Here is a 113,846-nt window from a genome sequence, read left to right as displayed (position 1 = left end):
ACCACAATTGGTCGAGACCGAGGCGGCGCAGCGCGATGTCCGCGACCAGCACGTGGCCTTCGTGCGGCGGGTTGAACGAACCACCGAACAGCCCGACCGCCATGCCCTTCTCGACATGGGGCATCTTCAGGTAACGCTGTTCGATGGCGTCAGCTCTCACCTAGGGCCGCACCTGTCCGGCACCGCGAACCCTGTACTTGAACGAGGTCAGCTGCTCGACGCCGACGGGCCCGCGGGCATGCATCTTGCCGGTGGCGATGCCGATCTCCCCGCCCATCCCGAATTCGCCGCCATCGGCGAACTGGGTGGACGCGTTGTGCAGCAGGATGGCCGAATCGATCTCGGCGAAAAAGCGGTCGGCGACCGCCTGGTCCTCCGCGATCACGGCTTCGGTGTGGGCCGAGGACCAGCGGTTGATGTGCTCGATCGCGCCGCCGACGCCGTCGACCAGCGCCACGGAAATGATGGCATCGAGATACTCGGTCGACCAGTCCTGCTCGGTCGCCGGCTCGAGGCCGCCGACGCGCGCGCGGATCTCCTCCGTCGCCCGAACCTCGCAGCCGGCATCCTTCAGGGCGCCGAGCAGCGGTGCCAGATGCGTCGCGGCGGCGGCCCGGTCGATCAGCAGCGTCTCCACCGCCCCGCAGACGCCGGTGCGCCGCATCTTGGAATTGACGACGAGGGTCCGGGCCATCTCCAGGTCCGCCGACCGGTCGACATAGATGTGGCAGAGCCCCTCGAGATGGGCGAAGACCGGCACGCGGGCCTCGTTCTGGACGCGGGCGACGAGGCTTTTTCCCCCGCGCGGCACGATCACGTCGATCGAACCGTCGAGCCCGGAGAGCATGGCGCCGACGGCGGCGCGATCGGCGACCGGCACCATCTGGATGGCATGCTCCGGAAGCCCTGCTTCCTTCAGGCCCCGCACCAGGCAGGCATGGATGGCCTGCGAGGAGTTCAGGCTGTCCGAACCGCCGCGCAGGATCACCGCATTGCCGGCCTTCAGGCACAGCGCCCCGGCATCCGCCGTCACGTTGGGGCGGCTCTCGTAGATCACCCCGATCACGCCGAGCGGCGTGCGCACGCGCTCGATGTGCAGGCCGTTCGGCCTGTCCCATTCCGCAATCACGTCGCCGACCGGATCCTTGAAGGCGGCAATGGCACGGATGCCGCCGGCGATCGCCTCGACGCGCTCGGGCGTTAGCGTCAGCCTGTCGATGAACGACGCGGCCACCCCGCTCTCGCGGGCATTGGCCAGATCGATCGCATTGGCGGCCAGGATCACGTCGCGATCGGCCAGGATGGCCTTCGCCATCGCCTCCAGCGCGCGGTTCTTGATCTCCGTCGTCGCCATGGCCAGCGGCCGGGCCGCGGCGCAGGCCTTGCGGCCGATGGCCGTCATGAGCGCGGCGACGTCGTCCTTCTTCTCGGCCTGGTCAAGCATGGGCTGCATCCTTCTCCTGCGCCGCGCCGGCATCGATGCGTCCGGCGCCGGTCATGACGAGATCGTCGCGATGGACCATCGCCGCGCGGCCGGCGTGACCCAGTATGCCGGCGATCTCCGTTGATTTCTTGCCCGCGATTTGGCGCGCCTCGTCGGCATCGTAGCCGGCAAGCCCCCGGGCGAGCTCGCGACCGTTCACCCCGACGATGGCGATCGTGTCGCCGCGGGAGAAGGTGCCCATGACCGTGCGCACGCCGGCCGGCAAGAGGCTCTTGCCGGACCGCAGCGCCCGTTCCGCGCCCTCGTCGATCGCCAGCGTTCCGGCCGGCTGCAATTGTCCGGCGATCCAGGTCTTGCGGGCCGTGACCGGCGACCCGGCCGGCGCGAACCAGGACGAGCGGGCGCCATCCTCGACCGCGCGCAGGGGGTGGTCGGTCTTGCCGGAGGCGATGATCATGGCGCAGCCCGCGGCGGTCGCGATCTTGCCGGCATCGATCTTGGTGCGCATGCCGCCGCGCGACAGCTCCGATGCCGCCCCGCCCGCCATCGCCTCGATCTCCGGCGTGATCTCGTCGATCGTGTCGAGGAACCGGGCTTGCGGATCAAGGTGCGGCGGCGCCGTATAGAGCCCGTCGATATCCGACAGCAGCACCAGCAGGTCGGCGCCGGCCATCGTCGCGACGCGCGCGGCCAGCCGGTCGTTGTCGCCGTAGCGGATCTCGCTGGTGGCGACCGTGTCGTTCTCGTTGATGATCGGCACCGAGCCGAGCTTCAGAAGCTGCTTCAGCGTCGCGCGTGCATTGAGGTAGCGGCGGCGCTCCTCGGTGTCGCCGAGCGTCAGGAGGATCTGGCCGGCGACGAGGCCCTCGGTCGAGAGGCTCTCCGACCAGGCGCGCGCCAGCGCGATCTGCCCGACGGCCGCCGCCGCCTGGCTTTCCTCCAGCTTCAACGCACCCTTGGGAAGCCTCAGCACGGTGCGGCCGAGCGCGATCGCGCCCGAGGAGACGACGAGGACTTCGGCGCCCCCCGCCCGAAGGCCGGCAATATCGGCGCAGACGGCATCGAGCCAGGCCTTCTTCAAGCCGCTGCCGCGGTCGACCAGCAAGGCGGACCCGATCTTGATGACGATGCGCTTGTGGCTCGACAGCGCCTTGCGGATGGCGGCCATGCTATGCCTCGTCCTGCTCTTCTGTCCCGAAGCGCACGATCTCGTCGCGCAGCGCGCGCAGCGCCTCCAGCATGCCGACATTGGTGACGGCGGACAGCAGCAGCGGTTTCTGGCCGCACGCCTTCTCCAGTTCCTTGGCCTTCTTCTTCAGCTCGGCCTCGTCAAGCACGTCGATCTGCGACAGCGCCACGATTTCCGGCTTATCCGTCAACCCGCCGCCATAGGCCTCCAGCTCGTGCTTGACGACCGTATAGGCCTTGCCGACCTTCTCCTCCTGGGCCGAGACGAGGTGGAGCAGCACGCGGGTCCGCTCGACATGGCCGAGGAAGCGGTCGCCGATGCCGGTGCCCTCATGGGCGCCCTCGATCAGGCCGGGAATGTCGGCCAGGATGAACTCGCGCCCGTCGACGGTCGCCACCCCGAGGTTCGGATGCAGCGTCGTGAACGGGTAGTTGGCGATCTTCGGACGTGCCCGCGTGCAGGCGGCGAGGAAGGTGGACTTGCCGGCATTGGGCAGGCCGACGAGCCCGGCATCGGCGATCAGTTTCAGCCGCAGCCAGATCGTCTTCTCCTCGCCCTCCAGGCCGGGATTGGCCCAGTTCGGCGCCTGGTTGGTCGAGGACTTGAAATGGGCGTTGCCGAAGCCGCCATTGCCGCCGGCGGCGAGCCGGAAGCGCTGACCCTCCTTCGTCATGTCGACGATCAGGGTCTCGTTGTCCTCCTCGAACACCTGCGTGCCGACCGGCACCTTCAGCGTCACCGAGGCGCCGCCCGCGCCGGTACGGTTGCGGCCCATGCCGTGCTGGCCGGTCGCGCCCTTGAAATGCTGCTGGTAGCGGAAATCGATCAGCGTGTTCAACCCGTTGACCGCCTCGACCCAGACATCGCCGCCGCGCCCGCCGTCGCCACCGTCCGGGCCGCCGAACTCGATGAATTTTTCACGACGGAACGAGACAGCCCCTGCACCGCCGTCACCGGAACGGATATAGACTTTCGCCTGATCGAGAAACTTCATGGGTTCGCCGTTCTTCTTTTCCCAGCCTGATGGCCGTGTCGCCGCATTCGATATAGCCGGTTCCCGCAGAGGTCAAAGACTATCGTGAAATTCGCAAGCTACAACATCCAGTATGGCATCGGCCTCGACGGCCGGCTCGACCTGCGCCGGATCGCCGGCGAGATCGGCAACGCGGACGTCATCGCCCTGCAGGAGGTCACCCGCGGCTTCCACCGCAACGACGGCATCGACATGGTCGCCGAATTGCAGGCGCTGCTGCCCGCTCACTTTTCCGTCTACTGGCCCGCCTGCGACATCGACGTCGGATCGACCATCGAGGACGGCCGCGCCGTCAGCCGCCGCTTCCAGTTCGGCAACATGGTCTTGTCGCGCTATCCGATCCTCGCCTCGCGGCTCCTGCCGCTGCCGCGCAGCCGCACGCTCGACAAGCTCAACCTGCAGCGCGGCGCGACCGAAGCGGTGATCGCCGCCCCCGGCGGCGCGCTGCGCGTCTATTCCGTCCACCTCGACCACGTCTATCGCGGCGAGCGGATCGAACAGATCCGCCATCTGAAGGAGCGCGTGCTCGCCTACGCGCTCGAAGGCGGCGCGATCTCCGGCGCCGAGGAATTCGGCCTGCCGCAGCCGCCCTTTCCCGACGACTACGTCCTGATGGGCGATTTCAACATGGTGCCGGAATCGCCCGAATACTGCGCCATGGTCGGCGACGTCGACGGCTTCTACGGCCGCCAGATCCGCGCCACCTACCCCGTCGACGTGCTCGCCGGCCTCGGCCGGCGGACGGCGGAAAGCTACAGCTGGATCGATCCGCAGAACCATGACCACCGGATGTTCCTCGACTACTGCTTCGTCAGCCACGGCCTTGTCGGGCGCCTGAAGGACGCCTGGATCGACGAGACCGCGACCGGATCCGACCACCTGCCCGTCTGGTTCGAGCTCTACTAGCCCGCCCAGCCGAACCGGCATCGCTTCGACGTCCAATCATGCCGCGAAAACGAGGCGTTGGAGCATTCCCCGGGAACTGCTCCGGCCCGTCCCGCCAGGCTGCCGGGGGTCGCCGGCAACGGCCTGCGACCCCCGGCGCTTCCATTCAGCGCAGGAACGCTGCCGGCCGGAAATCCCCCGGTGACAGCCGCGTCTCGACATGCGGCACCATGGCGCCGCGGGCGACCGAATAGACTTCGCTGAGCCCGGTGATGCGAAAGCCGATCCTGTCCTGGACCCTGAGCGAGGCCGGGTTGTCGGCGAAGACGCCGGAGTGGAGCTCCACGCCCGGCATCCGCATCAGGAAGCGGGCGACGGCGCCGTGCACCGCCTCGCTCATGTAGCCGCGGCCCCAGTAGAACCGGTTCAGCCAGTAGCCGAGATGCCAGCCGCCCGCCCGCTGCTCGAAGGCGACCGTACCGATATGGACGTCGTCTCCGGTCGTGATCGCCAGCGCCCAGCCGGGCAGAAGCCCGCTGGTGGCGTGCGACAGCCATTCCTCCGCATCCTGGCGGTCGAACGGCGCCGGCACCCGCGCCAGCATCCGCGCGACGCGGAAGTCGCCGAGCGAGCTCGCGATGGCTTCTGCATCCTGCGGCCGATGCGGCCGCAGGACCAGCCGCCCGGTCGAAAGAACCGGGCAGGGCCCGGGGTCGGGCAGGGCAGGGACATCCTTTTCCAGTCGCAGCGCGCTCATCCGAGGTTCCCCCAGCTCTTCAGCGAGACCCAGGTTCTGCGGTCGAGCCGGAACCATTCGACCGGAACCATGCCGCCGACCGCGAGGCTCTGGACCATCCCGGTCGCCTGGAACTGGAAGCCGCACTTCTGGATGACCCGGCGCGAGGCGATGTTCATCACCCGGCAGCGGGCGTCGATCTGCTCGACGTCGCGGGTGCGGAACACCATGTCCGTCAGGCTCTGTGCCGCCTCCGTGGCATAGCCCTTGTTCCAGTGCGGCTCGCCCAGCCAGTAGCCGAGCTCGACCGTCTTGCCGTCCTCGTGCGGCTCGATCCCGCAGCAGCCGAGGAATGCGCCGGTGTCCGCCTTGGTAATCGCATAGACGCACTTGCCAATCGCGCCGGCTTTCGTGCGTCGCACGAAGTCGGCGGCATCCGCGATCGTGTAGGGATGCGGCATGCGGGCGACCATCGTGGCGATGTTGGCGTTGTTGGCGAGATGGGCAAGGGCGTCGATGTCATCTTCGTGCGGGGCCCGCAGAACGAGCCGTTGCGACAGTAAGATGGGGCAATCGGTCCTCGACCGTTCCGGCCTTGGCCGCTCTTCGGGTGGCCGGGATTGGCCGTCCCTCAACATTTCGCTGAACATGTTCGATCCTCCAGATGAACAAAGGGGAGATGGATTGCCCCATCTCCCCTTTTGTTTCTGCAGGTTCGGCACCTGTAGCATCAGCCGGGTCGATGAGACGCCGGCTGTTTTAGAGCGCTACCGGCTTATTCCGCTGCTTCGGCTTTCGGCATTACAGACACGTACACGCGGCCATTGGCCTTCGTACGGAAGTTCACATTGCCGGCCGTAAGCGCAAAAATGGTGTGGTCCTTGCCGAGGCCGACATTGGCGCCCGGATGCCACTTCGTTCCGCGCTGACGGACGATGATGTTGCCTGCGATGACGGCTTCGCCGCCGAATTTCTTCACGCCAAGGCGCTTGGACTCCGAATCGCGACCGTTGCGCGAGGAACCGCCAGCTTTCTTATGTGCCATTGGTGTTCTCCTTTACCTTTGTCCTGATCTCAGTTCGCTGCTGCTTCGGCAGGGGCTTCGGTCTTCTTGGAAGACTTCTTCGCCTTGCCGCCGGCTGCCGCGATGTCGACGATCCGGACGGTGGTCTGGTGCTGGCGGTGACCGCGCGAACGCTTGGAGTTCTGGCGGCGACGCTTCTTGAAGGCGATGACCTTCTTGGCGCGGCCCTGCTCGACGACTTCGGCGGTCACGACCGCACCTTCGACGAAGGGAGCGCCGATCGTTGCGTCGGCGCCTTCGCCGACCATCAGCACTTCGGTGAATTCGATCTTGTCGCCAGCGACAGCGACGAGCTTTTCAACCGTCACGACGTCGTTGGCTGCCACGCGGTACTGCTTACCGCCGGTCTTGATGACTGCGAACATTTCTTGTCCTTTCATGTTCGGTCCGGCTCTTCGCCCGAGGGCGCGGCCGTCTTTTTGTCAGTCGGGATGACGGGCTTGCGCCCGCCGGCGAACGGTCGTCCGAACGCCCGCGAAAGGCATCGGATACAGACCGGAAGTTGCGGGACGGACCTTGGTCCTTTCCCACGCACGTGGGGCAATAGGCGAGCGCCCGGAAACTGTCAAGACCGTTTTCGCCGAGCCGGCGCAATAAGTTGGCGCCAGCATGACCATGCCCCTTGCCACGTTGCAAATCAGCCGCTATGTACCCCCCGCGCCGCCAAGGCGCCAACCGTATGCGGAGAGGTGGCAGAGCGGTTGAATGCACCGCACTCGAAATGCGGCATAGGGGCAACTCTATCGGGGGTTCGAATCCCCCCCTCTCCGCCAATAAATCCTTACGGATCAATGCCTTCCTGCCTGTAAACCGACCGTGGCCGATCTGACTCGCAGCGACTCCTCAAGGCTCTCTATAGCAGGGCCACGTTCCCGGCACTCAAGGGGTCGGCCCCGAAATACTCCACCTCTCCGGTCGTCGAAACGAGCGCGATGGCGATGCCGGCCCGATTTGCTCTGGGTGCCATCTTGATCGCGAGATCGCGCGTTGTGTTCGTGCGTGGCACGACTGCAATGTTGATCTCACCATCGCCCGATCTCGTGAGAAGTTGACCTGCCGCCTCGTGCAGCCCCTTCCGCAGGCGAGAGACCTGCCCGGCGTGCCTTGTGTTAACGATGCCGCCCTTGCATTCGGCAATAACCGATTGCCCTCCGATTGTGGCAACAACGTCGCCCTGGCCGGACTTCACATGAACCTCAAGCACCAAGTTGCCATTCAGATACCGGCCAGCATAGCTTGTCGTTCCCCAGCCTTCCTGCCAAGTGAAACCGTGCGTTGCCAGCCAGGCCTGGATCTCGAACCGCTTGCCGTGCTCGCCGTCTGGATGAATTGAGACCCGGTCAGCACCGCGCGCGAAAAGATGCATTGCAAAGGCGAGCATCACTGCAGCCTCGCTCATATGATGCTCATTGCTGCCGTCGGCCTTGCTCAGCCGCTTTTCAGGCGGTTGCCTAATTAAAATGAGTTTATGAAGCTCCGAAAAGTTCATTGGGATCCTTTCGCATCAGTGGCGAGGACATGTTCGGTAAATGACCGCCGGAATAGCAGAGTCTTTACATGCACTTAACCAGTTTTTCGCAACCGTTTGAATCTTCTTGATTTTTCCTCGAAACGCACTACATTAAGGATAAGTGGATTGGGGTTCGTTCCTGGTCGGCGTTGTGGCCTCGGTTTACCGGGGCCTTTCGCTTTTCAGGGGAAGACTTTGAGGCCGAATGACTGGCTCCTCCCCATTGGCCCTTTCCAAAACTTTTGACTTATTACGTCAAAAGCTCGATTGGGTTGATCTCCCTTTAGAATACGTAGCCCGATCGGACGTGCGATCAGATCCGCGATCTGAAGACCTGTAGAATTTGCCAATTTCGATGCAAATACAATTTCGAAGCAAGGCATCTTCGCTCCGTCTTTGGCTCCCTGCAAAAAATGGTCTCCAGCCGCGATGCGTCGAAACTCAAGCTCAAGTGCCGCGTCCTCTTTGCCTTGTCCGACCTTCTCTCGTGGGCTTCGGGACTCGCACACTATGTGGCATTGCTGATCATGATTTCCGTTGTGTTTGATGAATGCATGGGTCATTTCCATGCAGAACAGAAGGCCCAGCTGATAGGGGTTCTCCGGGCGCACGTATTTCCGCTTCAATCTGTCCTTCCGTATCACAGAGGATATGACCGTCATCGGCATACGCTCGATTACTTCGGTCAAATCTCCCATGAATCGCTCTCTCAACTTATCGTATTGAAGAAAGTGAAATGGGCCGCGGCGCTTCACGATGTCTGCTTCATGCATAACTACGGTGTCATGACCGAACCATCGAAATTTAAAGTCTTGCATCGCCGGAACAGCGCCTTGAACGTAGTCCGACTTCTTGAAAACACAAAAGGCTAATGAGAAAATCGGATAGTTTTCATCGATTGAGGTCATGCTGTGGTCGCCGCTCTCGTCCACATACACAATATAGTCTCCGAACTGCACGAGCTTCCCTTCGAATCAATTGCCAACATCACCTCAATATCACGCTTCTAGTTGTAGAGTCCTTCTATCCAGGTATCGGCGACATTCAGCAATCTCGGTGCCGAAAAGCCGTTAGTTCCCCTTCACGGGCATCCCACGTATTATCTTCAATACCGATTGCATATCACATTACAACGATCCGATAGCTCAGAGGACGCCGGCAAGATCAGTAGCGGACAGGCTGAGCATCTTCTCGCGTTCGATGTAGTCACGCTGTCTGTCGGTGATGTAGTCGCGGACGATCGGTGCGGCGTCGCGGGAGCGCGACAGCTGCATGTGGAAGACGAGCTGGCTGCCGGTGCGGAACATCATCTCCGCGCTGATCAGGTAGAATTCCCACATCCGCGCAAAACGCTCGTCGTACAGCGCGACGACCTTCTTGCGATTCGCCTCGAAGCGGGCGGCCCAGTGGGCGAGCGTCGTTGCGTAGTGAACGCGCAGAAATTCCAGATCCGTCACCCAGAGGCTGTTTCGCTCGACCACCTCGAACACTTCGGATAGCGCCGGAGAGTAGGCGCCGGGAAAGATGTATTTCCGCAGCCAGGGGCTCGCCATGCCCGGCGGGCTCATGTGCCCGATCGAATGCAGCAGCGCCAGGCCGTCATCCGGCATCAGGGCATTCAGCTTCTTGAAGAATTCGTCGTAGTGGTGGACGCCGACATGCTCGAACATGCCGACGGAGACGATGCGGTCGAAGGATCCCTCGACGTCCCGATAATCCTTCAGCTCGAAACGGACGCGCCCGGCAAGTCCTGCCTTGACGGCCCGCTGCGAGGCGAGGACCTGCTGCTCGCCGGACAGCGTCACGCCGAGAACGTCCACATCCTCCAAAGCCGCCAGATAGAGCGCAAGGTCGCCCCAGCCGCACCCAATGTCGAGCACCTTCATTCCGGGCTTCAGCCCGAGCTTGCTGGCCAGCAGCCGCAGCTTGTTGCGCTGCGCCTGCTCCAGGGTCTCGCCTTGCTCCCTGAAATAGGCGCAGGAATACAGCATGTTCTCATCGAGAAACAGTTTGTAGAAATCGTTGCCGAGATCGTAGTGATGGGCGACGTTCTGTTGTGCCTGTCCCTTGCGATTGGATTGCTGGCGCTTGCGGAAGCGCATCTTGATGGCGCGCAGAACCTTCTGGATCGGATAGGAGCCGAGCGAGAGGCGGTTGACCGAGAAGAGCGTCAGGAAATCGCGAAGCGTCGAGCCCTCCTCGAACCTCATCGTTCCATCCATGTAGGCTTCGCCGGCCGCAAGCTCGGCATTGAAGACCAATGTCCGATAGAGCTTCCTGTCGGTCAGCCGCATCGTCACCTGCGGACCCGGCGTGCCCTTGAAGACATGGCGTTTTCCCTCTGCATCGATGACCGTCAGACAACCCTTGCGTATGAATGACTTCATCATGTGCGAAAGCGGAAACATCAGCACCTCGGGTTGCTCTTGCGCGGGAAGTCCGGCGGCCCAACTGTCGTCCGATGGACGGCAGTTTGCAATATTTGCCGAAAGGAACGTTCTGCATCATCAAAGCGATGTACAGCGACTTTGCACCGACCACGTCGTAGGTGCATCCTAGAAACGAAAGGGAATTCCTGGCTATCACGACGAGGCCGGCATAGCCAAACTGTCACTGGGTGGTTTGAGAGGGACGCGACGACTCCGACTGCAGAAGGGTTGTGTGATGAAAGCGGAATGACGAGGCAGGCTATCTGCTGGGTTATGTTTATTGCAATAGAAATCCGATTTGAGGGCGCGATGCGAAAGTATGTTTTTCCGGTTTTGAGCTTTTATCTCGACTTTATATTCCTCAATGCGCTGGTCGGTCTGATCGATCACTTGGCACAGATTGCGGGGAAAGGCATCGATTCAGACATTCCCGCCTCAACGTCCTGGGTGGCCAGCTCGATCCTGGTTCTGATCATCCGGAGCATCAATATTTCGATTGGTGATCGGCTGCTCTCCTATGCCAGGGCAGAGCGGGCAATGGGCAGCAGTGCTCGTCAATGGCCCAACCTGTTACTTGGGACGATGATGGTCCTTGGTGGCCTCAAGGAAATGGTCCGTTGGTCGCAACCAGGCAATGGCATGCCTCTCTTCCTGCTTGTCGAGGAGACACCGTTCAAAATTGCGCTGTTGACCGTGTTTGGAGCGATTTGCCTCATTGGCGGAACGGGGCGCTGAGGTTCACTCCAGGTGCAAGGCTGGTCAACGCTGCGGTTCTTGCCTTCACCGCCGCAGGCCTGGCCGTCAGTTTCCATTTCAAGCGAGACGCACTAGTGGCTGCTCAAGTCGCGCGCCGCGCCAACCAAGGGCTGGAGCAGACTGCGGAACAAGCCGAGCGGGTGGTCGCTTTTGCACCCTATTTCCTGCTCAGCTTTTTCGCGGTCACGCTCTGGATACTCTATCTCTGCCGCGAAAGGCCCGCGTCGTCGGCCCAAAGAGAGGGGTGATTTTAACCAAGCGCGAGGCGACTTGTGATGCGGCCCTGAGGACCCGGGAAAGCCAGCCGATGCTGGATGCTGCAAGGTGTCGCGGCGTGAGAAGGGGCCGGACGGCCCCCTTCGCCGGTGCTTTCGTTGTCGGTTCAGGCGGCCGCTTCCTGGCCCTCGGCCGGGACGAAGGTCACGCCGAATTCGCCAGCCAGGGCGGCGACCTGTTCGGGCGTTTCCGGCTTGCAGAGCTCCACCATCGGGAAGAACGCCTCGAAGCCGCCCGGCGTCACGATCACCATCAACTCGCCGTCCTCGCTGCCGATGTTTTCGAAACGGTGCGGAATTCCACGGGGAAGGGCGATGCAGCCGCCGGCGGTCAGCTCGAGATAGTCGCCGGCGCACCAGAAGCCGAAGCGGCCTTTCAACACGCGGAAGAACTCCTCTTCCCGCTCATGGACATGGAGCGGGGGGCCTTCGCCGGGGGCGACGACGGCCTCGAACATTCCGAAGGTGCCGCCCGTATTGGCGGCCATCATACGGATAATATGCCTGCCGAACGCCCCTGCCGGCGTCCCGTGTCCGGCGGGTGACGCCGCCGGGCGCGAAAATTTCTTCATGCTGGTCTCCCGTTCAAAGTTGCATGGCCCGCGCCGCGATGCGGCGTCGATGGTGCGAACCCTGGCTCGCAAGCGGGGTTATGCCTTGCCCGCCGGCCGGGCGGTGTTCCCCGGGGCACAAGGGCCACGTGCGGTGCAGCCCCGGTCGTGGGTCAGGGTCCGGCGCTTCTTCGCGCCGGCCCCGGGGACGGCAGCACGGAGGGCCTGTCGATCCGGATGGCGCGCAGGACACGCCCTTCGGCCGTGTCGGCCGGATGCGTCAGACGACGAGACGCTCGGCGGGACCCGGCCGCGTCGCCGCCTGCCGCCCGCGCTCAGAAGAAGGAGCCCGCCATCTCCGGGGAGTTTTCGAGGGCATGCTCCATGAACTCGAGCGCCCCCTTGAGCGCTGCCCGCCGGATCGGGCCGCCGATGCAGACGCGGACCGCCTCCGGCGCCGGCCCGTCGACGGTGAAGGCATCGCTGGCCACGACGCCGATCCCCGCCGACCGCATGTGGCTGCCGAACGTCGATCGCGTCCAGCCCCCGGTCAGCGGCAGCCAGATGTTGAAGCTGAGGGGATCGCTGCGATAGCTGCCCTCCGGCAGGATCGCCGCGACGAGCGCCTGCCGCGCGGCAGCCTCCTCACGGATGAAGCGCAGGATGCCGTCGGCCGTGCCGTCGGCGATCCAGCGGGTCGCAAGCGCGAGCGTCAAGGGCGACGCCATGACGTTGTTCGCCCGCATGGCGCTCGCAAACGGCCAGGCCGCCTTGGTGTCGGGGGCGACGACATAGGCGAGCCGCAATCCGGCACCGAGACATTTCGCCAGCCCGCCGATGTGCCAGGTCAGATCGGGCGCCATCGCCGCCAGCGGCGTCGGACCATCCAGCGGGATGAAGCCGTAGGCATCGTCCTCGACGATCGGCACCTGATAGCGCCGGGCGACGGCGCAGATCTCTTCCCGTCGCCGCTCCGGGATCGTCAGGGTGAGCGGATTCTGCAGGGTCGGGTTCAGGTAGAGCGCCTTCGGCTTCTTCGCCGTGCAGGCCTGCGCGAAGGCCGCCGGGATGATGCCCTCCTCGTCCATCGGCAAACCGGCGAGCGTCAGCCTGAGCTGCGCGGCGACCGAGCGCATTCCGGGATAGGTGATGTTCTCCGAAAGCACGGTCTCGCCGGGCTTCGCCAGCATGCCGAAGATCGCAAGCAGCGCCGGATGCGCGCCGGGGGTGACGAAGATGCGCTCCTGCGGGGGAACGAGCCCGCGACGGCCGAGCCAGACGGCGGCGGCGTCCTTGTCCATCACAGCGCCGCCGAACCCCTGGTAGCGCAAGAGCGGAACGAGGTCGGCGGCAACCGCAGCGAGCCCCTCGCGCATGCGGGCGAGGAGATCCGGATCGTCCGGCTCCGGCGGCATGTTCATCGAGAAGTCGACAACCGAGGCCCGGCGCGCATCCGGCGCGGCATCGGCGACGAAGCTCCGGCGCTCCTTGTCCGCGCCGCCGGTCACGAACGTCCCGCGCCCGACATGCGAGCCGACCAGGCCCCTCTTCTGCGCCTCGAGATAGCCCCGCGCAACGGTGGTGAAATCGATGCCGAGCCGCTTTGCGAGCTCCCGCTGCGGCGGCAGGCGGTCACCTGCGACCAGATGGCCGTTGCGAAGGTCCATCTCGATGACGTCGGCGATCGCCATGTAGCGGGGACCGCTGCTGCGGCTCAGGTCCGGGGTCCAGGTCTTCATCGTCTCTGCGTATCCGGCGCGCTCTCGGATTGACTGTATATTGTTGCGCAATGCGGCTGTCACGCGCAATCGCGCGCGCCCGCGGCCGGTCGCTGCCCGAACCTTGGACGGCAGCCCCTCGCGATTGCAGGCATTGTGACGGCATTCAATCCGGGCGCCGTTGATGAAGATCACTGGCCATGCAGGAAAAGCCGGGCGCAAAAGCCGGACGATCGGGCGCGCCTGGAATCATGGTTAACGTTCCGTTGAAATTTTTCGGGTATCCAGGGAACAGAGGCGGCCGACCCGCCGTTGATGCGCCGACCCGGAGGACAGACCATGCTTGCAACCCTGCTGAACGCGCTGCGCAACGACCGCCACGAGGCGTGCGACACCGGCACCTTCGCCGATGGCGCCTTCCAGCTTTCCGAAACCGAGCTGAAGCACCTGTCGAAACAGCGCCGCGGCCAGATTTCCTACCTGCGCGACTACGGCGGCCAGCGCGTGGTGGACGCAAGCCGGATCGGACGCGCGTAGCGCCGCGCGGCGTCTCCGTTTTCAATCTGGAGATGAATCCGCTTCCGGTCCGGCGCCAATCAGTGACGGAAGTGCCGCATCCCGGTAAAGACCATCGCGACGCCGGCTTCATCCGCGGCCGCGATCACTTCGGCATCCCGCATCGAGCCGCCGGGCTGGATGACGGCGGTGGCCCCGGCCGCGATCGCCGAAAGCAATCCATCCGCAAAGGGCAGGAAAGCTTCGGAGGCAACGGCGGATCCCCGCGTGAGCGGCTCGGCAAGGCCCATCGCCTTCGCCGCGTCCTCGGCCTTCAGCGCCGCGATCCGGGCCGAATCGACCCGGCTCATCTGGCCGGCGCCGATGCCGGCCGTCCGGCCGTCCTTGGCATAGACGACCGCATTGGACTTGACGTGCTTGGCGATCTTGAAGGCGAACTTCATGTCCTCGAGCTCTTGGGCCGTCGGCGCGCGCCGGGTGACGACCTTCAGCTCGAGATCTTCGACCATGCCGTTGTCGCGGCTCTGCACGAGCAGGCCGCCCGAGACGGTCTTGGCGGCGATCCCGGGCGTGCGCGGATCCGGCAGGGCGCCGGTGACGAGCAGACGCAGGTTCGGCTTGGTGGCGATGACGGCGCGCGCGGCCTCGTCCGCGTCGGGTGCGATGATCACCTCGGTGAAGAGCTTGACGATCTCCTCGGCCGTTTCGCCGTCGAGCCGGCTGTTCAGGGCGATGATGCCGCCGAAGGCGGAGACCGGATCACAGGCGAGCGCGCGCTGATAGGCTTCCTTCAGGCTGGGCCCGGTCGCGACGCCGCAGGGGTTGGCATGCTTGATGATCGCGCAGGCCGGCCCGTTCTCCGGCAGGAACTCGGCGACGAGCTCGAAGGCGGCGTCCGTGTCGTTGATATTGTTGTAGGAGAGCTGCTTGCCCTGCAGCAGCGTGGCGGTGGCAACACCCGGCCGGCTCTCTCCGGTGACGTAGAAGGCGGCCTTCTGATGCGGATTCTCGCCGTAGCGCATCTCCTCCTTCAGCACGCCGCCGATCGTCCTGAAAGCCGGGGTCGCGATGTCGAGAGCCTCGGCGAACCAGTTCGAGATCGCCGTGTCATAGGCGGCCGTGCGCGCATAGGCCTTCGCGGCGAGCCTCTGGCGGAAGGCGTAGGGCGTCGTGCCGTCCGCCATCTCGTCGAGCAGCCCGGCATAGTCGGACGGATCGACGACGATGGTCACATAGGCGTGGTTCTTGGCCGAGGCGCGGATCATCGCCGGGCCGCCGATGTCGATGTTCTCCACCGTGGTCGGGTAGTCGCCGCCCTTGGCGCGAACCTCCTCGAAGGGATAGAGATTGATCACGGCCAGGTCGATCGCGCCGATCCCGTGCTGCTCCATCGCCGCGAGATGGTCGGCATCGTCGCGGATCGCGAGCAGGCCGCCATGCACGTTCGGATGCAGCGTCTTGACGCGACCGTCCATGATTTCGGGGAAGCCCGTGACGTCCGACACGTCTGTCACCGCGAGGCCGGCGTCGCTGAGCGCCTTGTGGGTGCCGCCGGTGGAAAGCAGGCGGACGCCCTTCTTCGACAGGGCCTGCGCCAGCTCGACGATTCCCGTCTTGTCGGAGACGGACAGCAGCGCGGTCTTAATCGCGACGCGATCGGGAGCAGGAATTTTCTTCGAGGCGACGGCCATAGGATGATCTCCGGGATTGAGGCCGACGCCCGAGCGAGCCGCCGGCGGAAACATGCGCCCCGTTAACATACGAGCCGACGCGAGGAAACCGGCAAATTCTCCGTCTTTCCGCCGTCGCTAGCGGCGCTCGCGCCGCATGTGCCATTGCACCTCGGGAATGGTGCCGAGCGGCATGGTCAGTGTCAGCTGACGCGCCGGCCGCACCCCGGAAGGGTCCGCGAAGAAGACGTCCTCCTCCTCGACGACGGGCACGTCGCGGCAGGTGAACGCCCACGTCTCGCCATCCTGGGCCACGAGGCGCACCTCGTTGTCGTCGACCGCGACGATCCGGATGGCGGGATGGATGTGGAACCGGACGACGGCGACGTTGGCCCCGCCGTCGGGAACGGTGCCGTCCGGCTTCTTGAAACGTTCGCGCCCGCGGATGTCGACGCCGTTGCGCGCCAGGTAGAGGTCGCGCTCGTAGACCAGGCCGAAGTTCGCCACGTAGCCGTCGTGGCTGGCCACCAGGCCGTCCGCCCCGTCCGCCTTGTCGTAGCGGGCGACGTCGACCTTGGAGACGCCGCCGAAAATCACCGGGCCGAGGAAGCCCGAGCCGGAAATGCGCGCCGATGACGTGTCGTTCAAGGTCGCGACCGACTGGGCCGCGGTGGCCCGCGAGAGCTGCCGGATGGCGTCGCCCGCAAAGCGGGGGCAGCCCGCGTTCACGAAGTAGCGGTGCCGGCCGGACGACATCTCCAGCGACAGGCAGCCGGCCGTCGCCGTCGTCGAGAGCGCCACCGAAAGCGGTTTGCCGGTATCGACGATGATCGTCGTCTCGCCGCTCTCCAGCCGCTCGTAGCCCGTCTGCGGCAGCCCCCGGAACGGCGCGCCGGAGGTCTCGTCATAGCGCAGTACGGACAAGAGCTCGTTGGCGAGCGTGTAGGTGGCGCCGTTGAACAGGGCCAGTTCGCCACCCTGGTGGCGGAAGAAGCGCAGGGCCGGATAGATGCGGTCGATGCAGGGGATGAGCTGCTGCGGCACGTCGTGGCCGAGATTGACGTAGGTCTGGCGCAGCGGCAGCAGGTCGAAGAGAAGATCCAGCCCCACGCGCGGGTTGCGCGACACATGGCCGCCGTCGGCGAGGATCTGCCGGTCGAGCTCGTAGTCGAGCTCGCGCGCGGCGCGGCGGATCTTCGTCGGGGCGCTGGGGATCGCGATCGAAGCCATGGCCAGCGCGATCCGGACCTTGAGCCGCGGCTCGCCGTCGGCGGTCGCATCGGCGATATGGCGGAGATAGCGAACCTGGAAAGCGAGGTTCTTCAGGAAACGCCGGTAGAATGCGTAGTCGGCATCGCGGAGCACGACCGGAGAGTGCGAGAGCCAGGCGATGATGCGCTGCGCGATGATCTCCGGCCGCCAGGCCACCCCTGCGATCGTCCGGCCATGGATCGCGATCCAGTCGTCGATGACGCGCCGGACCACGAACGAGGCCGCATCCTTTTCCGCCACCCGCATGTGGCGGAGCCAGGCGAAGGCGTGCAGCCGGTTGGCGAATTCCTCGGACGGCAGTTCCAGCGCGAAGGGTGATTCGCCTTCGCAGTCGAGCAGACGTCCGGCAAGCGGAAAGCGGCCCGCGATGATCTCCTCGGCGGTGAAGGCATCGGCGGGCCTGAGATCGGTCGGCGCCACCACGAGCCGTTCGGGCGTGCGCCCGGTGAAACGCAGCGCGGACACGCGTCCCACCGCCAGCCGCCGGGAAAAACGCCTCCACGTCTCGTGTCCATAGAGATAGGCCAGTCGTTGCCGGTCTGAAAGCCGCATCGCCAATTAACTCTTCCCCCACTCTTTACCTAGGGTCAGGCGTTCCATGCGTCAATTCGCAAATTCGAAAACGATTGTTGATGACGGCGTCGGTGCCCTGGCGCACGCGCCGATCAACCCTTCTGGAGCAGGACCGCATAGAAGCCGTCCAGGCCGCCCGGGAAGCCCTCCTCGCCCTTCAGCATGTCGGGCGTGGTGCGAAAGGCGCCGAGCGGCGAAATTGCCTCTTCCAGCCCCGGCCAGTCGGCAGGCCGAAGAGGTACGCGCGACCAGCCCGGTGCATCGGCCAGCACACGCGCGACCATGTCCTCGCCCTCGCAGGGGTCGAGCGAGCAGTTCGAAAAGACCAGATGGCCGCCCGGCCGCACCAGGGTCATCGCGTGCCGGAGCAAGCGTTCCTGCAGGGCGGCCAGCTTCTCGATGTCGGCCGGCCCCTTCGTCCAGAGGACGTCCGGATGCCGTCGGATCGTTCCGGTCGACGAGCAGGGCGCATCGAGCAGCACGGCATCGAAGGCCTCCGCCGGCTTGAAATCGAGCAGGTTGGTCGCGATCGTCGCCGCCGCAAGCCCCAGTCGGGCGAGATTGCCTTCGAGTCGCTTCAACCGGTTGGCCGACTGATCCAGCGCGGTCACGACGGCGCCGGCCTGCGCCAGTTGGGCGGTCTTTCCGCCGGGCGCGGCGCAAAGGTCGGCGACCCGGCGCCCGGCCAGGTCGGGAAACAGCCTGGCGGGAATCGAGGCGGCCGCATCCTGCACCCACCACGCGCCGTCGGCGAACCCCTCCAGATCCGGGACGCGGCCGGCAAAAGCCGGAAGGCGCACGGAGCCGGTGGGCAGCAGCCGGCCGCCGAGCCGGCGCGCCCAGCCTTGCGGGTCGGCCTTGACGGTCAGGTCGATCGCCACCGGCTCGAGCTGGGATTCCGAAATGCGTGCCGCCCGCTCCGGCCCGTAGACCTCGGACAGCCGGTCGAAGAACCACGCCGGTATGACGGGGACGGCATGCGTCGCCGTCAGATGCGGGACCTTCTCGCGGGCAAGCCGGCGCAGCACGGCATTGACGAGACCTGCGAACCGGCGGCTGCGCGGATCCGATCGCGCCTGCTCGACGGCGAGATCGACGGCCGAGTGATCAGGCACCTCCAGATAGAGGATCTGCGCGGCGGCAACCACGAGAATGTGGTAGAGCGAGCGGGCGCCGTCCGGCAGCGGCGACTCCACGAGCGAATCGATGATCGCCTGGATCCGCGGCAGATGCCGCAACGAGGTGTTGAGGATCGCCCGCACCAGGGCGCGGTCGGCCTCGTTCAGGGCCCGGTATCCCGGGTTTCCGTTCTCGGCGTCCAGCATGCCGTCCAACGATACCCGCCGGTCGACGACGGCCGCCAACAGCCGGGCCGCGACCTGACGGGGGGCGATCCCGGTCTTTTCAGGTGCCTGCCGCTGGCTGCCGTTGCGCGGAGAAGGCCGCGGCCGCCATTTTTGTTTCGGATGTGAATCGTTATCGTCGGATGTCAAGACCAGGGACCCTTAGGTGGTTCGGAACCACCGCGTCCCCAGCCAGTCGGTGGAACGGAACGCGATTTTCGGCCCGCCTTAGCAGCCTCGGCCGGTCGCGTCGAGGGCTGGGGCTGTGCCGTCTGGCGCATCTCGGCGGCCATCGCCTCGAGCGCAGCAATCCGGTTGCCGGTGTCCGGATGCGTCGAAAACAGGTTGTCCATGCGGGCGCCGGAGAGCGGGTTGATGATGAACATGTGGGCGGTGGCCGGGTTGTGTTCGGCCTCCTCGTTCGGAATCCGGCCGGCCGCGACCGCGATCTTCCGCAGCGCCGAGGACAGCCACAGCGGATTGCCGCAGATTTCCGCGCCGCGGCGATCGGCGGAGTATTCACGCGTGCGGCTGATCGCCATCTGGACGAGCATCGCCGCAAAGGGTGCGACGATCATCGCGATCAGGATTCCGACGAAACCGAGCGGATTGTTGTTGTTCTCGCGGTTGCCGCCGAAGAACAGGGCGAAGTTCGCCAGCATCGAGATCGCACCGGCAATCGTGGCGGTGATGGTCATGGTCAGCGTGTCGCGGTTCTGGACATGGGCCAATTCGTGCGCCATGACACCGGCGACCTCTTCATAGGAGAGCGCGTGCAGAAGGCCGGTCGAGGCGGCGACGGCCGCATTCTGCGGATTGCGGCCGGTGGCGAACGCGTTCGGCTGGTCGCTGTTGATCACATAGACCCGCGGCATCGGCAGCCCGGCGCGGGCCGCCAGATCGCGGACGATGCCGTAATATTCCGGCGCACTCCGCTCGTCGACTTCCTGGGCGCCGTACATCGACAACACCATCCTGTCGGCGTTCCAGTAGGAGAAGAGATTCGTGGCGGCGGCCACCACGAGCGCGATCATCATGCCGCCCTTGCCGCCGATGAAGAAGCCGACGGCCATGAAGAGGGCCGTCAGGAAGGCCAGCAGCATTGCCGTGCGGACGAGGTTCATAGGGTGTCTCCCCGATAGGATGGCGGCGCGACGATGTTTCACGTGAATCAAGGCTTTGCCGCCGATGAGAATGTTCCTATATGATGGTGACGGCTGGACCTTTTTCAATATCCCGAAGATCAGGACGACGTGATGCAGGGCGATAACGACAATCTCAGCGACGGCGGCCGCGTTCTGCCACCGGCAGCGGTCCGGGCATTGAAGGAAGCCGAGGCGCGGCGCGCGGCGGAGAAAGCGGTGCCTTTGCCGCCGGAGGTCGGCGGACGCGGCGGCCTCGACCCCGCCCGCTTCGGCGACTGGGAGATCAATGGTCGCGCCATCGATTTCTAGGCACAATTTCCTATTGCATCAGTAAATGAGGCGGAATATATTCCTTTCATGGAAAGATTCCGCCGCCCGTTTATTGCCGCCTTCTGCCAGACCGCGCTCGTCGTGACGGCGCAGGCGTCAGACCTGGACGGGCGCCGCGTGACCGGGCCCGTCGCGGCCGACATCCTGCGCATCGTCGATGGCGACACGATCCTCGTTCAAGCCCGGCCATGGCCGCAACAGACGGTAGAGGTCCTGGTGCGCATCCGCGGCATCGACGCGCCCGAGATCAGGACCCGGTGCGCCGTCATCCGGGCAGCCGCCGGGGCGGCGAAGGCGCATCTGGCGCAGCTGCTCCCGGCAAGCGGCACCGTCTTTCTGACCAACGTCTCCGGCGACAAGTATTTCGGCCGGGTCGTCGCGGATGTGTCGCTCGCGGATGGATCGAATCCGGCTCAGGAAATGGTCGCGGCCGGTCTGGCGCTTCCCTATGATGGCGGCCGGAAGGCTGCCGCAACCGGTCATTCGGGTGAGTGAGCCCGGGGTGGAGGCACGGCCGCCTTGGCAGCCGTGCTCCTGGGTGACGGTGGTCGCTGTCAGCCGGCAGCCTTGTTCTGCCGGTTGGCGATCAGGTCGTCGACGACGGCGGGATCGGCCAGGGTCGAGGTATCGCCCAGTGATCCGAAGTCGTCCTCGGCGATCTTGCGCAGGATGCGACGCATGATCTTGCCGGATCGGGTCTTGGGCAGGCCGGAGGCAAACTGGATCTTGTCCGGTGTTGCGATCGGCCCGATCTCCTTGCGCACATGCTTGATCAGGTCCTGCCGCAGCGTATCCGTTCCATCCTGGCCGGCCATCAGCGAGACATAGCAATAGATGCCCTGGCCCTTCAGATTATGCGGATAGCCGACGACGGCGGCTTCCGAGACCAGGTGGTGCGACACGAGTGCCGACTCGACCTCGGCCGTCCCGAGACGGTGCCCGGAGACGTTCAGCACGTCGTCGACACGGCCGGTGATCCAATAGTAGCCGTCCTCGTCGCGGCGGCATCCGTCGCCGGTGAAGTACTTGCCCTTGTAGGTGGAGAAATAGGTCTGTACGAAGCGATGGTGATCGCCGTAGACGGTGCGCATCTGCCCCGGCCAGCTGTCCGTGATGCAGAGATTGCCGTCGGCCGCACCTTCCAGCACCTTGCCCTCGCCGTCGACGAGTTGCGGCTTCACGCCGAAGAACGGCCGCGTCGCCGATCCGGGCTTGAGCTCGGTCGCGCCGGGCAGGGGGGTGATCAGGATGCCGCCGGTCTCGGTCTGCCACCAGGTATCGACGACCGGGCAGCGGTCCTCGCCGACGACATGGTAGTACCATTCCCATGCTTCGGGATTGATCGGCTCGCCCACCGATCCGAGCAGGCGCAGCGAGGAACGCGAGGAGCGCTTCACGAAGGCGTCGCCGGCGCCCATCAGCGCCCGGATCGCCGTTGGCGCGGTGTAGAAGGTGTTGACCTTGTGCTTGTCGACCACCTCCCAGAAACGGCCGGCATCGGGAAAATTGGGAACGCCTTCGAACATCAGCGTCGTCGCCCGGTTCGCGAGCGGGCCGTAGACGATGTAGGAATGGCCCGTGACCCAGCCGACATCGGCCGTGCACCAGTAGACATCGCCATCGTGGTAGTCGAAGACGTATTTGTGCGTCATCGACGCATAGACGAGATAGCCGCCGGTCGTGTGCAGCACGCCCTTCGGCTTGCCGGTGGAGCCCGACGTATAGAGGATGAAGAGGGGGTCTTCCGCCTTCATGCGCGCCGGCGGGCAGTCACGGGAGACGCTGGCGGCCTCCTGGTGGTACCAGAGGTCGCGCCCCGGGGCCCAGCCGGTCTTGCCGCCGGTGCGGCGCACGACGAGCACCTTGTTGACGATCACGTGCTGTCTGGCCGCGATGTCGATCGCGGTGTCGGTGTTCTCCTTTAGCGGGATCGGCTTGCCGCCGCGCACGCCCTCGTCGCAGGTGATGACGAAGGTCGATTCGCAGTCGACGATGCGGCCCGCGAGCGCGTCAGGCGAGAAGCCGCCGAACACCACCGAATGGATCGCCCCGATGCGGGCGCAGGCGAGCATCGCATAGGCCGCCTCCGGGATCATCGGCATGTAGATGGTCACCCGGTCGCCCTTCTTGACGCCGTGCTTCTTCATCACGTTGGCAAGCCGGCAGACGTGCTCGTGCAGCTCGTTGTAGGTGATCTTCTTGTCGATATACGGATTGTCGCCCTCCCAGATGATCGCCACCTGCTCGCCATGCGCCTTCAGGTGCCGGTCGATGCAGTTGTAGGAGACGTTGGTGATCCCGTCCTCGTACCACTTGATCGAAACCTTGCCGGTGAACGAGGTGTTCTTGACCTTCGTATACGGCTTGAACCAATCGATCCGCATGCCGTGTTTGTCCCAGAACCGCTCCGGATCCTCGACGCTCTCGCGATACCATTTCTGATAGGTGTCGTTGTCGATCAGCGCCCGGCTCTTGGCGGATTTCAGGACCGGATAGGTCTTTGCAGACATGCATTCCTCCTCATGCGCATGACGGGCCTTGCTCCTCCGGCCCGAACGATCATCGCCCATTCATATCAGGTCGAAGCCTTCCGGCAATTAGACAAAGGTCATTTGTCTCTTGAAGAATTGCATTTCTGCGACAGTGGCGTTATAGAGGGGCCGAATTCCCGGAAATCAGTGGTTTACCCCACGGCCCGCGACACCGGCGCGGACGGACAGAAGGATTGTATCCATGGCTCAACAGCTGCTCATGCCCAAGGCGACCGCCGTCTGGCTGGTGGACAACACGGCGCTGTCGTTTGACCAGATTGCCCAGTTCTGCAAGCTGCACCCGCTGGAAGTGAAGGCGATTGCCGACGGCGAATCCGCGCAGGGCATCAAGGGCCTCGACCCGATCGCGACCGGCCAGCTGTCCCGCGAGGAGATCGCCCGCGCCGAGGCGAACCCGAATCACAAGCTGAAGCTTTCCGAGCCGAAGGTTCGCGTGCCCGAATCCAAGCGCAAGGGCCCCCGCTATACGCCCGTTTCCAAGCGCCAGGACCGCCCGAACGCCATTCTCTGGCTGGTGCGCAACCATCCGGAGCTGAAGGATGCGCAGATCTCCCGCCTCGTCGGCACCACCAAGTCGACCATCGAGCAGATCCGCGAGCGGACCCACTGGAACTCCGCAAACCTGACGCCGATGGACCCGGTGACGCTCGGCCTCTGCTCGCAGATCGACCTGGACCTCGAGGTCGAGCGCGCCTCCAAGGGCCGCCCCCTGCCGACAGCGGCAGAACTCGGCGCCACGCTGGAATCGGCCCGCGAGACGGAGAAGCTCCCCTACGAGAGCCACGAGCGCGAGGAGGAAAAGGAGATCGACGCCGACGCCGTCTTCGCCAAGCTCAAGTCGCTCAAGTCCACGCGCGACGAGGACGAGGAAGACGACAACCGCTTCTGAGCGGCGCGCATCGCCGGACATTCAGGACCCGACCGTCGACGACGGTCGGGTTTTCTATTTTCGGCCGCTGCTCGACCGGAACGCCTATGCCCCGATGTGACGGGCCGAAAGGGCCACCGCGATCTCGTCGAGGATGGCCGGGTCGTCGATGGTGGCCGGCATCTTCCACGCCTCGCGGTCGGCGATCTTCTGCATCGTGCCCCGCAGGATCTTGCCGGACCGCGTCTTCGGCAGACGCTTCACGCAGATCGCCATCTTGAACGCGGCGACGGGACCGATGCGCTCGCGCACCAGGGCCACGACCTCCTGTTCGATCAGCGATGATTCACGTGAAACACCGCTGTTGAGCACGAGGAAGCCTGCCGGCACCTGGCCCTTCACCGGATCGGCGACACCGATCACCGCGCATTCCGCCACATCCGGGTGGCAGGCACACACCTCCTCCATGGCGCCAGTGGAAAGGCGGTGGCCGGCGACGTTGATGATGTCGTCGGTCCGGGACATGATGAAGACATAGCCGTCCTCGTCGAGAAAGCCCGCGTCGGAGGTCTTGTAGTACCCCGGAAATTCGGCGAGGCACGCCGCATGGAACCGTTCGTCGGCATTCCAGAACGTCGGCAGGCATCCCGGCGGAAGCGGCAGCCTGACGACGATATTGCCGAGATTGCCCGGCGCCACCGGATGCCCGGCATCGTCCAGCACCTCGATCTCGTAGCCGGGCAGGGGAACCGTCGGCGACCCGTGCTTCACCGGCAGGAGCCCGAGCCCCATCGGGTTGCCGGCCATCGGCCAGCCCGTCTCGGTCTGCCACCAGTGATCGATCACGGGAACCTGCAGCACCCGCTCCGCCCATTGCAGCGTATCCGGATCGGCCCGCTCGCCCGCGAGAAACAGCGCCCGCAGCGACGACAGGTCGTAGCCCGCGATCAGCTGCCCCTCGGGATCTTCCTTGCGGATGGCGCGGAAGGCCGTCGGCGCGGTGAACAACGCCCGCACCCCATGTTCCTGGATCACCCGCCAGTACGCGCCGGCGTCGGGCGTTCCGACCGGCTTGCCCTCGTAGAGTATGGTGGTGCCACCGATCAGGAGCGGGCCGTAGACGATGTAGGAATGCCCCACCACCCAGCCGATGTCGGATGCAGCCCAGAAGACCTCGCCGGGATCGATCCCGTAGAAATGCCGCATGCTCCAGGCCAGCGCGACCAGGTAACCGCCGTTGTCGCGCAGCACGCCCTTCGGCTGGCCCGTCGTCCCGGAGGTGTAGAGAATGTAGAGCGGATCGGTGGCCTGCAGCGATACGCACGGCACGGCCGCCCCCTCCGCCTTCGCCGCACCGACCTCGGAGGCGAAATCACGGTCGCGCCCCTCGACCGTCGAAGCCGTCAGTTCGGGCCTCTGCAGGATGAGGCAGTGCTCGGGCTTGTGGCCGGCGATCTCGATCGCCGCGTCGAGCAGCGGCTTGTAGGCGACGACGCGACCGGGTTCGATGCCGCAGCTGGCGGAAATCACCACGCTCGCCCTGCAGTCGTCGATCCGTGTCGCAAGCTCGTTTGCCGCAAAGCCGCCGAAGACGACGGAATGGACGGCGCCGATCCGCGCGCAGGCGAGCATGCTGAACACGGCCTCGGGCACCATCGGCATATAGAGTATGACGCGGTCGCCACGCGCCACGCCGAGCCTCTGCAACACCGCCGCGATGGCCTGGACCTCCGTCAGGACCTCGCGATAGGTGAACGCGGTGATCTGGCCGGTGACCGGGCTGTCGTAGATCAGCGCCGCCTGTTCGCCGCGCCCGGCCTCGACATGCCGGTCGACGCAATTGTAGCAGGCGTTGGTCTCCCCGTCGGGGAACCAGCGACCATAGACGCCGCGCGTGCCGTCGAACGCCACCTTGGGCGGGACGGTCCAGTCGATTCCGTCCGCGGCCTTCGACCAGAAACCTGAGGGGTCACTTTTCCATTGCGCGTAGGTGGCTGCATAGTTGCTCGCCATGGTCTTTTCCTCCCGTAGTCTCACCGCCCTCCCAGGCGGTCCTCCGGGAACGACAATAGGAGACACCCCCCGGACGGGGAAGCCAGACCAAAGGGCTAGGCGGGGAGGGCAGCGTCGCGGCCGATCGGCCGCACCACAAAGAGGGCGGTCAGCGCGTGCCGAAGATGGCCGAGCCGACCCGCACGCTGGTCGCACCGAAGGCGATCGCCGTCTCGTAGTCGCCGGACATGCCCATCGACAGCCGGGCGACACCTGCCTTTCGCGCGAGCTTGGCAAGCAGGGCAAAATGCGGCCCGGGGTTTTCATCCGCCGGTGGGATGCACATCAGCCCCTCGATGGAAAGGCCGAGCTCATCGCGGCAGAAGGCGACGAAGGCGATCAGGTCGTCCGGTGCAATTCCGGCTTTCTGCGGTTCCAGGCCGGTATTGACCTGGACATAGAGGCGCACCTTTCGGTCCTGCCGGACCATCTCGGCGGCAATCGCGCGGGCGATCTTCTCCCGGTCCACCGTCTCGATAACGTCGAACAACGCCACCGCTTCAGCCGCCTTGTTGGATTGCAGCGGGCCGATCAGGTGCAGTTCGATGCCCGCGGTCTCGGCACGCAGCTGCGGCCATTTGGCATGCGCCTCCTGGACCCGGTTCTCGCCGAACACGCGCTGACCGGCCGCGATCGCCGGACGGATCGCCTCCGCGTCGAACGTCTTGGAAACGGCCACCAGGGTGACCTCGCCTGCGGCGCGATCGGCGGCGGCGGAAGCCTTGCGGATGCGATCGCGCACCTCGTTCAGACGGTCTTCCAGTTCCATTTTCGCCTCCGATGCCTATCTATGTCTCGCACCTAACCAAATCGCATGATCTTGCCAAGACCGGCAGGCCTCGCTTCGACGCCGGAAACGCCCTGAAAACTTGACGCTATGGCGGTTTCATGGTGAAGGTCTCGCCAGATATTCGCATGGGCTCCGCCCTTCAAACTTTCCGGAAATATCGACGACATGGCCACCGAACGTTACAACCCGCGCGATGCCGAGCCCCGCTGGCAGACCAAATGGAACGATGAGAACGTCTTCCTGACGAAGAACGAGGATCCGCGGGAGAAGTACTACGTCCTGGAGATGTTCCCCTATCCGTCCGGGCGCATCCACATGGGCCACGTCCGCAACTACGCGATGGGTGACGTCGTCGCGCGCTACAAGCGCGCCCGCGGCTTCAACGTGCTGCATCCGATGGGCTGGGACGCCTTCGGCATGCCGGCGGAAAACGCTGCGATGGAGCGGGGCGTCCATCCGGCGTCCTGGACCTATCAGAACATCGCCTCGATGAAGGCGCAGCTGAAGGCGATGGGCCTGTCGCTGGACTGGTCGCGGGAATTCGCGACCTGCGACGTCGAATACTACCAGCACCAGCAGCACCTGTTTCTCGACTTCCTGGAAAAGGGCCTCGTCTACCGCAAGCAATCCAAGGTCAACTGGGACCCGGTCGACAACACCGTTCTCGCCAACGAACAGGTGATCGACGGGCGCGGCTGGCGTTCGGGCGCGCTCGTGGAGCAGCGCGAGCTGACCCAGTGGTTCTTCAAGATCACCGATTTTTCCGAGGACCTGCTGGATGCCCTGGAGCATCTCGACCAGTGGCCGGAGAAGGTCCGGCTGATGCAGAAGAACTGGATCGGCCGCTCGGAAGGCCTGCTGATCCGGTGGGAGATTGCCGAGCGCGCCGGACTGACCGAGGAAAGCGAGGTCACCGTCTACACAACCCGGCCCGATACGCTCTTCGGCGCATCCTTCGTCGCCATCTCGGCCGACCATCCGCTGGCCAGGGACGCCGCGGCGCACAGTGCCGAGATCGCCGCCTTCTGCGAGGAGTGCCGTCGCGCCGGAACCTCGCTCGCAGCCCTCGAGACCGCCGAGAAGAAGGGCATCGACACCGGCATCCGCGTCCGCCATCCGCTTGACGCAAGCTGGGAGCTGCCGGTCTATGTCGCCAACTTCGTGTTGATGGACTACGGCACGGGTGCGATCTTCGGCTGCCCGTCGGGAGACCAGCGCGACCTGGATTTCGCGCGCAAATACGGCTTGCCCGTCGTTCCCGTCGTCATGCCGCAGGACGGCGACGCCGCGACGTTTGCGATCGGCGACGAGGCCTATGTCGGCGACGGCGTGATGATCAATTCCCGCTTCCTCGACGGGCTCTCCATCGAGGCCGCCTTCGATGCCGTAGCCGACCGGCTGGCCGCAACCACGATCGGCAACAGGCCGCAGGGCGAGCGCAAGGTCAACTTCCGCCTCCGCGACTGGGGCATCTCGCGCCAGCGCTACTGGGGTTGCCCGATCCCGATCATCCATTGCGAAGACTGCGGCGTCGTCCCGGTGCCGAAGAAGGACCTGCCGGTCAAGCTGCCCGACGACGTCACCTTCGATAGTCCCGGCAACCCGCTCGACCGTCATCCGACCTGGCGGCATGTCGCCTGCCCGCAATGCGGCAAGGACGCGCGCCGGGAAACCGACACGATGGATACCTTCGTCGATTCGTCCTGGTACTTCACCCGCTTCACCGCGCCCTGGGAAGGGCGTCCGACCGATCCGGCCGTCGCCAATGCCTGGCTGCCGGTCGACCAGTATATCGGCGGCATCGAGCATGCGATCCTGCACCTGCTCTATTCCCGCTTCTTCACCCGCGCCATGCAGGTGGCCGGCCATGTGGACCTGAAGGAGCCCTTCCGCGGCCTCTTTACGCAGGGCATGGTCGTTCATGAGACCTATAGCCGCGGCGAAGGCGCCAGGCGCGAATGGGTGACGCCGGCCGAGGTCCGCATCGAGGAGATCGACGGCGCACGCCGCGCCGTGCATGTTGAATCCGGCGAAGAAATCGCGATCGGCTCAATCGAGAAGATGTCGAAGTCGAAGAAGAACGTCGTCGATCCCGACGACATAATCGCCTCCTATGGCGCCGACACCGCACGCTTCTTCGTGCTCTCGGATTCGCCGCCGGACCGCGACGTCATCTGGTCGGAGGCAGGCGTCGAAGGCGCCCACCGCTTCGTCCAGCGTGTCTGGCGGCTGGTCTCGGAGGCATCCGCCGCCCTGTCGGCAGCCCCCTCCGCCGCCGGCACCACCGGCGATGCACTGGCGCTGTCGCGCACCGCACACAAGACCCTGAAGGCGGTCCAGGCGGACTACGACAAGCTCGCCTTCAACAAGGCGGTCGCCCGGATCTACGAATATGTGAACGCGCTGGCAGCCCCGCTCGCCGCGGCGGCGGAAGGCAAGACGGACGCGCAGGTGAACGCAGCGCTGCGCAATGCCGTGGAAATCCTCATTGCCATCATTGCGCCGATGATGCCGCATCTGGCCGAGGAATGCTGGAAGGCCATCGGCGGGCACGATCTCGTCGCCAGATCCGGATGGCCGGTCTATGACGAGGCGCTGGTTGCGGAGAACGAAATCACCCTGCCTGTGCAGATCAATGGCAAGAAGCGGGATGATTTGACAATTGCCCGCGATGCAGATCAGATGACGATTGAATCGGCCGTTCTGGCACTCGAATCGGTTCAGGCCGCGCTCGGCGGCAAGGCACCCAAGAAGATAATCGTGGTTCCGCAGAGGATCGTGAATGTTGTTGTCTGAGGCGTCACGCAGGAGAGGCCTGCTTGCATCCGCGGCCGGCCTGCTCGGTCTTGTCCTGTTGTCCGGCTGCCAAGTCAAGCCGCTGTATTCGACCGGATCCACCGTCGCCCAGTCGACGGCGTCGATTTCCATTTCCGATGCCGAGGACCGCGTCGAACAGAGGGTTCGCAACGAGCTGATCTTCCTGCTCGCAGGCGGTCGCGGCGAACCGGCGAACCCGACCTATCATCTCGAGATGGACGTCAAAGCCCGCGACGTCGGCGTTCTCTTGTCGCAGGACGACGATGTCGCGCGCGCCGGGCGACTGGTGATGACCGCGGACTACAATCTGACGCTCGTGGAATCCGGCGAAACAATCCGGTCCGGTCGACGCCAGGTCGTCGCTCTCGTCGATTTCCCCGTCCAGGAATTCGCCAAGCTCCGGGCTGTACGCGACGCGGAGAACCGTGCCGCACGAGAAATGGCGGAATTGATTCGCGCGGATCTTTCGGCAGCGCTCGCCAAGCGATAGCCGGCTATGTCGGAGATCAAGTCTCACGAGTTCGAGAACTTCCTCCAGCGGGCACCGCGAACCGGCGGCATATTCCTGATCTACGGTCCCGACCGCGGCCTGGTTTCGGAGCGCGCAGGACAGCTTGCGCGGCTGACTGGCGTTGCGCTCGACGATGTTTTCGCGACGTTGCGGTTGACGGCCTCCGACCTTGCCGGCAATCCGGGGCGCCTGCTCGACGAGATGAATGCGATCGGCCTGTTCGGCGGCGACCGGCTCGTCTGGGTGAAGGAGGCCGGCAACGACAAGCCGCTAATCGAGGCGATCGACATTCTCGACAAGCAGCCGCCGCAGGGTTGCAGCCTGATCATCGAGGCCGGGGACCTGAAGAAGGGGACGGGCCTGCGAAAAGCCGTCGAAGGATCCAGGTCGGCCATTGCCATCCCGTGCTATCCGGACGACACGCGCGCGCTCAGCGCCCTCATCGACAAGGAACTCGAAGCTGCAGGCCTTCGCATCGCACCCGCGGCCCGGCAGCGCCTGATGGAGCTGATCGGCGGCGACCGGCTGGCCTCGCGCAACGAGGTCCGCAAGCTCGCCCTCTATTGCCACGGCCGCAATGTCGTCGAGGAGGAGGACATTCTGGCTGCGATCGGCGATGCCAGCGCCATTTCCGTAGACGATGTGGTCGACGCAATCCTGAAAGGCGACAATGGGGCCTTTCTCAACGCCATGCAGAAGGTCATGTCGTCCAAGACGCCGGTCTTCCTCGTCCTGCAAGCCTGCCTGCGGCAGTTCCAGTTGCTGGAACTGATGCGCGCGGAGATGGACGAGAAGCGGACCAACGCGGCACAGGTGGTAGCCACGATGGGCCGCCAGTTGCATTTCCGTCGAAAACCGGTTGTCGAGCAGGCGCTGCGGAAATGGTCGCTTCCGGCCATCCGCCGGGAAACCGCCCGTCTGCAGACGGCCATCCTCCAGTCGCGGCAGCGCTCAGCCATGGAAGGCACAATCGCCCTGCAGACGCTGCTGTCCACCGTGCTGCAGTCGGCCAGAGCCTAAAGGCACCGCTCAACGAATCGCCCGCCAGCGAAGTCTCACAAGAGCACCCAGCCAGGTCTGCCCGATGTTCCCTTGACTTGCGTGGGAGGCAACAAGCCCTTAGTCGCTGCGCGCCCCAAGGAGTAGCGTCCCTTTGAGATGGATGACCGCGGTCTCAGCGCCGCTCGAGCAGCCTGCAGATCTCTTCGAGCTGTTCGAGCGTCTTGTAGTTGATCCGCAGGTAACCGCCATTCGCCCTGTGGCTGACCGTCACGTCGAGCCCGAGACTGTCGGACAGCGTGCGCTCCAGCGCCAGTGTATCGGCGTCCTTCTCGTCCCGCGCGGCATCCTTTCGGCCGTGGTCCGGATCCGATTGCGCCTTGATGTCGTGCTGCGCCAGCCGCTCCGCATCGCGCACCGACAGCCCCTTGGCGACGATCGTCTTGGCAAGGCCCACCGGATCGGAGGTCGGCACCAGGGCGCGCGCATGGCCCGCCGATAGCGTGCCGGAGGCCAGCATGTCCCGAACAGGCTCCGGCAGCTTCAGCAGCCGCAGGCTGTTGGCGACATGGCTGCGGCTCTTGCCGATGATCTCGCCGAGATCGTTCTGGGTATAGCCATGCTCGGCGATCAGCTGATCATAGCCGAGCGCCTCTTCCAGCGGGTTCAGGTCGGAGCGCTGGACGTTCTCGACGATGGCGATCTCGAGCGCCGTGCGATCGTCGACATCGCGGACGATCACCGGGATCTCCACGAAGCCGGCGAGCTGGGCTGCCCGCCACCGACGCTCGCCCGCGATGATCTCGTAGCGTTCCGCCGCGATCGTGCGAACCACGACCGGCTGAACGATGCCGTGCTGGCGGATCGAGGCGGCAAGGTCCTGCAGTTCGGCCTCGTCGAAGTACCGGCGCGGATTGCGCGGATTGCGGCCGACGAACTCGATCGGCACCATCCGGTCCGGATTGACGGGTGCGGCCTGCGACGCCCCCATCGCGACCGGCTGGTCCATTTCCCCGATCAGGGCCGCAAGTCCGCGGCCAAGTCTGCGCTTCGAGTTGTCGTCGCTCATCTACTCTACTTCCGATAGTAGGTCAGGCTGCCTTCCGCTGCCGTTCCCGTTGTATGACTTCCGAGGCAAGCTGCAGATAGGCCTGGCTGCCGGCGCATTTCAGGTCATAAAGGATCGCAGGCTTCCCGTAGGACGGCGCCTCGGAGACGCGGACATTCCGCGGAATCAACGTGTGATACACCTTCTCGCCGAGATGGGTGCGGACGTCGTTGACCACCTGCAGCGCCAGATTGTTGCGCGCATCATACATGGTCAGGACGATGCCCTGGATGTCGAGCGACGGGTTCACCGTTCGCCGGATCTGGTCGACCGTCTCCAGCAACTGGCTGAGGCCCTCCAGCGCGAAGAACTCGCACTGGAGCGGGACCAGGACGGAATGCGCCGCCGTCATCGCGTTCATGGTCAAGAGATTGAAGGAGGGTGGGCAATCGACGAGAATGTAGGAGTACGCCGCCGCATCGTCGGCAAAGAGCGCGCGCCGCAGACGAAAGACCCGGTCGCTCTCTCCGGCGATCTCCATCTCGATACCGAGAAGATCCATGGTCGATGGCAGGATCGACAGGTTCGGCACGGCCGTCTGCTGGGCGATCTCGGCAATGCCGTGGGTGCCCATCAACAGGTCGTAGGAGGACAGCTTGCGATCGCGCCGGTCGATCCCCAGTCCCGTGCTGGCATTGCCCTGCGGGTCGAGGTCCACAATCAGGACGCGCTCGCCGATCGCGGCCAGCGCCGTTGCCAAGTTGATGGCCGTCGTAGTCTTCCCGACGCCGCCCTTCTGGTTCGCGATGGTGATGATGCGATTCGATAGGCTTGCCATGGTGGATCCGCCGTCACTGAATTTTGCGCGAGAGCCCCGTTATTTCCAGCACGACAGAATCATGCTCAACGACGCTTTCGTGTTCTATCAGATCGAAGTGCCAACGACCACGCGCTTTCTCCACCTCGCTGCGGTAATCCCGGCCTTTATGGAAGAACGCCCGGCAATTTCCATTACGGTCCATCCACGGCGCGATGAAGTCCAACAGCAATGGAAGTTCTGCCAGCGCCCGCGCCGATATGGCGTCGCAATCCTGAATGATCGCGGGCGCCGTCTCGATCCGGATGGGGTGAACACTCGCGCGCGCACCCGTCTCCGCAATCGCCTGCCTGAGGAAGGCCGCCTTCTTGTTGTTGCTCTCGACCAGGTGCACCCAGCCGCCATCCGTCTCCAGGAGGAGAATGGCGGTAATGATGCCCGGAAATCCGCCGCCGCTTCCGAGATCGATCCAGGTCATCGGCGCCGGGCAATGGGCAGAGATCTGCGCGCTGTCGCGGATATGCCGGGCCCCGAAGTCGCCCAGCGTCGACGGCGCGACCAGGTTGATCGTCCGCGCCCACTTGTCGAAAAGCGCAATGAACTTGCGGAGGCGCAGCTCCGTTTCACGTGAAACATTCAAGTCAGAAAGAGAGATATCCTCAACTTTCATACCGCCTGGCTCCTCGGCTCACCGGTGGAACCGCTACGGCGGAGCGCTGTCAGCAGCAGCGATATGGCGGCAGGAGTCATCCCATCGATTCGTGCGGCCTGAGCGACATTGGCGGGCCTGTCGCGCGACAGTTTCAGGCGGAGCTCGTTCGAGAGACCCGGCAGGTCGTCGAAGCTGAAATCGGCAGGGATGGTGCGATCCTCCTCCCGGCGCACGTCGGCAATGTCGGCCGCCTGCCGGTCCATATAGACGGCATAGGCGGCCTCGATCTCCAGTGCTTCCCGGACCCGAGGATTCATTCCCTGGAGCTCCGGCCATACGATCCCGAGCGACTCGATCGAGTGCTCATTGTAGGACAGCAGCTCGTAGGCGCTGCGCTTCTGCCCGTCCTGATTGATTTTTATTCCGTGATTCAACGCTTGATTGGGCGTCAGCGTGAGTGACTTTGCGAGATCACGGCAATGGTCGAGCTCGGCCTGCCAGGCGAGGAAGCGCTCGCGACGCGCACGACCGGCGATCCCCAAGCTGATGGCGACAGGGGTCAGCCGCAGGTCCGCGTTGTCGGCACGAAGCGACAGGCGATATTCGGCGCGCGACGTAAACATGCGATAGGGCTCGGCCACACCGCGGGAGGTCAGGTCGTCGATCATCACGCCGATATAGCTGTCCGTGCGGCTGAAATGGTGCGGCGCCAGACCGCCGACCTTGCGGGCCGCATTGAGCCCGGCGACAAGGCCCTGGGCCGCCGCCTCTTCATAGCCTGTCGTGCCGTTGATCTGCCCCGCGAGGAACAGACCGGGCAGCTTGATGACTTCGAGGCCCAGCGTCAGTTCCCGCGGGTCCACATGATCGTACTCGATCGCGTAGCCGGGCTGCAGGATCTCCACCGACTCGAGGCCCGGGATGGTATGGATGAACGCGCTCTGGACCGCCGCCGGCAGCGACGTCGAAATGCCGTTCGGATAGACGGTATCGTCATCCAAGCCCTCCGGCTCCAGGAAGATCTGATGCCCGTCGCGCTCGCCGAAACGGACAATCTTGTCTTCGATCGACGGGCAATATCGTGGCCCGACGCCCTTGATCTGGCCGGAATACATGGCCGAGAGACCGATATTGTCCTCAATGATCCGATGCGTCGCCGACGTCGTGCGCGTCACGCCGCATTCGACCTGCGGATTGGTGATAGTGTCCGTCATGAACGAGAACGGAACCGGTTCGCTGTCGGCCGCCTGCCGGCCCACCCTATCCCATGCAATGGTCTTCCCCGACAGTCGGGCGGGGGTCCCGGTCTTGAGGCGGCCGAGGCGCAGGCCGAACCTGGCCAGCGTCGTCGAAAGGCCCAGCGACGGCTGCTCGCCCATCCGGCCGGCCGGGGTCGTTTCGGACCCAAGATGAATAAGGCCGCGCAGAAACGTCCCCGTCGTGAGGACGACCGCAGCGCATGCGAGGCGACGACCATCGCCGGTGACGACGGCCTGGATCTGCTGGTTGGCGGAGAGCTCGATATCGAAGGCGTCGCCCTCGATCACCTCGAGGTTCTCGATGCTGGAAATCTCCTCCTGCATCGCCTGCCGATAGAGACGACGATCAGCCTGGGTCCGCGGACCCCGGACCGCCGGCCCCTTGCGGCGATTGAGCAGGCGGAATTGGATGCCTGCCCGATCCGCGACGCGCCCCATCAACCCATCCAGCGCGTCAACCTCGCGAACGAGATGACCCTTGCCCAGGCCGCCGATGGCGGGGTTGCACGACATGACGCCGATCGTGTCCCGGGAGTGGGTCAGCAGGGCGGTGCGTGCCCCCGCGCGCGCAGAGGCGGAAGCCGCCTCGCAGCCGGCATGGCCGCCGCCAATGACAATGACATCATAGCTCAACAGTATACCCTCGGTTTGCTGGATCCCGTTTCACGTGAAACAGAGATTGGGACTCGCATATGGTGCAACGGTGTTTCACGTGAATCACTTCCCGATGCAGAATTCGGAGAAGATGACATCTAGCAAATTCTCGACGTCCACGCGACCGGTCATCCGCCCGAGCTCGTTGGCCGCCTGCCGCAACAGCTCGGCCTGCAGTTCGAGTTCATGCGCGGGAAGCGAGAGCGCCTCGTCCAGCGCTTTCAACATCGTCCTCAAAGACTCGTTGTGCCGATCGCGCGACGGAACGGCGAAGGCATTGGCATGGCTCAACTGCGGCAGGTGCTCACGGATCCGATCCATCAGCTGGTCGATGCCATCACCCGTCAAAGTCGACAAGGCCACTACCGATCGGTCGATATCCCTCCGCGGATACAGGTCGGCTTTAGAAGCAACATAGATCGTCGGTCCGGACTCGGTCGGCGGTGCGCCGGGCATCTCGTGCTGATCGAGCATCCGGAGGACGAGATCCGCCTGCGCCATGGCCGACTTCGCCCGCCTGATGCCTTCCTTCTCCACCACCTCCTCCGTCTCCCGGAGGCCGGCGGTATCCAGCAGCCGGACCGCAAAACCATCGATATCGAGGTCGACCGAAACGATGTCGCGCGTGGTCCCGGGAATATCGGTGACGATCGCGACGTCCCGCTTGGCCAGGAAATTGATCAGGCTCGATTTCCCCACATTCGGCGGACCAGCGATTACCACCGTCAGCCCGTCGCGAATGATCTCCCCGGCGCGGCTGCCGGCCAGATGCTCCCGAACCTCCCGTGCGAGCGCCATGAGATCGTCGCGCACGGTTTGACCGACCGCACCCGGCACATCCTCCTCATCGGAGAAGTCGAGCTCCGCCTCGATCATCGCACGCGCGAAGGTCAGCCTCCGTGCCCAGTCCTCATAGAGGCGTGATACACCACCCGCCGCATGCTCCAGTGCCAACCTGCGTTGCATCTCCGTCTGGGCGACGACGATGTCGGCAAGTCCCTCGATCTCCACGAGGTCGAGTTTGCCGTTGTGAAAGGCACGGCGGCTGAATTCGCCGGCGTCCGCCGCGCGCAGTCCGGGGAATTCCGCAAGGGCATCAAGCACAGCCCTGACCGTGGCGCGACCGCCATGCAGGTGAAACTCGCCGGAGTCCTCGCCGGTGAACGACGCCCGGCCCGGGAAGTGAAGCACGAGTCCCTGGTCCAGGAACAGACCGTTTCGCGAGCGAATCGAACGCAGTTCCGCGCGTCTCGGCGCCGGCAGGGAACCGGTCATGACGCGGATGACCGTCTCGCATTCCGGACCGCTGATGCGGACGACGGCAACGCCGGAGGGCAGCCCCCCGCTCGAAAGCGCGAAGATGGTGTCGTTTCCGACCATGGATCACCTGGAGTGCGGAGAAGTTGGGAGCGATCGCACAGCCATCGGGCGATCATCCAGTTCGCGCACGCAAATACACGAATGCAGGCGCGGCGTCCAGCATCGAAGCGTCGAGCTCGCCGCACCGATCGGCTACAAAAAAGGCGGCGCCCTCGCAAGACGCCGCCTCTCAACTTTGGAATCCGGGAAAGAATCCGGCTAATGTCTAGGTGTTCATCGAATCGAAGAAATCGCCGTTGTTCTTCGTTTGCTTCAGCTTGTCGATCAGGAACTCGATCGCATCGGTCGTTCCCATCGGGGCCAGAATGCGGCGGAGGACGAAGATCTTCTGCAGGTCCTGGCGCGGCACGAGCAGGTCTTCCTTGCGGGTGCCGGACTTGAGGATGTCCATCGCCGGGAAGATGCGCTTGTCGGCGACCTTGCGGTCGAGCACGATTTCGGAGTTGCCCGTACCCTTGAACTCTTCGAAGATCACTTCATCCATGCGGCTGCCAGTATCGATCAGCGCGGTCGCGATGATCGTCAGCGAGCCGCCCTCCTCGATGTTGCGCGCCGCACCGAAGAAGCGCTTCGGCCGCTGCAGCGCGTTGGCGTCGACACCACCGGTCAGGACCTTGCCCGATGAGGGAACGACGGTGTTGTAGGCGCGGCCGAGGCGCGTGATCGAATCGAGCAGGATGACGACGTCGCGGCCGTGCTCCACGAGGCGCTTGGCCTTCTCGATGACCATCTCCGCCACCTGCACATGCCGGGTCGCAGGCTCGTCGAAGGTGGACGAGACGACCTCGCCCTTCACCGAGCGCTGCATGTCGGTCACTTCCTCGGGCCGCTCGTCGATCAGCAGAACGATGAGATAGCATTCCGGGTGATTGGCCGTGATCGAATGCGCGATGTTCTGCAACAGAACGGTCTTACCCGTGCGCGGCGGGGCGACGATCAGCCCGCGCTGGCCCTTGCCGAGCGGCGCCACCAGGTCGATGACGCGGGGCGAAAGGTCCTTGGACGTCGGCACGTCCAGTTCCATCTTGAAGCGCTCGTTGGGATAAAGCGGCGTCAGGTTGTCGAAATGAACCTTGTGACGGATCTTTTCCGGGTCGTCGAAATTGATCGTGTTGACCTTCAGCAGCGCGAAGTAGCGCTCACCTTCCTTCGGTCCGCGGATCGGCCCTTCGACCGTGTCGCCGGTCTTCAGCGAGAAGCGCCGGATCTGCGACGGGGAGATGTAGATGTCGTCCGGACCCGGGAGATAGTTTGCATTGGCCGACCGCAGAAAGCCGAACCCGTCCTGGAGAACCTCGACCACGCCTTCGCCGATGATCTCGGTGTCCTGCGCAGCCAGCATCTTCAGGATCGCGAACATCAGCTCCTGCTTGCGCATCGTGCTGGCGTTCTCGACCTCGAGCGATTCGGCAAACGCCAACAGGTCGGTCGGCGTCTTGTTTTTCAGTTCTTGTAGCTTCATTTCAGCCATGCAGGGGGACCATGCGTGATTTCTGGATTGGGGATTGGCGTGCGAGTCAAGACTGAGCTGCAGGGAGGCAGTTCACGATGCGGGATACACATGCCACGAGAGATGAGGTGACGCGAAAATAGCGATTCAGGGGGAGGCCCGCAAGGGGCTCGTCGATTTTCCTAAAATAGACGGGACCAATTCCTTTCACACCCTCAGAAGGGCTTCACGACGGCAAGGATCACGATGGCGACCATCAATAGCGCCGGCATCTCGTTGAGAAACCGCCACTGGCGCGCGGTGATCCTGTTCTCGTCCCGGCCGAACGCTTTCACGGAACGGCCGAAGAACACGTGCACGCCCGTCAACAGCAGCACGAGCGTCAGTTTGGCATGCAGCCAGCCGCCGCCGAAGCCGTAGACGGACCAGGCGAGATAGAGGCCGAGCAGCCAGGCGAGCATCATCGCAGGGTTCATGATCACCCGGTAGAGACGTCGCTCCATCACCTTGAACGTCTCGGAAGCCTCCGAACCGCGGGCGGTGTCGCTGTGGTAGATGAACAGCCGCGGCAGGTACAGCAGCCCGGCCATCCACGAGATCACCGCGATGATATGCAGGGCCTTGAGCCAGAGGTAGGGGTTCTCCGGCGGATGGAAAACCAGCACTGCGGCCACGAGCGCGAAGACCACAAGCACCATTGCGGCCCGGATTTGGGCGCGCCGGCCTGCCGCCCAGCCTGTCTGGCGCTCGCTCAACAGTCCTGTCCTCGCACCCGCCGGACCAGCGCCGTCACATGCGCGGGATCGGCCTGCGGCGTGATGCCGTGGCCGAGGTTGAAGATCAGCGGACCGTTGCCGAGGGCGTTCAGGATCGCGTCGATCCCTTCGTTCAAGGCGGCACCGCCGGCCACGACACGCTGCGGGTCGAGATTGCCCTGCACCGGACCGTCCTTTTGCAGCTCGGCTGCAAACGACAGCGGTATCGTCCAGTCGAGCCCGATCGCGTCGGCGCCTGTGCCCTGGCGATAGTTCTTCAGCAACAGGCCCGCGCCCTTGGCAAAGGCGATGATCTTCGCCTGCGGCCGCTGCGCCCGCACCAGATCGACAATGCGCCGGACCGGCTTGACGGCATAGGCGGCAAACTCCGGCTCGCCGAGCACGCCCGCCCATGAATCGAAGATCTGCACCGCATCCGCGCCGGCGTCCAGCTGTGCCACCAGGTATTCGGCGGACTTCTCGGCCAGGATGTCCAGCAGGGCGGCAAAAGCCTTCGGCTCCTGATAGGCGAAAAGCCGCGTCGGCGCCTGGTCCGGCGTTCCGTGCCCGGCGATCATGTAGGTCGCCACCGTCCACGGCGCGCCGCAGAAGCCGAGAAGCGCCGTCTCCTGCGGAAGCTCGCGACGGAGCCTGCGCACGATCTCGATGACCGGCGAAAGATGCTCCATGACCGGCATCGATCCCAGCGGGCGGATCTCATCGATCGCCAGCGGCTTAAGACGCGGTCCGAAGCCCTCGTCGAAACGGACCTCGCGCTTCAGGGCATCCGGAACGACGAGAATGTCGGAGAACAGGATCGCGGCATCGAAAGCGTAGCGCCGGATCGGTTGCAGCGTCACCTCGACGGCAAGATCCGGCGAATAACAGAGATCGAGGAAACTTCCGGCCCTGGCGCGCGTTTCCCGATACTCCGGCAGGTACCGCCCTGCCTGTCTCATCAGCCATAAGGGTGGTGGAGAGACAGCCTTCCCGTTCAGGACCTCGACGATTTTCCGCGTGCCGGTCGTCACCTCTGCCGCGCTCCCTCTAACAAAGAAATCTATATTGAAGAGGTTTCTATTTCTTAGAGTCGGTGACTATCAAGGATTAAATTCCATCCACATCCAACCACAGATATTGCAGAACGGCTTTTGCCGAAGGAGCGATCTGGCGCCGCGCCGGGGGTGATGCGAACAACGCAGAAAATGCCACGCATTCAGGCGCTTACACGAATGCCAGATTTGAACATCCTGTGGACAGCTCCAGCGATTGCGTGACACAATGTCACCCACGGCGATTTATGCACAGCCGGCCCGCCATGCCATCCAGCGAAATCCGTTTTGTGGAAAAGTCGGCAGTTTTCCACGAGGCGTCGCCGCAGGCCGGCGAACCGGGCTCGCTGTCCCAGCCTGTCAACAGCCCACGGAGGATCATGTGGAGAACCCGAAAAACTACTTCCACCTCCACCTGATCTCCGATTCGACCGGTGAGACGCTGATTGCGGCCGGGCGCGCCGCCGCCGCGCAGTTCCAGGCGTCCCAGGCGCTGGAACATGTCTATCCGCTCATCCGCAACAGAAAGCAGCTCACCCCGGTCCTCGACGCGATCGATGCCGCGCCCGGCATCGTGCTCTACACGATCGTCGACAGCGAGCTCTCGGCCATCATCGACCAGCGTTGCCGGGAGATGGGATTGCCCTGCGTCTCGGTGCTCGAGCCCATCATCGACGTGTTCCAGTCCTATCTCGGGACGGCCTCGCGCCGGCGCGTGGGCGCACAGCATGTGATGGATGCGGAGTATTTCGCCCGCATCGAGGCGCTCAACTTCACCATGGACCACGATGACGGCCAGCTGCCGTCCGACCTGGAAGAGGCGGATGTGATCCTTGTCGGCATCAGTCGCACCTCGAAGACGCCGACGAGCATCTATCTCGCCAATCGCGGCATAAAGACCGCGAACATCCCGATCGTTCTCGGCGTGCCTCTTCCCGAGCGCCTGTCGCTGGTGGAAAGGCCGCTGGTCGTCGGGTTGATCGCGACGACCGATCGCGTCGCCCAGGTCCGCCAGAACCGCGTCCTCGGATCGGCCAAGGATTTCAAGGGCGAAGATTATACGGACCGGGCGCAGATCGCCGAAGAACTGAAGTATGCCCGCTCGCTGTGCGCGCGCAACAACTGGCCGATCATCGACGTCACGCGGCGATCGATCGAGGAGACAGCCGCGGCCATTGTTGCTCTCAGGCCCAGACTTCGCTAGTCCCGCTGCATGCAAACCGGGACCGCCCCATGACCAGACGTCTTATCCTCGCATCCCAGAGCCCGTTCCGCCGCACGCTGATGGAACATGCCGGCCTCACGTTCCGGGCGATTGCCGCGGATATCGACGAACGGGCGATCGAGGCCGAACTCGAGTGCCTGTCGCCGTCGCCGTCGGATACCGCCCTGCACCTGGCCGAGGCGAAGGCGCAGGCGGTCAGCGCGGCCAATCCGGACTGCCTCGTGATCGGATCCGATCAGACCCTGTCGCTCGGCGCGCGCATCTTTCACAAGCCCGCCGACCTCGAGGCGGCAAAGGCGCATCTCACCGCGCTTTCGGGCAAGACGCATGCGCTGAACAGCGCCGTGGTCATCGTCGCAGACGGTGAGGTGCGGTGGCGGCACGTGTCGACGGCGCGGCTCACCATGCGACCGCTGTCGGCGGCCTTCATCGATCGGCATCTGGCGCGGGTGGGTGACCGGGTGCTGGGCAGTGTCGGGGCCTATCAGTTGGAAGGCGAGGGGATCCAGCTCTTCGAGGCCATAGACGGCGACTACTTCACGATCATCGGTCTGCCGATGCTGCCGCTGCTTGCACAGCTGCGAGAGATGGGAGCGATCGATGCGTGATTCACGTGAAACATTGGTTAACAGAGCCTTCGTCGTCGGCCACCCGATCAACCATTCCCGCTCGCCGCTGATCCACGGATACTGGCTGGAAAAGCTCGGAATTGCCGGAAGCTATACGAGGCTCGACGTCGCGCCGGAGGCTTTCGGTGCATTCTTCTCCGGCCTGAAGAGCGGCGAATTCGTCGGCGGCAACGTGACGATCCCGCACAAGGAGGCGGCATTCCGCCTGGCGGATCGCCCGGACGCGCGCAGCGCCGAGCTCGGCGCCTGCAACACCGTGTGGCTGGAGGACGGCCAGGTTTGCGCCACCAACACCGATGGCTATGGTTTCGTCGCCAATCTCGACGAACGGGCGCCCGGTTGGGATCGCATCGACCGGGCCGTCGTGCTGGGTGCCGGCGGTGCCAGCCGGGCGGTGCTCCAGGCGCTGCGCGACCGCGGCATCCGTGAGATCCATGTCGTCAATCGCACCGTCGGCCGAGCCCGCGAACTCGCCGATTGGTTCGGCGGTGCGCTGCACCCCCATCCCATCGAGGCCCTGGCCGAAGTGATGAGCGGCGCCGAACTCTTCGTCAACACGACCTCGCTCGGGATGGATGGCCAGCCCGCTCCCGAGATCGCCTTCGATCGCCTGGCGGATGGCGCGATCGTGACCGACATCGTCTACGTCCCGTTAAAGACGCCCTTCCTGGCGCAGGCGGAACGTCACGGCCTGAAGACGGTCGACGGGCTCGGCATGCTGCTGCATCAGGCAGCACCCGGCTTCGAAAAATGGTTCGGCGTACGGCCTGCGGTCGATGAAGCCCTGCGCCGGCGCATCATCGACGACATGGAGGATCATGGATGATCGTCCTCGGTCTGACCGGCTCGATGGGTACGGGCAAGTCGACAACGGCCGGCATGTTCCGCGAGCTGGGCGTGCCGGTGCACGATTCCGACGCGACGGTGCACGAACTCTATCGCGGCGAGGCGGTCGGCCCGGTCGGCGAGGCTTTTCCGGGGGCGATCAACGACGGTGTCGTCGACCGCAAGGCTCTGGCGGCCGAGCTGGCGGCGAGGCCGGACGGCTTTCGCGAGCTTGAGTCCGTTATCCACCCGCTGGTTCGCCGCAAGGAAGAAGCCTTCCTGTCGAAGCAAAGGGCGGCGGGGGCACCGCTCGTCGTGCTCGATATCCCGCTTCTGTTCGAGACCGGCGCCGACCGGCGTGTCGACAAAGTGCTGGTCGTGACCTGCGAACCCGAACTGCAGCGGCGGCGCGTGTTCGAACGCCCCGGAATGACCGAGGAAAAGTTTTCGATGCTGATGGCACGGCAAATGCCGGATGCGCAGAAGCGGGAGCGTGCGGATTTTGTGGTCAGGACCGACAACGGCCTTGCAGACGCGCGCGAACAGGTGAAACTCGTCATCGACATCTTGAAGAGGGAAACGGACGCCGATGCGTGAGATCATTTTCGATACGGAAACGACCGGCCTGGACAACCGCGCCGATCGGGTCATCGAAATCGGCGGCGTCGAGCTCGACAACCATTTTCCTACCGGCCGAACCTTCCACGTCTATATCAATCCGGGCGACAGGAAGGTGCATCCCGATGCGCTTGCGATCCACGGCATCACCGACGAGTTCCTGAAGGACAAGCCGGTCTTCTCCGAGATCGTTGCCGAACTGCAGTCTTTCTTCGGCGATGCGCGGTGGGTCGCACACAATGCCACCTTCGACATGGGCTTCATCAACGCGGAATTCGAGCGACTGGGCATTCCGCCGGTGCCGGGCGACCGCGTGACGGATACGCTGGCACTGGCGCGCCGCAAGCATCCGATGGGTCCGAACTCTCTCGATGCGCTCTGCCGGCGCTATGGGATCGACAACTCCCATCGCAGCAAGCACGGCGCCCTTCTCGACTCCGAGCTTCTCGCCGAAGTGTATATAGAGATGATCGGCGGTCGCCAGGCTGCGCTCGGCCTGGCGGTAGCCGAACAGCGGGAGCGCCTCGATCAGGCGGACGGCGAGGAGATCGTCCTGCCGATCGCCCAGCGTCCGCACCCGCTACCGGGTCGCATCAGCGAAGCGGACCTGGCGGCGCATGCGGCCATGGTCGCGAAGATGGGCGACAAGGCGATCTGGTTGAAATTCCAGCAGCCTTCGAGCGACCCGGAGTAGCCCTAAAGCAAAACGCCCGGCTGTGCCGGGCGTTTTCGACTGGATCGAACGGACCCGTCAGTTCGTGTTGCTGGCGACCTTGGCCTTCAGCTGCTCTTCGGCCATGCGCTGCTGGAACATCTGCGCAAAATCGATCGGGTCGATCATCAGCGGCGGGAAACCGCCGTTGCGGGTGGCGTCGGCAATGATCTGGCGGGCGAACGGGAACAGCAGCCGCGGGCATTCGATGAACAGCACCGGCAGCATATGCTCCTGCGGGAAGCCGGCGATCCGGAACACGCCGCCATAGGCGAGCTCGGCGTTGAACAGGACCTTGCTGTCGTCCTTCGCCTCGGCGTTCAGCGAGAGCACCACGTCGAACTCGGTCTCCGAGAGCGGGTTGGCGTTCACGTTGACATTGATATTGATCGAGGGAGCCTTGTCGCGCGCCTGCAGCGAGCGCGGGGCGCCCGGGTTTTCAAAGGAAAGATCCTTCACATACTGCGCCAGGATATTGATGGACGGGCTCGCCGCGCTGTTGGCGGATGCATTGTCGGTTGCCATGGGTCTTTCCTCGGGGAGATAAATCGTGGCAGCCATCTAGCACTTCGCCGGAGGGCTTACAACCCTACGGCCCGGCGTGCCGCGAAGCAGTCATTGCGGCTCGTCGCGCCGGTAGTCGTCCGAATCGAGGTCGATTGTCCTCGGTTTTGCGGGACCCGGATCGCGCGGCTGCGCGCCGGCATCGACATTGACCACGACCACGCGGGAGGCAAGCCGCCTGGCGAGGATGTGTCGAACGAAGGGCACGAGCAGAAGGAGCGCGATCGCATCGCTGACGAAGCCCGGGACAATCAGGAGTAGGCCGGCGAGCAGCACGAATGCGGTGTCGAAGAAGCGCTCGGCCGGCATGTCGCGCGGCAGATCGCGCTGCCGCAGCCTGGTCAGTGCCTGAAATCCCTGGTGCCGCAGAATGGCCACGCCGGCGAGGACCGAGCAGACGACCAGGAGAAGCGTATAGGCGATGCCGATGCGTCCCCCGACGAACACGAACCCCGCGATCTCGAGAAGGGGAAGGAAAAGCAGCAGGATGGCAATGATTGATCGTATCATGTTCTCTCGCCTGGTCTCCTGTGCCGCGTGTCCTCAGCCGCCTTTGTCCCCGCATGGCCGGTGTCGGTCAAGGTGAAGTGATGCTTATTCGTACGATCGCCGTCGGCTTCGGTTTGAAGAATGGAGTTTTGCGGATTATATGGGGGGCAACTCAGAAAAGATGAACGGCGGTTCCGGATCGATATGGGCTCATTCGACTTTGTGACGATTTTCTTCCTCGTGGCGGCAGTGGTGATATTCCTGCAACTGCGCAATGTACTCGGCCGCCGTACGGGGAATGAGAAACCGCCGTTCGACCCCTATTCGCGGCGCGACTCCGCCGATCAGGCCGCCGCTCCCGAGCGCGGCAAGGTCGTCACGCTGCCGCGGCGGGACGGGACGGAGGGCGAGGAGGGCGCCTATGCCGGCGTCGATGCCTTTGCGCCCGCCGGCACGCCGCTCAATGAATCGCTCCGCCGCCTGGTGGACGGCGATCCGTCGTTCAACCCGAAGGAATTCATCAACGGCGCCAAGCTCGCCTACGAGATGATCGTCGTCGCCTTCGCCGATGGCGACCGCAAGACGTTGAAGAACTTGCTGTCGCGCGAAGTCTACGAAGGCTTCGACGCCGCCATCGCCGACCGCGAAGCCAAGGGCGAGGTGGTCAAATCCAATTTTGTCGGCATCGAGAAGGCGGACATCGTATCGGCCGAAGTCAAGGACAACGAGGTCAACGTCACGGTCCGGGTGATCAGCCAGCTGATCTCGGCGACCTATGACAAGGCGGGCAAGCTGATCGACGGCGATGCCGACACGGTGGCCGAGGTCAACGACCTATGGACCTTCGCCCGCGACATCCGCTCGCGCGATCCGAACTGGAAGCTGATCGCCACCGAATCCGAAGGCTGATCGGCGCGATCATGGAATTCGGGCTGAAACCGGTCGCCTTCTCTGATCTGCCCGGGTGGGCGGAAGACGACCCGTCGGCGCTTCTGACGGCGATGGCGCGCTGTCGCGACCATATCGCGCAGAGCAAGCCCTATCGCACAGGCGCCATCGGGATCACTGCGGAGGAGCTGTTGCCGGCGCTTTCCGCGGCAGCGGCCGCATCGCCGTTGGATGCTGCGCAGGCACGGGCCTATTTCGAGCAATGGTTCCAGCCCTTCCGGATCGAGAGGCCCGATGGAGAGCGGGGGTTCGTCACCGCCTACTATGAGCCGGAAGTGGACGTCCGGGCCGAACCGGATGCGGTCTTCCGTTTTCCCTTCTACCGGCGCCCGGACGACCTGGTTGATGTCGACGATGGCAACCGTCCGCCTGGACTGGACCCCTATTTTGCCTTCGGGCGCCTGCGGGACGGTCGGATCGAGGAATATCCCGATCGCAGGGCGATCGAGCAGGGCCTGCTTGCCGGCCGTGGGCTCGAGATCGCCTATGCGCGCTCGAAGGTGGATGTCTTTTTCGTCCACATCCAGGGGGCGGCGCGCCTGCTCTATCCCGATGGAACGGTCCGCCGCATCACCTATGCCGCCAAGACCGGCCATCGCTTCTCGCCGATCGGCAAGCTGCTGATCGAGCGCGGCGAAATCGATGCCGCAACCGTGTCGATGGCCTCGATCAGGGCGTGGCTCGCCCGCCATCCTGAGCAGGTGGACGACGTGCTCTGGCACAACCGGTCGTTCATCTTCTTCCGCGACGCGCCGGTGGAGGATCTGCATCTCGGTCCGGTCGCCGCCGCCAAGGTGCCGCTCGTTGCCGGACGCTCGCTCGCGGTCGACCGGTTGATCCACACCTTCGCAACCCCGTTCTTCATCCGCAGCGAGAGCCTGACGCACATGGACGGCGGCAAGCCCTTCGCCCGGACCATGCTGGCGCTCGACACCGGCTCGGCGATCGTCGGGCCCGCGCGGGGCGATATCTTCACCGGATCGGGTGACGGCGCCGGCGCGCTGGCCGGCAATGTCCGCAACACGGCGGATTTCTACGTCTTTGTCCCGAGGTCGATTGCCGCGAGATTTGGCCATGGCCAGGGATAAGCCGCTCAGCGCCGAAGACCGGATCCTCTGGGGCAAGGTGGCGAGGAGTACGACACCCTTGCCCGGTCGCATGCAGGATCTGGAGACGCTGGAGGCGGTTCTGCAGCCGACCGAGGCGCCCGCTTCGCCGGCTGCCGAAAAATCTGCGAAGGCGAAGTCCAAGTCGGATGAGTCGGGAATCCGGATAACGAACGCAGGCGAAGGCGAAAGGCGGCACTATCCGCTCGAGCGGCCGGTCAAACGCAAGCTGGCGAAGGGTCACCTGGCGCTGGAGGCACGCATCGACCTGCACGGCATGATCCAGAGCGAGGCGCACGGGTTCCTGTTGGGCTTCCTGATGCAGGCGCACATGCGCGGTCTGCGTCACGTTCTGGTGATCACCGGCAAGGGCGCCTCCATCGGCAGTGACGGGGCGCTGAAGCGCGCCGTTCCGCTGTGGTTCTCGCTGCCGGAGTTCCGTCCGCTGATATCGTCCTACGAGCCTGCCGCCCGCAACCATGGCGGGGAGGGCGCGCTCTACGTCCGGCTGGCACGGGTGAAGGGAGAGCGCGAATGACCACACCGTTCGGCATGGCCGTGCGCCACCTCCGGTCGCGAAAGGGCGTCTCCCAGAAGGAGATGGCAGCCGCACTCGGCGTGTCGCCGGCCTATCTCTCCGCCCTCGAGCACGGCCGCCGCGGCACACCGAGCTTTGACTTCCTGCAAAGGGTCGCAGGCTACTTCAACATCATCTGGGACGAGGCGGAGGAACTGTTCCGGATCGCGCGGATTTCCGATCCCCGCATCACGGTCGACACCGCGGGCCTGCCGCCGGAATACACCGCCTTCGCCAACCGCCTTTCCGCCGAAATCTGCAATCTGCCGCCGGCGACGATCAGGCGGCTCGCCGGCATTCTCGAAAAGGCTTGCAATTCGCGCGCTAAATCGACGTGATCCCCTGATTTCTGCCGCTATTGCCGGCCACATCGTTTGGAAAACCGGGCCTGAATCCCTATATTCACGGGTCTGGAAGGTCGGTGATTCGCCGGTTCCCATGTCCTCAGGTACGCTGGAAAGACATCCCCTATGACTGATACACCCGAGACCGAAAACGGCCCGGCCGAGTATGGCGCAGATTCCATCAAGGTGCTCAAGGGCCTTGATGCGGTACGCAAGCGCCCGGGCATGTATATCGGCGACACCGACGACGGCTCGGGCCTTCACCACATGGTCTACGAGGTCGTAGACAACGCCATCGACGAGGCGCTGGCCGGGCATGCGGACATCGTCACCGTCACGCTTAACGCGGACGGTTCGGTGACGGTGACCGACAACGGCCGCGGCATCCCCACCGACATCCACAAGGAGGAAGGCGTGTCCGCCGCCGAGGTCATCATGACCCAGCTGCACGCCGGCGGTAAGTTCGACCAGAACTCCTACAAGGTGTCCGGCGGCCTTCACGGCGTCGGCGTCTCGGTCGTCAACGCCCTGTCGGTGATGCTGAGGCTCAAGATCCGCCGCGGCGGCCGCATCCACGAGATGAGCTTCACCCATGGCGTCGCCGACGGTCCGCTGACCGTGACCGGCGACTGCGGCAGCGAGACCGGCACCGAGGTGACGTTCCTGCCGAGCCCGGAGACCTTCACCAATATCGAGTTCGTCTACGCCACGCTCGAACACCGCCTGCGTGAGCTCGCGTTCCTGAACTCCGGCGTCCGCATTCTTCTGACCGACCGACGTCATTCCGATGTCAAGCAGGACGAGATGATGTACGACGGGGGCCTCGAGGCCTTCGTCAACTATCTCGACCGCGCCAAGAAGCCGCTCGTCGCCAAGCCGGTTTCCATCCGCGGCGAACGGGACGGCATCACCGTCGAGGTGGCGATGTGGTGGAACGACAGCTACCACGAGAACGTGCTCTGCTTCACCAACAACATTCCCCAGCGCGACGGCGGCACCCACCTCGCGGGCTTCCGCGGCGCACTGACCCGCCAGGTCGTCTCCTATGCGGAGAGTTCCGGCATCCTGAAGAAGGAAAAGGTGACGCTGACCGGTGACGACTGCCGCGAAGGCCTGACGGCCGTGCTGTCGGTCAAGGTGCCGGATCCGAAATTCTCCTCGCAGACCAAGGACAAGCTCGTCTCCTCCGAGGTCCGCCCGGTAGTCGAAAGCCTCGTCAACGAGGCCCTGAGCCACTGGCTCGAGGAGCATCCTTCTGATGCGAAGGTGCTGGTCGGCAAGGTCGTGGAAGCGGCAGCGGCCCGCGAGGCCGCCCGCAAGGCGCGCGAGCTGACCCGTAGGAAGGGCGCGCTCGATATCTCCTCGCTGCCCGGCAAGCTCGCCGACTGCTCGGAACGCGATCCGGCCAAGTCCGAGCTCTTCCTGGTGGAAGGCGATTCGGCGGGCGGTTCGGCCAAGCAGGGCCGGTCCCGCGAGAACCAGGCGATCCTGCCGCTGCGCGGCAAGATCCTCAACGTGGAGCGCGCCCGCTTCGACAAGATGCTCTCCAGCCAGGAGATCGGCACGCTGATCACCGCGCTCGGCACCTCGATCGGCAAGGACGAGTTCAATCCCGAAAAGCTGCGCTATCACAAGATCATCATCATGACGGATGCCGACGTCGACGGCGCCCACATCCGTACGCTGCTCCTGACCTTCTTCTTCCGTCAGATGCCGGAACTGATCGAGCGCGGCCATCTCTATATCGCCCAGCCGCCGCTCTATAAGGTCGCGCGCGGCAAGTCGGGACAGTATCTCAAGGACGAGAAGGCGCTCGACGACTACCTGATCAACGCCGGTCTCGATGAAGCGACGCTGGAGCTGGGTTCCGGCGAGGTGCGCGCCGGCCAGGACATCAGCGAGGTGATCCAGGACGCATTGCGCCTGCGTGCGCTGCTGGACGGCCTGCATTCGCGCTACAACCGCGCCATCGTCGAGCAGGCGGCGATCTGCGGCGCGCTCAACCTCGAGCTCAGCCACAATCGCGACGCCTATGCCGAGATGGCCGATGAGGTCGCGCGGCGGCTGGACCTGATCGCCGAGGAGACCGAGCGCGGCTGGACCGGCGCCGTTGCGTCCGATGGCGGGCTGAAGTTCGAACGCACCGTGCGCGGCGTGAAGGAATTCGCCCATCTCGACATGGCGCTGATCGGCTCGTCCGATGCCCGCCATATCGACCAGCTGGCCGTGCGGCTGAAGGACATCTACGCCATTCCGCCCAAGCTGAAGCGCAAGGACCTGGAAACCGAGATCAGCGGACCGCGCGCCCTGCTCGATGCCGTCTTCGCCTCCGGCCGCAAGGGCCTGTCGCTGCAGCGCTACAAGGGGCTCGGCGAGATGAATGCCGAACAGCTCTGGGAGACGACGCTCGATCCGAACGTCCGCTCGCTGCTGCAGGTCCGCGTCTCCGATGCCACCGACGCCGACGGGCTGTTCTCGCGCCTGATGGGCGACGAGGTGGAGCCGCGCCGGGAATTCATCCAGGACAATGCGCTGAGCGTCGCCAACCTCGACATCTGACGCCCTTGCAGGGGTCCTCGGGTCGCGTCTGAATCCGGATAAGAAGTGATTGCCCCGCGCCATCAAGCGCGGGGTTTTTCAATCGCCGATACCACCGGGCAGGCCGCCCGTCAGTCCGGCTTGAAGCTGCCTTCGAAGGCAAAGACCTCGACGGAGTGACGCTGGCTCGGGACTTCACGCGCCTTCAGGTCGTCGGGGAGCGTATCCTTCGCTGCGATCTTGCCGATGGCGAGCCCGGCCTCGACCCGGTAGCCCTCCGGCACGCCTGCGGCGATCATCGCCTTGTCGCGATCGATCCCCGCCATCGCATGGACATGATAGCCGGAGAAGGTCGCCTGCAGCGCCAGCGCGCACCAGGCCGCCCCGGTATCGAAGGCATGCGTGTAGGCGGGGCGGAGTTCACCGGAAGCGGTGCGATTGTGGGTCTTGGAAATGATGACGGCCAGGACCGCGGCATCGGGAGTCCAGCGCCGGTTGCCCTCGTCCAACGTCGACAGGATCGCCTGGAAAGCCTCGGTGCCGCGATGGGCGTAGACGAAGCGCCAGGGCTGGCGGTTGCTCGCCGACGGCGCCCACCGGGCCGCCTCGAACAGGGCCAGCAGGTCATCCTGCGGCATCGCCTCGCCGGTGAAGGCGCGGGGCGACCAGCGCTCGAGGAAGACCGGATGAATGTCGTGATCGGCCGTGCGGCCGTTGATCTCATGCATGAATGCCACCACCAGTATTGCTGTCATTGACGGTCACAGGATGCGCCGATGCGTCGCCGATGTCGACCGCGCACGCAACGGCTTGGTGCATTGTGGAGCGGGCAGAAAAGGGCCTATAAACACCCCAGGGAGTTTCAGACTGAACAGGGAGACAGCGCCATGAGCCTCAAAGATCCAACCCTCCTGCGCCAGGCGGCGCTCGTCGGCACGCGCTGGATCGAGGCCGAGCCTGCGACGGCGATCGCCGTGAACAATCCGGCCACCGGCGAACGGATCGGTTTCGTGCCGAAACTCGGGGCTGCCGAGACAAAGGAGGCCATCGCGGCCGCCGAGAAGGCGCAGAAGGAATGGGCGGCGCGGACGGCCAAGGAACGCGCGACGATCCTGCGCAAGTGGTTCGAGCTGATGATGTCCAACCAGGACGATCTCGGCCGGATCCTGACCATGGAGCAGGGCAAGCCGCTCGCCGAGGCCAAGGGAGAGATCGCCTATGGCGCGAGCTTCATCGAATGGTTCGCCGAGGAAGGCCGCCGTCTCTATGGCGACATCGTGCCCGGCCATCAGAAGGACAAGCGCATCCTGGTGATGAAGCAGCCGATCGGCGTGGTGGCCGCGATCACGCCGTGGAATTTCCCCAATGCGATGATCACCCGCAAGGCCGGTCCGGCCTTCGCCGCCGGTTGCGCGATGGTTCTGAAGCCGGCTTCGCAAACCCCGTTTTCCGCCATCGCGATCGCCGTCCTTGCCGAACGCGCCGGCCTGCCGGCCGGCCTGTTCAGCGTGCTGACCGGTTCGGCCCGGGAAATCGGCGCCGAGATGACGGCCAATCCTGTCGTCCGCAAGCTCACCTTCACCGGTTCCACCGAGGTCGGGGCCGAGCTCTACCGGCAGAGCGCGCCGACGATCAAGAAGCTGGGGCTCGAGCTCGGCGGTAACGCGCCCTTCATCGTCTTCGACGATGCCGATCTCGATGCGGCGGTCGAAGGCGCGCTGATCGCGAAGTTCCGAAACAACGGCCAGACCTGCGTCTGCGCCAACCGCATCTATGCGCAGGAGGGCGTCTATGACGCCTTCTCCGAAAAACTGGCCGCGGCCGTCGGACGGCTCAAGACCGGGAACGGTTTCGACGAGGGCGTCATCCTCGGCCCGCTGATCGACGAGGCGGCACTCGCCAAGGTCGAGGAGCATGTGTCCGATGCGCTCGGCAAGGGCGCCAAGGTCATCCAGGGCGGCAAGCGCCATGCGCTCGGCGGCACCTTCTATGAGGCGACCGTGCTCACCGGCGTGACCTCGGCGATGGCGGTGGCGCGCGAGGAGACCTTCGGTCCGGTGGCGCCGGTCTTCCGCTTCAAGGACGAGGCGGATGTGATTGCCCAGGCGAACGACACCGAGTTCGGCCTTGCCTCCTATTTCTACGCCAAGGACCTGGCGCGCGTCTTCCGCGTCGCCGAGGCGCTGGAATACGGCATGGTGGGGGTCAACACCGGGCTCATCTCGACGGCGGAAGCGCCGTTCGGCGGCGTCAAGCTGTCGGGGCTCGGCCGGGAAGGGTCGAAGTACGGCATCGAGGAGTTCACCGAGATGAAGTACGTCTGCCTCGGCGGCATCGGCTAACTATGCCCGTTGCCCTGCCGTCCGGCCGCCTTCGGCCGGCGGTTGACCTGGCCGTTGTCGAGGAGAATCTGCGCCATGCCCGCCCCAAGCAATCCGTTCAAGGCTGCCCTGCGTGAAGGGACGTTTCAGCTCGGCCTGTGGGTGGCGCTGGGCAGCGCCTACGCGGCGGAGATCGCCGCCGGCAGCGGCTATGACTGGCTGCTGATCGACGGCGAGCACGGGCCGAACGACATGCCGCTGATCGGGGCGCAGCTCGGCGCCCTGCGCGGCAGCGCAAGCCACCCGATCGTCCGGCCGCCGATGGGCGAGGCCTGGCTGTTGAAGCAGCTGCTCGATCTCGGCGCACAGACCTTCCTGATCCCCATGGTGGAGACCGCTGAGCAGGCGCAGGCGCTGGTCAGGGCCGTGCGCTATCCGCCGCGTGGCATGCGCGGCGTCGGAGCCGGGCTCGGACGCGCCAGCAATTTCAACCGGATATCGGACTATCTCGCCACGGCCGATGACGAGATCTGCCTGCTCGTGCAGGTGGAAAGCCGCGCCGGCCTCGCAGCCCTTGACGACATTGCCGCCGTCGAGGGTGTCGACGGCGTCTTCATCGGGCCCTCCGATCTGGCGGCGGACATGGGCTATCTCGGCCAGCCGTCCGCCGCGGAGGTTCAGGACGCGATCCGCGACGCCTTCCTCCGCATCCACCGGCACGGAAAGGCGCGCGGGATCATGACGGTGGCGATCGACCAGGCGCACGAGTACCGGGCGATGGGCGCGGATTTCATGGCGATCGGCACCGACGTCAATTGCCTGGTGAGATCGATCGACGGCCTGCGCCGCAACTTCCTCGGCCTGGCCGGCGATGCGGACCAGAAGGGCGGCGGCTACTGACGCCGGCCCTTCGATCGCCGGTTCCGGGATGTCCCGTGCTCAGTTGATCGATTGCAGCAGCGTCTCGCGGGCCGATTTCAGATGCCGGCGGCAGGCATCCTCGATCCGCGCGGGATCGCGCGATTTCAGCGCGTCGATGTAGGCGAGGTGCTCTTCCATCGCCCGCGCATTCCGCTGGCGCGCATTCGTCTTGTTCCACTGGTAGTGATAGTGGAAGACGATGGCGATGATGTCGTAGAAATCGATGATGAACCGGTTGCGCGAGGCCCTGTGCACGAGCAGGTGGAACCGCTCGTCCAGCTCCGAGAATTCCCGGTACCGGTTGTCCACGTCGGCAAGAATCTCGCGGTGGAGGTCCGCGATCGTCTCCAGTTCCGTCCACGCGGGGTGGCCGTCGGGCAGATGCGCGAATGCGGCGGCCGACCGCAGCTCGAACATCTCGCGCACCTCGGTGAGCTCGAGCGCGAACTCCGGCGTGAACCCCTTGAGCACCCAGTGGCTGTTCGGGCGCTTCTCGATCAGCCCGAAACGGCTGAACCGGATGAGGAATTCCCGCACGCTCGTGGTGCCGGTGCCGATCTCGCGGGCAAGCTCCAGCTCGTTGATCTGCATGCCCGGTTCGGCACCGCCGGCAAGGATCCGCCGCATGAAGCTGCGCTCGATGATCTCCGACAAGGAATCGGTTTCCTCGGTCGGAAAGTAGTCTTCGGCCACGGGCTTGCGAAGCACGACCTTGCGCCGCTTCGACCATTCGATCAGCCCGATCTCCTCCAAGCGCGACAGGATCGCCCGGATCGTCGTGCGGCTCACGCCGAGCTGGCTGCCGAGCTCGGGCTCGGACGCAAGCGCACTGCTCGTCTCGAGGAGCGCAAGGCAACGATTGAAGGCATCCTTGAACACGGTATTCTGCTTGGCCATGGCTCTTTCGACCGATCGCGTTGAGATCTGCTCGTCTAGGCGGCAGCGGGAAAATTATCCAGTGTGGAGACAGCCGTTCGTTTGCCTGTCCTAAGGTGAGGACAGGCCGGCCCTCCATCGTCGTCCTCCTGCTGTCCATAATAGCCATTGACGCCGATCTGTCTATTGTAGATAAAAGACAGAAGTCGAATTGTTCTGCGCGGCCGGGAGTGAGGCGCAAGCGCGGCGGGAGGAAACAATGCGGACACGGACCATCGGCACGACGGGCCTTGCCGTGGGCGAGTACAGCTTCGGCACGGCCGCCCTCGGCGGCCTCTATCGCCCCTGCCCGCGCGATACCGCGATCGCGACGCTGGAGGCGGCGTGGGACGAGGGCATGCGCTACTTCGATACCGCGCCCTGGTACGGCTTCGGCCTCGCCGAGCGCGTGACGGGCGACTTCCTTCGCGCAAAGCCGAAGGACGAGTGGGTGCTCTCCACCAAGGTGGGGCGGATCATGTTCCCGGTGGACGACGACAAAGTGCCGACGGACTACGGCTACGTCGATCCCCTGCCCTTCGATGTGCGCTACGACTACAGCTACGACGGCATCATGCGCTCGCTGGAACTGAGCTATGCGCGGCTCGGCCTGAACCGCATCGACATCCTCTATGTCCACGACATCGGCGTCTATACCCATGGCGCCGAGCGCAATGCCATGCATTTCAAGGCGCTGATGGACTCGGGGCTCAAGGCGCTCGAGGAACTGAAGGCGTCCGGAACCATCAGGGCCTACGGCCTCGGGGTGAACGAGGTGCCCGTCTGCCTCGAGGTCATGAAGCGCGCGCCGGTCGATTGCATCCTGCTCGCCGGGCGTTACACGCTTCTGGATCGCTCGGCGGTCGCCGAACTGCTCCCGATCTGCGAGGAACGGAAGACCTCGCTGGTGGTCGGCGGCGTGTTCAACTCGGGCATTCTTGCGACCGGCGCGGTCCCGGGCGCCCATTTCGACTACATGCCGGCGAGCGACGATGTCGCAGCGCGGGTGCGCGCCCTGGAGGAACTGGCAAGCCTGAACGGCGTGCCGCTGGCCGCCGCGGCGATGCAGTTTCCCTTGCGTCATCCTGCGGTCGCCTCGGTGCTTCTGGGCACCGCCAAGCCGTCCAGCCTGCGCCGCAACGCCGAACTGACCCGGATTGCCGTCCCGGATGGCCTTTACATGGAAGCCGATGCTCATACCCTCATTGCCCCGCCGCTCGGAACAGAGGCGGTGCGGCAATAGGATTGCCGGCGGAATTTGAACGATATTCAGGAGCATACGCATGTTGAAAGGCATTCACCCCCTGCTCGGTCCCGATCTCCTGCACGCGCTGCAGTCGATGGGACACGGGGACGACATCGCCATCGTCGATGCAAACTTTCCGGCCCATTCGATGGGGCCGAAGGTCATCCGCGCCGATGGCGTCGACGCGATCGCCATGACCGAGGCCGTCCTCGCCCACATGCCACTCGACACGTTCGTGCCGGATGCCGCCTGGCGCATGCAGGTCGTCGGCGACCCGGAGGCGGTGCCGCCGGTCTGCGTCGAGTTCCAGAACATCGTCAATCGGCTTGCCGGCGATTTCACCGTCCAGTCGGTCGAACGCTTCGCCTTCTACGAGATGACGCGGAAGGCGTCCTATATCGTCGCCACGACCGAGTTCCGGCTCTACGGCAACATCATTCTGAAGAAGGGCGTCCTGCATCCGCACGAGGTCTTCAAGGTGTGAGGGGCGCGGGGACGGTGCGAAAAATGGAATGAATATTCCATGTTGACAGTGTGGCGGAACTATTGTTTCAATTGATCATCGCCAGACTATGGGTGCTGCATGTCACGGTGGAGGCCGGTGGCGTTGCAAAGGAGGAAATCGATCGCGGGCCGTGCGGGCACTTCACGTAGGAGCGTGAGGGCCTGGGCCGCAGCGGGCTTGCAAGCCGCACTGCCGCCTCGCCTGTAAGCATAAATGTATTTTATCGATAAAAATCGTCCGCATGCGTTCAGCGGTTCGGTTTCTTTGGAGGAGAACGCACTTGAGAGGAGAACCCTGATGAGCATTGCCAAGAAGCTTCTGTCGCGACGCGCCTTCACCGCTCTGGCCGGTGCGGCCGTGTTTGCGACGATGGCGCCCGGCGCGTCCTTCGCGCAGGACGTGACGATCCCGATCATCGTGAAGGACACCACCTCGTTCTACTGGCAGATCGTACTTGCCGGTGCGCGTGCGGCCGGCAAGGATCTCGGCGTGAACGTGCCGGAACTCGGCGCCCAGTCCGAGGCCGACGTCAACGGCCAGATCAGCATTCTCGAGAACGCCGTCGCCGGCAAACCGGCCGCCGTCGTCATCTCGCCGACGGAGTTCAAGGCGCTCGGCAAGCCGATCGACGAGGCTGCCAAGTCCGTACCGGTCATCGGCATCGATTCGGGCGCGGATTCGAAGGCCTTCTCGTCGTTCCTGACGACGGACAACGTCCAGGGTGGCCGCATTGCCGCCGACGGTCTGGCCGCCGCCATCAAGGAGGCCACCGGCAAGGAAGAGGGCGAGGTCGCCATCATCACCAGCCTGCCCGGTGCCGGCTCGCTCGAGCAGCGCCGCGAGGGCTTCCTCGACCAGGTCAAGACCAAGTATCCGGGCCTGAAGGTCATTGCCGACAAGTATGCGGACGGTCAGGCCACCACCGGCCTCAACATCATGACCGACCTCATCACCGCCAACCCGAACCTCGTCGGCGTCTTCGCCTCCAACCTGATCATGGCGCAGGGCGTCGGCCAGGCGATCTCCGAAAACAAGCTCGGCGACAAGATCAAGGTCATCGGCTTCGACAGCGACGACAAGACGCTGGCCTTCCTCAAGGACGGCGCACTGGCCGGCCTCGTCGTCCAGGACCCCTATCGCATGGGCTATGACGGCGTGAAGACGGCACTGGCGGTCTCCAAGGGAGAGAAGGTGGAGGCCAACGTCGACACCGGCGCCAACCTGGTGACGAAGGCCAACATGAGCGAGCCGAAGATCGACGCGCTCATCAACCCCAAGGTCAACTGACCCGAAACGACCGCGCCGGCTTTTCCGCCGGCGCGGCCATGCGACTTTGATCGCGGAGCCGCCCGGGCGCTTGCACCGGGCGATCGACAGGACCGCAGGCAGGAGGAGAGCACCATGAGCCGGCTGGAGGAGATTGCCCATCGCCACGACGAGGCCAGCGCCCTTCTGACCGAAGGAAGCCGCGTCCCGCCCGGCGCCCCGATCCTCGAATTGAAGGGCCTTCAGAAGAACTACGGCTATGTCCAGGCGCTGAAGCCCGCGACGATCACCTTTCTCGCGGGCGAGATCCATGCGATCGTCGGCGAGAACGGGGCCGGCAAGTCGACGCTGATCAAGCTCCTGACCGGCGTCATCACCCGCACGGCCGGCGAAGTTCTCTGGTGCGGCCACCCGGTCGCCCTCTCCACGCCCAATGAAGCGATCGCCCGCGGCATCAATGCCGTGCACCAGGAGGTCGTGCTCTGCCCGCACCTGACCGTCGCCGCCAATCTGTTCCTCGGCGACGAGGTCGACCGCTACGGCCTGATGCGCAAGAAGCAGATGGAAAGGATGGCCCAGTCGGTCCTCGACGATCTCGGCTTCCATTTGCCGGCCGGTGCGCCGCTCGGCTCGCTCACCATCGGCCAGCAGCAGCTCGTCGCCACCGCCCGCGCCGCCATGCGCGGTACGCAGTTCTTGATCTTCGACGAACCGACCGCCTACCTCACGCGCCAGGAATCGGCACAGCTCTTCAAGCTGATCCGCCGCCTGCAGAGCGAAGGTGTCACGATCGTCTATATCAGCCATCGCATGGAAGAGGTGTTCGAACTCGCCGACCGCGTGTCGGTGCTGCGGGACGGAACCCATGTCGGCACGCGAGACATTGGCGACACCAATGAAAACGAGCTGATCGCGCTGATGATCAATCGCTCGATCGAGCAGATCTATCACAAGGAAGACATTCCGATCGGTGCACCGATCCTGGAGGCCAAGGGGCTGTCCGGACCGGGCTTCGAGGACATATCGCTGACAGTGCGCGCCGGCGAGATCGTCGGCCTCTACGGGCTGATCGGCGCCGGCCGCAGCGAGTTCGCGCTCGGCCTCTATGGTCGCCAGCCGCTCTCGGCCGGCGAGATCCACTGGATGGGCCGCAAGGTGGAGATCCGCAACGAGCGCGAGGCGATGGACCTCGGCATCGCGCTTGCGCCGGAAAGCCGGCGCGACCAGGGTCTCTGCCTGAACCTGCCGATCGGCCTGAACATCAATCTGCCCGTCTTCGGACGGCTGAGCCGCGGTCCCGTCATCGGCCGGGCGGAGGAGGCGGCGAACGCCGACCGGCAGATCCGCGACCTCGCCATCAAGACGCCGAGCCGGCGCGTGCCGGCGTCGTCCATGTCCGGCGGCAACCAGCAGAAGATCGTCATCGCCAAGTGGCTGAGCCACGGTGCCAAGCTGTTCATCTTCGACGAGCCGACCGTCGGCGTCGACGTCGGCACCAAGGCCGAAATCTATCGGCTCTTCGCCAAGCTGTTGAAGGAGGGGGCCGGTATCATCCTCATCTCCTCCTATCTGCCGGAAGTCTACGAGCTCGCCGACAGGCTGCATGTTTTCCGGGGCGGCAGGCTCGTCGGCAGCCACGATTTCCATGCGGCGACCCATGAGGACGTGCTTGGCGAAGCGATCGGCGTCTGAGCCAGAGTTGAGATTGAAGCTGGAGGAGCAAGAATGACCATCACCACAACGGAGAGCCCGGCGGCCGCCCCGCGACGCGGGATGAACATCCTCTTCAGTCTGACGCTGATCGGCCTGCTGCTCGCGCTCTGGATCGCGCTCGGCATCGGCACTGCGAGCTTCTGGACGCCGCTGAACATCTCGAACCTGTTGCGCCAGGGCGCGATGACCGCGATCCTCGCCGTCGGCCAGACCTTCGTCATCATCACCGCTGGCATCGACCTTTCCGTCGGCGCAATCGTCGGCTTCTCCACCGTCATCCTCGCCTGGCTGCTTCAGACCGGAGTGCCGCTCTGGATCGCGATTGCGATCACGCTCCTGATGGGCGTCGCCATCGGCGCCTTCCACGGCTTCGGCATCGTCCGCATGGGGCTTCCGCCGTTCATCATCACGCTGGCGACCCTGACCTCGCTGCGCGGCGTCGGCCTGCTGATCACCAACGGCTCGACGATCTCGATCACCAACGAAGCCTTCACGAACTTCGCCCGGGCCGATTTCCTCGGCATTCCGAGCCTGTTTTGGATGGTCATCCTGGTGGCGGTGCCGGCCTACGTGTTCCTGCACCTCAGCCGCTGGGGCCGCTATCTGTTCGCCGTCGGCTCCAACAGCGAGGCGGCGCGGCTATCGGGCGTCAGCGTCAACCGCACGATCTACATGGCCTATATCCTGTCGGCCACCTGCGCGGCCTTCGTCGGCGTCCTGCTCGCCTCGCGCATCGGCATCGGCAACGCCACCCAGGCCGAAGGCTGGGAGCTGCAGGCGATCGCTTCCTCGGTGATCGGCGGCACCAGCCTGTTCGGCGCGGTGGGGTCGGTGCACGGCCCGCTGATCGGCGCCTTCATCCTGGCGACGATCAACAACGGCGCGAACCTGCTGAACGTCAATTCGTTCTGGCAGCGCATCATCACCGGCCTGTTGATCATCGTGATCGTCTATTTCGACCAGCTTCGCCGCCGCGGCAGCCGTTGACGGCCGGCCACGGTCGTCGACAACGCTATTTGCCGGCACCCGCAGCGGGCCGGCCTGGAGAATTGTGAAATGCGCACCATCGTCTGCCAGGAGCCGGGTCGGCTCGAACTCGTGGAGCGGCCCGCCCCCTCCGCCGTCCCCGAAGGCTGGGCACGGATCGCCGTCAGCCATGTCGGCATCTGCGGCACCGACTATCATATCTTTGAGGGCAAGCACCCCTTCCTGGAATATCCGCGGGTCATGGGGCACGAGGTCTCCGCCACCGTCCTGGAAGCGCCGGCGGGATCGGGCCTCACAGTCGGGCAGCCGGTGATCGTCAACCCCTATATCGCCTGCGGAACCTGCGTGGCCTGCCGCAAGGGCAAGCCCAACTGCTGCGTGGCGATCAAGGTCCTGGGCGTGCACACGGATGGTGCCTTCTGCGAGGAGATCGTCGTTCCGGCCGGAAATCTCTACCCCGCCGGCACGCTGTCGCTGGAAGCGGCCGCCACCGTCGAGTTTCTCGCCATCGGCGCCCACGCCGTCCGCCGCGCGCAGGCACCGGCGGGCTCGCGGTCGCTGGTGATCGGCGCCGGTCCGATCGGGCTCGGAACGGCGCTCTTCTCGCGCATCGCCGGCCATGAGGTGACGCTGCTCGACACCTCCGCCGAACGCCTTGCCATGGCGCGTGACAGGCTCGGCTTCGAAAGCGGGGTGATCGCCAACGCCGACGTCGCATCGGCGCTGGCGGCGATCACCGACGCGGAAGGCTTCGACGTCGTGTTCGATGCGACGGGCTACGCCAAGTCGATGGAAGCGGCCCTGGCCTATGTCGCCCATGGCGGCACGCTCGTCTATGTCAGCGTGGTGAAGGAGGACATCCGCTTTTCGGACCCCGAGTTCCACAAGCGCGAAATGATGCTGGTCGGCAGCCGCAACGCGACGGCGGAAGACTTCCGGCACGTGGTGGCCTCGATCGAGGCGGGCCGGGTGCCGGTCGAGGCGCTGGTGACGCATCGCACCACGCTTGCATCCGTTCCCGACGATCTGGCACGCTGGGCGACGCTGAAGGATGGCCTTATCAAGGCGGTGGTGAGGATAGCGGCTTGATCCGGCGCCCATCCAGGGTCGGCGACCGCGTTTCGATGAAGTGAAGAGGAAGAGAGAATGAGCCAGGATCTGGTGGGAAAGACGGCGTTCGTTACGGCGGCAGGGCAAGGGATCGGCCGCGCCTCGGCTCTGGCCTACAAGCGCGCCGGCGCCAGGGTGATCGCCACCGACATCAATGCCGGGGCGCTGGAGACGCTTGCCGCCGATGGGATCGAGACGCGCCTGCTCGACGTCCTGTCCGACCAGGCCGTGAAGGATGCCGCCGCCGCGATCGGTCCGGTCGACATCCTGTTCAATTGCGCGGGCGTCGTTCACGGCGGGACCGTGCTGGAGACGAGCGACGAGGACCTGGCGTTTGCGTGGGATCTCAACGTCCGCGCCATGGTGCGGACGGCCCGCGCCTTCCTGCCGGGCATGCTGTCGCGCGGCGGCGGTGCGATCGTCAACATGGCCTCGGTGGCAAGCAGCGTGAAGGGCGTTCCGAACCGCTTCGCCTATTCGGTCACCAAGGCGGCCGTGATCGGACTGACGAAGTCGATCGCCGCCGACTACGTCGCCCAGGGTATCCGCTGCAACGCGATCTGCCCGGGCACGGTGGAAAGCCCCTCGCTGCAGGATCGCATGCGCGCCGGCGGCGACTACGAGGCGGCGCGCGCCGCGTTCATCGCCCGCCAGCCGATGGGCCGGCTCGGTACGCCGGAGGAGATCGCCGACCTCGCCGTCTATCTGGCGGGCGCGACCTACACGACCGGCCAGGCCTATGTGATCGACGGGGGATGGACCGCCTGAAAAGTGGTGGTAGCAGGTTCGGCGGGGAGACCCGCCGGCGGCTGTTCTGTTGCACCGCAACGAAATCGTGATACCCTGTCGACAATTGCATGAAGGGCAAGATTTCATCCAGGCGCGGCCGCGCCGACGGAGATTTCGGTCTCCTCCCGTTCAAGACAGGGATTTCTTCCCATGTACTATCAGCTCTACGAACTGAACCATGCCATGATGGCGCCCTGGCGTGCTGTGGCGGACCATATGCGGCTCGCCTACAGCAACCCGCTCAATCCCCTCTCCCATACGTGCTTCGGCCGGACCATGGCGGCGGGGCTTGAGGTGCTGGAGCGGGCGACGCGGCGCTACGGCAAGCCGGCCTTCGGTCTCGACACGACGACCGTCGACGGCCAACCCGTCTCCGTCCGCGAAAAGATCGTCTGGCAGCGGCCGTTCTGCAACCTCGTGCATTTCGAGCGCACGCTGCCCGGCGGGCACCGGGCCGATCCGAAGATCCTGATGGTGGCGCCGATGTCGGGCCACTACGCGACGCTCCTGCGCGGAACGGTCGAGACGCTGCTGCCGCATGCCGAGATCTACATCACCGACTGGATCGACGCCCGCATGGTGCCGCTTTCGGACGGCTCCTTCGATCTCGACGACTTCATCGACTACGTCATCGAGATGTTGCATGCGCTGGGGCCCGACACCCACGTGATCGCCGTCTGCCAGCCCTCGGTGCCGGTACTCGCCGCCGTCGCGGTGATGGAGGAGGACAGCGATCCGCTGGCGCCCGCGTCCATGACGCTGATGGGCGGACCGATCGATACGCGCGTCAATCCGACGGCGGTCAACAGGCTGGCCGAGGAGCGGCCGATCGAATGGTTCCGCGACAACGTCATCATGCCGGTGCCGTGGCCGCAGCCGGGCTTCATGCGCATGGTCTATCCCGGCTTCCTGCAACTGTCCGGCTTCATGTCGATGAACCTCGATCGCCACCTGATCGCGCACCACGAGTTCTTCGAGCATCTGGTCAAGAACGACGGCGATGCGGCCGAGAAGCACCGCGACTTCTACGACGAATACCTTGCCGTGATGGACATGACCGCCGAGTTCTACCTGCAGACGGTCGAGACGGTGTTCATGAAGCACGCCCTTCCGAAGGGCGAGATGATGCACCGCGACCGCCGCGTCGATACTGCTGCAATCCGCAACGTCGCGCTGCTCACGGTCGAGGGCGAGAACGACGACATTTCCGGCGTCGGCCAGACCAAGGCGGCGCAGACGATCTGTCCCAATATCCCCGACAATCGGCGCATGCACTACATGCAGCCCGACGTCGGCCACTACGGCGTGTTCAACGGCTCGCGCTTCCGCCGCGAGATCGCGCCGCGCATCGTTTCTTTCATCGAGGCGAACCGCCGGCAAAAGCGGCCGGCGCCGCGCGTCATCAAGGGCGGGAAGGCCGGCGGCCGCTAGGCGGCCGCTCGAATTCTCGTGGGGCTTTCATGGGCTTGCCCGATTCCGTCGGGCACAGCCTTGAAGCGTGTTCAGCGTCTTACCACATCGAAAACATCGGTCGCCACGGTGGCGGTCCGGCGAATGTGAGGAAGATTGCAAATGAACCAGTCTGCATTGCTGCGTCCGGATTGGACGCCTGCGACCGTCGCGCTGATGGTGCTGGGTTTTATGGTCTTCTGGCCCCTGGGCCTGGCCATGCTCGCCTACATCGTCTTCGGTGAGCGCCTCAAGACCTTCAAGAAGGAGGCCAACGACAAGGCGGACGGATTCTTCGCCGCTTGCCGCGGGCGTCACCGCGGCTTCCGCGGTCCCGGCTTCGGAACGGGCAACGTCGCTTTCGACGAATGGCGCGAGGCCGAACTGAACCGCCTCGAGGAAGAGCGCCGCAAGCTCGACGAGATGCGCGAGGAATTCGACGCCTACATGCGCGAGCTGCGCAAGGCCAAGGACAAGGAAGAGTTCGACCGCTTCATGCGCGAACGCCGCAGCGGCAACGGCGGCAACGGTGGCTCCGTGCCGGGATTTCCGGCAGCCTGAGCGGGCGGCTTGACGCTGCCCATCGTCGAAAGGAATGGCCGGCGCCCCTGAGGCGCCGGTTTTGCTTGGTTCAAAGGCCGCGCGAATCGGCTATGTAGGAGCGCGATGTTTTCCTCCGTCCTCAAGCCCCGTCGTGCCTTGCGCACCCCGCCTCCGCCGGAGTTGCGGGCGGTCGAGGTGAACGGACGGTCGGTGCCGCTGACAATACGCCGCAATGCGCAGGCGACGCGCCTGACGCTACGGATCGAGCCGGGCGGCCGGGCACTGAAGATGACGGTGCCGACCGGCCTTCCGGAGCACGAGATCCGCGATTTCCTGGATCGCCATCACGCCTGGTTGATGACGAAGCTCGCGCGCTTCTCGAGCCGCAGCGCCCTTGCCGATGGGCACCATATCTTCATTCGCGGCGTCGCCCATCGGATCGAGGAGACTGGCGTGCTGCGCGGCCTGACGGAGGCGGTGACCATAGACGGCGAGGCTGTCCTGCGCGTGAACGGCCGGAGCGAGCATGTTCCCCGGCGCATCTCCGACTATCTCAAGAAGGAAGCGCGCAGGGATCTGCAGGAGCGCGTAGCCTTCCATGCGCCGCGGGTCGGCCGCAAGGTAAGGTCGATCACGCTGCGTGATACCCGCAGCCGCTGGGGGTCGTGCTCGGCCGAGGGCGCGCTGAGCTTTTCCTGGCGCATCGTCATGGCGCCGCCCTTCGTGATAGACTATCTGGTGGCGCACGAGGTTGCTCATTTGCGCGAGATGAACCACGGCCCGGACTTCTGGAGCCTCTGCCGGGACTTGTGCCCCCGGATGGAAGAGGCCAAGCGCTGGTTGAAACGGAACGGCACGATGCTGCACGCCCTCGACTTCGACTGACGCGCTGTTGCGGGAACGCAAATCTCCTCGACTCCGCGGCCGTTTCGTGCGAGGTCCATGGCCGATGAAAAGCAACGGCGACAAGAACATCGACATCAAGATCTGCGGCCTGAAGACCCCGGAAGCGGTGCTGCGCGCGGTCGATCTCGGCGCGACCCATGTGGGCTTCATCTTCTTCGGGAAAAGCCCCCGCAACATCGAACCGTCCGATGCCGGCGCGCTGGCCGATCTGGTCAGGGGCCGCGCGAAGATCGTCGCCGTCACCGTCGATGCCGACAACGACGAGCTCGACGAGATCGTCTCGCTCCTGCGCCCCGACGTCCTGCAGCTCCACGGAAACGAGAGTCCCGAGCGTGTCCTGACGGTCAAGGCGGTCTACGGACTGCCGGTGATGAAGGCACTGTCCGTTCGCGAGGCGGCGGATCTGGAGAAGGTCGATGCCTATGTCGGCATCGCCGACCGGTTCCTGTTCGACGCCAAGCCGCCCGCAGGCTCGCAATTGCCCGGCGGCAACGGCGTTTCCTTCGACTGGACGCTGATGGATGCGCTTGACGGCGGCGTCGATTACATGCTTTCCGGTGGTTTGAACAAGGACAATGTCGAAGAGGCGGTCGCAGCGACGCGCGCGCCCGGCGTCGACGTCTCGTCCGGCGTGGAAAGCGCGCCGGGCGTCAAGGACATCGGCAGGATGGAAGAGTTTTTCGAGGCGTTGCGGCGGGCGACCGGTCCGGCCGTTGCCGCAGGGAGCAGGATGTGAACCAGTCACCCAATCTGAATTCGTTTCGCGGCGGTCCCGACGAGGACGGCCGCTTCGGCATCTACGGCGGCCGTTTCGTCGCCGAAACGCTGATGCCGCTGATCCTGGAACTGCAGGACCAGTGGAACGAGGCGAAGACGGATCCGGAGTTCCAGAAGGAACTGGCGCATCTGGGCGCCCACTATATCGGTCGGCCTTCGCCGCTTTACTTCGCCGAACGCCTGACGGAGCATCTGGGCGGCGCGAAGATCTATTTCAAGCGCGAGGAGCTGAACCACACCGGTTCGCACAAGATCAACAACTGCATCGGCCAGATCCTGCTTGCGAAGCGCATGGGCAAGACGCGCATCATCGCCGAGACGGGCGCCGGCCAGCACGGGGTGGCTTCGGCCACGGTGGCCGCACGCTTCGGCCTGCCCTGCGTCGTCTACATGGGTGCCACCGACGTCGAGCGCCAGGCGCCGAACGTCTTCCGGATGAAGCTCCTCGGTGCCGAGGTGAAGCCGGTGACCGCCGGCAGCGGCACCCTGAAGGACGCGATGAACGAGGCGCTGCGCGACTGGGTGACCAATGTCGAGGACACCTATTACCTGATCGGCACGGCCGCCGGCCCGCATCCCTATCCGGAGATGGTCCGCGACTTCCAGGCCGTCATCGGCCGCGAGGCCCGCGAGCAGATCCTGGCGGCCGAAGGCCGGCTGCCCGACGTCGTCATTGCCGCGGTCGGCGGCGGATCGAACGCGATCGGCATCTTTCATCCCTTCCTGGACGATAAGGATGTCCGGATCGTCGGCGTCGAGGCCGGCGGCAAGGGGCTGGACGGCGACGAGCACTGCGCCTCGATCACCGCCGGTTCGCCGGGCGTGCTGCACGGCAACCGCACCTATCTGCTGCAGGACGGCGACGGCCAGATCAAGGAAGGCCATTCGATCTCGGCCGGACTGGATTATCCCGGCATCGGTCCCGAGCATTCCTGGTTGAACGACGTCGGCCGCGCCGAATACGTGCCGATCATGGATCACGAGGCGCTGGAGGCCTTCCAGCTGCTCACACGCCTTGAGGGGATCATCCCGGCGCTGGAGCCGAGCCATGCGCTTGCCGAAGTGATCAAGCGCGCACCCAAAATGGGCAAGGACGAGATCATCCTGATGAACCTCTCCGGCCGCGGGGACAAGGATATCTTCACCGTCGGCAAGATCCTCGGCATGGAGCTCTGAGAATGACCGCGCGCATGGACAGGCGGTTCGCCGCACTCGCATCCGAAGGCCGTCCGGCCCTCGTAACCTATTTCATGGGCGGCGATCCGGACTATGCCTCCTCGCTCGCCATCATGAAGGCGCTGCCGAAGGCCGGGGCCGACGTCATCGAACTCGGCATGCCGTTCTCCGATCCGATGGCCGACGGACCGGCGATCCAGCTGGCCGGCCAGCGGTCGCTCAAGGGCGGCCAGACGTTGGCCAAGACGATCCAGATGGCGCGCGATTTCCGTCTGGAGGACGCGGACACGCCGATCGTGCTGATGGGTTACTACAACCCGATCTACATCTATGGCGTCGACCGCTTTCTCGAAGACGCGCTGGAAGCGGGCATCGACGGCCTGATCGTCGTCGACCTGCCGCCGGAGATGGACGACGAACTCTGCATCCCGGCCCTCCGGCGCGGCATCAACTTCATCCGCCTGGCGACGCCGACGACGGATGCCAAGCGCCTGCCGGCGGTGCTGGAGAACACCTCCGGCTTCGTCTACTACGTGTCCATGAACGGGATCACCGGCTCTGCGCTTCCCGATCCGTCCGTGATCGGCGGCGCCGTCCGGCGCATCAAGCAGCACACGGCGCTCCCGGTCTGCGTCGGCTTCGGCGTCAAGACGGCGGAACATGCGCGGGCCATCGGCGCCTCCTCAGACGGCGTGGTCGTCGGCAGCGCCATCGTCAACCAGATCGCGTCCAGCCTGACGGCAGACGGCGCCGCCACGGAGGCCACCGTTGCCGGCGTCGAGGCGCTGGTGCGCAGCCTTGCATCCGGCGTGCGCGGCGCCCGGGTTGCGGCGGCGGAATAAATCCCCACATAGGGGCAAAAATTCAGGAGTAGCTTCAGTGAACTGGATCACCAACTACGTTCGGCCGAAGATCAATTCGATGCTGGGCCGCAGGGAGGTTCCCGAGAACCTCTGGATCAAGTGCCCTGAGACGGGCGAGATGGTCTTCCATCGCGACCTGGAAGAGAACAAGTGGGTCATTCCCGCGTCCGGCTATCATATGAAGATGCCGGCGAAGGCGCGGCTGAAGGACCTGTTCGACGATGGCGCCTACGAGGCGCTGGCGCAGCCGAAGGTGGCGCAGGATCCGTTGAAGTTCCGCGATTCCAAGAAATACATCGACCGCCTGAAGGACAGCCGCGTCAAGACCGAGCAGGAGGATACGATCCTCGCCGGCGTCGGCAAGGTGCGTGGCGTCAAGCTGGTCGCGGTCGTGCACGAGTTCGGCTTCATGGGCGGCTCGCTCGGCATGGCCGCCGGCGAGGCCATCGTCAAGGCCTTCGAGCGCGCCATTTCCGAGAAGTGCCCCCTCGTCATGTTCCCGGCCTCCGGCGGCGCCCGCATGCAGGAAGGCATCCTCTCGCTGATGCAGCTTCCGCGCACCACCGTGGCCGTCGAGATGCTGAAGGAAGCAGGCCAGCCCTACATCGTGGTGCTGACCAATCCGACCACCGGCGGCGTGACGGCGTCCTACGCCATGCTCGGCGACATCCACCTGGCCGAACCGGGTGCGGAAATCTGCTTCGCCGGCAAGCGCGTGATCGAGCAGACGATCCGCGAGAAGCTCCCCGAAGGCTTCCAGACCTCCGAATACCTGCTCGAGCACGGCATGGTCGACATGGTGGTCAAGCGTCACGACATTCCCGATACGCTCGCGCGGCTTCTTCGCATCCTGACCAAGAAGCCGGTCACCGAAACCACCAAGGCGGCTGGCGTCGTCGCCATTGCCGCCAGCGCCTGATCCGCGCTGGGGCGGGCGCTATGGAGGCGGCCGAGACCACCGAGGCGGGGCGGGAGATCGAAAAGCTCCTCGCTCTGCATCCGAAAGGCTTCGATCTTTCGCTGGACCGCATCACGCGCCTGCTTTCGGCGCTCGGCGATCCCCACAAGCGCCTTCCGCCCGTCATCCATGTCGCCGGTACCAACGGCAAGGGATCGGTCACCGCCTTCAGCCGCGCGATCCTGGAGGCGGCCGGGCTGTCCGTGCACGTCCATACCTCGCCGCATCTCGTCAACTGGCATGAGCGCTACCGGCTGGGCCGCAAGGGCGGCCACGGCGCGCTCGTTTCCGATGCGGTGCTCGCCGACGCGGTCCGCCGGGTGGCCGAGGCCAATGGCGGCCAGAAGATCACGGTCTTCGAGATCCTGACGGCCGTCACCTTCCTGCTGTTTGCCGAGCATCCGGCCGATGTCGCGATCATCGAGGTCGGCCTCGGCGGCCGCTACGACGCGACTAACGTCATCGACAGGCCGGCGGTCTCCGTGATCATGCCGATCTCGCTCGATCACCAGTCCTATCTCGGCGACCGGGTGGAACTGATCGCGGCCGAGAAGGCCGGGATCATGAAGAAGGGCGCGCCGGTGGTCATCGGCCACCAGGAAGAGGAGGCGGCCCGCAACGTTCTGGTGGCGACCGCCGAACGGCTCTCCTGCCCCCACACCGTCTACGGACAGGATTTCCTGGCCTATGGCGAGTTCGGCCGGATGGTCTACCAGGACGAATTCGGCCTGATGGACCTGCCGCCGCCGAAGCTGCCGGGCCGGCACCAGTATGCCAATGCCGCAGCGGCGATCCGGGCGGTCAAGGCGACGGGCCTTCCCGTCACCGAGCATGCGTTCGAACGCGGCCTCGTCTCTGTCGAGTGGCCGGGACGCCTGCAAAGGCTCCACGCCGGCGCGCTTGCGAAGGCTGCCCCGGAATCCTCGGAGATCTGGATCGACGGCGGGCACAATCCCGGTGCGGGCGTGGTGATCGCCGAAACCATGGCGACCTTCGAGGAACGGGACCCGCGACCGCTGTTCCTGGTCACCGGCATGATCAACACCAAGGACCCCGTCGGCTATTTCGACGCCTTCCGCGGCATTGCCGAGCGCGTCTTCACGGTGCCGATCCGCGGGTCGGATGCCGGCATTGACCCGGTCGCGCTGGCGAGCGACGCCACCGATGCCGGGATAGAGGCCGAGCCGGTCTCGTCGGTTGCCGAGGCGCTGCATGCGATCGGCCGCATCGTCGAGGAGGATGCCGTGGCGCCGCGCATCCTGATCGGCGGATCGCTCTATCTGGTCGGCGACGTCCTCGCCGACAACGGCACGCCACCGACCTGAACCGGCCGCCTGAACCGGCCACCTGGCGCATATTTCCTGCGGAAACGAAAAAGGCCCGGACGAGCCGGGCCTTGAAAATGGATGCTTGCCGCTGGCCTCAGGCCGCCGCGGTCGAAATCCAGGACGACAGCGCCGTCTTCGGGGCCGCGCCGACCTTGATGTCCGCCACTTCACCGCCCTTGAAGACGGCGAGCGTCGGGATCGAGCGGACGCCGAACTGGGCTGCGAGCTCGGGGTTCTCGTCGATGTTGAGCTTGGCAACCTTCACCTTGCCGGCGAGTTCTGCGGAGATTTCCTCCAGCGCAGGCGCAATCATCTTGCACGGGCCGCACCATTCGGCCCAGAAATCAACGACCACCGGCTCGGCGGAATTGAGGACTTCGGCCTGAAAATTGGAATTATCGACTTTCACGGTAGCCATGAGGGGCTGCTCCTTGGCGAATTGAAGTTGGATGTCATGTGATGCGCGGCGGCGGGCATTTCAATGGCTGGTATCTCACTTTGTCGCAAGCTCGGCAAGGCTTCGTGTCATCGCCTCGTCCTCCAGCCAGTAGACCACGGGCGCTTCCGTATAGACGAGCCCGCAACGGATGATCCGGCCGGGGTAGAGCGGGCCGAGCAGGGCGCGGTAGATTGCAAGCTGCGCGACATGCTCGAAGGAAATGTCTGCCGCACGTGCCGGCGGCTGCCTGTTGGTCTTGAAATCGACGATCTCGACGCTGTCCTGCGTCACGACCATCCGGTCGATCCGGCCGGAGACCGCATAGTCGGCGCGTCCGAGGACCAGCGTTCCCATGACCTCGACCTCGGCGCGGCTGGACGGCGAGAAGATCTCCGCAAGCGAGCGGTCCTGCATGATCGCGATCACGTCGCCGCTCAGGCGGTCCCGCTCGCGGTCCGGCCAGTGGCGCACCGCGCGTGCGAGATAGCGCTCCGCCGCGGCCGGTCGATCCGATGCCGGCAGGCCGGGCAGGACCTGCAGGAGGCGGTGCAGGACCCGGCCACGCTCCAGCGCCCGGCCGGCGCCGGACGGCGCACGCGTCGCAAAGAGCGCCGATCCGACCATCAGGTCGGCCTCGCCGGTGTCGATCACCGCGGCGGCTCCCGATGGGCTGAGCGGCCGCGGCAGCCGGCGCTGCGGCGGCAGCGCCCGGCTGAGCGCCGGCGGCAGCGGGGCCGCGTCCTCGACTACCTCCGCGGCCCCCTGGGATGCCGCGCCCGGCTCTGCCGACGCCTCGCGCCAGGTCGCACCGGGCCAGGTGTCCGTGCCTGCGGAGAATTGCGTCTCGCTGTAGCGGGTGGTGTCCCCGGAGAGACCCGCCGTGACCATCTCGTGCCATGTGCCGCTGCTCGGCCGTTTGCCGCGGTAGCCGCAGACGACGAGCCGGTCGGCGGCCCGCGTCATCGCCACGTAGAGAAGCCGCCGATACTCTTCCTCGGCCTGGGCGCGGAGACGCTGCGCATCGCGATCGGTCAGCGCGTTCGCCAGGTCCTTCACCGGAAGCCATGCCGGAAGCCCGGCGGCCTCCTCGCCCACCCCGGCGATCAACCGCAGCTTCGGCATATGCGTGTGGGTGAAGGGTGCGCCGCCACTGTCGACGAGGAAGACGACCGGGGCCTCCAAGCCCTTGGCGGCATGCACGGTCATGATCCGCACTTCGTCTCTACCCTTGTCCTGCTCGCGCTTGACGGTCGGCGCCTCGAGCTCCAGCGTCGAGATGAAGGCCTGCAAGCCGGGCAGGCCGTTTTCCTCCTGCTCCAGGGCGAAGGAGAGGAACTCGTCGATGATCTCGCCCGCCTCCTGCCCGAGCCGCGCCAGAAATGCGGCTCGCCCGCCGAGAGCGCCGAGAATCCGCGCGTAGAAGTCGTGGACCGGCAGTTCTCGGGCGCTGGCGACGAAGGTCTCCAGCTGACGCACCACGGTGCCGAGGAAGAGGTCGTCCGGCGCCTGCGCCCGCAGGTATCGCCACAGGCTCGTCGGCTCCGGTCGCCGCGCCGCAAGCGCCATCAGAGCCTCTTCCGAGAGGCCGAGAAGGGGGCTCTTCAGCAGAGCCGCGAGCGACAGGTCATCCTCCGGCAGAAGCGCAAAGCGGCCGAGCGCCATGAGATCCTGCACGGCGATATGGCCGGTCAGCACCAGCCGGTCCGCGCCGCCGACGGGAATGTTGTGCGGCTGTTTCAGCGCGCGGGTCAGCGCATTGACGAAGGCGTCGCGCTTGCGCACCAGCACGATGACGTCGCCGGGGCGCATGGGCCGCGATACGCCCTTTTCGGTCACGGTCTCGCGCCCGATCCACGCCGCCAGGGTATCGGCGATGCGTCGTGCCAGGACGTTCACCGGTGCCTTCTCCGGCACCGCGTCGAACGGTGCGGTCCAGTCCTCCTCGTCGACGGTGTCCGCAGGCGCGATCACTTCCCATAGGTCGACCGCGCCCGGTTCCTGGCCGCGGTTGGAGGCATGGATGACGGCGTCGCCATCGGGCGAAAGCCCGCGTGCGTGATCGGCAATCGAGAACACGCGGTCGACGGCAGAAAGCACGTCGCGGGTGGAACGGAAGGACAGCAGCAGCCGGATCGACCGGAACAGCGCATCGGCGTCGCCCGCCCGGCGCGCGGCCCTGCGCCCCTCCTGCGCGAAACGCTCCGGCCGCGCTCCCTGGAAGGAATAGATCGACTGCTTCTCGTCGCCGACGGCGAAGACGGTGCGGTTCGCCCCGCGCGCCGAGGCGCCGGCGAAGAACTCGCCGGTCAGCGCGCCAACGATTTCCCATTGCCTGGGGCTCGTGTCCTGGGCCTCGTCGACGAGCACGTGGTCGATCCCCTGGTCCAGCTTGTAGTGGATCCAGGCACCGACGTCGCTGCGGGTCAGAAGGGTGGCGGCACGCTCGATCAGGTCTTCAAAATCGAGCAGGCTGCGTCCGCGCTTGAGGTCCTCGTAGTCGCCGATCAGCCGTTCCGCGATCACGAGGGCCGCACGGGTCGCCTCGAACATGCGGAAGCGGCAGAGACGGTCCGTGCAGGCGACGACGTGCGCCTGCAGGCCGACGAAGAACGGTTCGAATTCCGGGTCCTGGTCCTTCACTTTCTTGGACAGGAAGGCGCGGTCGAGGCTGGCCGGCTTTCCGCCGCCATTGAAGAACAGATCGCAGAGCGCCTGCCTGCGAGCGCCCGCCGTCGGAAGTTCCGGCAGGGCGGCCAGGCCGGCCGCACTCGCCTTGACCGTGTCGCTGCCGAGCTCGAGCGCGGTGTCGAGGTAGCGACGGAAGATGCCCTGGTCGAAGCCGGGCGGCGGCCAGAAGGCTTCGATGAGACTGTCGGCATCATCCGCCGGCTCGAAACCCAGCCGTTCGCGCAGCAGGACGGCGCTGCCGCCATCGGCAGCCGCCTCCTCGATGAAGGCGCGAAGGATGCTGCGATTGGCGACGATGTCCTCGACCAGCCGGTCGAGGCCGGTGTCGTCGGCGATCTCGAGCACGGTCGCAAACGCCTCCGCGAGTGCGACGTCGTCCTCCGCCGCGGTCGCGGTCAGGAGCGAGCGGCGGGCGTCGGCAAGCAGCACGGCGGCGGCACGGTCGTCGAGCACGGCGAAATGGCCGGCGACGTTCGCTTCCAGCGGAAACTGGTGCAGCAGCGCCTCGCAGAAGGCATGGATCGTCTGGATCTTGAGCCCGCCCGGCGTCTCCAGGGCGCGTGCGAATAGGCGGCGTGCCTCCTCAAGCTTCAAGCGGTCGGGCGCGGTGCCTTCGATCTGCTCGACGCGGCGGGACAGCTCGTCGTCCGGCAGCACCGCCCACTCGGCCAGCCGCTCGAACACGCGGTTCGACATCTCGGACGCGGCAGCCTTGGTGTAGGTCAGGCACAGGATGGCCGATGGCCGGCACCCGGCGAGCAGGAGCCGGATCACCCGCTGGGTCAGCACGTGCGTCTTGCCAGAGCCGGCATTGGCGGAGACCCATGCCGAACCGGCGGGATCGGACGCCGCCGCCTGCATGCGGCTGGTCCAGCCGAGCCAGGCACCGGGATAGTCGGCGGGCGGCCGCTCTGCCTCAAGCATCCTCTTCTCCCTCGGAACCTTCGGCCGTCGACCACTCGGCCACGCGCGCCAGATGGTCGTATTCGCCGCCGAACTCCCGTTCCGCCTCCGGAATGACGCGCGAGGCGAAGCCGTAGTGGCCGGAGAGCAATTGTGTCAGGAGCTTCTCCAACTGGCCGAGAGCCTCGTCGGCAAGGTCGTCCGCGGATTTCGGCTGCCGATCCTTCGTCAGCCTCGCGTGTTCGTTGTTGACGATCTCGTGGTCGAAGCGGTCGCCGGGCTTGAGGCGGACATAGGTCAGGTCGCCGGGCGGCGTGGATGGCAGGCCCTTGAAGGCCCCGCGCTTGAGGGCCGCCGCCTCCAGCGACAGTTGCGGGTCGAGGAGCGCGCGGGCGATCCGCAGCGAGGGCGAGCTGCCGGTCTTGTAGTCGATCAGGTCGGCGCGGCCGTCGCTGCGCAGGTCGATCCGATCCGCCACGCCGGTGAGCCGCATGCCGGCAATCCCGAGCTCGAGCGAGGCGGACACTTCCGTTACCGATTTATCGATCTCCTGCCGACGCTTGCCGTCCCAGGCGAGGAAGGCGCTGGCGACCGCCTGGAACCGCGGGCGCCAGACCGCATCGATATGCAGAGGCAGCGCCATCCGGTCGAACTCCTCCGCCGTGATCTTGCGCATCAGCGCGGCATCGTCGCCGTCGGCGGATCGTTCGCGCACGTAACGGTCGACGATGCGGTGATAGAGCGTGCCGCGCTCGGCCGCACCCGGATCGACGTTGAACGGCGCGATCGGATGGAGACGCAGGATTCGGCGTGCATAGATGGCATAGGGATCCCGGCGCAGCCGCCCGACCTCGCTGAAGGAATAGCTCTTCGGCTGCAAGTCGGCTGGCGGCCTCGGCTCGGGCCGCCTGGCCACCTGTTGCCTCTGGCGCCGGTCCAGCGCCGCCGTCCAGTGCAGGAGGTCCGCGCCTCTTTTCCTCAGGTTCCGGGCCAGCGAAGGACCGCCGACCGCCAGAAGGCGCTGCAGCCAACGCGATGCAACCGTCGGCGAGGTGCCGCTGCGCATCGCCCGCGTGAGGACCAGGTTGCGCGCCATGCAGGCCATCTGGAAGTCGTGCGCCAGCTGGCCGATGCGGCGCTCGGGCGGCTCGAGCCCGATGCTGGCCTTCATGGCGCGCGACAGAAACGCGTCATTGGTCGTCTGCCCCGGCCAAGTGCCTTCGTTCAGTCCGCCGATGACGATGGTATCGACGCTCTGCAGGCGCGATTCGAGGGCGCCGAAGACGAAGACGCGGGGATGGCGCATGGAGCGCGGCTTCACTGATTCGCTGGCGCTGATCGCCTCCAGCGCATCGCACCACTGCGGGCCGTCCGCCTCGAGCTGGCCCTCGGCCTCGATGACGCCCTTGAGAAGCGAGGCCAGCCCATCGCCCGCCTCGCCGGACCAGAGGCCGCTGAGACTGCCGTTCTCGTCGATCGCGACGGCTTCCAGCGCCCGGCCGGTCCGTTCGGCCCATTCCGAGATCGGCAGCGCCGTGGTGAGGCGCCGTCCGGTGCGGGCGTGGCGGACCAGAGCACCGGCAAGAGGCTCCACCGCGGCAGCGATCCGCCGGGCCAGGTCGCGTGCGCCGGCCACGGCGTCGTCAGTGACGGCGCTGCGCCATTCGGGCGGCTTGCGGTCGGCCGCATGGCGCTGGATCGCGGCATCCAGGAGGGGTTCGAGAGCGGCGATATCGACCTCGGCCGTGCCGCCGCGCAACGCCAGGAGCTCCAGCGCCGTTGCCGCGTCGCGCATTCTGTCGGCCGGAAGGCCGAAGCGGGGCAGCGGATGCTTCAGGAGGGCGACGAGCGCGACCGGATCGCCCGGCCGCAATGTCGCCTCCAGCAGCAGCCGGGTGAGCGTTCCCTGGGCGGTGGAAAGCAGCGGCGTGCCGGCGGTGTCGTCGGCCTCGATGCCGAAGCGGGCCAGTTCCGTCACGACACGGCGGGCAAGCTTCCGGTCCGGCGTGATCAGCGCTGCCTGCGCCTCATCGCTTTCCTCCAGCGCCAGCCTGAGGGCGATCGCGATCGCTGTCGCTTCCTCGCGCTCGTTTGCCGCCTCGACCAAGCGGACGCCGTCGAACGCTCCGTCCGGCGCTTCATCCTGCGTGTGCCGCTGCTGCTCCCAGCCTGCCGTGGCATGAACCGGCAACAGCGCCCGGGACAAAAGGTCCGCCCGCGCCGCCAACGCGGTCTCCGGTGTCCCAAGCGGAACGACCATCGACCGTTCGAGTCCGAGCCGCTGCAGCAATCGGCTGAGACCGTATTGCGGATGGCTGCGGTTCGACGCCTCGCGCGAGGGCTCGCCGGAGAGCGGATCGTGCGTGACCAGTCGCCAGTCTTCCGCCGACATCGAAAAGTCGAGCCCGGGCAGCACGATGGCGCCGTCCGGCATCGCGGCAACCGCCTCGATCAGCCGGGCGGTGGCAGGAATGGAACCGGTCGACCCGGCAATCACCACCGGTCCGGACGGCGGCGAATCGCGGTAGCGGTCCGCCTCCGCCTGCAGCGTCGCATTGCGGCGGATCGCCGGAGAGGAGCGGTTGAGCTCTTCGAGCCGCGCCGGCCAGTAGTCGCTGGCGATCTTCAGGAATGCCAGCGTCAGCTGCCACCATTGCGCGTGATCGGCCGCTTCGATGGTATCGAGTGCGGCCCAGTCGCACTCCTCCGTTTCCATCGCGTCGATCAGTTCGGCGAGCGCGCGGGCAAGCCAGATCGCGTCGGCCGGGCTTGCAGGCGCGACCAGCGGGCTCTCGGCGTGGACGGCGGTGATGGCGGCCGGCAGGCTGTTGCGCCAGGCGAGCACGAGCCGCGCGAGTTCCAGAAGGCGTGCCGGGCCGGAAAGCGGCTCCGCCATGTCGAGGGCGGCCGGTGCCGTCTCGTCGAAGAAGCCGCTGTCGTCATCGGTTTCGCCGAGCGGGCGGATGACCGGCAGGATGGCGGAACGGCCGCCGAGAAGATCGACAAATTCCGATCGCAGCGTTCGCGCCGAACGCCGGGTCGGCACGTAGATCGTCATGTCCGCCAGCGACAGCGGGTCGTCCGCCTCGTGGCGGAAACCGGGGATGACCGTGCCGTCGCAGATCTTCTGCGCCAGCGTCTTCAGGAACGGCAGGCCCGGGTGTATCGAGAACACGTTGGGGGCGCCGGCCCGCCGCGCGTTCATGCCGCGCCTGCCTGCCTGCCGACGACAGCCTCCGCTTCGGCGATCGCCTCGGGGGTGCCGACGGTTATCCAGTGGCCTTCGAGGATGAGACCGTACAGGCGGCCGGCCGCGATCGCGCGGTCGAAATAGATGTTGAGATTGAAGGCCTCGTCGGGCGCGTCGGCGAGCAGCGCCGGCATCATGGCGATCGCCCCGGCATAGACCACGGGCTCGCCCGGACCGTTTGCGAAGCGGGTCAGCCGGCCATCGGCATCCATCGAAAAGTCGTTGCGGCCGTTGTGCCCCGTCGTGTTTTCCAGCTGCACGCACAGCATGGCCATGTCCATGCGCGCCGGGTCGAAGAAGGAGGAAAGCCGCCGCAGGTTGCTCATCTCGCCGCGCTGCTCCCCGACCCAGAACAGATCGGCGTTCAGGACGAAGACCGGCTCGGGGCCCAGCAGCTTCAGCCCCTTGGCCAGCCCGCCGCCGGAGTTCATCAGCGCCTCGGTCTCGTCGGAGATCAGGATCTTCGGGCGGTTGCGACGCGACAGATGGTCGATCATCTGCCCCGCGAAATGGTGGACGTTGACGACGGCCCGCATCACGCCGGCCGTCTCCAGCGCGTCGAGGCCGTAGTCGATCATCGCCTTGCCCGCGATCGGCACCAGCGGCTTCGGCATGGTGTCGGTGACGGGCCGCAGTCGCGTTCCGAGCCCGGCGGCCAGCACCATGGCATTTTCGATTTTCATCGCGGTATCCGTCCTATGATTCGTCGGACAGGATTCCAGCCTTTCCGCACCAGTCGCGCAAGGGGGCGAGGCGGGGATGTTCAAGGGCGGTGCGCAGGTTATCCAGGGTTCGCGGCATATGCTTCATGTAGGCGGGCTTGCCGTCGCGCTGCATCAGCCGCACCCAGATGCCGACGAGCTTGCAGTTCCGCTGCGCCGCCATGATGTGCCAGGCCGCAAGAAAGGCGTCGCGATCGAAGCTGCCGGAGGCTTGCCGGAGCGCCAGGTAGTGGTCGAGCATCCGGCCGGCGAGGTCCTTCGGCATGTCGACGCGCGCGTCCTGCACCAGCGAGGCGACGTCATAGGCCGTCGGCCCGATCATCGCGTCCTGGAAGTCGATGATGCCCACGCGGCCGATACCCTCTGCCTGTGGCCGCCAGATGATGTTCGGCGAATGGAAGTCGCGCAGCAGCAGGTTCTTCTCCGCACCCGCCAGCGTGGCCACGAGGTCGCTCCAGATCGACCGGTAATCCGCGCGCAGCCCAGCCGATGCCGGGGCCCCGGTGCGCCAGGGCAGGTACCAGTCCGTCAGCAGGCTGACCTCGATCTGCATCGCGTCATGGTCGAAATCGGGGATCCGGTAGTCGCTGCCGTCCCCGACCGGGATCGCCTCCTGCACCGGCTGGTCGTGCAGGGCGGCGAGGACGCTTGCGGCTTCGAGGTAACGCTCCGGTATCGGCCGGCCCTCGTCGTCGAGCACGCCGTCCTGGCCGAGGTCCTCGATCAGCAGGATGCCGCGGTCGAGGTCGCGGTGATAGACCGAAGGCGCTGCGAAGCCGCGGGCACCGAGATGGGCGGCGATCGCCACGAAGGGACGGACGTCCTCGGCGATATGGGCGATCTGCTGGTAGTACTTGCCGTCCGCAAGGATCGGCCCCGGCGTGTGACGGGGGGAGTCCATCAGCACGAGGCGCTGCCCGTCGGCATAGATGTGTTCGTAGGCCCGGATCGAGGCGTCGCCGGTCAGGTGGCGGCGGCGGGCCGTAGCCAGTCCGGATCTCGCAAGAAAGGCGCGGATGTCGAGCGTGCGGCCGACGCGCGCGCCAAGTTCTTCCGGCCCTTCGATCTCGACGCGCCGTCCGGCTCCCTCGTGCAGGAAGCGCAGCGTCAGGCGGGACGGCGGCAGGGACTCGGCGGCCCGTTCCGGCCATTCCACCAGGCAGATGCCGTCTTCCAGCGCCTCGTCGAGGCCGAGTTCGTCGAGCTCGGCGGCCTCGGCAATGCGGTAGAGGTCGAAATGGGCGATCGGGATGCGCAGCGCGTAGCTCTGCACGAGCGTGAACGTCGGGCTCGGCACCTCAAGGAATTCATCGTCGGCCACCGCACGGATCAACGCCCGGGCGAAGGTCGACTTGCCGGCGCCGAGATCGCCGGACAGGGCGATCAGGTCGCCGGGCCGGACGGCGCGCGCCAGATCCTCGCCGAAGCGTATCGTCTCGGCTTCGTCGGCAAGATGGACCGTCCGGGTGAACATGGCCTATTCCGCCGCCACGACCGACGGCAGCGATCCGGGCGGGATGCGGCAGGTCACGCAGGTGCCCTCGCCCTCGCGGCTGTCGATGGTGACGCTGCCGTGATGCAGGCTGACGAAGCTTTCGACGATGGAAAGCCCCAGGCCGGCACCGCCGCGGCGGCCGTGGCTCTCGAAGCGGTTGAACACCGTGCGAAGCACGTCCTGCGGGATGCCGGGGCCGTTGTCGGAGACGCTGAAGACGAAATCCTCGTTCTCGCGCCAGCATTTCAGCTCGATGGTCGTGCCCTCGGCGGCAAAATTCGCGGCGTTGGCGAGCAGCTTGATCAGGATCTGCTTCAGCCGCTGGTGGTCGGCGACGATGCTGCCGAGCTTTTCCGAGGCGACGATGTCGAGTGAGACGTGGTTTTCCTGCAGCCGGTCGGAGAAGTCCATCGCCACATCCTCGAGCAGGTCCGACAGCTCGATGTCGGAAAGCTCGAGCTCCATGATGCCGGCATCGACGGTTGCGAGGTCGAGGATGTCGTTGACGATCGTCAACAGGATGGCCGACGAGGTGGCGATGTGATCGACATACTCGGCCTGGCGCTCGGTCAGCGTCCCCATGGACGGCGTCTTCAGGAGGTCGGCAAATCCGATGATGTTCGTCAGCGGCGATCGCAGTTCATAGGAAACATGCTGGACGAAGTCATTCTTCAGCGCGTCCGCCTTGCGCAGCGCGTCGTTCTTCTCCGTCAGCGCCCGCTCGACCCGCACGCTGTCGGTGATGTTGACGAAGGTCAGCATGGTCTGGGCGTTCGAAAGCGGGATGACCGCGAAATCGAGCACCAGTCCGGTATGCAGCTCCAGGATCCCCCGGTCGGACGGGCGTTCATCGTCGAAACTGGTGATGATGCGGCCGAACCGCTTCCACCCGTCGGCACCGTCATAGGATGGGCCGCACGCCTGCTCGATCGCCCGGATGTGCGTTCCCGGTTGCGCCTGCGCCTCGGTGATGCCCCAGAGCGCGCGGAAGGCGGGGTTCGAAAGGCGGATGCGGCCGTCGGGGCCGAATACGGCCACGCCCTCGGACAGATGGTCGATCGTCTCGTCCTGGACCTGCACGAGCGTGTTGTAGCGCGTCTCCAGGTCGACCTTCTCGGTCAGGTTCTCGAACACCCAGGTGGCGCCGCCCTGCGGCCGGGCGGTGGCGAAGACGCGCAGCGTCTGCCCGTTGGGCAGGTGCCAGAGCTCCGTCTGCGTGTCGATTGCCCGGTAGACGGACAGAACCTTGTCCTTCCATTGGCGCCAGTTCAGCTGCTCCGGCAGCCGCGACTCCGCGCGCAGGCGGTCCAGCATCTCGCCATGGTCCGGCCGCCGTTCGAGGAAGGCGGTGTCGAGGTCCCAGAGGCTCTGGAAGGCCTGGTTGTAGAACTGCAGGCGCTGGCTGCCGTCGAAGATGGCGACGGGCGTCGCCAGATGGTCGAGCGTCTCGGCATGGCTCTTCAGCGTGCGCTGGAGCTCCTCGCGGATCGCCTCCGCCTCGGAGACGTCCAGTCCGATGCCGGCGGAGCCCGCCGCGCAGCGGGCATCGACGACCTCGAAGAAGTTCCGCTTGCCCTGGACCACGGTGGAGACCCGGTCGCGGAACGGCGTGTCGAAGGTGCCGGTGGCCCGGATCCGCTCGCGGGCGACCGCGGGCAGAAGCTCGCGCCCCTCGCGCACGGCTTCCTGCGCGTCACGGGCCTCGACCGCCTGCCCGTAGGCGGCATTCGCCCAGACCAGCGCTCCCTCCCGCGACCGCTGCCAGACCGGCAGGTCGAGCGAATCGAGCAGGTGCTGGAACACGGTCAGCGACTGCAGGAGGCGGTCGCGCTCGATCTGCAGCTCGGCCGCCTCGCGGCGCAGATTGTTCAGGGCGACGAAGCGCACGAAGGCCTGCCCGCCGGACACCCGTCCCTGCACCTCGACGATCTCGCTGCGGGTCGTCTCCACGATCAGGTCGAAGCTCTGGGCCTGCGACCGCAGCGTCTCGATTGCCCGTTCGGCCTCGGCCGCGGAGGCCGGCTTCAGCCATCGTCCCAATGCCAGGAAATCGGCATCGGCCGCAGGCGCACCGGTCTCCGGCGGCAATTGGCCGAGCACTTCCGGACGTTGCGACAGGCCGTCCCAGACGATGATGCGCCGGTTCTTGTCGCTGATCAGCGCCTGGAGACGGGCGTTGCGGTGCTTGGCATCGGCGACGGTGGCGCGGAGCGTGCCGATCTCGTCCTCCAGTCGCCCGCGTTGCCGGATCATCCAGATGGCCGAGAACAGCGCGGCCGAAACCACGCCGAGAAGGACGGAAAAGGTCATGACCTCGGACGAGCCGAGCAGCCGCGTCGCGCCGACGGCGTCCTGAGCCAGCGCCGGTGGCGCGAGCACGGACAGCGCCGAGCCGCCCGCCAGAAACCGCAGCCACCCTCTGTGATGATCGAATGCCTTCAGGCTGGTTTCGCAGATCGTCTTGATCCGCGTGGCGATCGTTATGGGTGCGCCAGCACCCGGGCCCGAGCGGCCCTTCTTCAATTCCGACATCATCCCCGGTATGTCTCCGTCTGTTTGCCGCCTGGTCGACAAGACATCCCAGATCCGGCGCCACCGCGGCCCGTCCGAAACGGGGCAGGCCGGCAGCCGATGGAGGCGCACGATCGCCTGCACGTCGCTCGCGACGAGCAGTATCCGAGATCCCCATCATGGCGTCGAATCAACGACATAACCATACTTCCATCCCGAATCTGCGGGAAGGCGCGCGGGCAAAAAAGAAGCCGCAGCCCTGTCAAGGCTGCGGCCAACCACATATTGTGGATAAGTCGGGTAAGGATCAGTACCGGTAGTGTTCGGCCTTGAACGGACCCTGGGTCGTCACGCCGATATAGGCGGCCTGCTCCTCGGAAAGCTCGGTCAGCTTGGCGCCGAGCTTGGCGAGATGGAGGCGAGCCACCTTCTCGTCGAGGTGCTTCGGCAGGACGTAGACCTCGTTTTCGTACTTGCCGTTGTTCTTGTAGAGCTCGATCTGCGCGAGCACCTGGTTCGAGAACGACGCCGACATGACGAAGGACGGATGGCCGGTGGCGTTGCCGAGGTTCAGCAGGCGACCCTCGGAAAGAAGGATCATCCGGTTGCCCTTCGGGAACTCAATCATGTCCACCTGCGGCTTGATGTTCGTCCACTTGAGGTTGCGCAGGCTGGCGACCTGGATCTCGTTGTCGAAGTGGCCGATGTTGCCGACGATCGCCATGTCCTTCATCTCGCGCATGTGCTCGATGCGGATGACGTCCTTGTTGCCGGTCGTGGTGATGAAGATGTCGGCGGAGCTGACGACGTCCTCGAGCTGGACGACCTCGAAGCCGTCCATGGCGGCCTGCAGCGCGCAGATCGGGTCGATTTCCGTGACCTTGACGCGGGCGCCGGCACCGCGCAGCGAGGCTGCCGAGCCCTTGCCGACATCGCCGTAGCCGCAGACGACGGCGACCTTGCCGGCCATCATCACGTCGGTGCCGCGGCGGATGCCGTCGACGAGCGATTCCTTGCAGCCGTACTTGTTGTCGAACTTCGACTTGGTGACGCTGTCGTTGACGTTGATCGCGGGGAAGGGCAGGAGGCCCTTCTGCTGCAGCTGGTAGAGACGGTTGACGCCGGTGGTCGTCTCCTCGGTGACGCCCTTGACGGCGTCGCGCTGCTTGGTGAACCAGCCGGGCGAAGCCTTCAGGCGCTTCTTGATCTGCGCGAACAGGATCTCTTCCTCTTCTGAACCCGGATGGGAGAGCACGTCCTCGCCGGCCTCGGCGCGCGCGCCGAGGAGGATGTACATGGTGGCGTCGCCGCCGTCGTCGAGGATCATGTTCGAAAGGCCGCCGTCGGCCCACTGGAAGATCTGGTCGGTATAGGTCCAGTATTCCTCGAGCGTCTCACCCTTGACCGCGAAGACCGGGATGCCGGCGGCTGCGATGGCGGCTGCGGCATGGTCCTGGGTGGAGAAGATGTTGCAGGAGGCCCAGCGAACCTCGGCGCCGAGTGCGACGAGAGTCTCGATGAGAACGGCGGTCTGGATGGTCATGTGCAGGGAGCCGGTGATCCGGGCGCCCTTCAGCGGCTTGGCCGCCCCGAACTCGTCGCGGCAGGCCATCAGCCCCGGCATTTCCGTTTCCGCGATCGCAATTTCCTTGCGGCCGAAGTCGGCAAGGCCGATGTCCGCAACGTGATAATCCTTGGTGTTGCTCATGCGTGTCTCCAGACTGAATTGGGTCGTGTTCCGGCGCTGCGCGCTGGCGCGGGCCGGACAGTTGCGGCGCGAACGCCGGCGCGAGCGGATCCGCCCGTCCGCGGTCTGGCGCACGCTTAGCAGGAAACGTCAGGGGTGGCAACCAGGATATAAAGAAGTCTTTATATCTTTATATCGACGAGGAGGATCACATTTCCTCGCCGAAGCGATTGGCGACGAGGGCCTCGAGCGCGGCAAGCACCTCGTGGGCCTGCGCCCCGGCGGCCGTGACGTGCACCGAGCAGCCCGGGCTCGCGGCCAGCATCATCAGGCCCATGATCGACGTGCCGCCCACCGTCATGCCGTCCTTGGACACCGTCACCTCGGCGTCGAAACCGTCGACGGTCTGCACGAACTTGGCCGATGCACGGGCGTGCAGGCCTCGCTTGTTGATGATCAGAAGATCCTTGGACAGGGACATAATCGAACCGTGCATGGGGTTTGGCGCATCCATCGTCATTTGCCGCTGAGGACGCGGCTGGCAACATTGATGTACTTGCGCCCCGCTTCCGAGGCCTCGACGAGCGAGCGCTCCATGTCGCCGTCGTTGCGAACGCCCGCGAGCTTGATCAGCATCGGCAGGTTCACCCCGGCGATCACTTCGACCGAGCCGCTGTTCATGACGGAGATGGCGAGGTTGGAAGGCGTGCCGCCGAACATGTCGGTCAGGATGATGACGCCCTGGCCGCGATCGGCGCGCTGTGCGGCCTCCAGAACGTCCTGCCGGCGTTGGTCCATGTCGTCTTCCGGGCCAATGCAGACGGTTTCGATCGCCTCTTGCGGCCCCACGACGTGCTCCAGCGCGAGACGGAACTCCTCCGCCAGCTTGCCGTGGGTGACAAGCACCAGTCCGATCATAAGCACCGCTCCAATTGCCCAACATTTAGGCGACGCCAATACCGCACTGCGAAAAAGTCGTCCACCGTTGGGGAGGTCATCTTGTCGATGAAAAGGCCGAGTGCAAGTTAAAAATACCTCATCAAGGCCATTTCGGAGTGCTTGCGCATCAATTCCGGACCAGAAGGGGCAGCAGGCGCACCAGCCTTTCGAAGCAGTCGAACCCGTCGGCGACCGGCAGGCGCACCACCGGCAGGCGATGTCCGGGGAGAATTTCGCTTTGCTCGTCTTCGGGCGCGATGCGTTCGTCGAACGGAACACGGACGGGTCGGATGGCCTGCCCAAGGATTGCGCAGCCGATCGTCTCCACCTGGACGACGCCGGAGCCGCGGATCTCGGCCATTCCCGCGATCGTCGCAGGCGGGCGCGCGAGAATGCGTCCGCCTGCGACCTCGAGCAGCACCTGGTCGTCGGAGACGAGCGCTGCGAACAGGCCGCGCTCGCGTGCCCGGCCGATGCAATGGAGCGCTGCGGCAGTCTTGCCGGAACCGGACGGGCCGATGAAGAGCAGGCCGGTGGTGCCGACGACGATCGCCGTGCCGTGGATGTTCGTGGCCCGGCTCATTGCCTGCGTCCGGCCGCCGGAAGCGACAGGAGGAAGCGCGCACCCTTGATCTCGCCGGTGCCGCGGTCGATGATGTTCTCGGCCTTCAGCGTGCCGCCATGCGCCTCGGCGATCTGCCGCGAGATCGACAGCCCGAGCCCGGAATTCTGGCCGAACCCTTCGCTGTCGGGCCGGTCGGTGTAGAAGCGCTCGAAAATGCGGTCGATGTCTTCCGCCTGGATGCCGGGACCGTTGTCCTCGATCTTGACGATCCGCCGACCGTTGCGCCCGTTCGACAGCCGCACGACGATGCGCCCGCCCTGCTCGGGAACGAAGGAGCGGGCATTTTCGATCAGGTTGGTGATGATCTGGCCGATGCGCAGTTCGTGGCCGCTGATGTCGAAGCGCGCCTTCGGATTGTCGTTGCGGTCCACGACGAAGTCGAGGATGACCGGCTTCTTGTTGCTGCGGATCTGGCGCGAGATGTCGACGAGGTCGCCGAGGATCTTTTCGAGATCGACGGTCTTCGCATCGCTGCGGGCAAGCTCGGCGTCGAGGCGCGAGGCGTCGGAAATATCGCTGATCAGCCGGTCCAGCCGCCGGACGTCGTGCTGGATGATGTCCATCAGCCGCTTCTTGGATTCGTCGGTGCGGGCGAGCGGCAGGGTCTCCACCGCACTTCGCAGCGACGTCAGCGGGTTCTTGAGCTCGTGGCTGACATCGGCGGCGAAGCTCTCGATCGCATCGATGCGGTCGTAGAGCGCCGTCGTCATCTCGCGGATCGCCACCGACAGGTTGCCGATCTCGTCCTGGCGCGAGGAGAAGTCGGGAATTTCCTCGCGTTCCTTGGCGCCGCCGCGGCGGACCCGGATGGCGGCGGCCGCAAGCCGACGCAGCGGGTTGGCGATCGTGCTGGACAATAGCAGCGACAGGAACACGTTGCCGAGGGCCGCCACACCGAAGACGCGCATGATCGCCAGCCGTTCGGCATGCACGATCTTGTCGATGTCCCCGGCCTGGGTCGAAAGCAGCAGCACGCCCAGCACGGCGCGGAATCGCTGGACGGGGACGGCCACCGAGACGATCAGCTCGCCCTTGTCGGTGACGCGGACGACCGCGCCGCGGACCCCGGTCAGCGCGTTCATCACTTCCGGATAGATGGAGCCGTCGCCGCCGGGGGCTTCCTTGTATTCCGGCAGGTTGCCCGGCTGGAGGATCCGGTTGAACCAGGCGTTGAACGTGTCGAAGAACGACGTCTCCTCCGGCTCCACCGGCGGCAGGTCGAAGCGCAGCACCTGCCCTTGCGTATAGAGGTGCCGGGAATCGAGCAGGAGGTTCGCATCGGTGTCGTAGATGCGGGCACGCGTCCGGGTGGGCGAGATGAGGCGCCTGAGAACGGGGGCGACCCGCTCCGGATTGATGGGAAAATCGAGGTCTTCGTCGTTCGGCAGCGGCGTGATGCTCTGGCCGGCCTGCAGCTCGAGCAGCTTCTCGGGATCGATCGTGATCGAGTTGGTGTCGACCGAAGCCGAGGCCGAGATCGCACCGGCGATGATTTCGCCCTGCGTCAGGAGGCTCTCCACGCGGGCATCGATCAGGCCCTCGCGAAACTGGTTCAGGTAGAGGATGCCCGCGACGAGGACGACGAGCGCGACGAGGTTGAAGAACAGGATCCGGCGCGTCAGGCTGGAGAAGACGGCGTTGCCGAAGATCCGGCGGATCAGCTTGAAGGGATAGGTCCAGTAAGAGCGCACATGCCGGGGGGCCGGGCGGCCCTCGAGGTCGTCCAATTCCTTGTCCAGCGCGTTTTCCGGTACAGCAGTCAATGGTCCTGAACGGCTTCTGGCCGCCTCCGTCCCGGCTGGGATGCCACCGCCGCCCACCCGTATGCAAGCAAAATCGCATCCGGGCGGCGGCTTTCGGCCCCTCGGCCTGTCTGTCGGCGGTTAGGCGCTCTCGCGGAAACGGTAGCCGACGCCGTAGAGCGTCTCGATCATGTCGAAGTCGGCATCGACCATCTTGAACTTCTTGCGCAGCCGCTTGATGTGGCTGTCGATGGTGCGGTCGTCGACATAGACCTGCTCGTCATAGGCGGCGTCCATGAGCGAATCGCGGCTCTTGACGACGCCCGGGCGCTGCGCCAGCGCGTGCAGGATCAGGAATTCGGTGACCGTCAGCGTGACCGGCTCGTTCTTCCAGGTGCAGGTATGGCGCTCCTGGTCCATGGCGAGCTGTCCGCGCTCGAGCGAACGTGCCTGCGCGTCGCCGGGTTTGGCCGGCACCGCGACACCCGCGGCCGCCGCCTCGCGGCTGGAGGCGCGCCGAAGCACCGCCTTGACGCGCTCGACCAGCAGGCGCTGCGAGAAGGGCTTGGTGATGAAGTCGTCCGCGCCCATCTTCAGGCCGAACAGCTCGTCGATCTCTTCGTCCTTCGACGTCAGGAAGATCACCGGGATGTCCGACTTCTGCCGCAGGCGCCGCAGAAGCTCCATGCCGTCCATGCGCGGCATCTTGATATCGAAGATCGCCAGCTGCGGCGGGCGGGCGAGAAGCCCGTCGAGAGCGGATGCGCCGTCCGTGTAGGTCTCCACACGGTATCCCTCGGCTTCCAGCGCAATCGAAACGGACGTCAGGATATTCCTGTCGTCGTCCACCAGCGCGATTGTCTGCATCCTGCTCGTCTCCATGGTCATGTTCGCCTCACTGATCTGCCGGGGACACGATTTCCCGGCCATCGATATGGTGCGCCTCCTTTGGGGGTAAAGGTGGAACAAATTGTGGCAAGCGTCTTGGCGGGCCATCCGGCGGCGGTCAGCGCGGTTGTCGAAGCGGCATTTAAATCGATTTTCTAAACGATTTAAAAAGTCAGACTATTTCTTAAATCGATTAATATACTGATATTATTAGCCTTTTTTGAAAGTTCGCTTGTCAAGCGCCGCGCCAGAAGTTAGTTTCCGAAAAAATCCATCCATTCCACTCAACGCGAAGGAAAACTGGGCCATGAAGGAACTGGGCATTCGCAACCCCTCTTGCGGTCTCGAATCGATCGGCTTCACGGACACGGGAACGGTCCGCTACAACTTCACGGAAGCAGATCTCTATGAAGAAGCGCTGGGGCGTGGCGAGGCTGTCAAGACGGCCCACGGTGCCCTGCGTGCCCTGACCGGCCAGCACACCGGTCGCTCGCCGAAGGACAAGTTCGTCGTCCGCGACGACAACACCACCGGCCAGATCTGGTGGGACAACAACAAGGAACTGTCGCCCGCCCATTTCGAGGCGCTGAAGAAGGACATGCTGGCGCATGCGGCCGGCAAGGACCTGTTCGTGCAGGATCTGATCGGCGGCGCCGACAGCGAGTACGCCCTGCCGACGCGCGTGGTCACCGAGCTCGCATGGCACTCGCTGTTCATCCGCAACCTCCTGATCCGTCCCGCCCAGGACGCGCTCGAGGGCTTCCTGCCGAAGCTCACGATCATCGACATGCCGACCTTCAAGGCCGACCCCGAGCGCCACGGCGCCCGCACCGAGACGATGATCGCCTGCGACCTGACCAACGGGCTGATCCTGATCGCCGGTACCTATTATGCCGGCGAGATGAAGAAGTCGGTGTTCACCGCGCTGAACTACATCCTGCCGGCGAAGAGCGTGATGCCGATGCACTGCTCGGCCAACGTCGGCCCGGACGGCGATACCGCGGTCTTCTTCGGCCTCTCGGGCACCGGCAAGACGACGCTGTCGGCCGACCCGAACCGCACGCTGATCGGCGACGACGAGCACGGCTGGGGCGAGAACGGCATCTTCAACTTCGAGGGCGGCTGCTACGCCAAGACCATCCGCCTGTCCGCCGAGGCCGAGCCGGAGATCTATGCCACGACCCAGCGCTTCGGCACGGTCCTGGAGAACGTGGTGCTCGACGCCAACGGCGTTCCGGATTTCGATGACGCTTCGCTGACGGAGAACACCCGCTGCGCCTATCCGCTGCATTTCATCCCGAATGCCAGCGAGACGGGCAGGGCCGGCCATCCGAAGACGATCATCATGCTGACGGCCGATGCCTTCGGCGTCATGCCGCCGATCGCGCGACTGACGCCGGACCAGGCGATGTACCACTTCCTGTCCGGCTACACGGCAAAGGTGGCCGGCACCGAGCGTGGCGTCACCGAGCCGGAAGCGACCTTCTCCACCTGCTTCGGCGCCCCCTTCATGCCGCGCCATCCGGCCGAGTACGGCAACCTCTTGAAGCGGCTGATCGCCGAGCACGGCGTTGCCTGCTGGCTGGTCAATACCGGCTGGACCGGCGGCGCATACGGCGAAGGACGCCGCATGCCGATCAAGGCGACCCGCGCGCTGCTCTCGGCTGCCCTCGACGGTTCGTTGAACGATGCGCTGTTCCGCCGGGACGACAATTTCGGCTTCGAGGTTCCGATCTCGGTGCCGGGCGTCGACACCAAGATCCTCGATCCCCGCTCGACCTGGGCGGACGGGCTGGCCTACGATCGCCAGGCCCGCAAGCTGGTCGACATGTTCGTCGCCAACTTCTCGAAGTTCGAGGAGCATGTGGACGGCAGCGTCCGCGACGCAGCGCCCGGCCTGCGCATCGCAGCCGAATAGGCTCCCTGAAAGCCATGATTCACGTGAAACCCGGCTCCGGCCGGGTTTTTCATGTCCGGCGGTGCGCTCGGGGCGGATTTCGCTTTTGGCGGCACATGCGCTATGCAGGGCCATCCACGCAAGGAAAGGGCCATGGCCAGCGATCCGCTTCCCATCAGGGGTTCCATCATCATCGCCGGCTGGGAGCTGGTCGAGCAGTTCGTGCTGGCGGGCGGTCCCGGCGGCCAGAACGTCAACAAGGTCTCGACCGCCGTCCAGCTGTTCTTTGATCTCAGGAGCTCGCCGTCTTTGAGCGAGCGGGTCAAGGCCAATGCGGCCAGGCTGGCTGGCCGCCGGCTGTCCAAGGACGGCGTGCTGATGATCGAGGCAAACCGGTTCCGGAGCCAGGAGCGCAACCGCGAGGACGCGCGCGAGCGCTTGAAGGCCCTGATCCTGGAGGCGGCCGAGCCGCCACCGCCGCCGCGCAAGAAGACCCGGCCCTCCAAGGGCGCGGTCGAGCGCAGGCTGAAGGAGAAGGCCGGCCGCTCCGACGTCAAGCGCATGCGGGCCAAGCCGTCGAACGATTGAGCACCCGTCCTTCGAACCGGGTTGAAGATGCCCGCCGATGACCTAGCTTTCTTCTGCACGACAGCGGGTCGACCGGGTGCGGGTCCAGGATTGGAGGACGTCATGGGTCTCTTCAGCTTTATCAAGAATGCAGGAAAGAAGCTCGGCATCGGGGGCGACGACGAGCCGCCGCAGGCCGAAGCCGTCAAGAAGGAGCTGGATTCCTTCGGGCTCGGCACGGACAAGGTCGAGGTCTCGGTGGACGGCGACAAGTGCGTGCTGAAGGGCGTGGTGGCCGACCAGAGCATCTTCGAGAAGGCGGTGGTCGCCGTCGGCAATACGCTCGGCATATCCAAGGTCGAGGCAGCGGATCTCAAGATCGTCGCGCCGGAATCCGGCCTGAAGCTCGCCGACGCCGACATGTCGGCGCTGGTGAAGGCGGCGACTCCGGCTAAAGAGCCGGTGTTCCACACGGTGAAGAAGGGCGACAACCTCTGGAAGATTGCCGAGGCCGCCTATGGCAAGGGCAAGGGCCCCAAGCATACGGTGATCTTCGAGGCCAACCGGCCGATGCTGAGCGACCCTGACAAGATCTACCCCGGCCAGGTGCTGCGCATTCCCGATATCGATGGCGCGTGATCCGGCGGCAGGCGGCGGGACCGAAGCGTCGATGACCGGACACGAGCTGATCCCCGGCTTCCGCTACCTGCCCGGCCATTTCGACCGCGCCGCACAGGAGGCTCTCGTCGGCGAGATCCGCGCGGTTGCCGTTGCGGCCCCGCTTTACGTGCCGGTGATGCCGAGGAGCGGCCAGCCGATGTCGGTCCGCATGACCAATTGCGGCGCGCTCGGCTGGGTCACGGACAGGGACGGCGGATACCGCTATCAGGACCGTCACCCCGTCACGGGAAAACTTTGGCCGCCGATCCCGGCGAGCCTGATGCGCCTCTGGGCGGAGGTATCCGGCTATCCGAAGCCGCCGCAGGCCTGCCTCGTCAATTTCTATGACCCAACGGCGAAGATGGGCCTGCACCAGGACCGGGACGAAAGCGACCTCGAAGCACCGGTCGTCTCGGTTTCGCTCGGCGACCAGTGCCTGTTCCGCATCGGCGGCACCGCGCGCAAGGATCCGACCCGCTCGCTACGGCTTTCGAGCGGCGACGTGGTGGTCCTGGGCGGGGAAAGCCGGCTCAGCTTCCACGGCGTCGACCGCATCTATCCCGGCACGTCGACGCTCCTGAGGGGCGGCGGCCGGATCAACCTGACCCTCAGGCGCGTCGATCCCTGACGGTTCCGTGGCCAGTCAGATCTTGCGCAGGCCGACCGTCTCGACCAGGTGGTTCTCGCCCTTCTGCAGGATCAGGTCGGCACGCGGCCGGGTCGGCAGGATGTTCTGGCGCAGGTTTTTCAGGTTGGTGTTCTGCCAGAGCCCTTCGGCGATCGACTTTGCTTCGTCCTCGCTCACCTGCGAATAGCGGTTGAAGTAGGAATCCGGGTTGCGGAACGCGGTCTCGCGCAGCCGCATGAAGCGCTCGACATACCAGCTGTGGATCAGCGCCTCGTCAGCGTCGATATAGATGGAGAAGTCGAAGAAGTCGGAGACCATCGGCACCACCTTGCCGTCCGCCGGCAGGCTGCGCGACTGCAGCACGTTGATGCCCTCGAAAATCAGGATGTCCGGCCGGTGGATCACCTGGAACTGGTCGGGCAGGACGTCGTAGGTCAGGTGCGAATAGGTCGGCGCCTTGACATTGGGCTGGCCCGCCTTGATCGCCGACAGGAAGCGCAGCAACGCGCCCATGTCGTAGCTTTCGGGGAAGCCCTTGCGGTCCATCATGTTCTCGCGCTTCAGCACCGCGTTCGGATGCAGGAAGCCGTCGGTGGTCACGAGATCGACCTTCGGGCTCGACGGCCAGCGCGACAAGAGCTCGGCGAGGATGCGGGCGGTGGTCGACTTGCCGACCGCCACCGAGCCGGCAATGCCGATCACGAAGGGCGTCTTCGATTCGTCCGAAAGGCTCAGGAACCGCTTGCGCTGCTGGAACAGCAATTGCGAGGATTCCACATGCGCCGAAAGCAGCCTGGACAAGGAAAGGTAGATGCGGCGCACCTCGTCGAGATCGATCGGGTCGTTCAGCGAACGCAGCCGTTGCACCTCGTCGGCCGACAGCGTCAGCGGCGTGTCGGCGCGAAACTGCGACCACTCGTCCGCCGAGAAGAACCGGTAGGGCGAATAGTGGTGGTTGCCGTAGTCGTCGGGGATGTCGGCCCGGTTCTTGCCATGGGGAGGCTGCGAGATCATGTCGGCCGACCCGCCTTCTCGGCGATCCCGGACTGGCCGGTCCGCCGTTCCAGTTCCTGCATGACGTCGGCAAGACCGACGCCGCCGATCCTCAGCACCACCATCAGATGGTAGAGCAGGTCGGCGCTTTCGCTGACCAGCGAAGCGCGATCGTTTTCGATCGCGGCGATCACCGTCTCGACGGCTTCCTCGCCGAGCTTCTTGGCAGCCTTCGGCTGGCCGGCGGCGACGAGTTTCGCCGTCCAGGATTCCTCCGGCGAGGCTGCCGCCCGTATCGCGACGATCCGCTCCAGATCGGCAAGAGTGAATGCGCTCATCCGATGTCCCCCTCCTCAGTCGAGCCGCATGGCGATGCCGTGGTCGGCCATGTAGCGCTTGGCCTCGCCCACCGTATAGGTGCCGAAGTGGAAGATCGAGGCGGCGAGCACCGCGGTCGCATGGCCGTCGCGGATTCCCTCCACGAGGTGGTCGAGGGTGCCGACGCCGCCCGAAGCGATCACCGGCACCGGCACCCGGTCGGCGATCGTGCGCGTCAGCGCGATGTCGTAGCCGCCCTTCTGGCCGTCGCGGTCCATGGAGGTCAAAAGCAGTTCGCCCGCCCCGCGCTCCACCATCTTCTCGGCAAAGGCCACCGCATCGATGCCGGTCGCCTGCCGCCCGCCATGGGTGAAGATCTCCCAGCGGTCCACCTCGCCGTCCTTGGAGACCTTCTTGGAATCGATGGAGACGACGATGCACTGGTTGCCGAACTTGTCGGCGGCCGCAGCGACGAAGTCGGGATCCTTCACCGCCGCCGAGTTGATCGAGACCTTGTCGGCGCCGGCCAGCAGCAGCTTGCGGATGTCGGCGAGGCTGCGCACGCCGCCGCCGACCGTCAGCGGCATGAAGCAGTGCTCGGCCGTGCGCGCGACGACGTCGAAGATCGTGTCGCGGTTGTCGGAGGAGGCGGTGATGTCGAGAAAGCACAGCTCGTCGGCACCGGCTGCGTCATAGGCCTTGGCCGATTCCACCGGATCGCCGGCATCGATTAGGTTGACGAAGCTGACGCCCTTCACGACGCGGCCGTCCTTGACGTCCAGGCAGGGGATCACGCGGGCTTTCAGGCTCATGCCTTGCCTCCTTTCGCCGCGCGGATCAGCGCTAGCGCCTCCTGCGGATCGATCCGGCCATCATAGAGCGCGCGGCCGGAGATCGCACCCTCGAGTTTGGCGGCGTCGGGTTCGAGCATCCGGCGGATATCGTCCATCGAGGCGAGGCCGCCCGAGGCGATGACGGGGATCGACACCGCGCCCGCGAGCTCGAGCGTGGAAGCCCAGTTGATGCCGGCCAGGATGCCGTCGCGGTCGATGTCGGTGTAGATGATCGCCGCCACCCCGGCGCCCTCGAATTTCTTCGCAAGCTCGATCACGCCGAGCTGGGACGCCTCGGCCCAGCCCTCCACCGCGACCTTGCCGCCCTTGGCGTCGATGCCGACGGCGACCCGGCCGGGGAAGCGCCGGCAGGCCTCGATCACCAGCGCCGGGTCGCGCACGGCGACCGTGCCGAGGATGACGCGGGCCAGGCCGCGCGACAGCCAGTTCTCGATATGCTCCAGCGTGCGGATGCCGCCGCCGAGCTGCACCGGGTTTTTGGTCGCCTTCAGGATGGCGTCGACCGCGGCCCCGTTGACCGTCTCGCCGGCAAAGGCGCCGTTGAGGTCGACCACATGCAGCCATTCGAAGCCCTGCGCCTCGAAGGCGGCCGCCTGAGCGGCGGGATCGGGGTTGTAGACCGTCGCCTGGTCCATGTCGCCGAGCTTGAGGCGCACGCACTGGCCGTCCTTGAGGTCGATGGCGGGAAAGAGGATCATCTGTCAGTCGTCCGTGGCTCTTCAGGGCTTCCAGCGCAGGAAGTTGGTGATCAGGGCGAGGCCGAGCGCCTGGCTCTTTTCCGGGTGGAACTGCGCGCCCGCCTTGTTGTCGCGGGCGACGAAGGCGGTCATCGGCCCGCCATAGTCGACGGTCGCGATCACGTCGTCCGGGTTCTCCGCCTTCAGGTGGTAGGAGTGGACGAAATAGGCGTGCAGGCCGCCGTCGCCGGTGGCAATCCCGGAAAACAGCGGGTGTTCGGAGCGCAGCGTGAGCGTGTTCCAGCCGATCTGCGGGATCTTCAGTGCCGGATCGTCGGGCTCCATCAGCGCGACGTCGCCGGAAATCCAGCCGAGCCCCTCGGTAACGGTCTTTTCCAGCCCGCGCGAGGACATTAGCTGCATGCCGACGCAGATGCCGAGGAAGGGCCGGGCGGCGAGCCCGACGGCCTCCCGCAGCGCATCGGCCATGCCGTCGACGGCGTCCAGTCCGCGGCGGCAGTCGGCATAGGCGCCGACCCCGGGCAGGACGATGCGATCGGCCGAGGCGACGCGCTCCGGACGGTCAGTGAGGTCGATCTCGGCTGCGATGCCGGCCTCGCGGGCCGCGCGCTCGAAGGCCTTGGTGGCGGAGCGCAGGTTGCCCGAGCCGTAGTCGATGATGGCCACGCGCATGTGTCAGTCTCCGTCATAGCCGAGAAGGCCGAGCGCCGGCGGGCGGGTGGCCTTGGTCGAGGTGTCGGACGCGGGCAGGGCCGCCGCCGTCGTCTTGTCCGGTGTTTCCTGCGCGCCGTAGTAGATCATCTCCGCTGTCTCCAGGTCCGGCGCGGTCACGACGGAGCGCAGCGTCCAGTCGCCCGCCTCGCGGGCACGCACGAGCGCCTGCGGTCCCTCGAGCGCCGTCAGGATGGAGATCGCGAGCGACAGCACCCAGCCGGCAACGCCGAGCTGCGGCGAGGCCGACAGCGCCGAGGCGGCGAACTGCGCGACAAGGGCGAGGACGCCCCAGAACCACAGCCGGTGGACCAGGAGCCAGATCGCCGGAAAGAAGAAGGCAGTCCAGCGGAAGCCGTCGCGGATGAAGGCCGCCTTCTCGGCCGCGGCCGGTTCGCCGGGCGGTGTCAGGATCAGGTAGCTCGCGGTGGTCAACGGGATTGTCCTGCCGGTCTGCCGGTCAGGCCAGCGACCCCTTCGTCGAGGGGATGCGGCCTTGCTGGCGGGGATCGATTTCGGTTGCCGTGCGCAGCACCCGGGCGACGGATTTGAAGCAGGTCTCGGCGATATGATGGTTGTTGGCGCCGTAGATGTTCTGGATGTGCAGGGTGATGCCGGCGTTCTGCGCCAGCGCCTGGAAGAACTCCCGCACGAGCTCGGTATCGAAGGTGCCGATCTTCGGCGCTGAGAAGGCGACGTTCCAGACGAGGAACGGCCGGCCGGAAAGGTCGACCGCAGCCCGCGTCATCGTCTCGTCCATGGCGAGGTCGAGCGAGGCGTAGCGGGTGATGCCGCGCCGGTCGCCGAGCGCCTTGGCGATCGCCTGGCCGATCGCGATCCCCGTGTCCTCGACCGCATGATGATCGTCGACATGCAGGTCGCCCTTGGTCTCGATCTCCATGTCGATCAGGGAATGGCGCGACAGCTGGTCCAGCATGTGGTCGAAGAAGCCGATGCCGGTCGAGATCTTCGACGTGCCCGTGCCGTCGATGTCGACCGTCACCGAAACGGCCGTCTCGTTGGTCTTGCGGGAGATGCTGGCTTTGCGGCTCATGGACTTTGCGTATCCTGGATCGACGACGACTTTCCTGGCCGTCCCATATCAGGCGGAAGGGCAAAAGGCCAGCATTCCGAGATCGCCCCGAAATCACCCCGGCCGTCGATTTGCAATCGCCGTTTCACCGCCTACATAGGTGTCGAGAAAGCTGGCCCATTTCGGGCGGCGCGCATCCGGCTTCGGCGGGTGCGAGATCTTCAGGTGTATCTATGAGTGAACACGATCCCTATGGAACGATGCACGCCACCACGATCATCACGGTCCGCAAGGACGGCAAGGTGGTCATGGCCGGCGATGGCCAGGTGAGCCTGGGCCAGACGGTGATGAAGGGCAATGCGCGCAAGGTGCGCCGGCTCGGCAAGGGCGATGTGATCGCCGGTTTCGCGGGTGCTACGGCGGACGCCTTCACCCTGCTCGAACGGCTCGAGGAAAAGCTCGAGCAGTATCCCGACCAGCTGATGCGCGCGGCCGTCGAACTCGCCAAGGACTGGCGCACCAACAAGTACCTGCGCAACCTCGAAGCGATGATGCTGGTGGCCGACAAGAACATCACGCTGGCGATCACCGGCAACGGCGACGTGCTCGAGCCGGAACACGGCACGCTGGCGATCGGCTCCGGCGGCAACTACGCCTTTGCGGCCGCGCGCGCGCTGATGGACACGGACCGGTCGGCCGAGGAGATCGCCCGCCGCGCCATGCAGATCGCGGGCGACATCTGCGTCTATACCAACCACAACGTCGTTGTGGAGACGCTGGATGCCGAGCGGTAGCCGCTACCGATTCCGGCCGGCGACGGCGGCGGATCTTCCGCTGCTGGCAGGCTGGCTGGAGGAGCCGCATGTGCGGCGCTGGTGGGGCGATCCGGCCGAGGCGCTGGCGGAGATCGAACAGGCGATGGCAAGCAGGGATACCTCCCCGATGATCGTCGAGATGGACGGACGGCCGATCGGCTACCTCCAGTCCTACGACCCGCATCTGGAGGCGGATCATCCCTACCGCGACCAGCCCGTCGGCACGGTCGGGATCGACATCTCGATCGGCATTCCCGAACTGGTCGGGAAGGGCCATGGCAGTGCCATCCTGCGGCAATTCGCAGGCGAACTCTTCGCCCGCGGTGCCGTCCGTATCGTCATCGACCCGTCGCCGGACAATGCGCCGGCCATCCGCGCCTACGAGAAGGCGGGCTTCCGCCACCTGGACACACGCACTTCCATCTATGGTCCCGCCCACTTCATGGCGATGGACCCACTTTAGGAAAACGGAATAGCCATGAGCAACTTTTCCCCCCGAGAAATCGTCTCCGAACTCGACCGCTACATCATCGGCCAGAAGGACGCCAAGCGCGCGGTGGCGATCGCCCTGCGCAACCGCTGGCGCCGCCAGCAGCTCGGCGACGACCTGCGCGACGAGGTCATGCCGAAGAACATCCTGATGATCGGCCCGACCGGCGTCGGCAAGACGGAGATATCCCGCCGCCTCGCCAAGCTTGCCGGCGCGCCCTTCGTCAAGGTCGAGGCGACCAAGTTCACCGAGGTCGGCTATGTCGGCCGCGACGTTGAGCAGATCGTGCGCGACCTGGTCGAGGTCGGCATTGCGCTGGTGCGCGAGAAGAAGCGTGCCGAGGTCGTCGCCAAGGCGCACATGAACGCCGAGGAACGCGTGCTCGACGCGCTGGTCGGCGCCACAGCGTCGCCGGCCACGCGGGACTCGTTCCGCAAGAAACTGCGCAACAACGAGCTGGACGACAAGGAGATCGAGATCGACGTCGCCGATACCGGCTCGGGCATGCCCGGCTTCGAGATCCCCGGCATGCCGGGCGCCAATGTCGGCGTGCTGAACCTGTCCGAGATGTTCGGCAAGGCGTTGGGCAGCCGCACGAAGAAGGTCAAGACCACGGTCAAGGACTCCTACAAGCTGCTGATCGACGACGAGTCCGACAAGCTGATCGACAACGAACAGATCCAGCGCGAGGCGATCCGGTCCGCCGAGAACGACGGCATCGTCTTCCTCGACGAGATCGACAAGATCGCCACCCGCGAGGGCGGCATCGGCGCCGGCGTCTCGCGCGAGGGCGTGCAGCGCGACCTCCTGCCGCTGGTCGAGGGCACGACGGTTGCGACCAAGTACGGGCCGGTCAAGACCGACCACATCCTCTTCATCGCTTCGGGCGCCTTCCACGTCTCCAAGCCGTCGGACCTGCTGCCCGAGCTTCAGGGCCGCCTGCCGATCCGCGTCGAGCTGCGGGCGCTGACGAAGGAGGATTTCCGTCGCATCCTCACCGAGACGGAAGCGAGCCTCATCCGCCAGTACAAGGCGCTGATGGAGACGGAGCAGGTGTCGCTCGAGTTCACCGAAGACGCGATCGACGCGCTGGCCGACGTCGCCGTCCAGCTGAACTCCAATGTCGAGAACATCGGCGCCCGTCGCCTGCAGACGGTGATGGAGCGGGTGCTCGACGAGATCTCCTTCGAGGCGCCCGACAAGGCCGGAAACCAGGTGACGATCGATGCCGCCTACGTGCGCGAGCATGTCGGGGCGCTGGCGTCCAACACCGACCTGTCGCGCTACATCCTCTGACGGGGCGCGCCTTCGGCCCCGCGCCGCAGGTGTCGCGATTTTGATCGCCCTCTTCTCGACACGTGCCGCGCTTCGATCTAGAACCGCGGCGCGTTTTCGCATTCCGGCACGGCATCATTCCGACACGATTGGGCTGCATGGGGTGCCGCGGAAATCGCTTCGCGCTGGGCGACCCTCGGGGCACACATCAATTCCGACCTTCGGAGATACCGCATCGTGCGACATCTGCTGACAATGCTTGCCATTGCCGCCACCCTGCTTGCGGGCGGCACCGCGGCCACGCGCGCCATGGACGTCGTGCCGCCGGGCAATCGCCATGTGGAACAGCCGTCGGTGCCGGGCGCCTCCGTCCGCCGCACGAAGGCCGGAAAGACGAGTTTCGACGCGAAGTACGAGAAGGTGCGCGACCTGCTCGCGACCGACCGCGATCTGACCGGGAAGCTCAAGTCCATTGCCGCGCAGTATGGCATCGCGCCGATCCACATGGTCGGCGCCATCGTCGGCGAGCACACCTACAATGTCGACGCCTACGACCGGCTGCAGAGCTACTACATCAAGGCTGCGTCCTATGCCGGCGACAGCTTTCGCTTCGCCTATGAGGGCGAACGCGTCGACGAATTCGTCGACCGGCCGGAATTCTCCGCCTGCAACGGCAAGAAGGGCTCCTATGCCCTCTGGTCCTGCCGGGAGGCCGTGTGGGACCAGACGTTCAGGGGGCGGTCCGTCGGTGGCGTCTCCTATCCGAACAATCGCTTCAGCGCGGTCTTCTTCCAGCCCTTCTACGCCGGCCAGACCTTCGGCCTCGGGCAGATCAATCCGCTGACGGCCCTGATGCTGACCGACACGGTCGCGCGCGTCTCCGGCTACGAGCGGCTGGACGAGAACGATGCGGCCGGGGTCTACAAGGCGATCATGGACCCGGACATTTCGCTGGCCTACATGGCCGCGTCGCTGCGTCATTCCATCGATGCCTACAAGAAGATCGCAGGCGTCGATATCTCCGGCAACCCGGGTATTACGGCGACGCTCTACAACGTCGGAAATCCCGACGCGCGCGCCGCCGACTTTGCCCGCCGCCGGGCGGACGGCACGGCGCAATGGCCGGAAGAGAACTATTATGGCTGGCTGGTCAACGACAAGCTGGCGGAACTTCAGGCGCTGCTTTAAACTTTCTTCCTCGCCGCCCCGGTGGTCGGTGCGCGCAGGCCCGCGCGCCGCAAGATGCGCGAGGATTTTCCATGGACATGCGTCCCGAGCCGTTCGAGCCGCCGGCGCCGCAACCGCGGACGGTGCCGCCGTCGCGGCTTCAGATCATCCGCACGATCCTGCGCAATCCCCTCGAATTGTGGGGCGAGCCTTCCTACACGCTGCCCTGGATCGAAACGCGCTTCTTGCGCGAGCACACGCTGATCGTCAACGACCCGGGGCTGATCCGCCACGTGCTCGTCGACAATGCTCAGAACTACCGGATGGCCGACGTGCGCCAGCTCGTCCTGCGGCCGATCCTGCGCGACGGGTTGCTGACGGCCGAGGGAGCGGTCTGGAAACGCTCCCGCAAGGCCGTGGCCCCGATCTTCACCCCGCGCCATGCCAAGGGGTTCGCCGGCCAGATGCTCGGTCAATCCGAGCTCTATGCGGGCAAATACGAGACCGGCACCGATGGCGGCGCCGTCTTCGACATCGCCAACGACATGACGGAGCTGACATTCGCGATCCTCGCCGAAACCCTCTTTTCCGGCGAGATCGTCTCGTCGTCCGGCAATTTCGCCGACGACGTCAATGCCCTGCTCCATCGCATGGGGCGCGTCGACCCGTTCGACCTCCTGAAGGCGCCCGGCTGGGTGCCGCGGCTGACCCGCATCGGCGGCCAGAAGGTCCTGGACAAGTTCCGCGCCATCGTCCGCAACACCATGGACCAGCGGCTGGCGCGGATGCGGGCCGAGCCGGACGCTGTTCCGCGGGATTTCCTGACGCTGCTTCTCGAGCAGGCCGGGCCGGACGGCCTGACGAATGAGGAGATCGAGGACAACATCCTCACCTTCATCGGCGCCGGCCATGAGACGACCGCCCGCGCGCTCGCCTGGACGCTCTATTGCGTTGCCAACACCCCCCATGCCCGCGCGGCGATGGAGGCGGAGATCGACGGCGTTCTCGCCACCGGTGCCGATCCGGTCGAGTGGCTGGATCGGATGCCCTGGACCCGCGCGGCGTTCGAGGAGGGGCTCCGGCTCTATCCTCCGGCCCCTTCGATCAACCGGGCGGCGATCGCCGCGGATCGCTGGACCAGCCCGTCCGGCGAGATCGTCGAGATCCCGCAGGGGATCACCGTGCTGATCATGCCCTGGACGCTGCACCGCCACGCGCTCTATTGGGACCGCCCCCGCGCCTTCATTCCCGAGCGCTTCCTGCCGGAGAACCGCGACCGGATCGATCGTTTCCAGTTCCTGCCGTTCGGTGCCGGCCCGCGCGTCTGCATCGGCGCCACCTTCGCCCTGCAGGAGGCGGTGATCGCGCTGGCGGTGCTGATGCACCGTTTCCGTTTCGAGATGACCGCCGAGACACGGCCCTGGCCGGTGCAGCGCTTGACCACGCAGCCGGCCAACGGCTTGCCGATGCGGGTGACGCCGCGTTCGGGCGGTGCGCGTCCCGGCTGACAGTTGCGGCCGCCCGTTGCTGGCCGACCGGGGCAACCCGTCTGTCCCGCCGTCCGTTTTCCGATGGCTCGTCAGGCCCGGTCGCAAAATCGATACCGGTGCGCACTCTTTTGCGCTAGATGCTGGGAACGATCGACCATCTGCCGGGCCTGTCCCGCGAAGTGCTGCTAGCCGGAAGGATCACGTGGCGGACCATCTGTTACTCGGTATAGACACCGGCGGGACCTATACGGATGCCGTTCTCTTCAGCGAGGAGAACGGCGTCCTGGCCAAGGCCAAGGCGCTGACGACGCGCCATGATCTCGCCGTCGGCATTTCCGGCGCGGTCGAGGCCGTGCTGGAGCAGGCGAAGGCGCCGGTCTCGGCCATCAGTCTCGTGTCGCTCTCGACGACGCTCGCAACCAACGCCCTTGTGGAGGGGCAGGGCGGCCGCGCCGGTCTCGTCATGATCGGCTTCGGGCCCGACGACCTGAAGCGCGACGGCCTCGTCGAGGCGCTCGGCAACGATCCCGTCATTTTCCTGCCCGGCGGGCACAACGTCCATGGTCACGAGACGCCGCTCGACATGGCGGCGCTGGATGCCGCGCTGCCGGAGCTGGCCAGGAACGTTTCCTCTTTCGCCGTCGCCGGCTATTTCGCCGTCCGCAATCCGGCGCACGAACAGCGGGTCCGCGATCGCATCCGCGAGATCTCCCACCTGCCGGTCACCTGCAGCCACGAGCTCTCCTCCAAGCTCGGCGGACCACGCCGGGCGTTGACGACCTTGTTGAACGCCAGGCTGGTCTCGATGATCGACCGGCTGATCGGCGCCTGCGAGGGCTATCTCAGGGAGCGGGGAATCGACGTGCCGATGATGGTCGTGCGCGGCGACGGAGCGCTGATTTCCGCCGCCGAGGCGCGGCTCCGGCCGATCGAGACGATCCTGTCGGGGCCGGCCGCCAGCCTCGTCGGCGCGCGTCACCTGACCGGGCTGGACGATGCCGTCGTCTCCGACATCGGCGGCACCACCACCGACGTTGCGGTCCTGGATCAGGGCCGGCCCCGCCTGGACGCTGAGGGCGCGGTCGTCGGCGGTTACCGGACGATGGTCGAGGCGGTCGCCATGCGGACCTACGGGCTCGGCGGCGATTCGGAGGTGCGCATCAACGATCGCGGCCTTGTGGCGCGGCTGGACCTCGGCCCCCGGCGCCTGCTGCCGCTGAGCCTGGCGGCGACGCTCCATGGGGATGTGATCCCTGTGGCGCTGGAGCGCCAGTTGCGGGCGCAGCACGGCGGGCGCCATGACGGCCGTTTCGCCGTCCGCACCGGCGTGCCCGGCTATCTGGCAAGCGGGCTTCAACCCCAGGAGGCCGCACTCTACGAGCGGATCGGTGACGTGCCGGTCCCGCTCGACCAGCTTCTGGCGAGCACGCTGCAGAAGGCGACGCTCGATCGCCTCGTCGGCCGCGGGCTTGTGCATATCAGCGCGATCACGCCCTCCGACGCGATGCATGTGCTCGGCCGGCAGGGACAGTGGGACCGCGAGGCAGCACGGCTCGGACTGGCGCTCGCCGCGCGCGCCCGGGACGGCGCCGGCCGGCCGATCGCCTCGTCGGCCGAAGAGCTGGCGCAGATGATCCTCGCGCGGCTGACGCGGCAGTCCTGCGACGTCATCATGGCCGCCTGCCTGGCCGAAGACGGCGCCGGCGTCATCGATCCGGCCGAATCGCTTCCCGTCGATCGCGCGCTGCGCCGGACGGAGGGCATCGTGCAGTTCCGCGTCAGCCTCGACCGGCCGCTGGTCGGCCTCGGCGCTTCGGCGCCGGTCTATTATCCGGCGATCGCCGGGATGCTGGACACCCGTTCCGCCATCCCCGAGCACGCCGATGTGGCAAACGCGATCGGGGCCGTCGTCGGACAGGTGCGCGCCAGCGTCACCGTCTTCGTGACCACCCCGGAGGAGGGCGTCTTCATCGTCGCCGGCGCCGGCGAGAGCGTGCGGCTGGTCGACGAGGAAGCGGCGTTCTCGCTCGCCCGCGAACGGGCGATCGGGGCGGCCCTTCACACGGCCCATCTGAGCGGTGCCGACGAGCCGGCCGTCACCCTCTCGGAGGTTGTCGACGCGCCGGAGATCGAGGGCAGGCGCAAGCTCGTGGAGGCCCGCTTCATCGCAACCGCAACCGGTCGGCCGAGGATTGCGGGTGATCAGGGATCTCCGATTTTATCCATTCAGGAATAAATTCTTTGAACTATTGCTGAATTGACTATGAATGAAAGCTGGCGAAAGTGGCAGCATCCGCGGATCCCGAGATCCGCCCTGCATATCCGGAGCGTCAGATGAGCTACAGCGAGAAACACGGCCTTTCCTTCGACAGCGAACTTTTGGAATTCCTGGAGAAGGAAGCACTGCCGGGCACGGGCATCGATCCGGCCGGCTACTTCGCCGCCTTCTCGGCCCTGGTCGCCGATCTGGCCCCTGAAAACCGCACCCTGCTCGAAAAGCGCGATGCGATGCAGGAACGGATCGACGCCTGGCACAAGGCCAATGGCGCGCCGTTAAATATCGCAGCCTACGAGGCCTTCCTCCGCCAGATCGGCTACATCGTTCCGGAAGGCACCGACTTCACCGTAACCACCGCCGATGTCGACCCGGAGGTCTCGACGGTGGCCGGGCCGCAGCTCGTCGTGCCGGTCATGAACGCCCGTTATGCGCTGAACGCGGCAAATGCCCGCTGGGGTTCGCTCTACGACGCGCTCTACGGCACCGATGCGATTGCGGAAGACGACGGTGCGGGCCGCGGCGGCGACTACAATCCGAAGCGCGGCGAAAAAGTCATCGCCTGGGCGCGCGCCTTCCTCGACGACAGCGTGCCGCTCGCCGGCGCACGCTGGAGCGACGCCCGCGCCTTCGCCGTCAGGGATGGCGTGCTGCGCGTTTCCGTCTCCGACGGCGAGGTCGTCGGGCTGGCGTCGCCGGAGAAATTCGCAGGCTATCTCGGCGACGCCGCAGCGCCGGGCAAGATCCTGCTGCGCAACAACGGCCTCCACATCGAGATCGTCGTCGACGCCTCGACGCCGATCGGCCGGGCCGATCCGGCCCAGATCTCCGATGTCCGGCTGGAGGCGGCGCTGACGACGATCATGGACTGCGAGGACTCCGTCGCAGCCGTCGATGCCGCCGACAAGGTGGTCGTCTATCGCAACTGGCTCGGCCTGATGAAAGGCGACCTTTCGGAAGAGGTCGCAAAGGCCGGCAGGACGATCACCCGCACGCTCAATCCGGATCTCGACTACAAGCGGCCGGACGGTTCGACGTTCGCGCTGGTCGCCCGCTCGCTGATGCTGGTTCGCAACGTCGGCCACCTGATGACCAATCCGGCGATCCTCGACGGTGAAGGTCGCGAGGTTCCGGAAGGCATCATGGATGCCATGGTGACGGCCCTGATCGCGCTGCATGACGTCGGTCGCAATGGCCGCCGCAAGAACTCGCGCGCCGGCTCGATCTATATCGTCAAGCCGAAGATGCACGGGCCGGAAGAGGTCGCCTTCGCCGTGAAGCTCTTCGGCCGCGTCGAGGAGGCGCTCGACCTGGCACCGAACACCATCAAGATGGGGATCATGGACGAGGAGCGGCGGACCACCGTCAACCTCAAGGAGGCGATCCGCGCCGCGAAGGACCGGGTCTTCTTCATCAATACCGGCTTCCTCGACCGCACCGGCGACGAGATCCACACCTCGATGGAAGCGGGCCCGATGATCCGCAAGGGCGACATGAAGCAGTCCACCTGGATCGGCGCCTACGAGAACGCCAATGTCGACATCGGCCTGGAATGCGGCCTGCCGGGGCACGCTCAGATCGGCAAGGGCATGTGGGCGATGCCTGACATGATGGCGGCGATGCTGGAACAGAAGATCGGCCAGCCCAAGGCGGGCGCCAACACCGCCTGGGTGCCGTCGCCGACGGCGGCGACGCTGCATGCCACCCACTATCACAAGGTCAACGTCGCCTCGGTTCAGGCCGCTTTGGAAGCGCGCCCCCGCGCCAAGCTCTCCGATATCCTGTCCGTGCCGGTCGCCGCCCGTCCGAACTGGACGCCGGAGGAGATCCAGCGCGAACTCGACAACAATGCGCAGGGAATCCTCGGCTATGTCGTGCGCTGGATCGACCAAGGCGTCGGCTGCTCGAAGGTGCCGGACATCAACGATATCGGCCTGATGGAAGACCGTGCCACCTTGCGCATTTCCGCCCAGCACATGGCCAACTGGCTGCATCACGGCGTCGTCACCGAGGCGCAGGTCATGGAGACGATGCGGCGCATGGCGGTGGTCGTCGACGGGCAGAACGCGGGCGATCCGGCCTACACGCCGATGGCACAGGATTTCGACGGCTCGATCGCCTTCCAGGCCGCCTGCGAGCTGGTGCTGAAGGGCCGCGAGCAGCCGAACGGCTATACCGAGCCGGTGCTGCATCGCCGTCGCCGCGAGCTCAAGGCGGCCCGCGGTCTCTGAGGAACGGAAACGGATACGAAAAAGCCGCCGGGATGACCGGCGGCTTTTTGCATTCCCGTGATGTTTCCAGTCTTTACTGCTGGACGACGACACGTGCGCCCTTGCCCGGGCGGACACGCGCGTAGAGGTCGATGATGTCCTGGTTCATCAGGCGGATGCAGCCCGAGGAGGCCGCGGTGCCGATGGAGTTCCATTCCGGCGTGCCGTGCAGGCGGAACAGCGTGTCCTGGCCCTTGTTGTTGAAGAGATAGAGCGCGCGCGCGCCGAGCGGGTTCGTCAGGCCGGGCTGCATGCCCTCCTTGACGTACTTGGCGATCTCCGGGCGGCGGACAGCCATTTCCTCCGGCGGATGCCACATCGGCCATTCCTGCTTCCAGGCGATATAGGCTTCGCCTTCCCATGCGAATCCCTGCTTGCCGACGCCGATGCCGTAGCGCACCGCCTTGCCGCCGGGCAGCACGAAGTAGAGGAAGCGGGTCGGCGTGTTGACCACGATCGTGCCCGGCTTCTCGCTGGTCTTATAATCGACGATCTGTCGGTGATACTTCTGGTCCACGCGCTGGATCGGGATGGCCGGCAGCGCATAGCCATGGTCTTCGACCGGGCCGTATCCGGAGGTGAAGATTTCGTTGGTCGCAACCTTCTCGCCGATGATCGGCGCGGATGAGGATACGGACGAGCACCCGGCAAGCGTCACGGACGCTGCAAGGCCACAAAGGAGCAGGGCAGTGCGGAAGCGCATCTAAGTCTCTTCAATTCGGGGGTGTGGCGTTGCGGAGTTCCCGCACGTCTGACAATCAAGGTTTATTTGTGATTCAGGAATTATTGCAAGTGCGCGGCCCGGTCTCGGCGGTTGTGCAGAAGCACAAAAGCGAGCGGATGGCTTTTTTGCAACATTCCCGTGACGTCAGGCGGTTGCGGCATTCTCCGCCGCGTTCTGCTAGTATGCCGCGACCCTATTCGCCGAAGGCTTCGAGAGATGACGCTTGTATCGCTTCACAAGGACAACCCGCTCATCGACGGACGCCAGTCCGAGCGCGCCATGATGGTGCGCCGCGGCGTTCAGCGCCTCTTCGCCGATCTGAGCCACGCGGTCCTGGCGGAGATGACGCTTGCCAGCGGCCGGCGGGCCGACCTCATCAGCCTCGCCCCCAAGGGCGAAATCTGGATCGTCGAGATCAAGACCTCGATCGAGGATTTTCGCGTCGACAAGAAATGGCCCGACTACCGGGCGCATTGCGACCGGCTCTTCTTCGCCACCCATCGCGGCGTGCCGCTCGACATCTTCCCCGAGGACTGCGGGCTGATCGTTTCCGATGGCTACGGCGCGCACATCCTGCGCGAGGCACCGGAACACAGGCTTGCCCCGCCCACGCGGAAATCGGTCACCTTCGCCTTCGCCCGCATCGCGGCGAACCGGCTGCTGCAGGCCGAGCTTCTGACCGACAAGGCTGGCGAGGACACGGAGATGGCCGCGATCGTCGGTGGCGACCGCGACTGACCGCTCCCGCCTACTTCGGGGCCCGCTTGGCGAGGATGCGCTGGAGCGTGCGGCGGTGCATGTTCAACCGGCGCGCCGTCTCCGACACGTTGCGGTCGCACATCTCGTAGACCCGCTGGATGTGTTCCCAGCGCACCCGGTCGGCCGACATCGGATTTTCCGGCAGTTCCGCCTTCTCGCCCGGCTTCTGCGTCAGCGCCGCGAAGATCTCGTCCGCATCGGCCGGCTTGGCCAGATAGTCGACCGCGCCGAGCTTGACCGCATTCACCGCCGTTGCGATGTTGCCGTAGCCGGTCAGCATGATGATCCGCGTGTCGTCGCGGCGCTGGCGGATGGCGGCGATGACGTCGAGACCGCTGCCGTCGCCGAGCCTGAGATCGACCACCGCGTATTTCGGCGGCGTGCCCTTGGCCTTGGCGATGCCCTCGGCGACGGACTCGGCCGTCTCGACGCTGAAGCCGCGCGTTTCCATGGCGCGCGCCAGGCGCCGCAGGAAGGGGCCGTCGTCATCGACGATGAGGAGCGAGGGGTCGGCGCCGATATAGTCGGAGTCCTCTGAGACCGGCGCCGGCGTGAAAGTATCGATCTTGTCTGCCATCTTCGCAGTTCCGCGCTGATTTTGTTGGTTTTCCGTCGTTTCTTATGACGGGTTCGGTCCGAAGGGTAAAGTCATTTCGCCAGCTTGACGTCCATGCGGTTGCGCGGCCAATCGACTTCGACCCGGGCGCCGGGGATGCCGTCCTGCCGGTTGCCGAAGCTGAGCCTGGCGCCGGAGCGCTCGAGCAGCGTCTTGGCGATGAAGAGGCCGAGCCCCAAACCGCCGGCCCGCTCGTCGCGCTGTCGCTTGGTGACATAGGGTTCGCCGATCCGAAGCAGGATGTCCGGGGCATAGCCCTCGCCGTCGTCCTCGATCACCAGCGTGACCCGGTCCGGCGTGTGGCGTGCGGTCACGACCACTTCCGCGCGCGCATGGTCGACCGCATTCTCCAGAAGATTGCCGAGCCCGTAGAGAATGCCCGCATTGCGGTGGCCGACGGGCTCCCCGGCGCGGCCGCCTTCCTCGACGAGCTTCAGCCGGATGCCGAATTCCCGGTGCGGCGCCATCACCTCCTCCAGCAGCGACGACAGCGGCAGGTGGCGCATGTGTTCCTCGTCGTCCGCCGACAGCGTGGTCAGCCGCCGCAAAATGTCGCGGCACCGCTCGCTCTGGCTGCGCAGCAGGTGCACATCCTCGCCGAAGCGCGCGTCGTCGCCGAGCTCGCGCTCCATCTCCTTCGCCACCACGCTGATCGTCGCCAGCGGCGTGCCGAGCTCGTGGGCGGCGGCCGCGGCCAGCCCGTCCAGCTGCGACAGGTGCTTCTCGCGCTGGAGCACCAGCTCGGTGGCTGCCAGCGCGTCGGAAAGCTCGGCCGCTTCCAGCGAAACGCGGTAGGAGTAGAAGGCGGCAAACGCGGTCGTGGAGGTGATGGCGACCCAGAACCCGGCCGTCAGGATCGGCGGCACGAGCAGGACGGTTCCCGGAAACCACGGCAGGGGAAACGGCGTGAAGGCGAGCGCCGTGATCCCGGCGGCGGCCAGGACGCCGAGCGCTAGGCTGTGCCGGATTGGCTGGGCCGAGGACGAGATGATGACGGGAACGCAGACGAGCGGCGCGAAGGGGTTCGCCAGTCCCCCGGTCATGAAGAGCAGTGCCGTCAGCTGCGACAGGTCGAAGGCGAGCAGCGCCAGCGCCGAGCCCGGCACCAGCCGGTGCGCCGGTGAATAGCGTGCGGTCAGGTAGAAGTTGACCGCGGCCAGCAGGGCGATCAGCACCGAGCACTCGAGCAGCGGCAGCGGGAAGCCCAGCCAGAACGCGACGACGATCACGGTGACGGACTGACCAGCGACAGCCAGCCACCTTAGCCGGATAAGAGTTTCGAGCCTCATGCGCTGGCGCTGGTTGTCGTCGAAGCTGTCGTTGTAGATCGACATCGTCATCCCTGCTTTCCTTCCGATCCTTCCGGCGGGCCCGAACGGATCGCGGCATCATGTACCACGCGGCTTGGCCCGTGTCGTCGGCATTGCGGCGGCGGGATCTTCCGGCCAGGGGTGGCGCGGGTAGCGTCCGCGCATCTCCGCCCGCACGTCCTTCCACGAGCCGGCCCAGAAACCGGGAAGGTCGCGCGTCGTCTGGATCGGCCGATGCGCCGGCGACAGCAGTTCCAGCAGCAGCGGCAGGCGCCCGCCCGCGACGGCGGGATGCTGGCTGAGGCCGAACAGCTCCTGCACGCGGATCGGCAGCGTCGGCTCGCTGCCGTCGTAGCGGATCGGATGCCGCTGCCCCGTCGGCGCCTCGAAATGGGTGGGCGCGAGCCGTTCGAGATCGCGCTGGACCGCATGCGGCACGAGCGCCATGAGCCCGTCCGAAAGGCTCGCCGGCGTGACGTCGTCGAGGCCGCGCGTCTGCTCCTGGAAGGGCGTGAACCATTCGTCGAGCCGCGCAAGCAGCGCCTCGTCGCTGGTGTCGGGCCAGGGTTCGCCGAGGCTCCGGTGCAGGAAACCGATCCGCTCGCGCAACTGTCCGCCGGCCTTGGAGAAGGCAAGCGCCTGAAGCCCGAGCTGGCGAACCCCGTCGGCGAGCGCGCCGGCGGCTGCCGGCCCCGTGGGCCTTGGCAGCGGCGTCTCCTCGAACACGATGGCACCGAGCCGCGTCACCTTTCGCGCCCGAACCGCGCGGCTTGCGAGGTCGAACACGCACTGCTCCTCGCGAACGAAGCTGTCGGTCATCTCGGCCTCGACCTCCGCGCGGCTGACCGGGGCTGCGGCGAGGATCCTTTGCCGCCCGGCCTGACCCGTCAGGTCGGCGATCACCAGCATCGCGCTTGCCGAGAGCGCTTCGGTTTCGGCAAGCTCCGCGCCGCGGCCGTTGGCCATGACGTAGCGTCCCCGCGCCCCGCGCTGCAGCGCGATCCGGTCCGGAAAGGCCCGCATCAGCAGGGCGCCCGGGTGGGTGGGAACCGCGGCGCCCTTCGCGCCGGTCGCCTCGGCGATGCGGGCCGCGAGCCGCCGCGAGGCTTCGGCGCGGTCGCCACGTTCGGTCTTGAACCGACGCAGGCGCTCCTCGAGATCGAGCGAAGGCCCGCCGAGGCCCTGTTCGGTCAGCAGCACCGCCAGGAGCGCCGCTTCCGCCGCCATCCCCTCGCCGGCCGCGTGGATGACCATGGCGGCCAGCCGCGGCGGCAGGGCGAGGCTCCGCATCTTCCGGCCGACCGCCGTCAGGCCGCCGCCGGCATCGATGGCCCCCAGGAGTCGTAGCAGATTGCGCGCCTCGGCGAGGCTTGCCGGCGGCGGCTGGTCGATCAGCCTGAGGCTCGCAGGATCGGTCACCCCCCATTGCGCGAGCTCCAGCACGAAACCGGAGAGGTCGCTCGCAAGGATCTGCGGCGGCGTGAAGGCGGCAAGGGCTGCCGTCTGTCCGGCATGCCACAGGCGGATGGCGATCCCGGGCTCTGTACGGCCGGCGCGGCCCGCCCGCTGGTCGGCCGAAGCGCGCGAGACGCGCACCGTCTCCAGCCGCGTGATCCCGGTGGAGGCCTCGAAGACCGGCAGGCGCTGCAGGCCGCTGTCGATGACCACCCGCACCCCGTCGATGGTGATCGATGTCTCGGCGATCGAGGTCGCAAGCACGATCTTCCGCATCCCGTTCGCCGGCGGCCGGATGGCGGCGTCCTGCTCACCTTGCGTCAGGTTGCCATAGAGCGGCACCAGCATCGTCCGGTCGTCAAATCGGCCCTCCAGCCGCTCCATCGTCCGGCGGATTTCCGCCTGTCCCGGCAGGAATGCCAGGATCGAACCGGCCTCGGTCGCGTGCGCGTCCCGGATGGCGCGCGCCATCGTGTCCTCGATCCGCTCGCCCGCCGGACGGTCGCTGTGCCGGATCTCGATCGGAAAGCTGCGGCCGGCGCTCTCGATCACCGTCGCATCGTCCATCAGCCGCGCCACCCGGTCGGTGTCGAGCGTCGCCGACATGACAAGGATGCGCAGGTCCTCCCGCAGCGCCGATTGCGCGTCGAGTGCGAGCGCCAGGCCGAGATCGGCGTCGAGCGAGCGCTCGTGGAATTCGTCGAAGAGAACGGCGGCAACACCGGAAAGCTCCGGGTCGTCGATGATCATCCGGGCGAAGACGCCCTCGGTCACCACCTCGATGCGGGTGCGTCGGGAGATGCGGCTCTCGAGTCGCATCCGGTAGCCGACGGTGTCGCCGACTCGCTCGCCGAGAAGCGCCGCCATCCGCCCCGCGGCAGCCCGTGCCGCCAGCCGGCGCGGCTCGAGCAGGATGATGCGCCCGTCGCCGCGCCAGGGGGCTTCGAGCAGGTACAGCGGCACCAGCGTCGTCTTGCCGGCGCCGGGCGGGGCCGCGAGCACCGCCCGGGTGCCGGCGTCCAGCGCCTGCGACAGCGCCGGCAGCACGTCGGAGACAGGCAGGCGCGGCAGGGTGGCGGCGCTGTGCGCCTCCTGATGCTCCGGCTGGATTTCGTTCGGCACGGACGGTCAGTCCCTGTGGTTGCGGTAGGCGAGGATGGCGCCTGCCAGGTCCTCGAGCGCGGCACCCACCGACTTGAACAGCGTGATCTCGTCGGGGAAGCGTCGGCCCGCGTGCCGATCGCTCACCAGTTCGGCGAGATCGGCCCTGATCGCGCCCGCGTCGATCAGCCCGGCCCGGATCGGCTGGACGAGATCGCCGCCCTCGCTGAGCGCACCCTCGCGGGTGTCGACGAACAGGCTGGCGCGCGTCACCGCCTCGTCGTCGGTCTCCCGCATCGAAGGCTTGAAGGCGCCGATGAGATCCAGGTGCGTCCCCGGCGTGAGCCATGCCCCCCGCACGAGCGGCGCCTCGGACAGGGTGCAGCAGGAGATGATGTCGGCTGTGCGGGCCGCCTGCTCGAGGTCGGTGACGGCGCGGGCATTGAACCCTGCCGCGCGCGCCTCATGGGCGGCAGCCTCCGATTTCGCCGCGTCCCGTCCCCAGATCGCGATCTCCTCGATCGGCCGGACGGTGGAATGGGCGGCGACGAGGTTCTGCGACAGCCGGCCGGCACCCACGACCAGAAGACGTTTCGCATCCGGCCGCGCGAGGTGGCGGGCGGCGAGCGCCGATGCGGCGGCCGTGCGCCGCGCCGTGAGCTCGCCGCCGTCGATGATCGCGAGCGCCTCGCCGGTCTTGCCGGAGGACAATAGGTAGCTGCCGTAGATGGCGGGAAGGCCGCGGCGCGTATTGCCCGGAAACACCGAGACGAGCTTGACGCCGATATAGGCGCCGGGTTGCCAGGCGGGCATCAGGAGCAGCGTCGCGCCCTCCTCGCCCGGCACCGCGACGTCGTGATGATGACGGACCGGCATGACGCAGTCGCCGGAAAACATCGCGGCAAGCGCCTCGATGAGGTCGGCAAAGGGCAGGGCGTCGCGGGTCTGTTGTTCTGAAAGGACGAGCATGGTGGTTTCCTCTGATCGGTGGAATGTCCATAGCGCGCGCAAGGGGGCTGCGAAAGCATCTTCGGTCCGCAGGGGCGAGGTACGGCATGGGCTTTCTTGTCCGCCACACGCCCAAGATGAAGTTTTTGCGACATAGGGCCCTTCGCCAACCTGCGGTGGTGAAAGGGAGGCCCTAGGCCGGGTATGATTTGAAATAGAGACGCAAAATCATAGGCTTGTAAAAAAATCGCCCTTTTCGAAGATCGCCTGTTGACTTGGTTCGTTGGTGGCCGTAGAAACCGCTTCACCAACGAGGGCGGCGGCGCTGCTGGCGACCGACGAACTCGCTCTGAGGTTTCCGAAGGATGCGGAGTGCTTGATCCGGTGTTGAGCTGGATGTGGCGTTGTGCTTTCGGGCTTTGGTTGAGACGGCTTTGTTT

106 protein-coding genes and 1 tRNA gene (1 of these 107 running past the window's edge) are annotated in these 113,846 nt (G+C 65.7%); 50 read left to right on the top strand and 57 right to left on the bottom strand.

Annotation, left to right across the window (positions count from 1 at the left end; all coding sequences use genetic code 11):
- The 4 genes in view from P0086_RS11250 to obgE are tightly spaced (at most 15 nt apart) and all read right to left on the bottom strand, a layout consistent with a single transcriptional unit that may run on beyond the window.
- Positions 1–145, bottom strand: the start of a protein-coding gene (locus P0086_RS11250) for a nicotinate-nucleotide adenylyltransferase (RefSeq protein ID WP_112596972.1). It extends 485 nt beyond the left edge of the window; the window shows 145 of its 630 coding nt (coding positions 1–145); it begins with the start codon at positions 143–145; the stop codon falls past the left edge of the window.
- Between the two features lie 15 nt (positions 146–160).
- Positions 161–1,444, bottom strand: coding sequence for a glutamate-5-semialdehyde dehydrogenase (locus tag P0086_RS11245; RefSeq protein ID WP_275785446.1), 1,284 nt, complete (start codon positions 1,442–1,444; stop codon positions 161–163).
- Positions 1,437–2,612, bottom strand: a complete 1,176-nt coding sequence (proB, locus tag P0086_RS11240) for a glutamate 5-kinase (protein ID WP_275785444.1) — start codon at positions 2,610–2,612, stop codon at positions 1,437–1,439. Before proB ends, P0086_RS11245 begins: the two co-directional genes overlap by 8 nt.
- Position 2,613: 1 nt before the next feature.
- Positions 2,614–3,627, bottom strand: coding sequence for a GTPase ObgE (obgE, locus tag P0086_RS11235; RefSeq protein ID WP_112610535.1), 1,014 nt, complete (start codon positions 3,625–3,627; stop codon positions 2,614–2,616).
- 84 nt (positions 3,628–3,711) lie between these two features.
- On the opposite strand from obgE, the gene P0086_RS11230 reads away from it, so the two are divergent.
- On the top strand, positions 3,712–4,572 hold the full coding sequence (locus P0086_RS11230) for an endonuclease/exonuclease/phosphatase family protein (protein ID WP_275785442.1): 861 nt from the start codon (positions 3,712–3,714) through the stop codon (positions 4,570–4,572).
- A 145-nt stretch (positions 4,573–4,717) separates the two neighbouring features.
- On the opposite strand, the gene P0086_RS11225 is transcribed toward P0086_RS11230, so the two are convergent.
- The 4 genes from P0086_RS11225 to rplU form a co-directional block, all read right to left on the bottom strand.
- Positions 4,718–5,308, bottom strand: a complete 591-nt coding sequence (locus tag P0086_RS11225) for a GNAT family N-acetyltransferase (RefSeq protein WP_112614147.1) — start codon at positions 5,306–5,308, stop codon at positions 4,718–4,720.
- Positions 5,305–5,937, bottom strand: a complete 633-nt coding sequence (locus P0086_RS11220; RefSeq protein WP_112610529.1) for a GNAT family protein — start codon at positions 5,935–5,937, stop codon at positions 5,305–5,307. Before P0086_RS11220 ends, P0086_RS11225 begins: the two co-directional genes overlap by 4 nt.
- Positions 5,938–6,062: 125 nt before the next feature.
- On the bottom strand, positions 6,063–6,332 hold the full coding sequence (gene rpmA, locus P0086_RS11215) for a 50S ribosomal protein L27 (RefSeq protein ID WP_112596790.1): 270 nt from the start codon (positions 6,330–6,332) through the stop codon (positions 6,063–6,065).
- Positions 6,333–6,361: 29 nt separating this feature from the next.
- The gene (gene rplU, locus P0086_RS11210) at positions 6,362–6,736 is read right to left on the bottom strand and encodes a 50S ribosomal protein L21 (protein ID WP_112596791.1); all 375 of its coding nucleotides are present in this window, start codon (positions 6,734–6,736) and stop codon (positions 6,362–6,364) included.
- 318 nt (positions 6,737–7,054) lie between these two features.
- Here rplU and P0086_RS11205 point away from each other — a divergent pair.
- Positions 7,055–7,144 (top strand) — tRNA-Ser (locus P0086_RS11205).
- Between the two features lie 80 nt (positions 7,145–7,224).
- Here the strand turns inward: P0086_RS11205 and P0086_RS11200 are convergent.
- From P0086_RS11200 to P0086_RS11190, 3 genes are all read right to left on the bottom strand, one after another.
- Complete coding sequence (locus P0086_RS11200; protein WP_275785438.1) at positions 7,225–7,860, bottom strand: hypothetical protein; 636 nt, start codon at positions 7,858–7,860, stop codon at positions 7,225–7,227.
- A 203-nt stretch (positions 7,861–8,063) separates the two neighbouring features.
- Complete coding sequence (locus P0086_RS11195; RefSeq protein ID WP_275785436.1) at positions 8,064–8,840, bottom strand: DUF3800 domain-containing protein; 777 nt, start codon at positions 8,838–8,840, stop codon at positions 8,064–8,066.
- Between the two features lie 186 nt (positions 8,841–9,026).
- Positions 9,027–10,289 carry a cyclopropane-fatty-acyl-phospholipid synthase family protein gene (locus P0086_RS11190; protein ID WP_275785434.1) on the bottom strand — a complete coding sequence of 421 codons (1,263 nt, stop codon included), beginning with the start codon at positions 10,287–10,289 and terminating at the stop codon, positions 9,027–9,029.
- A 267-nt stretch (positions 10,290–10,556) separates the two neighbouring features.
- Here P0086_RS11190 and P0086_RS11185 point away from each other — a divergent pair, with 267 nt between their 5' ends.
- On the top strand, positions 10,557–11,045 hold the full coding sequence (locus P0086_RS11185) for a hypothetical protein (RefSeq protein ID WP_275785432.1): 489 nt from the start codon (positions 10,557–10,559) through the stop codon (positions 11,043–11,045).
- Between the two features lie 95 nt (positions 11,046–11,140).
- Positions 11,141–11,314: a hypothetical protein gene (locus P0086_RS11180; RefSeq protein ID WP_275785430.1), complete on the top strand. Its 174-nt coding sequence runs from the start codon at positions 11,141–11,143 to the stop codon at positions 11,312–11,314.
- A 134-nt stretch (positions 11,315–11,448) separates the two neighbouring features.
- Here the strand turns inward: P0086_RS11180 and P0086_RS11175 are convergent, their stop codons facing one another.
- Together P0086_RS11175 and P0086_RS11170 are read right to left on the bottom strand one after the other, a co-directional pair.
- Entirely contained in the window at positions 11,449–11,913 is a 465-nt protein-coding gene (locus P0086_RS11175) for a cupin domain-containing protein (RefSeq protein WP_148651680.1), read from the bottom strand.
- 314 nt (positions 11,914–12,227) lie between these two features.
- Positions 12,228–13,631, bottom strand: coding sequence for a PLP-dependent aminotransferase family protein (locus P0086_RS11170; protein WP_275785427.1), 1,404 nt, complete (start codon positions 13,629–13,631; stop codon positions 12,228–12,230).
- Positions 13,632–13,949: 318 nt separating this feature from the next.
- On the opposite strand from P0086_RS11170, the gene P0086_RS11165 reads away from it, so the two are divergent.
- Positions 13,950–14,147: a hypothetical protein gene (locus tag P0086_RS11165; RefSeq protein WP_112614155.1), complete on the top strand. Its 198-nt coding sequence runs from the start codon at positions 13,950–13,952 to the stop codon at positions 14,145–14,147.
- Positions 14,148–14,206: 59 nt separating this feature from the next.
- Here P0086_RS11165 and purH read toward each other — a convergent pair whose 3' ends face one another.
- From purH to htpX, 4 genes are all read right to left on the bottom strand, one after another.
- Positions 14,207–15,817, bottom strand: a complete 1,611-nt coding sequence (gene purH, locus P0086_RS11160; RefSeq protein WP_275785425.1) for a bifunctional phosphoribosylaminoimidazolecarboxamide formyltransferase/IMP cyclohydrolase — start codon at positions 15,815–15,817, stop codon at positions 14,207–14,209.
- A gap of 117 nt (positions 15,818–15,934) precedes the next feature.
- Positions 15,935–17,620 carry a heparinase II/III family protein gene (locus tag P0086_RS11155; RefSeq protein ID WP_112596975.1) on the bottom strand — a complete coding sequence of 562 codons (1,686 nt, stop codon included), beginning with the start codon at positions 17,618–17,620 and terminating at the stop codon, positions 15,935–15,937.
- A gap of 113 nt (positions 17,621–17,733) precedes the next feature.
- The gene (locus P0086_RS11150) at positions 17,734–19,134 is read right to left on the bottom strand and encodes an RsmB/NOP family class I SAM-dependent RNA methyltransferase (protein ID WP_275785422.1); all 1,401 of its coding nucleotides are present in this window, start codon (positions 19,132–19,134) and stop codon (positions 17,734–17,736) included.
- Positions 19,131–20,108: a zinc metalloprotease HtpX gene (htpX, locus tag P0086_RS11145; protein WP_112614161.1), complete on the bottom strand. Its 978-nt coding sequence runs from the start codon at positions 20,106–20,108 to the stop codon at positions 19,131–19,133. The genes P0086_RS11150 and htpX overlap by 4 nt, the downstream gene beginning before the upstream one ends.
- 132 nt (positions 20,109–20,240) lie before the next feature.
- On the opposite strand from htpX, the gene P0086_RS11140 reads away from it, so the two are divergent.
- Positions 20,241–20,438 carry a DUF1674 domain-containing protein gene (locus tag P0086_RS11140; RefSeq protein WP_275785419.1) on the top strand — a complete coding sequence of 66 codons (198 nt, stop codon included), beginning with the start codon at positions 20,241–20,243 and terminating at the stop codon, positions 20,436–20,438.
- Between the two features lie 48 nt (positions 20,439–20,486).
- A complete protein-coding gene (locus P0086_RS11135) occupies positions 20,487–20,954 on the top strand; it encodes a thermonuclease family protein (protein ID WP_275785417.1) in 468 nt (155 codons plus the stop codon).
- 59 nt (positions 20,955–21,013) lie between these two features.
- On the opposite strand, the gene acs is transcribed toward P0086_RS11135, so the two are convergent.
- Positions 21,014–22,969, bottom strand: coding sequence for an acetate--CoA ligase (gene acs / locus P0086_RS11130; protein ID WP_275785415.1), 1,956 nt, complete (start codon positions 22,967–22,969; stop codon positions 21,014–21,016).
- Between the two features lie 223 nt (positions 22,970–23,192).
- On the opposite strand from acs, the gene P0086_RS11125 reads away from it, so the two are divergent.
- Positions 23,193–23,900 carry a DUF1013 domain-containing protein gene (locus tag P0086_RS11125; RefSeq protein WP_112596843.1) on the top strand — a complete coding sequence of 236 codons (708 nt, stop codon included), beginning with the start codon at positions 23,193–23,195 and terminating at the stop codon, positions 23,898–23,900.
- A gap of 84 nt (positions 23,901–23,984) precedes the next feature.
- On the opposite strand, the gene P0086_RS11120 is transcribed toward P0086_RS11125, so the two are convergent.
- Positions 23,985–25,892 (bottom strand): propionyl-CoA synthetase, encoded by a 1,908-nt coding sequence (locus P0086_RS11120; RefSeq protein WP_275785413.1) that lies wholly within the window; start codon positions 25,890–25,892, stop codon positions 23,985–23,987.
- A gap of 148 nt (positions 25,893–26,040) precedes the next feature.
- Entirely contained in the window at positions 26,041–26,700 is a 660-nt protein-coding gene (locus P0086_RS11115; RefSeq protein ID WP_275785411.1) for a YggS family pyridoxal phosphate-dependent enzyme, read from the bottom strand.
- Positions 26,701–26,886: 186 nt separating this feature from the next.
- Here P0086_RS11115 and leuS point away from each other — a divergent pair, with 186 nt between their 5' ends.
- Genes leuS through holA form a run of 3 tightly spaced genes read left to right on the top strand, consistent with a single transcriptional unit; the run spans position 26,887 to position 31,069 of the window.
- Entirely contained in the window at positions 26,887–29,517 is a 2,631-nt protein-coding gene (leuS, locus tag P0086_RS11110; protein ID WP_275785409.1) for a leucine--tRNA ligase, read from the top strand.
- Entirely contained in the window at positions 29,504–30,028 is a 525-nt protein-coding gene (gene lptE, locus P0086_RS11105) for an LPS assembly lipoprotein LptE (RefSeq protein WP_112610499.1), read from the top strand. The genes leuS and lptE overlap by 14 nt, the downstream gene beginning before the upstream one ends.
- Before the next feature lie 6 nt (positions 30,029–30,034).
- Positions 30,035–31,069 (top strand): DNA polymerase III subunit delta, encoded by a 1,035-nt coding sequence (gene holA, locus P0086_RS11100; protein WP_148651689.1) that lies wholly within the window; start codon positions 30,035–30,037, stop codon positions 31,067–31,069.
- 154 nt (positions 31,070–31,223) lie between these two features.
- Here holA and P0086_RS11095 read toward each other — a convergent pair whose 3' ends face one another.
- The 8 genes from P0086_RS11095 to hemE all read right to left on the bottom strand — a co-directional run bounded on the left by P0086_RS11095 (position 31,224) and on the right by hemE (position 40,094).
- Positions 31,224–32,117, bottom strand: coding sequence for a ParB/RepB/Spo0J family partition protein (locus P0086_RS11095; protein WP_112596853.1), 894 nt, complete (start codon positions 32,115–32,117; stop codon positions 31,224–31,226).
- 22 nt (positions 32,118–32,139) lie between these two features.
- Complete coding sequence (locus tag P0086_RS11090) at positions 32,140–32,934, bottom strand: ParA family protein (protein ID WP_112596855.1); 795 nt, start codon at positions 32,932–32,934, stop codon at positions 32,140–32,142.
- 13 nt (positions 32,935–32,947) lie between these two features.
- Positions 32,948–33,568, bottom strand: a complete 621-nt coding sequence (locus P0086_RS11085; RefSeq protein ID WP_275786155.1) for a 16S rRNA (guanine(527)-N(7))-methyltransferase RsmG — start codon at positions 33,566–33,568, stop codon at positions 32,948–32,950.
- Between the two features lie 11 nt (positions 33,569–33,579).
- Positions 33,580–35,460, bottom strand: coding sequence for a tRNA uridine-5-carboxymethylaminomethyl(34) synthesis enzyme MnmG (gene mnmG / locus P0086_RS11080; protein WP_275786152.1), 1,881 nt, complete (start codon positions 35,458–35,460; stop codon positions 33,580–33,582).
- Positions 35,461–35,541: 81 nt separating this feature from the next.
- Entirely contained in the window at positions 35,542–36,858 is a 1,317-nt protein-coding gene (mnmE, locus tag P0086_RS11075) for a tRNA uridine-5-carboxymethylaminomethyl(34) synthesis GTPase MnmE (RefSeq protein ID WP_275785404.1), read from the bottom strand.
- Between the two features lie 205 nt (positions 36,859–37,063).
- Positions 37,064–38,329 (bottom strand): transcription termination factor Rho, encoded by a 1,266-nt coding sequence (rho, locus tag P0086_RS11070; protein WP_112596861.1) that lies wholly within the window; start codon positions 38,327–38,329, stop codon positions 37,064–37,066.
- A gap of 194 nt (positions 38,330–38,523) precedes the next feature.
- Positions 38,524–39,066, bottom strand: a complete 543-nt coding sequence (gene hemJ / locus P0086_RS11065; RefSeq protein WP_275786149.1) for a protoporphyrinogen oxidase HemJ — start codon at positions 39,064–39,066, stop codon at positions 38,524–38,526.
- A complete protein-coding gene (gene hemE / locus P0086_RS11060) occupies positions 39,060–40,094 on the bottom strand; it encodes a uroporphyrinogen decarboxylase (RefSeq protein ID WP_112596865.1) in 1,035 nt (344 codons plus the stop codon). Before hemE ends, hemJ begins: the two co-directional genes overlap by 7 nt.
- Before the next feature lie 403 nt (positions 40,095–40,497).
- On the opposite strand from hemE, the gene P0086_RS11055 reads away from it, so the two are divergent.
- The 5 genes from P0086_RS11055 to dnaQ are packed head-to-tail and all read left to right on the top strand — an operon-like array spanning position 40,498 to position 44,106.
- The gene (locus P0086_RS11055) at positions 40,498–41,319 is read left to right on the top strand and encodes a pyruvate, water dikinase regulatory protein (RefSeq protein ID WP_112596866.1); all 822 of its coding nucleotides are present in this window, start codon (positions 40,498–40,500) and stop codon (positions 41,317–41,319) included.
- 29 nt (positions 41,320–41,348) lie between these two features.
- Positions 41,349–41,948 (top strand): Maf-like protein, encoded by a 600-nt coding sequence (locus P0086_RS11050; RefSeq protein WP_275785401.1) that lies wholly within the window; start codon positions 41,349–41,351, stop codon positions 41,946–41,948.
- On the top strand, positions 41,941–42,795 hold the full coding sequence (locus tag P0086_RS11045) for a shikimate dehydrogenase (protein WP_275785399.1): 855 nt from the start codon (positions 41,941–41,943) through the stop codon (positions 42,793–42,795). The genes P0086_RS11050 and P0086_RS11045 overlap by 8 nt, the downstream gene beginning before the upstream one ends.
- Complete coding sequence (gene coaE, locus P0086_RS11040) at positions 42,792–43,391, top strand: dephospho-CoA kinase (protein WP_275785397.1); 600 nt, start codon at positions 42,792–42,794, stop codon at positions 43,389–43,391. Before P0086_RS11045 ends, coaE begins: the two co-directional genes overlap by 4 nt.
- A complete protein-coding gene (gene dnaQ, locus P0086_RS11035) occupies positions 43,384–44,106 on the top strand; it encodes a DNA polymerase III subunit epsilon (RefSeq protein ID WP_148651697.1) in 723 nt (240 codons plus the stop codon). Before coaE ends, dnaQ begins: the two co-directional genes overlap by 8 nt.
- 57 nt (positions 44,107–44,163) lie before the next feature.
- Here dnaQ and secB read toward each other — a convergent pair whose 3' ends face one another.
- Together secB and P0086_RS11025 are read right to left on the bottom strand one after the other, a co-directional pair.
- Positions 44,164–44,649 carry a protein-export chaperone SecB gene (gene secB / locus P0086_RS11030; RefSeq protein WP_112596875.1) on the bottom strand — a complete coding sequence of 162 codons (486 nt, stop codon included), beginning with the start codon at positions 44,647–44,649 and terminating at the stop codon, positions 44,164–44,166.
- Positions 44,650–44,739: 90 nt separating this feature from the next.
- Positions 44,740–45,198: an FxsA family protein gene (locus tag P0086_RS11025; RefSeq protein WP_275785394.1), complete on the bottom strand. Its 459-nt coding sequence runs from the start codon at positions 45,196–45,198 to the stop codon at positions 44,740–44,742.
- 183 nt (positions 45,199–45,381) lie between these two features.
- On the opposite strand from P0086_RS11025, the gene P0086_RS11020 reads away from it, so the two are divergent.
- The 5 genes from P0086_RS11020 to gyrB all read left to right on the top strand — a co-directional run bounded on the left by P0086_RS11020 (position 45,382) and on the right by gyrB (position 50,711).
- Entirely contained in the window at positions 45,382–46,086 is a 705-nt protein-coding gene (locus P0086_RS11020; protein WP_112596878.1) for a Tim44/TimA family putative adaptor protein, read from the top strand.
- A gap of 11 nt (positions 46,087–46,097) precedes the next feature.
- On the top strand, positions 46,098–47,213 hold the full coding sequence (locus P0086_RS11015) for a murein transglycosylase A (RefSeq protein WP_275785392.1): 1,116 nt from the start codon (positions 46,098–46,100) through the stop codon (positions 47,211–47,213).
- Positions 47,200–47,769 carry a Smr/MutS family protein gene (locus P0086_RS11010; protein WP_275785390.1) on the top strand — a complete coding sequence of 190 codons (570 nt, stop codon included), beginning with the start codon at positions 47,200–47,202 and terminating at the stop codon, positions 47,767–47,769. The genes P0086_RS11015 and P0086_RS11010 overlap by 14 nt, the downstream gene beginning before the upstream one ends.
- Complete coding sequence (locus tag P0086_RS11005) at positions 47,766–48,146, top strand: helix-turn-helix domain-containing protein (RefSeq protein ID WP_275785388.1); 381 nt, start codon at positions 47,766–47,768, stop codon at positions 48,144–48,146. The genes P0086_RS11010 and P0086_RS11005 overlap by 4 nt, the downstream gene beginning before the upstream one ends.
- A 132-nt stretch (positions 48,147–48,278) precedes the next feature.
- Positions 48,279–50,711, top strand: a complete 2,433-nt coding sequence (gyrB, locus tag P0086_RS11000) for a DNA topoisomerase (ATP-hydrolyzing) subunit B (RefSeq protein ID WP_112596884.1) — start codon at positions 48,279–48,281, stop codon at positions 50,709–50,711.
- 110 nt (positions 50,712–50,821) lie between these two features.
- Here the strand turns inward: gyrB and P0086_RS10995 are convergent, their stop codons facing one another.
- Positions 50,822–51,418 (bottom strand): nitroreductase family protein, encoded by a 597-nt coding sequence (locus P0086_RS10995; RefSeq protein WP_275785386.1) that lies wholly within the window; start codon positions 51,416–51,418, stop codon positions 50,822–50,824.
- Positions 51,419–51,577: 159 nt separating this feature from the next.
- On the opposite strand from P0086_RS10995, the gene gabD reads away from it, so the two are divergent.
- Both gabD and P0086_RS10985 read left to right on the top strand, forming a co-directional pair.
- On the top strand, positions 51,578–53,032 hold the full coding sequence (gabD, locus tag P0086_RS10990; RefSeq protein WP_148177981.1) for an NADP-dependent succinate-semialdehyde dehydrogenase: 1,455 nt from the start codon (positions 51,578–51,580) through the stop codon (positions 53,030–53,032).
- Between the two features lie 75 nt (positions 53,033–53,107).
- Positions 53,108–53,911 (top strand): HpcH/HpaI aldolase/citrate lyase family protein, encoded by an 804-nt coding sequence (locus P0086_RS10985; protein ID WP_275785383.1) that lies wholly within the window; start codon positions 53,108–53,110, stop codon positions 53,909–53,911.
- Positions 53,912–53,950: 39 nt separating this feature from the next.
- On the opposite strand, the gene P0086_RS10980 is transcribed toward P0086_RS10985, so the two are convergent.
- Positions 53,951–54,829 carry a GntR family transcriptional regulator gene (locus P0086_RS10980; RefSeq protein ID WP_275785381.1) on the bottom strand — a complete coding sequence of 293 codons (879 nt, stop codon included), beginning with the start codon at positions 54,827–54,829 and terminating at the stop codon, positions 53,951–53,953.
- A 238-nt stretch (positions 54,830–55,067) separates the two neighbouring features.
- Here P0086_RS10980 and P0086_RS10975 point away from each other — a divergent pair, with 238 nt between their 5' ends.
- From P0086_RS10975 to P0086_RS10905, 15 genes are all read left to right on the top strand, one after another.
- Positions 55,068–56,090: an aldo/keto reductase gene (locus P0086_RS10975; protein WP_275785379.1), complete on the top strand. Its 1,023-nt coding sequence runs from the start codon at positions 55,068–55,070 to the stop codon at positions 56,088–56,090.
- Positions 56,091–56,130: 40 nt separating this feature from the next.
- A complete protein-coding gene (locus P0086_RS10970; protein WP_148188898.1) occupies positions 56,131–56,577 on the top strand; it encodes an RbsD/FucU domain-containing protein in 447 nt (148 codons plus the stop codon).
- Between the two features lie 318 nt (positions 56,578–56,895).
- Positions 56,896–57,885 carry an ABC transporter substrate-binding protein gene (locus tag P0086_RS10965; protein WP_112596895.1) on the top strand — a complete coding sequence of 330 codons (990 nt, stop codon included), beginning with the start codon at positions 56,896–56,898 and terminating at the stop codon, positions 57,883–57,885.
- A 114-nt stretch (positions 57,886–57,999) separates the two neighbouring features.
- Positions 58,000–59,556 (top strand): sugar ABC transporter ATP-binding protein, encoded by a 1,557-nt coding sequence (locus P0086_RS10960; RefSeq protein WP_112596897.1) that lies wholly within the window; start codon positions 58,000–58,002, stop codon positions 59,554–59,556.
- Between the two features lie 33 nt (positions 59,557–59,589).
- Positions 59,590–60,564 carry an ABC transporter permease gene (locus P0086_RS10955; protein WP_112596898.1) on the top strand — a complete coding sequence of 325 codons (975 nt, stop codon included), beginning with the start codon at positions 59,590–59,592 and terminating at the stop codon, positions 60,562–60,564.
- Positions 60,565–60,633: 69 nt separating this feature from the next.
- The gene (locus P0086_RS10950) at positions 60,634–61,653 is read left to right on the top strand and encodes a zinc-binding alcohol dehydrogenase family protein (protein ID WP_275785373.1); all 1,020 of its coding nucleotides are present in this window, start codon (positions 60,634–60,636) and stop codon (positions 61,651–61,653) included.
- A gap of 57 nt (positions 61,654–61,710) precedes the next feature.
- Positions 61,711–62,442, top strand: a complete 732-nt coding sequence (locus P0086_RS10945) for an SDR family oxidoreductase (RefSeq protein WP_275785371.1) — start codon at positions 61,711–61,713, stop codon at positions 62,440–62,442.
- Positions 62,443–62,613: 171 nt separating this feature from the next.
- On the top strand, positions 62,614–63,894 hold the full coding sequence (gene phaZ, locus P0086_RS10940; RefSeq protein ID WP_112596903.1) for a polyhydroxyalkanoate depolymerase: 1,281 nt from the start codon (positions 62,614–62,616) through the stop codon (positions 63,892–63,894).
- A 141-nt stretch (positions 63,895–64,035) separates the two neighbouring features.
- On the top strand, positions 64,036–64,473 hold the full coding sequence (locus tag P0086_RS10935; RefSeq protein ID WP_112596905.1) for a DUF2852 domain-containing protein: 438 nt from the start codon (positions 64,036–64,038) through the stop codon (positions 64,471–64,473).
- A gap of 105 nt (positions 64,474–64,578) precedes the next feature.
- Positions 64,579–65,340: a SprT family zinc-dependent metalloprotease gene (locus P0086_RS10930; protein ID WP_275785368.1), complete on the top strand. Its 762-nt coding sequence runs from the start codon at positions 64,579–64,581 to the stop codon at positions 65,338–65,340.
- Between the two features lie 64 nt (positions 65,341–65,404).
- A complete protein-coding gene (locus tag P0086_RS10925; protein WP_275785365.1) occupies positions 65,405–66,097 on the top strand; it encodes a phosphoribosylanthranilate isomerase in 693 nt (230 codons plus the stop codon).
- Positions 66,094–67,314: a tryptophan synthase subunit beta gene (trpB, locus tag P0086_RS10920; RefSeq protein WP_112596910.1), complete on the top strand. Its 1,221-nt coding sequence runs from the start codon at positions 66,094–66,096 to the stop codon at positions 67,312–67,314. Before P0086_RS10925 ends, trpB begins: the two co-directional genes overlap by 4 nt.
- Before the next feature lie 2 nt (positions 67,315–67,316).
- Positions 67,317–68,156 carry a tryptophan synthase subunit alpha gene (gene trpA / locus P0086_RS10915; RefSeq protein WP_112596912.1) on the top strand — a complete coding sequence of 280 codons (840 nt, stop codon included), beginning with the start codon at positions 67,317–67,319 and terminating at the stop codon, positions 68,154–68,156.
- Positions 68,157–68,193: 37 nt separating this feature from the next.
- Entirely contained in the window at positions 68,194–69,096 is a 903-nt protein-coding gene (gene accD, locus P0086_RS10910; RefSeq protein ID WP_112596913.1) for an acetyl-CoA carboxylase, carboxyltransferase subunit beta, read from the top strand.
- 20 nt (positions 69,097–69,116) lie between these two features.
- Positions 69,117–70,460, top strand: coding sequence for a folylpolyglutamate synthase/dihydrofolate synthase family protein (locus P0086_RS10905; RefSeq protein ID WP_275785361.1), 1,344 nt, complete (start codon positions 69,117–69,119; stop codon positions 70,458–70,460).
- A 97-nt stretch (positions 70,461–70,557) separates the two neighbouring features.
- On the opposite strand, the gene trxA is transcribed toward P0086_RS10905, so the two are convergent.
- The 12 genes from trxA to P0086_RS10845 form a co-directional block, all read right to left on the bottom strand.
- Positions 70,558–70,881, bottom strand: a complete 324-nt coding sequence (trxA, locus tag P0086_RS10900; protein WP_112596916.1) for a thioredoxin — start codon at positions 70,879–70,881, stop codon at positions 70,558–70,560.
- A 75-nt stretch (positions 70,882–70,956) separates the two neighbouring features.
- The gene (addA, locus tag P0086_RS10895) at positions 70,957–74,514 is read right to left on the bottom strand and encodes a double-strand break repair helicase AddA (RefSeq protein WP_275785358.1); all 3,558 of its coding nucleotides are present in this window, start codon (positions 74,512–74,514) and stop codon (positions 70,957–70,959) included.
- On the bottom strand, positions 74,507–77,698 hold the full coding sequence (addB, locus tag P0086_RS10890) for a double-strand break repair protein AddB (protein ID WP_275785355.1): 3,192 nt from the start codon (positions 77,696–77,698) through the stop codon (positions 74,507–74,509). Before addB ends, addA begins: the two co-directional genes overlap by 8 nt.
- Positions 77,695–78,426: a nucleotidyltransferase family protein gene (locus tag P0086_RS10885; protein ID WP_148188904.1), complete on the bottom strand. Its 732-nt coding sequence runs from the start codon at positions 78,424–78,426 to the stop codon at positions 77,695–77,697. The genes addB and P0086_RS10885 overlap by 4 nt, the downstream gene beginning before the upstream one ends.
- Positions 78,427–78,439: 13 nt before the next feature.
- On the bottom strand, positions 78,440–79,939 hold the full coding sequence (gene tsaE / locus P0086_RS10880; RefSeq protein ID WP_275785353.1) for a tRNA (adenosine(37)-N6)-threonylcarbamoyltransferase complex ATPase subunit type 1 TsaE: 1,500 nt from the start codon (positions 79,937–79,939) through the stop codon (positions 78,440–78,442).
- Between the two features lie 3 nt (positions 79,940–79,942).
- Positions 79,943–82,495 carry a PAS domain-containing sensor histidine kinase gene (locus P0086_RS10875; RefSeq protein ID WP_275785350.1) on the bottom strand — a complete coding sequence of 851 codons (2,553 nt, stop codon included), beginning with the start codon at positions 82,493–82,495 and terminating at the stop codon, positions 79,943–79,945.
- A gap of 283 nt (positions 82,496–82,778) precedes the next feature.
- Complete coding sequence (gene ahcY / locus P0086_RS10870; protein ID WP_275785347.1) at positions 82,779–84,179, bottom strand: adenosylhomocysteinase; 1,401 nt, start codon at positions 84,177–84,179, stop codon at positions 82,779–82,781.
- Between the two features lie 187 nt (positions 84,180–84,366).
- Complete coding sequence (locus tag P0086_RS10865; RefSeq protein ID WP_162702472.1) at positions 84,367–84,642, bottom strand: HPr family phosphocarrier protein; 276 nt, start codon at positions 84,640–84,642, stop codon at positions 84,367–84,369.
- Between the two features lie 32 nt (positions 84,643–84,674).
- Complete coding sequence (locus tag P0086_RS10860) at positions 84,675–85,076, bottom strand: PTS sugar transporter subunit IIA (RefSeq protein WP_112596927.1); 402 nt, start codon at positions 85,074–85,076, stop codon at positions 84,675–84,677.
- A gap of 148 nt (positions 85,077–85,224) precedes the next feature.
- Positions 85,225–85,680: an HPr kinase/phosphorylase gene (locus P0086_RS10855; RefSeq protein WP_275785344.1), complete on the bottom strand. Its 456-nt coding sequence runs from the start codon at positions 85,678–85,680 to the stop codon at positions 85,225–85,227.
- Entirely contained in the window at positions 85,677–87,413 is a 1,737-nt protein-coding gene (locus P0086_RS10850; RefSeq protein WP_275786146.1) for a sensor histidine kinase, read from the bottom strand. The genes P0086_RS10855 and P0086_RS10850 overlap by 4 nt, the downstream gene beginning before the upstream one ends.
- A gap of 192 nt (positions 87,414–87,605) precedes the next feature.
- Positions 87,606–88,331: a response regulator transcription factor gene (locus P0086_RS10845; RefSeq protein WP_112596983.1), complete on the bottom strand. Its 726-nt coding sequence runs from the start codon at positions 88,329–88,331 to the stop codon at positions 87,606–87,608.
- A 328-nt stretch (positions 88,332–88,659) separates the two neighbouring features.
- On the opposite strand from P0086_RS10845, the gene P0086_RS10840 reads away from it, so the two are divergent.
- The 4 genes from P0086_RS10840 (at position 88,660) to P0086_RS10825 (ending at position 92,104) form a co-directional block, all read left to right on the top strand.
- Complete coding sequence (locus tag P0086_RS10840) at positions 88,660–90,270, top strand: phosphoenolpyruvate carboxykinase (protein ID WP_275785340.1); 1,611 nt, start codon at positions 88,660–88,662, stop codon at positions 90,268–90,270.
- Between the two features lie 132 nt (positions 90,271–90,402).
- Positions 90,403–90,837 carry an alternative ribosome rescue aminoacyl-tRNA hydrolase ArfB gene (gene arfB / locus P0086_RS10835; RefSeq protein WP_112610433.1) on the top strand — a complete coding sequence of 145 codons (435 nt, stop codon included), beginning with the start codon at positions 90,403–90,405 and terminating at the stop codon, positions 90,835–90,837.
- Positions 90,838–90,939: 102 nt separating this feature from the next.
- Positions 90,940–91,455, top strand: a complete 516-nt coding sequence (lysM, locus tag P0086_RS10830) for a peptidoglycan-binding protein LysM (RefSeq protein ID WP_112610431.1) — start codon at positions 90,940–90,942, stop codon at positions 91,453–91,455.
- A gap of 31 nt (positions 91,456–91,486) precedes the next feature.
- On the top strand, positions 91,487–92,104 hold the full coding sequence (locus tag P0086_RS10825) for an alpha-ketoglutarate-dependent dioxygenase AlkB (protein ID WP_275785336.1): 618 nt from the start codon (positions 91,487–91,489) through the stop codon (positions 92,102–92,104).
- Between the two features lie 15 nt (positions 92,105–92,119).
- Here P0086_RS10825 and coaA read toward each other — a convergent pair whose 3' ends face one another.
- Genes coaA through hisB form a run of 7 tightly spaced genes read right to left on the bottom strand, consistent with a single transcriptional unit; the run spans position 92,120 to position 96,732 of the window.
- Positions 92,120–93,118 carry a type I pantothenate kinase gene (gene coaA / locus P0086_RS10820; RefSeq protein WP_148657099.1) on the bottom strand — a complete coding sequence of 333 codons (999 nt, stop codon included), beginning with the start codon at positions 93,116–93,118 and terminating at the stop codon, positions 92,120–92,122.
- Entirely contained in the window at positions 93,115–93,435 is a 321-nt protein-coding gene (locus P0086_RS10815; protein WP_112610425.1) for a phosphoribosyl-ATP diphosphatase, read from the bottom strand. Before P0086_RS10815 ends, coaA begins: the two co-directional genes overlap by 4 nt.
- Before the next feature lie 15 nt (positions 93,436–93,450).
- The gene (gene hisF / locus P0086_RS10810) at positions 93,451–94,227 is read right to left on the bottom strand and encodes an imidazole glycerol phosphate synthase subunit HisF (protein ID WP_275785329.1); all 777 of its coding nucleotides are present in this window, start codon (positions 94,225–94,227) and stop codon (positions 93,451–93,453) included.
- The gene (gene hisA, locus P0086_RS10805) at positions 94,224–94,967 is read right to left on the bottom strand and encodes a 1-(5-phosphoribosyl)-5-[(5-phosphoribosylamino)methylideneamino]imidazole-4-carboxamide isomerase (protein WP_275785326.1); all 744 of its coding nucleotides are present in this window, start codon (positions 94,965–94,967) and stop codon (positions 94,224–94,226) included. The genes hisF and hisA overlap by 4 nt, the downstream gene beginning before the upstream one ends.
- Positions 94,968–94,988: 21 nt before the next feature.
- Positions 94,989–95,639, bottom strand: a complete 651-nt coding sequence (gene hisH / locus P0086_RS10800) for an imidazole glycerol phosphate synthase subunit HisH (RefSeq protein WP_275785323.1) — start codon at positions 95,637–95,639, stop codon at positions 94,989–94,991.
- 3 nt (positions 95,640–95,642) lie between these two features.
- A complete protein-coding gene (locus tag P0086_RS10795) occupies positions 95,643–96,113 on the bottom strand; it encodes a DUF2628 domain-containing protein (RefSeq protein ID WP_162702461.1) in 471 nt (156 codons plus the stop codon).
- A gap of 25 nt (positions 96,114–96,138) precedes the next feature.
- Positions 96,139–96,732: an imidazoleglycerol-phosphate dehydratase HisB gene (gene hisB, locus P0086_RS10790; RefSeq protein WP_275785321.1), complete on the bottom strand. Its 594-nt coding sequence runs from the start codon at positions 96,730–96,732 to the stop codon at positions 96,139–96,141.
- A gap of 212 nt (positions 96,733–96,944) precedes the next feature.
- Between hisB and hslV the strand changes: the two genes are divergently transcribed.
- From hslV to P0086_RS10755, 7 genes are all read left to right on the top strand, one after another.
- Positions 96,945–97,505, top strand: a complete 561-nt coding sequence (gene hslV, locus P0086_RS10785) for an ATP-dependent protease subunit HslV (RefSeq protein WP_112596948.1) — start codon at positions 96,945–96,947, stop codon at positions 97,503–97,505.
- Positions 97,492–97,989: a GNAT family N-acetyltransferase gene (locus tag P0086_RS10780; RefSeq protein ID WP_275785319.1), complete on the top strand. Its 498-nt coding sequence runs from the start codon at positions 97,492–97,494 to the stop codon at positions 97,987–97,989. The genes hslV and P0086_RS10780 overlap by 14 nt, the downstream gene beginning before the upstream one ends.
- A 15-nt stretch (positions 97,990–98,004) precedes the next feature.
- On the top strand, positions 98,005–99,312 hold the full coding sequence (gene hslU / locus P0086_RS10775) for an ATP-dependent protease ATPase subunit HslU (RefSeq protein ID WP_275785316.1): 1,308 nt from the start codon (positions 98,005–98,007) through the stop codon (positions 99,310–99,312).
- Between the two features lie 216 nt (positions 99,313–99,528).
- Complete coding sequence (locus P0086_RS10770) at positions 99,529–100,479, top strand: DUF1402 family protein (protein ID WP_275785314.1); 951 nt, start codon at positions 99,529–99,531, stop codon at positions 100,477–100,479.
- A gap of 71 nt (positions 100,480–100,550) precedes the next feature.
- The gene (locus tag P0086_RS10765; RefSeq protein ID WP_275785312.1) at positions 100,551–101,966 is read left to right on the top strand and encodes a cytochrome P450; all 1,416 of its coding nucleotides are present in this window, start codon (positions 100,551–100,553) and stop codon (positions 101,964–101,966) included.
- A 184-nt stretch (positions 101,967–102,150) separates the two neighbouring features.
- Entirely contained in the window at positions 102,151–104,184 is a 2,034-nt protein-coding gene (locus P0086_RS10760; RefSeq protein ID WP_275785310.1) for a hydantoinase/oxoprolinase family protein, read from the top strand.
- A 98-nt stretch (positions 104,185–104,282) separates the two neighbouring features.
- Entirely contained in the window at positions 104,283–106,454 is a 2,172-nt protein-coding gene (locus P0086_RS10755; protein ID WP_275785307.1) for a malate synthase G, read from the top strand.
- A 73-nt stretch (positions 106,455–106,527) separates the two neighbouring features.
- On the opposite strand, the gene P0086_RS10750 is transcribed toward P0086_RS10755, so the two are convergent.
- Positions 106,528–107,196 carry a L,D-transpeptidase gene (locus P0086_RS10750; protein ID WP_112596959.1) on the bottom strand — a complete coding sequence of 223 codons (669 nt, stop codon included), beginning with the start codon at positions 107,194–107,196 and terminating at the stop codon, positions 106,528–106,530.
- Positions 107,197–107,433: 237 nt separating this feature from the next.
- Here P0086_RS10750 and P0086_RS10745 point away from each other — a divergent pair, with 237 nt between their 5' ends.
- Positions 107,434–107,955 (top strand): MmcB family DNA repair protein, encoded by a 522-nt coding sequence (locus P0086_RS10745; RefSeq protein ID WP_275785303.1) that lies wholly within the window; start codon positions 107,434–107,436, stop codon positions 107,953–107,955.
- A gap of 10 nt (positions 107,956–107,965) precedes the next feature.
- On the opposite strand, the gene P0086_RS10740 is transcribed toward P0086_RS10745, so the two are convergent.
- The 5 genes from P0086_RS10740 to P0086_RS10720 all read right to left on the bottom strand — a co-directional run.
- The gene (locus P0086_RS10740) at positions 107,966–108,553 is read right to left on the bottom strand and encodes an ActR/PrrA/RegA family redox response regulator transcription factor (RefSeq protein WP_112596962.1); all 588 of its coding nucleotides are present in this window, start codon (positions 108,551–108,553) and stop codon (positions 107,966–107,968) included.
- A 71-nt stretch (positions 108,554–108,624) separates the two neighbouring features.
- Positions 108,625–109,932: an ActS/PrrB/RegB family redox-sensitive histidine kinase gene (locus P0086_RS10735; RefSeq protein WP_148651722.1), complete on the bottom strand. Its 1,308-nt coding sequence runs from the start codon at positions 109,930–109,932 to the stop codon at positions 108,625–108,627.
- 48 nt (positions 109,933–109,980) lie between these two features.
- Positions 109,981–112,479 (bottom strand): ATP-dependent helicase HrpB, encoded by a 2,499-nt coding sequence (hrpB, locus tag P0086_RS10730; protein ID WP_275785300.1) that lies wholly within the window; start codon positions 112,477–112,479, stop codon positions 109,981–109,983.
- A gap of 6 nt (positions 112,480–112,485) precedes the next feature.
- The gene (locus P0086_RS10725) at positions 112,486–113,427 is read right to left on the bottom strand and encodes an ornithine cyclodeaminase family protein (RefSeq protein WP_275785298.1); all 942 of its coding nucleotides are present in this window, start codon (positions 113,425–113,427) and stop codon (positions 112,486–112,488) included.
- A gap of 207 nt (positions 113,428–113,634) precedes the next feature.
- The coding region (locus tag P0086_RS10720) for a hypothetical protein (protein WP_275785296.1) at positions 113,635–113,846 on the bottom strand (212 nt) is incomplete at its 5' end.

Origin of the sequence: Mycoplana sp. MJR14 (assembly GCF_029210525.1) — a bacterium.
Taxonomy (GTDB): Bacteria; Pseudomonadota; Alphaproteobacteria; order Rhizobiales; family Rhizobiaceae; genus Mycoplana.
The sequence above is the reverse complement of the archived record's forward strand: the minus strand, read 5'-3'. Positions and strand labels throughout refer to the sequence as shown.

What these genes read in the sequence shown, in the direction of transcription:
- P0086_RS11245 (WP_275785446.1), bottom strand. Translation starts at nt 1,444, where the DNA reads ATGCTTGACCAGGCCGAGAAGAAGGACGACGTCGCCGCGCTCATGACG.
- proB (WP_275785444.1), bottom strand. Translation starts at nt 2,612, where the DNA reads ATGGCCGCCATCCGCAAGGCGCTGTCGAGCCACAAGCGCATCGTCATC.
- obgE (WP_112610535.1), bottom strand. Translation starts at nt 3,627, where the DNA reads ATGAAGTTTCTCGATCAGGCGAAAGTCTATATCCGTTCCGGTGACGGC.
- P0086_RS11225 (WP_112614147.1), bottom strand. Translation starts at nt 5,308, where the DNA reads ATGAGCGCGCTGCGACTGGAAAAGGATGTCCCTGCCCTGCCCGACCCC.
- P0086_RS11220 (WP_112610529.1), bottom strand. Translation starts at nt 5,937, where the DNA reads ATGTTCAGCGAAATGTTGAGGGACGGCCAATCCCGGCCACCCGAAGAG.
- rpmA (WP_112596790.1), bottom strand. Translation starts at nt 6,332, where the DNA reads ATGGCACATAAGAAAGCTGGCGGTTCCTCGCGCAACGGTCGCGATTCG.
- rplU (WP_112596791.1), bottom strand. Translation starts at nt 6,736, where the DNA reads ATGTTCGCAGTCATCAAGACCGGCGGTAAGCAGTACCGCGTGGCAGCC.
- P0086_RS11200 (WP_275785438.1), bottom strand. Translation starts at nt 7,860, where the DNA reads ATGAACTTTTCGGAGCTTCATAAACTCATTTTAATTAGGCAACCGCCT.
- P0086_RS11190 (WP_275785434.1), bottom strand. Translation starts at nt 10,289, where the DNA reads ATGTTTCCGCTTTCGCACATGATGAAGTCATTCATACGCAAGGGTTGT.
- P0086_RS11185 (WP_275785432.1), top strand. Translation starts at nt 10,557, where the DNA reads ATGACGAGGCAGGCTATCTGCTGGGTTATGTTTATTGCAATAGAAATC.
- P0086_RS11175 (WP_148651680.1), bottom strand. Translation starts at nt 11,913, where the DNA reads ATGAAGAAATTTTCGCGCCCGGCGGCGTCACCCGCCGGACACGGGACG.
- P0086_RS11170 (WP_275785427.1), bottom strand. Translation starts at nt 13,631, where the DNA reads ATGAAGACCTGGACCCCGGACCTGAGCCGCAGCAGCGGTCCCCGCTAC.
- P0086_RS11165 (WP_112614155.1), top strand. Translation starts at nt 13,950, where the DNA reads ATGCTTGCAACCCTGCTGAACGCGCTGCGCAACGACCGCCACGAGGCG.
- purH (WP_275785425.1), bottom strand. Translation starts at nt 15,817, where the DNA reads ATGGCCGTCGCCTCGAAGAAAATTCCTGCTCCCGATCGCGTCGCGATT.
- P0086_RS11155 (WP_112596975.1), bottom strand. Translation starts at nt 17,620, where the DNA reads ATGCGGCTTTCAGACCGGCAACGACTGGCCTATCTCTATGGACACGAG.
- htpX (WP_112614161.1), bottom strand. Translation starts at nt 20,108, where the DNA reads ATGAACCTCGTCCGCACGGCAATGCTGCTGGCCTTCCTGACGGCCCTC.
- P0086_RS11140 (WP_275785419.1), top strand. Translation starts at nt 20,241, where the DNA reads ATGCAGGGCGATAACGACAATCTCAGCGACGGCGGCCGCGTTCTGCCA.
- P0086_RS11135 (WP_275785417.1), top strand. Translation starts at nt 20,487, where the DNA reads ATGGAAAGATTCCGCCGCCCGTTTATTGCCGCCTTCTGCCAGACCGCG.
- acs (WP_275785415.1), bottom strand. Translation starts at nt 22,969, where the DNA reads ATGTCTGCAAAGACCTATCCGGTCCTGAAATCCGCCAAGAGCCGGGCG.
- P0086_RS11125 (WP_112596843.1), top strand. Translation starts at nt 23,193, where the DNA reads ATGGCTCAACAGCTGCTCATGCCCAAGGCGACCGCCGTCTGGCTGGTG.
- P0086_RS11120 (WP_275785413.1), bottom strand. Translation starts at nt 25,892, where the DNA reads ATGGCGAGCAACTATGCAGCCACCTACGCGCAATGGAAAAGTGACCCC.
- P0086_RS11115 (WP_275785411.1), bottom strand. Translation starts at nt 26,700, where the DNA reads ATGGAACTGGAAGACCGTCTGAACGAGGTGCGCGATCGCATCCGCAAG.
- leuS (WP_275785409.1), top strand. Translation starts at nt 26,887, where the DNA reads ATGGCCACCGAACGTTACAACCCGCGCGATGCCGAGCCCCGCTGGCAG.
- lptE (WP_112610499.1), top strand. Translation starts at nt 29,504, where the DNA reads ATGTTGTTGTCTGAGGCGTCACGCAGGAGAGGCCTGCTTGCATCCGCG.
- holA (WP_148651689.1), top strand. Translation starts at nt 30,035, where the DNA reads ATGTCGGAGATCAAGTCTCACGAGTTCGAGAACTTCCTCCAGCGGGCA.
- P0086_RS11095 (WP_112596853.1), bottom strand. Translation starts at nt 32,117, where the DNA reads ATGAGCGACGACAACTCGAAGCGCAGACTTGGCCGCGGACTTGCGGCC.
- P0086_RS11090 (WP_112596855.1), bottom strand. Translation starts at nt 32,934, where the DNA reads ATGGCAAGCCTATCGAATCGCATCATCACCATCGCGAACCAGAAGGGC.
- mnmE (WP_275785404.1), bottom strand. Translation starts at nt 36,858, where the DNA reads ATGGTCGGAAACGACACCATCTTCGCGCTTTCGAGCGGGGGGCTGCCC.
- rho (WP_112596861.1), bottom strand. Translation starts at nt 38,329, where the DNA reads ATGGCTGAAATGAAGCTACAAGAACTGAAAAACAAGACGCCGACCGAC.
- P0086_RS11050 (WP_275785401.1), top strand. Translation starts at nt 41,349, where the DNA reads ATGACCAGACGTCTTATCCTCGCATCCCAGAGCCCGTTCCGCCGCACG.
- P0086_RS11045 (WP_275785399.1), top strand. Translation starts at nt 41,941, where the DNA reads ATGCGTGATTCACGTGAAACATTGGTTAACAGAGCCTTCGTCGTCGGC.
- coaE (WP_275785397.1), top strand. Translation starts at nt 42,792, where the DNA reads ATGATCGTCCTCGGTCTGACCGGCTCGATGGGTACGGGCAAGTCGACA.
- dnaQ (WP_148651697.1), top strand. Translation starts at nt 43,384, where the DNA reads ATGCGTGAGATCATTTTCGATACGGAAACGACCGGCCTGGACAACCGC.
- secB (WP_112596875.1), bottom strand. Translation starts at nt 44,649, where the DNA reads ATGGCAACCGACAATGCATCCGCCAACAGCGCGGCGAGCCCGTCCATC.
- P0086_RS11025 (WP_275785394.1), bottom strand. Translation starts at nt 45,198, where the DNA reads ATGATACGATCAATCATTGCCATCCTGCTGCTTTTCCTTCCCCTTCTC.
- P0086_RS11020 (WP_112596878.1), top strand. Translation starts at nt 45,382, where the DNA reads ATGGGCTCATTCGACTTTGTGACGATTTTCTTCCTCGTGGCGGCAGTG.
- P0086_RS11015 (WP_275785392.1), top strand. Translation starts at nt 46,098, where the DNA reads ATGGAATTCGGGCTGAAACCGGTCGCCTTCTCTGATCTGCCCGGGTGG.
- P0086_RS11010 (WP_275785390.1), top strand. Translation starts at nt 47,200, where the DNA reads ATGGCCAGGGATAAGCCGCTCAGCGCCGAAGACCGGATCCTCTGGGGC.
- P0086_RS11005 (WP_275785388.1), top strand. Translation starts at nt 47,766, where the DNA reads ATGACCACACCGTTCGGCATGGCCGTGCGCCACCTCCGGTCGCGAAAG.
- gyrB (WP_112596884.1), top strand. Translation starts at nt 48,279, where the DNA reads ATGACTGATACACCCGAGACCGAAAACGGCCCGGCCGAGTATGGCGCA.
- P0086_RS10995 (WP_275785386.1), bottom strand. Translation starts at nt 51,418, where the DNA reads ATGCATGAGATCAACGGCCGCACGGCCGATCACGACATTCATCCGGTC.
- gabD (WP_148177981.1), top strand. Translation starts at nt 51,578, where the DNA reads ATGAGCCTCAAAGATCCAACCCTCCTGCGCCAGGCGGCGCTCGTCGGC.
- P0086_RS10985 (WP_275785383.1), top strand. Translation starts at nt 53,108, where the DNA reads ATGCCCGCCCCAAGCAATCCGTTCAAGGCTGCCCTGCGTGAAGGGACG.
- P0086_RS10980 (WP_275785381.1), bottom strand. Translation starts at nt 54,829, where the DNA reads ATGGCCAAGCAGAATACCGTGTTCAAGGATGCCTTCAATCGTTGCCTT.
- P0086_RS10975 (WP_275785379.1), top strand. Translation starts at nt 55,068, where the DNA reads ATGCGGACACGGACCATCGGCACGACGGGCCTTGCCGTGGGCGAGTAC.
- P0086_RS10970 (WP_148188898.1), top strand. Translation starts at nt 56,131, where the DNA reads ATGTTGAAAGGCATTCACCCCCTGCTCGGTCCCGATCTCCTGCACGCG.
- P0086_RS10965 (WP_112596895.1), top strand. Translation starts at nt 56,896, where the DNA reads ATGAGCATTGCCAAGAAGCTTCTGTCGCGACGCGCCTTCACCGCTCTG.
- P0086_RS10960 (WP_112596897.1), top strand. Translation starts at nt 58,000, where the DNA reads ATGAGCCGGCTGGAGGAGATTGCCCATCGCCACGACGAGGCCAGCGCC.
- P0086_RS10955 (WP_112596898.1), top strand. Translation starts at nt 59,590, where the DNA reads ATGACCATCACCACAACGGAGAGCCCGGCGGCCGCCCCGCGACGCGGG.
- P0086_RS10950 (WP_275785373.1), top strand. Translation starts at nt 60,634, where the DNA reads ATGCGCACCATCGTCTGCCAGGAGCCGGGTCGGCTCGAACTCGTGGAG.
- P0086_RS10945 (WP_275785371.1), top strand. Translation starts at nt 61,711, where the DNA reads ATGAGCCAGGATCTGGTGGGAAAGACGGCGTTCGTTACGGCGGCAGGG.
- phaZ (WP_112596903.1), top strand. Translation starts at nt 62,614, where the DNA reads ATGTACTATCAGCTCTACGAACTGAACCATGCCATGATGGCGCCCTGG.
- P0086_RS10935 (WP_112596905.1), top strand. Translation starts at nt 64,036, where the DNA reads ATGAACCAGTCTGCATTGCTGCGTCCGGATTGGACGCCTGCGACCGTC.
- P0086_RS10930 (WP_275785368.1), top strand. Translation starts at nt 64,579, where the DNA reads ATGTTTTCCTCCGTCCTCAAGCCCCGTCGTGCCTTGCGCACCCCGCCT.
- P0086_RS10925 (WP_275785365.1), top strand. Translation starts at nt 65,405, where the DNA reads ATGAAAAGCAACGGCGACAAGAACATCGACATCAAGATCTGCGGCCTG.
- trpA (WP_112596912.1), top strand. Translation starts at nt 67,317, where the DNA reads ATGACCGCGCGCATGGACAGGCGGTTCGCCGCACTCGCATCCGAAGGC.
- P0086_RS10905 (WP_275785361.1), top strand. Translation starts at nt 69,117, where the DNA reads ATGGAGGCGGCCGAGACCACCGAGGCGGGGCGGGAGATCGAAAAGCTC.
- trxA (WP_112596916.1), bottom strand. Translation starts at nt 70,881, where the DNA reads ATGGCTACCGTGAAAGTCGATAATTCCAATTTTCAGGCCGAAGTCCTC.
- addA (WP_275785358.1), bottom strand. Translation starts at nt 74,514, where the DNA reads ATGCTTGAGGCAGAGCGGCCGCCCGCCGACTATCCCGGTGCCTGGCTC.
- addB (WP_275785355.1), bottom strand. Translation starts at nt 77,698, where the DNA reads ATGAACGCGCGGCGGGCCGGCGCCCCCAACGTGTTCTCGATACACCCG.
- P0086_RS10885 (WP_148188904.1), bottom strand. Translation starts at nt 78,426, where the DNA reads ATGAAAATCGAAAATGCCATGGTGCTGGCCGCCGGGCTCGGAACGCGA.
- tsaE (WP_275785353.1), bottom strand. Translation starts at nt 79,939, where the DNA reads ATGTTCACCCGGACGGTCCATCTTGCCGACGAAGCCGAGACGATACGC.
- P0086_RS10875 (WP_275785350.1), bottom strand. Translation starts at nt 82,495, where the DNA reads ATGATGTCGGAATTGAAGAAGGGCCGCTCGGGCCCGGGTGCTGGCGCA.
- ahcY (WP_275785347.1), bottom strand. Translation starts at nt 84,179, where the DNA reads ATGAGCAACACCAAGGATTATCACGTTGCGGACATCGGCCTTGCCGAC.
- P0086_RS10860 (WP_112596927.1), bottom strand. Translation starts at nt 85,076, where the DNA reads ATGATCGGACTGGTGCTTGTCACCCACGGCAAGCTGGCGGAGGAGTTC.
- P0086_RS10855 (WP_275785344.1), bottom strand. Translation starts at nt 85,680, where the DNA reads ATGAGCCGGGCCACGAACATCCACGGCACGGCGATCGTCGTCGGCACC.
- P0086_RS10845 (WP_112596983.1), bottom strand. Translation starts at nt 88,331, where the DNA reads ATGCAGACAATCGCGCTGGTGGACGACGACAGGAATATCCTGACGTCC.
- P0086_RS10840 (WP_275785340.1), top strand. Translation starts at nt 88,660, where the DNA reads ATGAAGGAACTGGGCATTCGCAACCCCTCTTGCGGTCTCGAATCGATC.
- arfB (WP_112610433.1), top strand. Translation starts at nt 90,403, where the DNA reads ATGGCCAGCGATCCGCTTCCCATCAGGGGTTCCATCATCATCGCCGGC.
- lysM (WP_112610431.1), top strand. Translation starts at nt 90,940, where the DNA reads ATGGGTCTCTTCAGCTTTATCAAGAATGCAGGAAAGAAGCTCGGCATC.
- P0086_RS10825 (WP_275785336.1), top strand. Translation starts at nt 91,487, where the DNA reads ATGACCGGACACGAGCTGATCCCCGGCTTCCGCTACCTGCCCGGCCAT.
- coaA (WP_148657099.1), bottom strand. Translation starts at nt 93,118, where the DNA reads ATGATCTCGCAGCCTCCCCATGGCAAGAACCGGGCCGACATCCCCGAC.
- P0086_RS10815 (WP_112610425.1), bottom strand. Translation starts at nt 93,435, where the DNA reads ATGAGCGCATTCACTCTTGCCGATCTGGAGCGGATCGTCGCGATACGG.
- hisF (WP_275785329.1), bottom strand. Translation starts at nt 94,227, where the DNA reads ATGAGCCTGAAAGCCCGCGTGATCCCCTGCCTGGACGTCAAGGACGGC.
- hisA (WP_275785326.1), bottom strand. Translation starts at nt 94,967, where the DNA reads ATGATCCTCTTTCCCGCCATCGACCTCAAGGACGGCCAGTGCGTGCGC.
- hisH (WP_275785323.1), bottom strand. Translation starts at nt 95,639, where the DNA reads ATGCGCGTGGCCATCATCGACTACGGCTCGGGCAACCTGCGCTCCGCC.
- hisB (WP_275785321.1), bottom strand. Translation starts at nt 96,732, where the DNA reads ATGAGCCGCAAAGCCAGCATCTCCCGCAAGACCAACGAGACGGCCGTT.
- hslV (WP_112596948.1), top strand. Translation starts at nt 96,945, where the DNA reads ATGAGTGAACACGATCCCTATGGAACGATGCACGCCACCACGATCATC.
- P0086_RS10780 (WP_275785319.1), top strand. Translation starts at nt 97,492, where the DNA reads ATGCCGAGCGGTAGCCGCTACCGATTCCGGCCGGCGACGGCGGCGGAT.
- hslU (WP_275785316.1), top strand. Translation starts at nt 98,005, where the DNA reads ATGAGCAACTTTTCCCCCCGAGAAATCGTCTCCGAACTCGACCGCTAC.
- P0086_RS10765 (WP_275785312.1), top strand. Translation starts at nt 100,551, where the DNA reads ATGGACATGCGTCCCGAGCCGTTCGAGCCGCCGGCGCCGCAACCGCGG.
- P0086_RS10755 (WP_275785307.1), top strand. Translation starts at nt 104,283, where the DNA reads ATGAGCTACAGCGAGAAACACGGCCTTTCCTTCGACAGCGAACTTTTG.
- P0086_RS10750 (WP_112596959.1), bottom strand. Translation starts at nt 107,196, where the DNA reads ATGCGCTTCCGCACTGCCCTGCTCCTTTGTGGCCTTGCAGCGTCCGTG.
- P0086_RS10745 (WP_275785303.1), top strand. Translation starts at nt 107,434, where the DNA reads ATGACGCTTGTATCGCTTCACAAGGACAACCCGCTCATCGACGGACGC.
- P0086_RS10740 (WP_112596962.1), bottom strand. Translation starts at nt 108,553, where the DNA reads ATGGCAGACAAGATCGATACTTTCACGCCGGCGCCGGTCTCAGAGGAC.
- P0086_RS10735 (WP_148651722.1), bottom strand. Translation starts at nt 109,932, where the DNA reads ATGACGATGTCGATCTACAACGACAGCTTCGACGACAACCAGCGCCAG.
- P0086_RS10725 (WP_275785298.1), bottom strand. Translation starts at nt 113,427, where the DNA reads ATGCTCGTCCTTTCAGAACAACAGACCCGCGACGCCCTGCCCTTTGCC.